Source organism: Pseudoalteromonas sp. S3785, from assembly GCF_005887365.1.
In the GTDB taxonomy this organism is placed as follows: domain Bacteria; phylum Pseudomonadota; class Gammaproteobacteria; order Enterobacterales; family Alteromonadaceae; genus Pseudoalteromonas.
Map to the genome: position 1 here is coordinate 57672 of NZ_PNCT01000003.1, position 84855 is coordinate 142526.

Consider the following 84855-nt stretch of genomic DNA (forward strand, 5'->3'; position numbering starts at 1 on the left):
TGTTATTTAAACACACTAGATTATTTAATGAATAACTTAAACCCTAAAAAATTACTAAACAGTAAGTGGACTGCTACCCCAGCTATTAATAAAGAAAAACACTTTATAATTGTAGAAGTAGAATACGATGAAGAAGGTAATGTAATCGAATGTATTACCGAGTCGGTGTTTTCTAAAAATCAGTACTCAATACGCTGGCGAGATTTAAAAGACACACAAAAATGGCGTCAAGGCTGGAAGTAGTTAAATTGTTTTTATACTTTAAAAAACGCCAATTTGTTATGCCCAACTAAATGCAATGCGCTCCCTTTTTAATCCCTGCCTTTTACTAAATTCGCCATTTGGCAACAAATGCCTGTTTTTTACAGGCTTGCCGTGCTTTTAGAAAATAAACGCCAAATATTTCGTAAATATTCTTATATTTCAATTGTTTATAATTTAGGTTTTATAGCGTTTAATTGTTTTAATTAAGCTGTTCAGCTCTAGTTTATTCTTAAACTTCCCCACATTATGTTTTTAGTTAGCTTTTAGCTCACGTGTGGCTTTTTTATAAATAATAAGTTATTGATTTTAAAAGTTTATTTTAATTGGCTCATCAGGCTGTTGCAAAAAAGCAACAAAAACACCTCTCGAAACTTCATCTATACATGCACTTTTCATGTAACTCATTGTTTATCAATTAAAAATAAAAGATGGCATTGAAGTTGTAATAGCTAAGCTGTATTAAGCAAACGTGGGTAACGCCAATTGGCTACTCCCCTAACCCTATGAAGGATTTCATTATGAAAAAGGCACAATCAACATTGGTATTAATGGCTTTAGCCTCTTCATCAGCGGCTTTTGCAGTAACAGATTTTGACACACTCGATAAAGATGGCAGTGGCACATTAAGCCCGTTAGAAGCATCTGCTGATGCTGAATTAATGAGTCAGTTTACAAAACTTGATACTGACAAAAACAACGAGCTATCTAAGAGTGAGTTCGACAAAGCATAAGTGAGTGCTTTGAGTAGTTAACGCCCAGTGACACGTTAATTCTGAGTTGCCAAAGACAACCTAAGTAAGCAAGGGAGCTTACCATAAAGAATAACAAGGACAGTGTAATACACAGGGCATTTTATTATAAACGCATAGCGAAGGAATCGATATGTAAAAGCGATACCCAACTTTGCTTGCAATAGTGCTGGTATTTTCTGGCACATTTGCAAAGTTTGATACCAACACAAACGGTAAACTTTTTTAAGCAAAGGTTTTACAAGCGCAGACGGTTAATGCGCTGTGGTGTAAGCATAGTTCTGAGTTGCCAAAGACAACCTAAATAGGCAAGGGAGCCTATTAAAAAGAATAACAAGGAAGTGAATTGTAACCACCTCAGCGCAAATTTATACAGGTAATGCATATTATTGAAGGATTACATTATGACTAAGCTGAAAACAACATTTGTACTTATCACCTTGGTGTCATCATCGGTGGTATTGGCAAATACAGAGTTTAAAACACCTATGCAAGGCGAAGGTGATTTAGCAAACCAAAGTGATCATTCAGCAGAACAAATAATGCAGCAATTAAATATGCAAAGCCGAAATGGCGTTACCGAAAATGACTTTTTTGAATATTAACAATTACCCCTTAATGGATCTTCGAAAAGGATTTCTCACCCTTAATCTGGTTATTATGCCTAAGGAACGATTATGAAAACAGTAAATAAAACGCTAGCACTTGCTGCTCTTTTATCATCTTCAGCAGCCTTTGCTGCGGTAGATTTTAACTCTTTTGATGCTGACGGCGATGGCGTTATTAGCAAATCAGAAGCACAGGCTAATGCTCAGTTAGTTCAGCTATTTGATAAGTTAGATACAGATGGAAATGGTGAGCTTTCTCAGCAAGAGTTTTCAAAGGTACAATAAAATTAGGCGCATACGTAGGTTTACGCACTAACCAAACGTTTAAAGATCATACTCACCAAGCAGCTAAGTATTTAATACTTAGCTGCTTTTTTGTGCGCCTAATAAAATATAAATGCCGTTTTATCACCAAAAGGGTGCAATTCCAATTATGTTAATTAATAACCTATTGATTTTAAACAGTATATTTATGTGGTTTTAAACTTGCTTAGTTAACGCTAGAGCAACTGGGTGAGTAAACAATTATGGCGCGAATGAGTTATATGAGTAGCGTTGAGCGCTACCATGAGTATGAGCAAGTAATACACAGCTTGCTTGACTCTATTTTAATGAGTATTGAAGATGGGCTTAACAAAAATCGAGATACGCGTTTTTTAGTAAAGCAATACCCCTTTTTAGAGCTGCAATATTGTTTAAACGAACCTGGGCTTCAGCTAGGCAATAATGTGTGCTTTAAGCGTGCTTATAAAAAATTAGCCGAGCAAGGTAATCAGCAAGATTTAAGTGAGCGCCCTTACTTTTTACAATCTAAACAAACCGATTCGGTGTGCTTTACCGATCCGTATATTTCTATCGCAACTAATCATTTATGTATTTCGGCTATTAAAGAGCTGAAAAAGCCAATTAACCAGCAACATTATTTAGTGCTAGACGTATGCTTAACCCAGTTAATTGAGTTTGTAATGGGAGACAGCGCGCGTGCTGGTATTTCGCCTTATTTTAAAGCGGGTTATGGGGTGATTGTGGCGTGTTTATTTACTTTGGTTCTCTTTTTACTGAGCATCGTATTTAACGATATATATGCATTATTAACCCACTTTGATTCAGCCTCTGATCCCCTCGAGCCCTTTAGCATTATTATATATATTACTTTAGCGTTGGCCGTGTTTGATTTAGGAAAAACCATTCTCGAAGAAGAGATTTTAATGCATAAGGATATATTTAGGCACTCATCTACACGGCGCACAATTACTCGGTTTATATCTACCGTGCTAATTGCAATATCTATTGAGGCGCTATTAACCATGTTTAAAGCGGCGCTCGGGCAAGCTGAATACTTATTACCGGCCATTGCGATGATGCTTGCGGTGGTAGGGCTTTTAATCGCATTGGCTATTTATGTGTATTTAGGTGCTAAAGCCGAAACCTTACTAATGCGGGCGCGCTCAAAATTAAAATCCTCCAAGTAGGAGGATTTTAATACGATGGGTATAATTGCTATTTAGCTTTAAACATTGCTTACTAATGCGGTTTATCTTGCTCGCGCTTTGCTTTAAAGTCTGAGTCACTCGTCCATGTAGGCCAATCGCCATTGTTGGCAAGTTTTGTGGCTATATCAACAATAAGCTCTATGTCTTGTTTCACACCACCTAATGACCATTGCGGCGAGTAATCGTCGGCTTCTTTATGGTATTTTTGCGCAATGTAATCAGGGTCGGTATCGCCAAGGCTCATAAACAATAAACTAGGCACACCTTGCTTAGCTAAAGAAAAATGATCCGATCTAAAAAACAATCCATTTTGCGGGCGAGGATCCATTTTAACAACACGACCTTGTGCTTTTGCCGCATTTGCTAGGTAGTTTTCTAGGGTGGATAAATCGTTACCGTATTGCAAAATGTAATCAGTGCCATCTAACACGTTCATCCCGTCAATATTTAATAGAGCAACCATTTGTTTAGTGGGCACAACACCACCGGTTGCAAACTCTTGTGAGCCAATGAGGCCAGTTTCCTCAGCGGTAAAATTAGCAAATAAAATAGAGCGCTTAAACGGTGTTTGCTGGTGGATTTGATTCATAATGCGGGCAATTTCAAGTGTGGCCGCTGTGCCAGAAGCATTATCTACTGCGCCGTTATAAATTTTAGGGCCACTGTCGGTTTGTTTGGTACCAAAATGATCCCAATGAGCACCTATTATCACGTACTCATTAGGGGCGTCGCTTCCCGTAATTTGCGCAACCACGTTATGTGATTTGGCATGCGATACTTCATTTTTAAATGAAAGGTTGGCTGTTAAATTAAGCGCTGTGGCTTTAAAGTCATCATTTAAAGCCTTTTGTTTTAAATTTTCGTAGTTAAGCTGTGCGGCATTAAAAATTTGCTCTGTAGTATTAAGTGTTAGCCAACCCATAACAGGGAGCTTAGAGTCGTTTAGGTTATTGTCCATTAGGGTGTATTTAGTCCCCGTGTTTGAACTTTCAACCACACCCCAAGGGTAAGCAGCAGGGGCCGTTTCGTGCACAATAAATACCGCTTTGGCACCTTGGCGTGCTGCTTCTTCGTATTTGTAAGTCCACCGGCCGTAGTAGGTCATAGCGTTACCTGTAAATAACGTATCGTTTTGCGTCGCAAAGCCTGGGTCGTTTACCAATACAATAACGGTTTTACCTTCAACATTAATGTTTTTGTAATCATTCCAGTTGTATTCGGGGGCATTAATACCGTAACCCACAAATACAATGTCAGAGTTTCGTACATCAATTAGTGGCTGTAATTGCTCTGTGCGGGCGGTAAAATCGTTACCTGCTTTAAACTTTAAGTCGCCTACCTGTAATTGCATGTTTTGATTAGCCGTGACCATGGCCATTTTTACTGGCTGTAAATACTTGCCATTATAGGCCCCAGTTAAACCCATTGCTTCGTATTGCTCGCTCAAGTAACCCACTGTTTTTACTTCACCATGGGTAAGTGGACCACGACCTTGAAACTCATCAGAGGCAAGCATTTTTATATGCTGTTTAACGTTATTTAGGCTAACGCCTGGGGTATTTTCTAAAGAAGAATGCTCGCTTGCAGGCTCAGAGCAACCAAAGAGAGCGACTAGCAGGCTTAAGCTAGCGCTTTTTAAAAGAGATGATGCCATAGTTTTCTGAATAGTTTTTAAAATTGGCTTTTAATATAAAGGATGCATTAATTTGAGTCGAATATTTATCACTTTGCCTGTTCTATTTTTGAAAAATTGAAAATATTTGGTATGGGGTGTATAAATAATCGACAACAATAAATGGAGCACACACAATGAACCAATCTAAAAAAAGCGGATACCTGTTTATAGGCAGCGGTGTAGCATTTTTTGCAGCAGCTTTGCTCGCACAACAAGCGATGTTTTTTGCTTTAGCTGCATCCTTTGTAGTGTTAGGTACAATTAGTATAAAAAAAGCGGCACCCTAGGCGATTAATGTTTTAAAGCGTCGCGCTAATATTAATCTGTCCTATAGCGTAACTTAAAACGTAAAAAACCAGCAAATAGCTGGTTTTAATCATATATAGCAAGTAGCTAATTATTCATCTGCGTATTTTACGCGAATTTTGCTTTTATCAACGCTTGTTTGATTAAGAGCTTTAATAGCGCCTCTACTTTCTATGTCGTTTGGCATTTCTACAAAGGCAAAGCCTTTTGATAAACCAGTCTCTTTATCAAGCACCAAGTTACAGGTAGTTACTTTACCGTGTGCTGCAAACAACGTGCGAAGGTCTTGCTCTGTGGTAGCGCGAGACAAATTACGAACTAATAATTTCATATATAACCTAAATAAGGGGTTCGCTGTGGATTATCTCAAGTAACTTGCCTTTAACCTAATTTTATTTAGCCTTTTATTTAATTTGGGAGAAAAGAGCAAATATTTACAATGCATAAAAACATACTAAATTAAAAATAAGTTTAAATTAAGAGGGACGATTATGAAAAAAGTACTAGTTTGTATTTCTGCTTTATTGTTAACAGCTTGTAATTCCACCACAAGTTCAAATAATGATACCATTGTTTTGCTAAACGCTGAAAAAACAAATGCTATTAGTTATCATAAAACATATAAAGAGTGTCAATCTGCAAAAATTTTGCAAGACATTAGAAGTAAAGCTGAATGGGCCCGCAACTCTGTTGCAAATAGGTCATCACATGTTAGTGGTTTTAAATTAGCTACTTGTGAAGGTTAACTTATAAAAGCCGGTAGATAATCGGCTTTTTCATTTTGTACTTTCCTTGTCCAATGAAGCCATCCTTCCAAGTATACTGCTAAAATCAAGTTATCTCCTTATTAAGTTAAAACCGATTTCGTTATTCTGGTAATAAAAATCTAGTTATTAAAACAAATAATTGGTAAGTTATATTTTACTTTATTTACTTACCATTAACTTGAGTTGGTTGTTTATGTCGAAATTTGGCTTGCGTGTTTTAACTATTTCTTCTGTTTGTTTTTTAGGTGTTTTAGCTGTAGGGTGCGGTAGCTCAGGGTTAAAAAGTGAGCCTGTAAATGCATCGGTAGTCGCACAAAGCGCTGCAGTAATTAGTGGTGAAATGGCTGTAAGTATTGTAAACACTCGTGATATTACAATAACAGGAGCGTTATCTATAACCGATGCACAAGCCAGCGAAGCAGTATTTAAAGCACAAAGTAATACCACGACAGTTTATGGTTTATTTAACTTAGCTGAGGATGGGAATTGGTCATATATGCTTAATAGCGACCATGCCGCTGTGATTGCACTAAACGAAAATGAAACCTTACTTGATGAAATAACTGTCACATCGGCAGATGGTACCGAAGCGACAGTGTCTATAACTATTATAGGCGCTGCAGGCCGTGATGATTTTATAGTAACGCAAGAAACAACCCTCAATGCCGATGGCGAAAATACAGGGTTAACTGCTTATACACTAATAGAAAATGCGTTTAGTGAAGGGGCAATAGAATCGCCTGATATGTATAGCGGTAATCATCAAAGTGTTGTGCATATTATTGAAGATACTGACTCAATAGTAGGTAATCACTTTGTGTTTTTAGCACATCGTGATGAAGACCAAGATAAAGACAAAGGCGCAACCGACCGCCAGCGCAACGAAATTAAATCGTATGACAAATCACCCGCAGCGACACTTGCGTTTAAAGACGAAACAGTACAATACCATTGGAGGTTTAAAGTCTCTAGCGAACTTGAGCTAAGTAGTAAATTTAGTCATTTTTTTCAAATAAAAGCTCGAAATGACAGCAACGATAATACTAATGGCAACGACGACCAACCTATTATTACGCTCTCTGGGGCGCAAAAAAACAGTACGGGTAATCAATTGCAAGTGCGTTATAGCGCTGGCTTTGACGAAAATGGTAACAGCACGGGGCTTGATAAAAACCTTGTAGAAACTGACTGGTCACTCATTACTGATGAATGGGTTGCGGTATTTATACAAGCTACATTTAGTGAAGCGGGGCAATTTGAAATGACCCTAAGGCGTTTAAGTGACAACGAAGAGCTATTTAGCATTAGCGAGCAAAACATAGATATGTGGCGTGGCTTTAGCGATGAGGACTTTGCTCGCCCTAAATGGGGCATCTATCGCTCAATAGTCGAAACTGATAGCCTTCGCGCTGAGGAAGAGCAAGTACGGTTTGCTGATTTTGTGATTAAAAAGGGCGTTTTAGCACAGTGATATATAATTGAGTATAAAGAAAAAAGCCCTTAGCAAATTAATTGCTAAGGGCTTTTTTAATGCGTTTTAAAAAGCAATTATTTTACTTCTTTACCTGCAGCTTGTTGGTCAGCGTGATAGCTGGAACGAACAAATGGGCCAGAGGCAGCATGTGTAAAGCCAATTTCATCAGCGTATTCTTTTAATGCGTCAAATTCCGCTGGTGGCACGTAGCGTTTAACTGGCAAGTGATGCTTAGAAGGCTGTAAGTATTGGCCAACAGTAAGCATGTCTACGTTATGCGCACGTAAATCACGTAGCACTTCTTCAATTTCGCTAATTTCTTCACCTAAACCAACCATTAAGCCAGATTTGGTTTTAACTTCTGGATGCGCTTCTTTAAAGCGACGAAGTAACTCTAATGACCATTTATAATCGGCACCTGGGCGCGCAAGTTTGTATAAACGCGGCGCTGTTTCTAGGTTGTGGTTAAACACATCAGGTGGTGTCTCAATTAAAATTTCAAGAGCTCGGTCCATACGGCCACGGAAATCAGGTACTAAAATTTCAATGGTAATGGTTGGGTTGTGCTTACGAATTTCGCGAATACAATCGGCAAAGTGCTGTGCGCCGCCATCACGTAAATCATCACGGTCAACCGAGGTAATAACCACGTAGCTAAGCTTCATGTCTTTAATTGTTAGTGCAAGCTTTTCAGGCTCTGCTGCATCAGGTTTTAATGGACGACCATGGGCAACATCACAAAATGGGCAACGACGAGTACAAATAGCCCCTAAAATCATAAAGGTAGCAGTACCGTGGTTAAAACACTCAGAAAGGTTAGGGCACGAGGCCTCTTCACATACAGAGTGCAAGCCGTGCTTACGCATTGCTTGTTTAATACCGTCAATACGCTCTGTTGATTTTGGTAAGCGGATTTTAAGCCACTCTGGCTTGCGCAACATTTCAGTTTTTTCTGTTGGTAAAACTTTAACGGGGATCAACGCCATTTTTTCTGCGTCGCGTAGTTTTACACCTGGTTCCATTTTGACTGGTTTATTCATTTGTTTTCAAACCCTTCAGTATGCTTAACCTGTGTTGCATTAAGCTTCTTTATCATGTGTTTTACCAGTCCTTCACCTGCTTGTGCTAAGTTTTGAGGACCGTTTAATTCTTTCGTTTGCACCATGTTCATGCCGGCATAACCGCATGGGTTGATGCGTAAAAACGGGCTTAAGTCCATGTTAACATTTAATGCTAATCCATGAAACGAGCAACCACGACGAACACGTAATCCTAACGATGCAATTTTACTGTCGTTAACGTAAACACCTGGCGCGTCAGCTTTTGCATATGCATCAATACCGTACTCAGCGAGAGATTCAATAATGCACTCTTCAAGCCAGGTAACAAGTTCACGTACACCAATTTTTAAACGACGTAGATTAAATAATACGTACATCATTTGTTGGCCTGGGCCGTGATAAGTTACTTGGCCGCCACGATCAACTTTAATCACTTCAATGTCGCCTGGGGCAAGTAAATGCTCATCTTTACCTGCTTGGCCTTGTGTAAATACACTCTCGTGCTCTACAAGCCAAATTTCATCTGGCGAGCTGTCATCACGGGTGTCGGTATAGGCTTGCATTTTTTGCCAAATTGGCATGTAACGCTGGCGGCCTAGTTGGCGTACGATTAACGTATTTTCGTTCACAATAAGTCTCAACTATGGCTTAAAGCATGTGGCGTACGTCATCAATGCTACTGATCACGTTGTAAATTTCTTCTATATGCTTACCGCTGGTAACCGTAGCCACTAAGGTAACAGATTCATAATTGCCTTTACTGCTTGGCTTTACTTTTGGTGCGTAGTCACCAGGGGCAATAGGTTGTAATTTTGCTAAAATTTGCTCCGTTAAGTTAACGTTTGCTAAACCCATAACTTTAAACGTGAACGGACATGGGTACTCAAGGTACTCATCAAATTTAGTATTTTTAACAGGTTGAACCACGACGGTGACTCCTCATACAAAAGTGTGGACTCTATGCAAAGCACGAAGCTTAATACAGATAGGCAATTAGCAGTGTTGCATATATGGGGCGCATTCTAGCATTTTTCAAGCAAAAAAAAACGCCTCATAACAGAGGCGCTTTGTTTAACAACCCAACGATTGTCGGGTTATTTTTACGTTTACATAATTTGTAAACGTAAGTAGTCGTAAATTTTGCTAAAGAAGCTGCCTTCTTCCACTTCTTCAAGTGTAACCAGTGGGTATTGTGCAATGTCTTCGCCCTCTAGTTGTAAGAATAAGGTACCTACTTTAGTGCCTTTCGCTAAAGGTGCTTCAAGCGTATTATCTAGCTCAAAGTTAGCTTTAAGGTTTTTATGTTGACCACGTGGAATAGTAATTGGCGTATCTTCTAAAATACCTAACGATACATTTTCTTTATTACCCATCCAAATACGTTGTTCTGCAAAGCTGTCGCCGGCTTTGTAAGGTGTAATTGTTTCAAAAAAGCGAAATCCGTAGTTAAGTAACTTTTTGCTTTCTACTTTACGTGCGCGCTCGCTTGATGTGCCCATAACTACCGCTATTAAACGCATGTCGTTTTTAGTCGCAGACGTTACTAAGCTGTATCCAGCTTCGGATGTATGACCCGTTTTAATGCCATCAACATCTAGGCTTTCATCCCATAACAACGAGTTGCGGTTATATTGCTTAATGCCGTTATACGTAAACGATTTTTGCTTATAAAGTGCGTATTCATCAGGGACATCACGTATAAGTGCAGCGCCGAGCGTTGCCATATCACGTGGGGTAGTGTAATGCTCATCTGTATCTAGGCCGTGGCTATTAATAAAGTGGCTGTTGCTCATGCCTAATTTAGCAGCATGGGCATTCATTAAATCAGCAAATGCGCTTTCGCTTCCTGCAATGTGCTCGGCCATGGCTACACACGCATCATTACCTGATTGAATAATAATACCGTGGTTAAGCTCATCAACACTTATTTGCTTGCCTACTTCAATAAACATTTTTGACGATTCAGGAAAGTTTTTAGCCCAGGCTTTTTCGCTCACTGTTACCATATCGGTTGGCGCAATGTTACCGGCGTTAATTTCAGTACCAATTACATAACTGGTCATCATTTTAGTTAAGCTCGCTGGGGCTAGCTTTGTATCAGCTTCGCCTTCAGCAATAACCTTACCGGTTGTAAAGTCTACTAAAAAATAACCTTTTGCATTAATTTGAGGTGGTGCCGGAATAATTTGGGCGCTGGCTGAAAATACGGCGGCTGTGCAAACTAAGCCGCATACACCTTTGAGGATTTTATGTTTAATTGATTTCATCATACTCATTAATGGTTAAAGTTAAAAATTCGCGTTATGTCCATCTTATACCCAAACTAGCCCAAGATGCGAGCATCGTTGGTATTAAAAACTACTTAGGCAAGGTATTGATTGTCAATAATAGTCACTCCATTGTTTAAATCAATAACCTAGTCTTAAACGTTTTTAAACCAACACTAAGCACGTTTTACTAGCACCTACTCTCTGTAATGTTTTTTTAAAAGGGCCAACCATTTAAAAAGTAACACCTAGATTTAAGCCCCTGCGCAACGCTTAATTTGCACCTTGGGATGGTTTAGTTATTAGTCTTACTGAGTGTAAAGCAAGAACGCGTTTTGAAATTGGTTTTGTTTTAATTTTTTTAATACGTCTTGTGCATGTTGGGCATCTTTAATCGGGCCCAAATGCAAACGATATATGTTGTCTGCTTTTACTATATTAGTAGGCACTTGATATTGCAGGTGTAATGTAGAAGCTAATGCTTCTATATTGCTAAGCGTACTACCCGCAGCTACCTGTATATATGTTTTACGTGCAGGAATGCTGTCGAGCGTAATCGCCTCTAGCTTAACCTTGGCTGTACCGTGAGTGTAATAGCCTAATTTATAAGCTGCAGCATACGAAAGATCTATTATTCTGTCATCATGAAACGGGCCACGGTCGTTTACACGTACAATCACCGATTTATTGTTGGCAATATTAGTAACGCGTACAAAGCTTGGCAGGGGTAAGGTTTTATGCGCCGCGCTCATGGCAAACATATCGTAAATTTCTCCGTTTGAGGTATGGTAACCATGAAACTTACGGCCATACCACGAAGCGATCCCTTCTTCTGTATACCCTTTTTCATCAAGCATTGGCGTATAACGCTTGCCTAATACCTCGTAAGGGCGACTTGCACTGGCACTTTTTTTAACATCCACCACAACGGCATCTTGCATTTCAAGTGCGGTTGGCGCGCGAAGTGGTGCGGCATCGTGCTCCATATGATAACGACTATTAGAGCCGCTACTACATGCGCTTAACATAAATATTAAGGCTGAAATAAATAACAGCTGGGTAGGCTTATTCATTATTTTAAAAGCATCCTTTTATCTGTCGCAATTGACATAATAATGCCAAATCCGGCCATTAACGTCACCATAGAGGTGCCGCCATAACTAATAAGGGGTAAAGGTACACCTACAACAGGCAACAACCCCGATACCATGCCTATATTTACAAAAATATATACAAAAAATGTGAGGGTTAGGGCGCCGGCCAATAATTTGCCAAACGCATCTTGCGCGTTTACCGCAATGTATAAACCTCGACCAATAATAAATAAGTACAGGCTCAATAAAATACACACACCAAATAAGCCAAACTCTTCACTTAATACCGAAAAAATAAAGTCTGTATGGCGCTCTGGTAGAAATTCGAGTTGTGATTGCGTGCCTTGAAGCCAACCTTTGCCTTCTATACCGCCAGAGCCGATAGCTATTTTAGATTGAATAATATGATACCCCGAGCCCAGCGGATCGCTCTCTGGATCTAAAAACGTTAATACCCGCTGCTTTTGGTAGTCGTGCATACCGTAGTGCCAAAATGGCCATGCAGCCAGTGCGACAACAGAGCTTAAAAAGCCAATTAAACGCCAGCTTAAACCGGATAAAAACAACACAAATATTCCTGAGCTGGCAATCAAAATTGAGGTGCCTAAGTCGGGCTGTTCTTTGATTAATAAGGTAGGCAGCATCACTATGACAAAGCCAATAATTAGGTGTAATGGACGAGGGGGTAGTTGATTTCTGCCAATATACCAAGCAACCATCATAGGGACAGCCAGTTTCATGAGCTCTGAGGGTTGAAAACGAGTAATGCCTAAATTTAACCAACGCTGAGCACCTTTTGAGCTCACGCCAAATAGCAATACGCCGACCAACATGAGTAACCCAACACAATAAAGGGGGATCACTAAGCGTTTAAGTGTCGCGGGAGAGAACTGAGCAAGCACTATCATGCCTATAATAGCGCCACCCATACGGGTAATATGGCGGATCATCATGGCTGAATCTTGGCCGCTTGCGCTATATACGATAGTAATACTGCCAGCCATCATGAGTAATAAAGCAATCAGTAACGGTAAGTCTAGATGCATGCGCATCCATATAGAGCGCTTGTTATGAAGTACGGTCATTGCGCGGTATTCCTAGCAAGTTCTATTGGGTTAGCTGCAAAATAATAGTCCATTAGCTCACGTGCAATTGGGGCACCCACGGAGCTGCCGCCACCGGTGTTTTCAACTACAATCGAAACCACAATTTTAGGGTCGTCATACGGAGCAAAACCAATATAAATCGCGTTATCGCGTTGGCGTTCTTTTAATGACTTGGCATCGTAACGCTCACCTTGGGCAATACTCACTACTTGCGCGGTACCTGTTTTACCCGCCGGATCATAATTAGCGCCTTTAAATGCACGGTGCGCAGTACCTGTTACTTTTTTCACGGTATTGTGCATCGCATCGAGCGCAATACGCCAGTTATCAGGGTTATTAAGTACCACTGGCGGCTTTTCTTCGTTATTAATTTGCGTCACTTGGTCTTCTTTTTTAGCCACTTGCGCTAAATGTGGCGGGTGGTTTATGCCTTTATTAACCAATATATTAGTCGCGTTAGCAATTTGAATAGGGGTAGCTGTCCAGTAGCCTTGCCCAATGCCTACTGAAATCGTGTCGCCACGCCACCACGACTCTTTAAAGCGGCCTTCTTTCCACTCTTTAGAGGGCAATATGGCGGTGGTTTCTTCGTGTATGTCTATCCCCGATAAGTCACCAAAGCCAAAGCGGGCCATAAAATTACTAATTTTTGTAATGCCTAAGCGGTAAGCTGCATCGTAAAAGTAAGTGTCGCACGACTCTTCAATCGCTTTGTAAACATCTACGTGGCCATGGCCCCAGCGTTTCCAATCGCGCCATTTATGTTCAACATTGGGTATTTGAAAAAAACCAGGGTCCCACACTGAAGTACTTTCACTGACAATGTTTTCTTCAAGCGCCAGTATGGCCATATGGGGTTTTACTGTGGAAGCCGGTGCATAGCGTCCTTGAGTGGCACGGTTAATAAGGGGGCGGTCGGGGTTTAGCAGTGCTTTATAATCTTTACTGCTAATACCGTGCACAAATAAATTAGGGTCGTAACTTGGGTTTGAATAAAGTGCTAATACGCCACCGTCTTTAGCATCCATTACTACAACCGCGCCGCGCATATCTTTAAGCGCATGTTGGGCTATTTGTTGTAAACCTATATCTAAGGTAAGTACTAAATCGCTGCCAGGTTGCGGGGGGGTCATACTTAATGTACGAATAACCCGACCGCGATTATTTACTTCAACGCGTTGAGAGCCTACTTGGCCATGCAAAAGCTGCTCATAATACTTTTCTATACCAAGCTTTCCAATATCATGTGTAGCACGGTAATTAGTGGCTTGGTCTTCTTGTTCTAGTTTATTAAGCTCTTTGCGGTTTAATTTTGCCACATAGCCTAGTGCATGGGTGAGTGTATCGCCATACGGGTAAAAGCGAGCAAGGCGGGCTTCGATACTAAAACCTGGAAATTTATGCTGGTTAACCGCAAACTTGGCCACTTCAGTTTCATCTAAGCGGGCTTTTAGTACTTGCGACTTAAAACGGCGTGTATGCTTTATATCATCGATAAAGTCTTTTTTTTGCTGCTCGGTAATCGTAATTATTTTGCTAACTTGCTCGAGTGACTCAGCTAAATCGTCGACCTCTTCAGGAATAACCTCGAGGTTATAAACGGGTTTGTTTTCAGCAAGCAGTACACCGTTGCGGTCGTATATAAGGCCACGGTTCGGCGCAATAGGAATGACTTTAATACGGTTATCGTTAGAGCGGGTTTGATAGTCGGTGTGTTCTTTTACCTGAATGGTATAGAGGTTAGAGAGCAAAATTGCCACTAAGCCTAAAACAAAAATAAAACCCACAAATGCGCGCCGTGCAAATAGGTTTGCCTCAGCGGAATGGTCGCGTATTGTGGGTCTTTGCTTAATCATAACAAGGCGTTACTCGCGATGATAAGGATGGTTGTTATTTAAGCTCCAGCCTCGGTATAGGCTTTCGGCAACGATAATACGCACTAAAGGGTGCGGCAACGTTAGGTTAGATAACGACCATTTTTGCTCAGAGGCGGCAATGCACTCAGGGGCTAACCCTTCAGGGCCACCAATAAGCAAACTAACGTCGCGGCCATCGAGCTGCCATTTTTCCATATTTTTAGCAAGCTGGTGAGTATCAAGTGGTTTACCTGTTACTTCTAGAGTAACAATACGATTACCTTTTGGAATAGCGGCTAAGGTCTTTTCACCTTCGGTATGTAAAATGCGTTTAATATCGGCATTTTTACCGCGTTTACCGGCCGGAATTTCTATTAACTCAAGCGCCATATCTTTAGGAAAACGGCGTTGGTACTCTGCAAATCCGGTTTCCACCCACGCTGGCATTTTTGTGCCAACGGCAATCATTTGTATTTTCACGTAATACTTCCAAGCTCAATTAAAAAAGAGTGGCGCTTAGCCCCACAGTTTTTCTAGATCGTAATAGCTACGTGCGTGATCTTGCATCACGTGTACAACTACATCACCTAAATCTACCAGTACCCATTCGCCTTCGTCTTGACCTTCGTAACCTAAAGGTTCTTCGCCAGCGTGGCGAGCTTCTTTTGCTACGTTATCAGCAATTGATTGCACATGACGCTTAGAAGTACCCGAACACACAACCATGTAATCGGTAATGTCTGAGCTGTCACGTACGTCAAGTTGTACCACGTCGCGTGCTTTCATATCGTCAATTTTGTCTAGTGCAAAGGCAAGTAGTTGTTTCGAATCCAAGGTATTGTCTCAATTTTAAATTTAATAGCGTGCATTTTAACATGCTAGGGGGTTTTAATCATCACTTTGATAAAGCTGGTGTTGCTTAATGTAGTGACTGACAGGTTTGGGTAATAGTTCATTATTTTCATTGGTTTTTTTTAATTGCTCTCGAATAGTACTTGAGGCGGCATCAAGGGGTTCACCCGGTAAAAAATAAAGCTTACCAAAGTTGTGTGTGGCAAGTTGGTGTGGCGCTTCAGTGTAGGCGTTGCTGATATAGCTTTTAAGCGCTTTATTTGGGTTACACGTTTGCCCCGGGCGTTGGTATACAACAATATGGCAAAGCTGTGTAATGGCCTGCCATTCGTACCATTTGTCGAGGTTATTAAACGAGTCCATGCCCATTAAAAAAAGAATGGGCGTATCTGGGTGCTCTGCTCTTAGTTCTTGTAAACTCAACAATGAATACGAGGGGCCGGTGCGGTTAAGCTCTCTTAAATCAAGTGCAAAATGAGGGGAAGGGGCTATAGCGGCATTGAGCATGTTAATACGGTGCGCTGTACTTATTCCCGGCGCAGCTTTGTGCGCGGGTAGGGCACAGGGCATAAAATATAACGTAGATAAGTTAAATGTATTTACACACTGCGAGGCCATATTGAGGTGGCCTAAATGCACAGGGTCGAAGGTGCCGCCAAAAATTGCAATCATGTTAAATATCTTTAGTTAAGTGCGTGGCAAGGCATTGGAATATCAAGCGGCTGGCAAAACTTAATACAAATATGCGCAATCGCTTGGTAAGGCGCAATTAAGTTGCCTTGTTTGTAGCTTGAATCAAACAGTGCAAGCTCACTGCTTATTTGCTCAAGGGTATTAATATTTAAGCGGTTAATCGCATTTTGCACTGGGCCTTGCTGGTTTTTCCAAATGCCATTTTTTTTAAATAACTGTGCGATAGGCTCGCCATTTAAAAGCCCTTGCTGAATAGTAAGCAAACTGGTGAGCTCTTTATTTATAGCCCACAAAATACTCACCACTTCGGTGTTGTCGCTGGCCAGTTTATTAAGTACTTTAATTGCTTGCTTGGCGTGGCCATTTAATAGGGCATCACTTAAGTCAAAAATATCAAACTTGGCTTGATTTAATAGCCCTTGCATCACAAGTTGCTGGGTTATTAAGGCATTACCATGCAGTAGCGAGAGCTTTTCGAGCTCCTGAAAGCACGCTAACAAATTACCTTCGGTGGCGTTTATTAAGCTCAGTTTTGCTTCGTTTTGCATATTTAGAGAAAGGCGCGCTACTTGGTCATCTAACCAGCGTTTTAAATGGTTTCCTACAAGCGGGTAGCACGGTACAAATACACCGTGTTTATCGAGCGCTTTAAACCAGGCGCCACGTTGTACGTCTTGGCTGGCTTTAGCCCCTTTTACAATTAAAATGGTGTCGGGATTGATTAAATCGACTATTTTTTTAAAGGTATTACTACCTGGGGTGCCAGGTTTTTGTTGGTTTAAATCAAGCTCAATAATAGTGCGCGCACTAAACAAAGACATGCTTTGATATTGAGCTATAATTTCTTGCCAATCAAACCCTTGCATTAGGGTAAATTTAATTACCTCATCAAAGCCTTGGGCTTTTGCCGTGTCGCGTATTTGCTGCACACATTGCGCTTCTTGAAACGGTTCTTCACCAAACACTAAATAAAAAGGTTTTAAACCTTTATTTAATTCACTCGGTAACTGATTAGCATAACAGCGCATTATAGTTGCGACAGCTCTCTAACAATACGACGACTGGCTTGCTGACGAATTTCGCTAATAAGCAACTCAAGCTCTTTTGCTTTTGCAAGTGCATGATCGGGGTCGTCTTGGTAGTTACGATAAAGCTCAAAGCGTTTTTCAATGGCTTTCTCGCCCGGGCGTTTAACAACATAGCTTACCCCGTAGGCAAGCTCGTATTCAGCCACCTGACCATTTTGAAACAACGACAAGGTTTGGCGCTCAATGCTTTCTTTGCGCAAGTAAAGCTGGGCAACATTTTTAGCCGAAGGCGTCAGTTCTACGTTACTGGCTTTAAGCTCTTTTTTAAGGTTTAAAAATAACGATGATTTTTCATCATCACCTTTAAGTGTAAGCGTTTTAAGGTTATCAGGCAGGCTAGAGGCTTTCTTTAAATGAAAGCCACAGCTAGATAACACAAAACACATTAGTACTAAGGCTAATGTGTTTTTAAGGGTGTTAAAGCTAACCATTTAGTTAGCTACCACATTAAGTAGTTTACCCGGTACGTAAATAATTTTACGAATGGTTGCGCCATCAGTAAATTTAGTTACGTTAGACTCAGCAAACGCAAGTGCTTCTACCTGCTCTTGTGTGGCATCGGCGGCTACAGTTAGCTTAGCGCGTAGTTTGCCATTTACTTGTACGATAATTAATTTTTCATCTTCAACAAGGGCAGACTCGTCAACTTTAGGCCATGCTGCATCTAAAATGTCGCCCTCTTTACCAAGATCTTGCCATAACTGGTGCGATAAATGCGGTGTAATTGGCGCAAGCATAATAAGTAGGGCTTCTAATGCTTCGTTAGCAATAGCAACATCTTGCGTATCGTTTAACGGCGCTTTTAATAACTTATTAGAGAGCTCCATAATGGCAGCAATTGCAGTGTTAAACGTTTGACGGCGCTCAATATCATCGCTCACTTTTGCAATGGCTTTGTGTAGCTCACGACGCAGTACTTTTTGTGGGTTACTAAGCGCTGATTTATCAAGTGCTTGGTAGCCAACTGTTTTCACATCTACTGCGTATTTCCAAATACGTTTTAAGAAGCGGTGCGCGCCTTCTACGCCTGAGTCTGACCATTCAAGCGTTTGCTCTGGTGGTGCGGTAAACATCATAAATAAACGCACAGTATCTGCACCGTATTGAGCAATTACTTCTTGTGGGTCTATACCGTTGTTTTTAGACTTAGACATTTTGCTCATGCCCGATGAGAATACCGGCTCACCGTCTTCTTTGTGCCATGCTTTCGTTACGCGGCCTTTTTCGTCAGTTTCGGTATTTACATCGCTTGGCGAAATCCATACGTCACCGCCTTTGTCATCTTTACGGTAGAACGTTTCGGCAAGTACCATGCCCTGACAAAGTAAACGATCGAATGGCTCGTCTGAATTTACTAAACCAAAGTCACGTAATAACTTATGGAAAAAACGCGAGTACAATAAATGTAAAATAGCGTGCTCAATACCACCTATGTATTGGTTTACTGGTAGCCAGTAGTTAGCTGCTGCTGGGTCTAGCATGCCTTCGTCATGACGTGGGCTACAGTAACGTGCATAGTACCAAGACGACTCCATAAAGGTGTCAAAGGTATCTGTTTCATGTGTTGCTGGTACGCCATTTACCGTTGCTTTTGCCCATTCTGGGTCTGCTTTGATTGGCGAAGTAACGCCATTCATAACTACATCTTCTGGTAAACGTACTGGCAGCATTTCTTCGGTGGCGGCTAATTCGTTACCGTTTTCGTCGCTCAACATTGGGATTGGTGAGCCCCAGTAACGCTGGCGGCTAACACCCCAGTCGCGTAAGCGGAAGTTAACTTTACGCTTACCTACACCCAGTGCTTCTAGTTTGTCGGCAATAGCGTTAAATGCGCCTTCAAAATCAAGGCCATCAAATTCGCCAGAATTAACTAACACGCCTTTTTCAGTGAATGCTTCTTCTTTAAGGTTTACTTCAAGCTCAGAGCCTTCAACCGGTGCAATTACTTGTTTTATATCTAGGCCGTATGCTGTGGCAAATTCATAGTCGCGTTGGTCGTGTGCAGGTACTGCCATAACCGCGCCTGAGCCGTAATGCATTAATACAAAGTTAGCAACCCAAATTGGTACTTGCTCGCCCGTTAATGGGTGAGTCGCGTAAAAGCCGGTTGCAATACCTTTTTTCTCCATTGTGGCCATGTCTGCTTCGGCAACTTTGGTGTTTTTGCATTCTTCAACAAACATTGCAATTGCATCGCTGTTTTTAGCGGCTTCTTGCGCAATAGGGTGGCCACCGGCAACGGCTAGGTAAGTTACACCCATAAAGGTATCTGGGCGGGTAGTGTATACGCTAAATTTTTCGTTGTTGTCGGTACGTGTAAACTCAATGTCTAACCCTTCAGAGCGACCAATCCAGTTGCGCTGCATAGTTTTAACTTGCTCAGGCCAGTCTTCTAGCTTGTCTAAATCGTCTAAAAGCTCTTGTGCGTAGTCGGTAATTTTAATAAACCACTGTGGAATTTCTTTTTGTTCAACCACTGCACCAGAGCGCCATCCGCGACCATCTATTACTTGCTCGTTTGCAAGTACAGTTTGATCAACCGGATCCCAGTTAACCGTCGACATTTTTTTATACACTAGGCCTTTTTCGTACAGCTTAGTGAAAAACCATTGTTCCCACTTGTAATACTCTGGGTGACAGGTTGCAATTTCACGATCCCAGTCGTAACCAAAGCCTAATTGCTTAAGTTGGTTACGCATGTAATCAATGTTTTCGTATGTCCACTTAGCTGGCGCTGTTTTGTTTTTGATAGCGGCGTTTTCTGCAGGTAAACCAAACGCATCCCAACCCATTGGTTGCATTACGTTTTTGCCTTGCAGGCGCTGGAAACGAGAAACAACATCACCAATGGTGTAATTACGCACATGACCCATATGCAGTCGGCCACTTGGGTATGGGAACATAGAAAGACAGTAATACTTTTCTTTGCTCTCATCTTCGGTGACTTTAAATACCTGGTTTTCTTCCCAGTAACTTTGGACTTTTGACTCTATGTCTTGCGGGTTATATTGCTCTTGCATCTATGATTCCAGACTTCTTGCAAACTAATAAAAAATTGCCGATAGGATACCCCAAATAAAAGCCTAATCACAGCGTATAAGCACGGTTTTGTTAAAATCTCACTTTCAGTGCAGGTTAACCTATACTCATCTATGTTAAAGGCCAACACGCCCTTGATTTTGATGGAGTATAAAATGGCAGATTATAAAACATGGCTTAACGAGCTCACCACGTGGTTAAAAGATGTAAAAGATCACGAAGTAAAAGATGCAATGACCCGATTTGTTGAATCTGAGCAAGCACTTAAAAACCTAGGCAAAGAAAAATACGGACTCTATAAAAGTTATTTGCAGCGTGACATAGAACACGTTCAAGAAAACGAATCGCACTATAATTCGCTTGCATGGCAAGAGCTTAAAGAATCGTTATGGTATGAACTCTCGCACATAGAAGACAAAACCCAGCTTGAATGGCAGTCTCTTAGTCAAGATTTTAAGCACAATGGGGTGTACCACGCTGGCGAATGGATAGCCATGGGCACATTAGTATGTAAGAATTGCACCCATAGTTTTGATATTTATCACGCTACACAAATTACACCGTGCATTGAATGTGATGGTATTTATTTTAGCCGTAAGGCATTACAACCCTAAATATATGTATTAAGTGGCTTGTAGGCCACTTAATACGCCCAAAGCCAGCGAGTATGTTGGTACAAAAAGAAGTTAGAATGACGAAAAAACTGCTGCCATTATCTGTTTCACAGCTCGCTCCGAGCATTTCTACTAATCACGTTAGCACGTGTATGAGCAATCCATACCCAGAGCAACTTACCTTTATAGGGCAACAACGTGCCCAAAGTGCCCTCGACTTTTCATTAGGAATGGATTTACCAGGTTACAATGTGTATGTAATGGGTGAGGCCGCCCATGGCCGATTTACACTCGTAAAAGACAAGCTTAAACAACACGCAAAAGATCGCCCCACACCTAACGAGTGGTTGTATGTTAATAATTACGACGACCACCGCGAGCCAATTGCGCTATTTATGCAAGCAGGGCAAAGCAAGCAATTAAGTGACGATATCGACTCATTTTTAGATGAAGTACTCGACACCTTTCCGGCAGCTTTTGATAACCCAGCTTACCAACGCAAAAAAAAGTCAATCGAGAGCGAATTTAACGACGCTTACGACAGCGCTATTACCGCAGTAGAAGAAATGGCGCTTGAGCAAAGCGTAGCGCTAATAGAAGAGAAAAACGCCGTGGGTTTTGCGCCTTTAGTTGAAGGCAGACAGTTAAGCGATAACGAATTTGCCGCCCTAGATGAAGAGCTTCGCGATGAGTTTTTTGAAAAAATAGAAAAACTAGAAGATGCCTTAATTGAAGCGCTAATTGAGCTGCCACGCTGGAAACGCGAATCAAAAGAAAAACAGCGTAACCTTAAAAAAGCCACAGCCGAGCAAGCAACTAAGCCGCTATTAAAAGATTTAGAGCATAAATACGCTGCACATATTGGTGTTCTGCGCTACTTAAAAGACATTCGCGTAGAAATAATTGACGCAGTACTTGAATGGCTAGACGACGAAGATGAAAGCGAAGAAAGCAAAGAAGACTTTGATCGTAAAGGCATGCTTACCGACTTTTTTGCGCCTAACATTTTAGTTGAATTTAAAGAAGACGATGCCGCACCTGTGGTGTATGAGCCAAACCCAACCTTTGGCAATATATTTGGCAAAATTGAGTATTCAACATCGCAAGGCTCGCTTATAACAAGTTATCGCTCTATACAGCCAGGTGCATTGCACCGTGCAAATGGCGGTTATTTAATTATGGATGCCGAAAAAGTAATGGCTAACCCGCAAGTGTGGGATGGTTTAAAGCTGTCGCTTAAAACGCACCAAATTAAAAACGATTTACCGTACCAAGACAGCTCAGTTGGCAGCAGTTTTACACTGCGCCCGCAATTAATTCCGCTTGATGTAAAAATTATTTTATTAGGCTCGCGAGATTTGTATTACACCATAGGTGAGTACGATGAAGAATTTGCAGAGCTTTTTAGAGTACTTGCCGACTTTGATTACTATTTACCTAGTAGCGATAAACTTCAGTACCAATTTATTACTAAAGTGAGTGAGTACTGTCAGCAAACGTTAAAGTGCACAACCACAGAGGCCGCCATGGTGCGGTTACTTAAATTTAGCTACCGCCAAGCAGAGCACCATAATAAATTATCGGCGCGTTTTGCCGATGTACTTGAATTGGTAGCTGAGGCCAGCTTTTACGCCAAGCAAGATAAGCAAATACTAATTGATGCGCATCATATTGATGAAGCCATTGAAGGTAAGCAGTACCGCACCGGCCAAATAAGCGAAAACATGCTAAGCGATATAAAAGAAGGCCACACGCTTATTGCCACACAAGGCCAAGCCATTGGTAAAGTTAACGGCTTAACAGTGCTGCACATTGGCGATACGTCGTTTGGTACACCCGCACGTATTACCGCTACCGTATACGCTGGCGCCGATGGTGTAATAGATGTAGAACGCGAAGCCGAGCTAGGTAAAGCAATTCACTCAAAAGGTGTAATGCTACTTACCGGTTATTTAGGTAACAAATACGCCCAGCACTTTAGCTTAACGCTAAGTGCTAACATAGCTATAGAGCAAAGCTACGGTTATATAGATGGCGATAGCGCCTCACTTGCTGAGTTATGTGCGCTTATTTCGGCTATTACCAGTTTACCAATTAGCCAGTCTATAGCCCTTACAGGCTCTATTAACCAACACGGTGATGTGCAAGCCATTGGTGGTGTAAACGAAAAAATAGAAGGCTTTTTTAAGCTGTGTAAAATGCGCGGCTTAACAGGCGAGCAAGGCGTTATTATTCCTAAATCAAACCAAGTTAACTTAGTACTTTATGATGAAATACTTGAAGCGGTTGAGCGTGGTAAATTTAATATTTACGCAGTAGAAACGGTAGACCAAGCACTTAACTTATTAATGGATATTGATGCAGGCGATATTATTGAAGGGCAATACCCAGAGGATTCTGTCAACGGTATTGCTTTGGCACGCTTAAAAGACATAGCCGACATAGTTAATGGCGATAGCGAAGAAGATAAAGAAGCCGATGAAGATGAGGACAAACACTAAATGATCAATATAATTTTAGCGGTGATCATCGCTATATTTTGTTTTTTAATTTTTCAAAATAGTAAAAAAGCAAAGCAACAAGCTGGCATTAACGCGCAAATTGAAGCCGACTACCTTGTCGCTAACGCAAAAGTAGAGGGCGTAATAGAAACCGCTTCAAGCCTACAGTACAAAGTGCTGCACAAAGGTGAAAGCGAAAATACACCTAACCCTACTAGTAAAGTAAACGTGCATTACCATGGCACGTTAATAGATGGCACCGTATTTGACAGCTCAGTAGAGCGTAAAACGCCAATAAGCTTTGGTTTAAATCAAGTTATTAAAGGCTGGACCGAAGGCTTACAACTTATGAGCCCAGGTGATAAATACATATTTTATGTACCGCATCAACTCGCCTACGGTGAAAAGCGAGTAGGGAGCATACCCCCTGCATCACTGCTTATTTTTGAAGTAGAATTATTAGCAATAGAATCGTAAGTTTTTAGTAATAAACTACTAAAGCCTCACTTTAATAAAGTGGGGCTTTTTGCTATTGGCTAACAATAAAATTTACTCAAGGATTTTATTAATAGGTCGATACCTATAATAGTGACACACTATTTTAGGGATAAAGTAATGAATATTTCACCGTCTCCCATTTCCTATAAAGTACTTAGTAATAACTCTCAGCCTCTAAAGCAGCCAGATAAACAACTTACCGAGCAAGAGAGTGAGGAAGAACCAAACTATGTGTTATCAAAGTTTTTAGATACTAAAGCACAAAAATACAGCGAAGATAACGCAACGTTTGGCAACCAGTATAAAAACTTAGAAAAAGTATATAAACATTTCACAGGTCAAATTGTTGCATTACAAGAGCAAATTAATAAACTTAAGCAAAGCCCAGTTCAGCGAAGTTTATCAGTAAATAGTAGCGCCTATGAGCTAAATAAAAGTGATGCAAATTCAGCTTTAGATGCTGATCACCTAGGTGCAAAAAAATATAAAAATACACAACAGCAAGATCAAATAGATAGGCTTGAACTACAACTCATGGAATTAAAATCAGAGCAAGCGGCCATAAAGCAGCAAATGATTGAGCTGGTTATTAGTGAAATTAAAAGGCGTGGCGATAGCTATACAATTTAACAACTTAGGGCTTATAAGTTAGCTTTTAAACTCGATTTTGCTTACCTCAAGTTTGAATTCACCCTCTTGTTTACCTGCAATTAAAAAGCCTAGTTGTTTAATGTCATTAAAATTAATAGTTGGTTGTTGTTCAAGCACGCGGCCACGAAAAGTTAACGTAAAATCACGTTGAGTAAAGTGAATATCCATCCATTTTTAGTTGTGTTAAATGAGTGCATATAGGCTGGCCCATCAAGGTAGTCGGATGTTCTAAGTCTTAGCTGATAGGTTTTGCCATCCCCTTTAACCCGCAGCGCTATAGCGCTAGCATTTTGACCTTGGGTGTCAAGTTCGGTACGTATTGATGCGAAACCGCCGTTGTTTTCAAGCGATACATTCCCTTTAAATATTAAACTTGTAGCAGTTTGGCTCACTTGGCTATTAGATACACCGCCCATTACGGAGTCGTTTACTACATACCAATTTAAACTGGCATTCGCATTTGCCGTTAAAAATAACGCATTAAATACAAAAAGTGATGAGAGCTGTTTCATGGTTATGGCTTATTATGAGTAACGTTAAGCTGTTTATACGGCGCAACAGATTATTTGTTCACTTAGTTGTAAACTTTATGGTGTAAGCAGCATGTTATGCCCCAAAATGGGCAGTCAATACTCAAACGAGTAGAGAGGTTATTACAGTAGTTAAAATTGGCAGCTTATAGCTGCCAGTTTTGATAAGCAGTAATAGTTAAGTTTATACTTTTTTAGCTATCCACATACCGCTCAGTACGGCTGCAAAGAATAACCAATACTCCATTTTTAGTGAGGTAAGTTGTACTAAGCCCGGACCTGGGCATATTCCGCTTAATCCCCAGCCCAAGCCAAACAAAACAGAGCCAGTTATTAGCCGAGGACTAACGTTTTTAACGTCACTTAATGTAAAAGCTTCACCAAGTAGTGGTTTATCTTTTTTAGCTACCCAAAACCACGCAAGCATCATTATTCCCATAGCAACAGCCATCACAATAATTAAACTGCCATCCCATTGATTTTGAAAATTTAAAAAATTAAGTACTTTGTCGGGGTTGGTCATACCACTAATAATGAGCCCTAAACCAAACATAAACCCTAAAACAACATGAATTAATGCAGTCATTTTTACCCCACCAAGTTTGCTGTAATTATAGCCACGGCCATAAATATACATGTTGAAACCCACGAGCGGGTAGAAAAACGCGACATACCACATACGCCATGGCCGCTTGTACAGCCATTGGCGAGCGAGGTACCCATACCAACAAGTAGCCCAGCTACAACAATAAGCACAGGAGATAAGCTCAGCTCACCTTCTAATAAAGACGGCGCAAATATTCGCACCGCAATACCGGCCAATAATAGCCCTACAATAAAATATAATTTCCAGCGCGACTCAGTCGTGTGTTTGTTAAACACAGATTTAACAAGGCCAGATATGCCAGCTATTTTCCCATATAGAATAAGTAATAGTGCACACACTATTCCTATTAAAGCACCACCTATCGCTGCGGCTATTGGTGTAAACTCGGTAACCATTTAAATTCTCCAAACAACAGACATACCTCAGCCTGATTGCTCCATTTCATTGATATTTATTGATTTGGTGCAAAGTAATTAGCACCCGATACCTTTTTAGCTGGCGGTTAATATCACCGCTTTTAATTAGGCCTATTACATAGACTCAAGTGTTTTACCACGGGTTTCTGTAATGTATTTAGCCACAAAAAATATGCTAATAAGTGCCGATAACGCATAAAAGCCGTACGCACCTGCCAGGCCAATGTTAGCCAGCATAATAGGAAAGGTCATGGTAATGGCAAAGTTAGCAACCCACTGAGCGCTTGCTGCAACAGCAAGCGCTGCACCGCGAATACGGTTATTAAACATCTCGCCTAATAACACCCATACAACAGGGCCCCAACTTAAGCCAAAAAATACTACAAATAAGTTAGCCATTATAAGCGCAAGCGTACCCATGTTATCGCTAAGAGCAAGTTTGCCTGCTTCATCAAGACCTGCGCTGCCAAATATATAAGTAAGCGCGCTTAAGCTGATAAACATACCAATACTGCCTACTAATAGCAGTGGTTTACGGCCAATTTTGTCAATAAGGGCAATAGCTATAAAGGTCGATACAATATTAGTTGTACCTGCTAATACATTTATAAATAACGATTGCGACTCGTCAAACCCAGCGGCTTGCCAAAGCTCAGAGCCGTAATAAAATACCACGTTAATACCTACAAATTGCTGAAACACACTCAGCGCAACACCTGCCCATACAATCGGGTGTACTTTTTTACTGCCATCAATAAATAAATCACGAATACTCGGCTTTTTATCGCTATGTAAAGAGCTTTTAACATCGCTTATTTGCGCATCAACGTTGTCGTTCGAAATTTTACTAAATACCGTTTTTGCATCGTCCACTTTACCTTGCGCCACTAAATAACGAGGCGACTCAGGAATAAACAACACACCCACTAAAAACAGTATTGCAGGCACCAGCTCAGCCCAAAACATCCAGCGCCAAGCGGCTATATCAAGCATTAAAATATTTTGCGCGCTACCAGCAGCATCAGCAATTAAATAGTTACTTAAAAACGCAGCAAATAAACCTAATACAATAGCGAGTTGCTGTAGTGTAGCTAAACGACCACGAAGGGCAGGTGGCGCAACCTCTGCAATATAAGCTGGCGCCAATACCGATGCAGCACCAATACCTAAACCACCAAATAAGCGGTAAAAAATAAACTCGGCCGAGCTTTCGCTTATGCCTGAGCCAAACGCGCTAATAGCAAAAATAATCGCGGTGATGATCATAATTGCACGGCGGCCAAACTTATCAGCCAGCGGCCCCGCTGCAAGTGCCCCCACGGCGCACCCTAATAATACCGAGGCTACATTAAAGCCTGTAGCCACACTGCTTGAATTAAAAGCATTACCGAGTGCCGACACCGTGCCGTTAATAACGCCCGAGTCAAAACCAAATAAAAAGCCACCAATAGCAGCCACGGCAGAGATAAAAATTACGTAAAAAAGAGAGCATGTGCCCAATGTGTGCGCCGAGCTATTACTGCTCGGCGAAAGAGGTGATGTCATAATTGTGTGTCCTGATTTTTATTATTGTGTATTTTACTATATTGAGGCGTGTGGTGCTGCGTATTTTAAACGAATTTTATCGGGGCTAACTCTTTCATAATCAATATTAAAGTTGTTATTTAAAACTTCTAACAATCCTTTAATGTCACCTGTTTTAAACATGCCCGCCACTTGCACTTTTTTTAGGCGCTCATCTTCTGAGAGTTCAAAGTCTATATCTGTATAACGGCTAATTTCAGCCATAGCTTCAGCTAGTGACTCACCTCTAAAAATTAAACTACCTTTGCGCCACGATAAACTTGCAGCTACCTCTACTGGGTCTACTTTTACAGCGGCTTTAGCAATTTTACCTTTAAAGCTTAAATCAAGTTTTTCTCCCTTTGATACTGAAGTTGAGCTATTTGATAAATAGTGACCTTGTTTATTGGTTCCACTTTGGGAGAGGTTTGGTAACTGCTTAGTACGTTGCTCTGCAACAAGTACTTTGCCGTCGGTTACAATGAGCTCTATTTGTTTTTTCCCAACTTCTACATTAAATGCAGTACCAACAGCTTGAATAACTTTATCACCGGCGATTACACTTAAAGGGCGCGTTTTATCGTGAGCTACATCTATATGAATTTCGCCACGCAGTAAATTTATTACGCGAGAGTGTTGGGTATACCTCACTTGAACAAAGCTATTTGTGTTTAAGGTGATTTTACTTTGATCAGGAAGCAGTATGTCCTTACTTTCACCTACGTCGGTTTGAAAATTAAGCTTTTTAGCAACTACTGCTGATTGATTTACTGGGTAAAAAAATGAAAAGTTAAATGCTTCTTGAAAAAAGCTAAGTGCAACAGCTAATAAAATAGAAGCAGCTGTTGCACCTAACCACACAGGGAGTCGCTTTTGTTTTACCGGTGTTTGTGGGAATAGATCTGACAAACGACTGAGGTCGTCCATTTTGTCCCACAGTTGTGCTACTTCTAGTAACACCTCTACATTTTTATAAGATTGCGCTAACCATTGCTGCAGCGCATGCTCCTCGGGCTTATTCAAACCACGGTCAAGTTTAGCTAGCCACTCGCTTGCCTTATCAAGGCGCGCATCGTCGCTCGTGTTTCGCTCGTTTATATGATGAACATTACTCATGTCTACCTCCTGCATTTAACTGCGAAGAAGTACTCTTATTTCCATAAACACTATTTGTAGATTGACGCATAAACTGCGTACAACGTTTCATGCCTGTTGCTATATGTTTTTCCACGGTACTTTCACTAAGGTTTAATTGAGCAGCAATCTCTCGCTGCGAATAACCATACACTTTTTTTAATACAAACACTTTACGGCACTGCACGGGTAAAAGCCGTATGGCTTCACAAAAATTTGAAAACTCACTATCGGTTAGTGCTTTTTCATACATTTCGTCTTGCTGGTGTTCCGCTAAGATTTGCTCTAACGCTTCCATGTTGTCGATGCCATCGACTAGGCGTATATTGGCTTGCTTTTGGTAATCGAGCGCTAAATTTCGCGCCGTCTTATAAATAAAAGATTTTGGTGAAGTTATATTTTCAGTGTTTTTAATCTGACAAATTCGCACATAGGTTTCTTGCACTATATCTTCAATTTCATGTGGCGGCACTATACGTGCAACTACATTTGAGAGACTTTTGCGCGAGGCCAAATAGACCTTATAAAAAAGTGTGTTTTTCGTCATTTAGTTTGTGTCTCGTGTGTGTGTGTTTACGGCAATTATTGTTATTGTTTTGCCAATACAAACTAAGACGAATGGTAAGAAAAAATCCGCTATTAAATTTAAAAAATAAATCAGCTTTTTATTTTTTAAATTTAATGTTCACTAACCGCACAGGGTATAAAGCTTGTAATGTAAAGGCGAAGTGTACTACAGTTTTTGCCATTATAAATACCCTGCTTGGTACTTAGTATTTACGTTTAAAACTTTAACCTTTTAATTAATAAGTAAAAAAATACAATGTGGGCTGTATGTTTTTTGTAATAAAAATACAGTTAAAAGCGCAAAAAATAAAAACAATAAAGGCATAAAAAAATTTAGCATGGCTAGTCAAAAAAATAATTTATTTAAAAAAAATAAAAAATATTTATGGAGGAAAATAAAAAGTCACTCGTCTTTGTTCTGTGTATGGCCAAAAACTATACGCAAGGAGTATTTACATTTGCCTTTTTGTTTACCGCTTTATGTGCTGGTTTTTAGCTTGTTCACCACCGAGGTAAAAGCGAGCGCTGTAAACGATAAAGCAGTGTTTAATATTCCGAGACAAAGGGCCGATTTATCGCTAATAAATTTTGCCGAGCAAGCCGATATTACTTTGCTTTTTCCGCTGGATAAAATTCAGCAGTTACAAACAAATACTATTGCTGGCGAGTATTCAATAATAAACGCGTTACAGATTTTACTCGATGGCACAGGGTTGCAACCGCATGTTAGCGAAGATGGGCAAATATCTATTTTAATAGACCCAAGTTTCGAGAGAACTGACAACATGGCTAACTATAAAAAAAATGGCGTGTCGAGTGCTGTACTAGCTGTACTAAGCACAATGGCAACGCTTCCTGCAGCAGCAGAGACAGCAGCACAAGAACCAGAAATAATTGAAGTACGCGGAATTAGAGGCTCGCTTGGCCGAGCTATGGATGCCAAAAGAGAAGCGGGTGGCGTGGTCGACTCCATTTCAGCAGAAGACATTGGTAAATTTCCTGACACAAATTTAGCTGAGTCTTTACAGCGTATTACCGGGGTTTCAATAGACCGTTCAGGCGGTGAAGGGCAGCTCATTACGGTACGTGGTTTTGGCCCGCAGTTTAATACAGTCTTGGTAAACGGACGCCAAATGGCATCTGAAAATCAAAGCCGTGCGTTTAGCTTTGATACCATTGCATCCGAGCTGGTTAAAAGCTTAGATGTATTTAAAACCTCAACGGCCACTATGCAATCTGGTGGTATTGGTTCAACAGTAAATGTAAATACAGCGCGACCATTTGCAATTAGCGGTTTTAAAGTTGCGGGCAGTGTTAAAGGTATTTACGATGAAAATAGTGAAGAAACTACCCCCGAGATTTCTGGCTTAATTAGCAATACGTTTAATGATGACACACTGGGTGTGTTGTTTGCAGTTTCTCGACAGGAGCGCGAAACACGCTTAAACCAGGCCCAGGTAGACGGTTGGTTAGAAAACGTGGGCGTCCCAAACCCGCAAACTCAAAGCGGGCAAACATATACCGGTAATATTTTTTCGCCGCGTAACTACGATCATAAAGTCACTACAGAAACACGTACACGCACTAATGCAAATTTAGTTATACAGTATGCACCTTCAGATGATTTAGTAATAACAGCTGATGGGCTTTATTCTGATTTTGATGTTGAAGCAGACACCACGTCTTATGGGCATTGGTTTACGGCGCCAAACCTAGAAGGCTTTGGCGGCGCTGCAGGGCCAACTGTAGACGAAAATGGCACAGTGGTTGATTTATATCAAGAGGTAGGCCTTGCTACCGATATGCACGCTAAAAAGTTTGACCGCTTAACAAGCTCTAGCGCACTAGGCTTAAACTTTGATTGGCATGTAAAAGATAACTTAAATATGAAGTTTGATTTGAGCCATTCAAAAGCCGAGCGTGAGGCTAATAACGGCGGTGGCGATCAGTTATCGTTGATTGGCTATGCTAACCGAGTTCGATTTGAATTGGATGGCGGTATTTTACCTTATGCGAGTGAGTTTGCCTCTGCTAACCCTAACATTTATAGCGGCCAGCAAGAGCTTGACGGTGTTGCTTATAATCCTGCGGTTACACCTGATGGCGTATCAAATCATTTAGATACTGCCAACAGCCGAGCACATGTAATGCTACGTCGTGGTTGGGCTGTAGAAGATACTGTGGATCAGTTTCGTTGGGATAGCATTTGGCATAACGATGGTACTTCAGGCCTAGTTTCGGTCAAATTTGGTGCTATGTATTCAACTGAAACTAAAAACCTTGATCGTTGGGATAACGAAGGTGTTGGTATTCACTGTACTTTTTGTGGTTACCCAGATGACCCAAGTATGGATGGCTTAGCGCAATTTGTATTTGACGCAGGAGATGACTTTTTATCTGATGTAAGCGGCAGCGGTCGTATGCCAACGTCATGGCTTGCACACGATGGCGAGGCAAATTTTGCGTACCTTGAACAAATAGCTGCGGCGAATGGTCAGCCTATTAGTTTTGATGCAGTTAAACGTAATAAGTCGTTTGAGATAACTGAAGATACTTTCTCGTTTTATACAGAATTTGATTTTGAAGCTGAACTTGCAGGCATGCCTTTATACGCAACAGCCGGCTTTAGATACGAAAGCACCGATGTAGAAGTAAAAGGCACAGACGAGCCGGTGAGCGCGTTAACCATTCTAGATAAAACGGAAATGCTTGCTAACTTTGGCGCCGTAGAAAATATTTCAGCAAGTTCAGATTACGAAGCGATTTTACCTAACTTTAGTGTAAAGCTTGAAATAAGCGATGAGCTAATAGCACGTGCTGCTGTATCGCAATCAATTACACGGCCAACACTCGATAGTATGTCGCCTGTAACAGTAATTGAAACAACTCGCCAAGGCGGCAATTTAACATCAAGCTCTGGTAACCCTGCGCTTGAGCCATTTACCTCTGATAATTTAGATTTATCATTAGAGTGGTATTACGCTGATGCTAGTTATTTATCTGCGGGTTATTTTAGAAAAAATGTTGCTAACTTCATTATTAATACGACCGAAGATTTAACCTTTGAGTTGTCTGATGGCGGATTATTAACTGACCCCTCTACAGGTAACGATGTAGATAACCCTGACGCTGCTGACTCAACGGCTGTATTTACTAATACATTACCAAATAATAGCGAATCAGCGATTGTTGATGGATGGGAAATAGCCTTACAACACAGTTTTGATAGTGGGTTTGGTTTTATGGTTAATGCAACGTTTGTAGACAGCGATGCAGAGCTAGACCCTGCAGATATAACTCAAGTATTTGCATTAACAGGCTTAAGCGACTCTTATAATGTGGTTGGTTTCTATGAAAATGGCCCATTTCAAGCGCGTTTAGCCTATAACTGGCGCGATAGTTTTGTACAGTCACTAACGCAGCTAAATGGTGATGGCGTGACAATTGTGGAAGATTACGCACAACTTGATGCTAGTGGCAGCTATGACATTACCGAAAATGTATCGGTATTTTTTGAAGGTATTAACTTAACCGAAGAATACGTACACAAGCGTGGTCGTTTTTCTAACCAATTATTATTGGTTGAAGATAGCGGGCGACGTTTTGCGTTAGGTGTTCGCGGTAGTTTTTAACTTTAATTAATAAAGTGGCTTTTACATTTAGTAATGGCCACTTTTTAACTATGCCTTTTAGGTAACAAGTATGAACCAGCAAGATAAAAAAATAAAAACAGTGGTTGTCGTTGGTGGAGGTATAGCGGGCTGGCTAACAGCCGGCCGTTTAGCGGCGCACCATAAAAGTAATACCCCGGATGGTCTTAATGTTGTACTCGTTGAATCTCCTAATGTACCAATTATAGGTGTTGGCGAAGGCACTTGGCCTACCATGCGCAGTACTTTAATAGCGCTTGGCATTAGCGAAACCGACTTTATACGTGAGTGCGAAGCAAGTTTTAAGCAAGGTGCAAAATTCGCCAAATGGGTGGATGGCAGCAATGATGATTTTTATTATCACCCATTAGTTTTGCCACAGGGCTTTTCAAAAACAGATATGGCTGGCCATTGGTTAAATAACACCGCTGAGTCAGCATCTTTTTCAAATGCAGTGTGTTACCAAGAAGCTATTTGTGAACAAGGGCTTGCTCCTAAAACAATTCGCACCCCAGAATACGCAGCTATAGCCAATTATGCCTACCATTTAGACTCTGCAAAATTTGCCGTTTTTTTACAAAAGCATTGTACTCAACAGCTTGGCGTTAAACATATTTTAGCCGATGTGACGCAAGTTAATAGCACTAAAAATGGCGATATTGCAAGCGTTACCACAAAGCAACAAGGTGAAATTAGCGGTGATTTATTTGTTGATTGCACCGGCTTTTCTTCATTGTTATTAGGCGAGCATTATAAGGTTCCTTTTATGCCTTGCGATGACGTGCTATTTATTGATACCGCCTTAGCAGTGCAAGTCCCTTATGATAATGAAGATGAGAGTATTGCATCTCACACAATTTCAACAGCGCAAGAAGCGGGTTGGATATGGGATATAGGGTTACAGCATCGCCGTGGTGTAGGTTACGTGTATTCGAGTAAATATAGTAGCGAAGCTCAAGCACGAGAAAAGCTTAAAGCGTATGTAGGCGATAAAATAGAGTCGTTAACAGTTAGAAAAATTCCTATTAAAAGTGGCCATCGCTCACACTTTTGGCAAAATAACTGTGTTGCAGTTGGGCTTTCGGCTGGCTTTTTAGAGCCATTAGAAGCTTCTGCATTGGTATTAGTAGAAATGTCAGCACAGATGATCAGCGAACAGCTCCCCCAGACCCGAGATATTATGGATATTACCGCCAAACGCTTTAACGAGACGTTTATCTATAGGTGGGAAAAAATAATCGACTTTTTAAAACTGCATTATATTTTGTCAGACCGTGACGATAACGCATTTTGGCGCGACAACAGAGACCCAAAAACGATTCCTCAAAGCTTACAAGATCTAATGAAGTTATGGCAATACCGCGCTCCTGCTGATCACGACTTTACAAGTAATAATGAGGTGTTTCCAGCGGCGAGTTATCAATATGTTTTATACGGTATGGGCTTTAAAAGTGATTACAGCACAACTGCCTATATGCTTAAAGACACTGTTTTCGCTAAAAGTCAGTTTGATAAAAATAAGAGCATGATAAACCAAGCAGTCACAAACTTACCTAGTAACCGAGAGCTGCTTAATAAAATTAAGCACCATGGTTTTAGTGCTATTTAGCTTAAAAATTTACGCATAAAAACAATAAAGAGACACGAATGGAAAATTTAGTCGCATTAGAGCAAAGTGCTCATCAGCATATAAAAATAGACACACAAAAAGCACAATCACACGCTAAAAACCTTAATATGATCCCCGTTGTTATGGCAGAGCTTAGCCAAATTGCAGTTCAGCAGCCTATAGTTTTTGCAAAAAACTCAGAAACAGGCGAGTTTACACTCAATGCTTTATTAGGCTTTGAGCAACATGAGAACTTGTTTTATCAGCAATCGCAGTGGCAGGGCGTATATTTGCCGCTTCAGTTACAGCGTCAGCCATTTTTTGTTGGTGATACTCATGCGCAGCAAACGCAATACCCTGTGTGTATTAATTTGAATAGCCCTGCAGTAGTTGATAACTCTGCGCAAAGAGAAAATAATTTAGAACCAATTTATACCCAAAGCGCTGAAGAAAGTGGCTATTTAAAACAAATAAAGCAGTGTTTAGGGCATTTATTACAAGGCGAAATAGATAATAAAAAGCTAATTGATACCTTGTTAAAATATGAACTACTACAGCGATTATCGCTTGAAGTAACGTTTGAAAATAACAAAAAAACAAAGTTAAACGGCCTATACACTATTAATCAAGAAAAACTCGCACAACTTAATAGTGAGCAAATTACGCTTTTACATCAAAGTGCTTTATTACCTGCTATTTATACAATAATAACCTCACTTGGCCAGGTATACCCATTAATAGAGCGTAAAAATGCGGTGCTTAATTTAGCCAATGATTGATTTTACACTTAACAAAAATATGGTGTTACACATACACACTGTAGGGGAAGAAAAAACCCCAATTATTGTTATTGATGATTTTGTAAATAATGTAGATGCACTTATTAATTTTGCTGTATTTTCTCAAAATGCGAGGGAAACATTTTGCACACAAGAAAGTGACTTTTACCCGGGAGTAAGAAAAGCAGCACCGCTTAGTTATATAGAGCAGTTAAAAGCACTGGCGCCAATTATTAATTCACACTTTGATATGGCAGATAAAAGCGAGTTTGATGTAATACTTTCTGCCTTTTCAATTGCATGTACTGAGCCTGATGAACTCAGGCCAATACAGATGATTCCTCATTTTGACACACCCAATATGAACCAACTCGCTATGGTGCATTTTTTATGTGATGAAACACATGGGGGTACTTCTTTTTATAAACATAAAGCCCTAGGGTATGAACGCATAACAAAAGAGCGACTCATGCCTTATAGGCAAGCTATAAAGCAACAAGCCTTGGCGCAAAAGCTTCATAAAAACCCACATTACATAAATGGCAGCACAGTTTTGTTTGAGCAAATTTCCAGTGTAGAGGCAAAGCTAAATCGAGTTGTTATATATCCAAGCAACTTATTGCATTCCGGTAATATAAATGCGGCTAACGGTTATGCCTGCGATCCAATTAATGGGCGTTTAACTATAAGTAGTTTTGCTGTTTTACGTTAGTTTTTTTAACCGCTAAAGTTATTAGCACGCGCAATTTATAGCGCAGTTGAGCTTATTCAATTAAAGTGACTACTTAGTTTTTTGAGTATTAATTTTTTTGGAGGCTAGATGGATGCTAGAGCTTGTTGCTACTGAAGACTTAAAGGCTGCCGCACACTTTACGTTTAACAATATGAAACCCTATTACGAAATGTATGCGGTAGATTGGGATGTAGAAGACGTTTATCAAGCAACCAAAAGCCTCAAAAATTTTGATATTTTGTGTAAGGGTGAACACATAGGTGTTGTGCGTTTATCGTATGAAGAAGGGCGTTGCCAACTTCGCGACATTCAAATTGCAGCTACTTATCAAAACAAAGGTTATGGTGCTCATGTTATTGCAAAAGTAGTTGATATGGCTCGTCAACAAAGTGTCAAATTCATAGACCTCAAAGTATTTCAGCGTAGCCCTGCATTTAAATTATATAGCCGCATCGGGTTTGCAGTCGATAGAAAAGACGATCGTTTTTATTACATGAGTTTGCAAGTCTAATAGCAACTGTATTACCAATCCTTAAAACAGATCACTTAATTAAGCGGATTGGTATCAAAGAGGCGCAAAGCACTTAGTTTTCGCGATTCTTTAGCTAACTTTAGTAAAGTGCGATTACCCTATGCTGGCATTAGTTTTAAGGAGAGTGAGGTGTACTTAATTGCCGTCATCGACAATTTGCTATGTGGTCTGCCAAAAATTTAAAGCACATTTAGGCCTGCAGTTTTGGCTTTTTTCTATTTTGGGGCTTTTTGATTTACATAATAACGATTAGTTACCGTCAATAAGTGGCAAAGTTTATTAAAGGTAACTAACCATTAGCGTTAACATATTCCCCAGTTTTCCCTCACACCTCAAAGTGATTAAAGTAATCTTTTTGCAATTCTATAGTGAGTGCTTTAGGGCGGATACCTTGTACTAGGTTGTATACCTCTTCTTTTGTGTAACCTGCCGAATTTAAAATAAGTGCAGCCATCAACCCTGTGCGACCAGTGCCGCCTTTACAATGTATGGCAATGGTTTGTTTGTGTTGTATGGCTTGTAATATGTCGGTTTTGTGGGTGTTCCAGCTTGATGTAAAAGGCTGTTTTGGTGCTTCGTCGTCATTTATAGGTAAATGAAACCATGTTATACCGTGCTTTTTGCACTCACTATTAATGCTTTCTACGTTGTTTTTTTCAAGCTCCTTTTGCGGCATAAGCGATAGCAGCATGTGAGTGCCAGCCGCCTTTAATGTAGCAATTGAATCCGCTAGGTTTTGTGTTTTTGTACTGGGGCCTGCTTATCTTTCGAGGTTAATTTTGCAGCAGTATGTTTGGTATTTAGGCAAGGCAGAGCTTATGTAGTGTGGTTGTTCCCCATTAATAGGCGATAACGCAGTATAAATGGCAAACATGCGCTGCCCGAAGGGTTCTGCCTAGGGGGATTGACTCTTTGTTGCCAACATGGATGTTGGTAAGGGGCGTGAGCAGGACGCGGAAGCATTGCTCGGCTTTTACTTATTCTTACATGGATGTAAGTCATTAGAATAACGCAGGAGCAGTTATCGAGCCCACTAGGTTACAAGCCTCGCGCCGCGATTAAATCCCCCCTAGATTGAACAAATTTAATCCTGAAAGGTCAGCAGGCCCTGAGCAAGGCGTAAAAATAATATTTGCGCCGTTATTGAGTGATAAAACATCGTACGGGTGCGCGCTCATGGTAAGTCCTTTATTTTTAATAAATTTACTTTTATAAGCCCACTATAGCGTGTTTTAGTTACAAGTTTAAGATTGAATAATAAGCATAAATGCTAGATACTGTTTTTATATACAGTTGTGGCGATGTTATGAAAAAAGAATTACCAGCAAAATACTATTTAGCGCATTTTAGAGAGCTTATTGAGTTTGTAACAAGTAAATGTATGCATTTACTTGAGCCCAAGCACAGCCAATTTATTAGTAAAATTAACCAACTAGATGAGCAAAGCCAATGCATGTTGGCGCGTGTGTATTCGCGCAAGCCTTATTTAGTGCAGGCGCAATCGCTTAATTACGAAGAAATAACCTCGCCGCATCAGGCTATTTATACCCTAAAAACAGCGGGCATTTTATATGAACCAAACGCGCAGCATAACACGCTTCTTATAGCGCATTTAACCAAGCCCATGCTGGTGGAGTTACTAAGTAATTACAGTGAGCAAGTAAGCTTTAAAAAAAGCGCAGCTAAAGGGGAGTTAGTTAGTATAGCGTGCCAATTTTTTAGTGAGCGCGCAGATGATCTTACCCCTTTATATAGCCAGTATGTCATTAATAACCGTAAAGATTATTACGAGTATTTTGAGTTTTTATTTGCAGGGCGCTTGAGTAGTGGCGATGTAAACCATCAAAACCGCTTTGTTATGCGCGATTTAGGGTTAACCGCTACCCGCGAAGGGCACAGCGAGAGCTTGTCGCGCTTTAATACACTCGCTGAGGCGCAATCTAATTATGTTTTAAACCGTTACCGTTTAGCGTTTAAAAACATTGGCAAAACAGCCGGTAATACAGAAGCTGAAACCTTGGATAACAAAACACCTTACACCGAGCTTGCGCATTTAGTTTTAGCGCAACCGGCAAACGGTGCACAAGCGCACGATATTAAAAACAAGCTGCTGGTTAGGCTGTATAAACAACTTAAAAATACCGATAGCGAACTTGCCTTTAGCCTACTAGAAGGCTGCACCGATTACGCCGAAGCCCAAGAAATTCAAATAAGAGAGCAATACCGCTTAGGTAATAAAGAGTGGGTAAAAGCGCAACTAGAGCAAATAATAGAAAACCCGCTCAGCGACGATTTACTGTACTTTGCTGATGACTTTTTAATGCGTAAATTTAATAAACAAATGCGTTCGCGCTTAAGCACTATGCTAGCCGATACCCAATGTGTGCTGGAAATTGACGAAATTTACCGAGGCGATGTAGAGCAAGGCGTAAATGAGCATTACACCGCAAAAGGGTTAACGGTTTTTAATACCGAAAACACCTTATGGCAAAGCTTATTTGGTTTAGTATTTTGGCACGAGTTATTTATAGAGTCGCCATACCCGCCGTGTAATGAATTTGATATTTACCCGCAAGTTTTGCAGCTTGGTAATTTTTATGAAGCACAAAGTACGCAAATTAACGCACGTTTAAAAAGTTGTAGCACTAATCAGGCGCTGCTTAATTTGGTATGTAAACATGCCGCGCAATACTTTGAGCAGCCCAATGGCTTATTTAGATGGCGCAGCAATTTATTAGAGCCACTAGAGGCACTTATTTTAAACAGCCCGCTTGAGGCGTTAATTGCGCACTTAACGGCCATGAGCAAACAGTATTTGCAGCTAAAAGATGGCTACCCCGATTTAATGGTTATTAATAATGGCCAAGTACATTTTGAAGAGGTAAAAGCCCCAGGCGATAAGCTTAGGCGCAACCAACTTATCACTATTGATAATTTAAAAAATGTAGGCTTTACGGTACATATTGCCGCAGTTAAATGGTTTGTAGACCCAAACCGTATTTACAGCGTGGTTGATATAGAAACCACCGGCAGCTTAAAAGGCGGTAACCGCATTACCGAAATTGGCATAGTTAAAGTACAGCACGGTAAAGTAATAGATACCTGGACGACACTTATTAATCCGCAGCGCCATATCCCAAGCTTTATTACTAAACTAACCGGCATAAGCGATGGCATGGTTTACAACGCACCTGTATTTGCAGAAATTGCACAGCCACTACTAGATAAACTCGCAGGCAGTATTTTTGTAGCCCATAACGTAAACTTTGATTACGGCTTTATTAAAAAAGAGTGCGAGGTTGCAGGGCACTTTTTTAAAATGCCAAAAATGTGCACCGTGGTTGAATCGCGCAAAGCATTTAAAGGGTTAAAGTCGTATTCGCTAGGTAACCTTAGCGCGCATTTTAATTTGAATTTAACCAGCCATCACCGCGCATTGGCCGATGCTACCGCCACTGCCGAGCTGTTATTGCTGATCCAAAACAGTGAAACGCACACGCAGTAAACGAGTAACTTATATTTAAGAATATGAAAACTAAGTAATTAATTAACGTTACTACAAATTTTTATTTGTTTTTGGAATAAAGGTTTTTTGTAAATCGTCTTCTTTATGTCAATCCGACAAACTAGAGGACAAAACAATGACTAAATTAAATAAAATTGTAAGCGTAATGATGTTAAGCGGTGTGTGTACTTTTACAGGTGCAGTGCACGCCGCTGATATTGAAATATCTCAGTCAACGTCGGCGCAGCAACAATCATCTTCATCTATTGTGCTTTCACAAAACGGTTTAACAGCCAGTGGTAGCAACGAGTCAAACGTATCTAACGATACACAGGTAACGGCTGATGACTCGCAAAACACAGATTCAACGGCGAATAACACGCAAACTCCAACGCAAGAAAGCAGCGAGGCCGTAGAGCCTGCAAATTCATTAGTTGCATCTGTAAGCGGATCTTTAAATAACTCATTGAACGCATCGGCTTCGTCTTTAAATGCCACAGGCAATACCACAGCCAATACAGCGCTTGATGCAACAGCGCAGTTAACCTCATCGGCGGGTAATTTAACCACTGCTGTAAGCCAGTCGTCATTACTTTCTGTTACCTCTGAACAAGCTGCACAGGAAGGCACTACCGATACACCAACCGATGCCTCGTTACTTTCAAATGTGAGCAGCGCTAGTGATTCAGTAACACAAGCTGATGCAATAAATGCGCTTAATGCGGGTGAGCTTACAAACCAGTTAGCAATTACTAATACGGCTGCAAACTCAGTGAGTTCTGCACTGCAAGTGGGTGATGCAATTAATACCAGTAATGAAGTAGTAAGCAGTGTTCAGCAATCTTTAATTGCCAGTGTGCAAGACAGTACGGTTAGTAGTTTACAAAGCACGGTACAACAAAGTGTTAGCGGGCAGGTGAGTGCAGCGGTCACTGATCAAATTAGTAACGATGTAGCACTTAGCACCGCAAGTGAAGTAGTTACCAACATTACTAACGATTTAGACCTAGGCCTTTAATACGGCCTAAGTGTGTTTGCACAAATGCCGAATAGGGAAACCTATTCGGTCTGTTGGAGAATAAATATGAAAGCAGTTATAACCGCCACTTTGTGTGTTTTTAGTGCCCAAGCGGTGCTTGCACAAACTAACCACGTTAAAACACTTGAGCAAACTAAACCGTTTAAAAGCAGCCTTGAGGTAAATGCAGATGCAGAAGTTGGGGTATTAAGTAACTCGGCGCTCTCTGTTCAGGAGCTTGACGATATTTCGTCGCAAAGCGACAGCGGCATAAAAACCGCAGCCGGTGTTAATGCAAAATGGCAATTAACCAAAGGCGCTAAATTAACTTCAAGCTATAAGTTTGAACAACAAGACTACGATGAGTTTGATCAATACGATTTAGGCCTGCATCAATATGGTTTAGATGGCAGCTATAGCTTTAATAACCATGAGCTAGGAGTTCGTTACGATGGTGCAAAAGCAAATGTAGATGGCGAACCATTTTTACACTTCAACCAAGCCAGTGCTTATTATGGTCATTTTTTAAACCCGTATACGTATTTGCGTATGAGCATAAAAACCAAAGCTAAACGTTTTGCTACTGCAAAAGCACGTAATGCCGAAGGCGTAGGCGGCGATGTGGCGCTTTATCATTTTATAAATAATGGCCAAACCATGTTAATGGCAGCGCTAAGTGCCGATAAAGAAAACGCCGACGACAACCAATACGACTTTAACGGCTACGGTTTTACTACTAAAGTTACGCACAAATTTACGGCCTTTAATGTGGCTAACAAAGTGGGGGCTGGCTGGCGGTATCAAAATAAAGATTACGATGAGCAAACAACGGATGATTTTTTTGAGCAAATACCGTCGCGAGATGAGCACCGAAATGTAGTTAATGCGTTTTATAACGTAGCGGTATTTGAGCACGTAACACTCATAGCCGAGGCTGAATATGGCGATTATCAATCAAAGCTTAGTAGCAATACCTATACGCAATCGGTTTTATCGGCGTCAGTTAAAGTGCACTTTTAGGTGGGTAAATGGCGCCATAACCAAAGGTGGTGTCTTTGCCTTGCTCGCCTAAATCTTTGGCAAGCGATGTAAGCTCGTTAAGTGCTTTGGTTTTATTATTACCATGTTTTAACAATAAACAACTTAACGCCGCGCTTACATGCGGCGCCGCCATTGACGTACCCGACTCCCTTCCAAATTTTCCATTGCCTTGGCTTGTAACAACATTTACACCAAGGGCTGCAAAGTCTATGTAATCGCCTTTATTTGACCATCTATAAATTTGGTTTTTTGAATCAATAGCACTTACCGCTATCACGCTTTTATACGCGCCTGGGTATAACGGCTGTGATGCTGGCCCTTGGTTACCTGCAGCAGCTACAATTAACACGTTTTGCTTTATTGCAGCAGTAATACTTGCTTCTAAAATTGCGTTATTGGGCCCCGTTAGGCTCATATTTATTACGGGTATTTTATTACTAACTAGCCAGTTAAGTGCTTCTACTATGGCAAATAATGTAGCCCCTTGTGCATAGTCAGATTGCCTATAAAACACCTCGGCGCTGTAAAGCTTGGCACTGCCTAAAAGCGGGCTAAGTTTTGCGCCTTTACCTGTAATTAAGCCCGCTATGGCGGTGCCGTGTAAATTTGGCGAGCTTAACCCTTGTGGTAAAAAGCTTTGCGTAGTGATATTTGCACTTTCAAAAGCACTGTGTTTGGTATTAATGGCGCTGTCGATCATGCCAATTTTCACGCTTTGTGTGCAGTAAGGCGCAATAGGCTTATTTTGCGTTACTTTTAAGGTAGGCTCGCCTGTTTGTGCTTGGTAAATGTGGTTTCGGTCAAGTATTGCAGACTCATCTAGGTTAAGTGCTTTTAATAACTCACTTTTAGAATTAACACCTTGGGGGGCGTTAAATCGCACTAAGCTCATATTAAGTGCGTTGTAATTTTTTACCGATACGATGGTTATATTTTGCTGTTTTAGGGTATTAAGTTGTTGGCTATTTGTCATTAATAACCATTGGCGCTCTATTGCTCTAAAGCCGTTTTCTAGCTCTACTTCAACAAATGCGGTGTTTTGGCTATTTATATTAATGTTAAGCACATTAGGTAAGCTGCTAATAGGCTCACTTATCTGCGCTTTTAGTTCATCAATCGAAACTTGTGGTACAGGCACTGGAAGCGGCAGGTGCTGTGCTCGCTCTATAGTTTGCTCAATACGCTGCTCTATAGGGTTTAGCTGCCCAAGCACCTGATCGACTCTCACTATATTGGCAGAGCTCGTTGCGCTAAATATGCAAAGCGAAGTGGCTATTATGTGTTTAACGCGCGTGTTTTTAATATTCATAGTGGGTTACTTCTATTAAATTTATCATGCTGCTTAGTTAACGTTTAACACATAGAAATATTTCATTATTCAAATTATTTTGATTATTTGGGAATAAATGTTTTTTTGAATCGTCTTCTTTATAAAAGGGGTAAAAATCAATGAACGAAACTCTAAAAACCTTATTGCCCATGCTTAGGCGCTTTGCCTATTCGCTAACGGGTAGTAAAGCAGATGCAGACGATGTAGTGCAAATAACAATTGAAAAACTATTAGTAAAAGGCATTCCAGATGACGTTGAGCCAGCTAAATGGGCGTTTAAAATTTGCCGTAATGTGTGGATAGACGAATACCGCTCACGCAAAGTAAGGCAAAATACGGCTCAGGCCGATATATTACCAGAGCCAATTACAAGTAATGAGCACCAAACACTCGAAAACAAACAAATGCTTAAAAGTGTAAATACAGCACTTGGGCAATTACCCGAAGAGCAACGCGCCATAGTATCGCTGGTGGCAGTGCAGGGCATGGCTTACAAAGAAGTCGCACATACACTCGATATACCTATAGGCAGTGTAATGAGTAAATTATCGCGCGCACGCAGTACACTTTATAATTTAATAAAACCCGACTTTAAAAAGGAGCAAGTATGAACATTAACGACGAAACACTTAGCGCCTTTTTAGACTCAGAACTCAGCGAGCACGAAATGGAGCAAGTGCGCAAAGCCCTAGAAACCGATGATGAACTAGTAATGCGACTTGCAGAGCTAAGCGAAGTAGACATGCTCGTAAAAGAGCACGCTACAAGTATTGATGACGCCCCCCTTAGTGACTCATTAGCTAAAACGGTTGCCAAGCTTGATACAGCAACGACAAAAAACACGTTAAATAGCAATGTAGTAACGTTAACGCCTTGGCAAAAGGTTAAGCAGTCGGCTAATAAAAGCTTAGCAATAGCTGCAAGCGTTGCCGTGGTATTTGGGATAGCAATGACGAGTTATTTACAACCCAATGAGTCGCAAAATTTAGTAGCCAGTAACATAGCTTCAGCCCTTAATACACAGCTAAGTAGTGGTAAATATGAGCAAAGTGATGGCTCAGTATTTAGCGCGCAGCTTAGTTTTAAAAATCAGCAAGGTGAGCTTTGTAGGCAGTATGCACTAAGCTCAAACAATACAACGCAAACAAGCATTGCTTGTAAAACGCAAAGCGGTTGGCAAATTAAAGCGCAAACAGCCGCGCAGCAAAGTAATAATGGCGCGCAATATCAAACAGCGTCTAACAACAGTGAGTTAGATGCTGTTATAGACAGCATGATCAGCGGCGCACCACTAGATAGAGCGCAAGAGCAGCAAGCAATTAGCGCAAAGTGGCAGTTAAACCAATAAGAATGTGTATAAAACGAGGTGAATAATGAAAACATCTATTTTAATTATCAGTATTTTACTTATGGCGGGTTGCGCATCAAAACCCGACTACCGCCCAGCTAATAATGGCTCACAAGGTTATAGCGAGCAAAAAATTAGTGACGATCAATACCGCGTCGAGTTTAAAAGTGTGTCAAACAACGTAGCCGATGCCGGTGACTATGCATTATTGCGCGCGGCTGAGCTTACCCAAACACAAGGCTACGACTGGTTTGTTGTAACAAATAAAGAAACCTTTGTTGAGTCTAAATCACAAGCGCCTGCCTCATCTATCAGTGCATCACACAGCCAGCAATATGAGCGAAACTGTGGTTTATTAACCTGCGAAACACGTGTACGCCCGAGCAATAGCGTAGGCGTACAAGTGAGCAACAATGATAAACGCAAAGAAGTACACACCCTGATTGACATTAAAATGGGCAAAGGCATTAAACCCAGCGACAACAGCTATAGCGCTCATGACTTAATTGAAAATTTAAGCAAAAAGGCTCAAAAGTAAGCGTTTGGTAAAAGTTCTTGATATAAGCACTTAGCTTGTTTTAGCTAAGTGCTTTTTTCGTGGTAAAAAACCAGTAACCAGCATAGTGCCCACAATAACAAATAATGCGCCGAGTAACGTATTTGGCCCTATTTGCTCATCTAAAATTACATGCCCCCAAAAAATGCCAAATAGCGGAATTAAAAACGTGACAGTGAGTGCTGAAGTTGGGCCAATATCGTCAATAAGTTTAAAAAATAAAATATAAGCAAGTGCGGTACACACCACGCCAAGGGCTAACACGCCAAGCATAACGTCGGTACTAGGTACTTCGCGAATAGGCATAAAAAGTATAAGGGGTAGTACTATAAAACTGGCTGCCCACATAGAGCCGTGTGCGTTATCGAACGGTGCAAGCTTAGGGGCATTTTTTGTATAATGTGATGCAATGGCATAACACAGTGAGGCGCTTAGCGCTGCTGCAATCGCAATAAGTGAATGAGTATTTAATACAAGATGATTTTGCCCAACTAAAATTGCCACGCCTATTAAACCAAGCATCAAACCTAAAACCATACTTTTAGTCGGTTTGGTTTTGCTCCAAATTATACCCACCACCGCGCCCCATATGGGCGCTGTAGAATTTAAAATCGATAAAGTAGAGGCGCTAATAGTTTGCGCTGCGTATGCAAAAAGTAAAAAGGGAAGGGCAGAATTAAGCGCACCAATTATAAAAAAGTGCTTGGTGTGCTTAGTAAACGCCAAGTGGCGTTTTAAATACAGCGCCACTATAAAAAGGGTGAGTGCGGCAAAGCCAACTCTAAACTCTATTAACACCGCAGGGCCTAAGCTGTTTGCTGCCATTCGCATAAATAAAAATGACGCGCCCCAAATTGCAGCCAGAAAAAATAACCGAAGTAAACTTGCTAAGCTCATGATAGTATTTTAATTATACAAATTAATTTATAGAGTAACAGGCTTTGCAATAACTGTAAGCCAGATTCGGTACTCGCATATAAAAATAATAAAAAAGGAATAGTCATGAGCCGATATTTACTGATCACAGCAATAATGGGAGTGGGTTTATTAAGTGGTTGTGGGTCTACGCCTATTAATTTATACGATGACACAACAATGAAAAAACATGAGTACAACGGCATAAAAGCGTATAAAAAAGGAGATTTTAAACAAGCTTTTATGTACCTAAAAGACCCTGCAGCGCTTGGTTATAAAAGTGCGCAATACACATTGTCGTTTATGTTTTTAAAAGGGCAGTACTTAACACAATCCACTAACATGGGCATGGGCTGGCTAGGGGTTGCAAAAGAGGCTGGAGTTGAAAGTTGGCAGGCGCAATATAATACGTTTTATAACGCGGCTACTTCGGCGCAACAGCAACAAATAGACGAAACCGTTGCGTTGTACATAAGCCAGTATGGTAGTAAAGCACAAAAAATGACGTGCCGTCGCTCAACAACCCCAAGACGCACGTTTGGCGAAATTAAAATAGACTGTAACAAACACGAGGGCACTGTGACTAAATACGAGGTGCAAACAAAAGAGTAATGCTAAGCGGTAGCTTGTTTTTGCTCAAAGTCACTTTTTACAATTTCGAGTGCTTTTAACACATCCTCTGGAGCAACCTCGTGCTGCTCCAACAGCATAATTAAATCTACCGCAAGTTTTACATGTGTAGGGGCGTTATCAAGTGGGCTGGTCATTTAAGTCTTTCTTTTTTGAAATTTGAGTAATGGCTACATCAATAGCGGTTTGTACGCGCTCTTCCATGTGAATACGTTCACTTTGCGGTAAATAAAATGCCATATCTACATCGTAGCGAATATAGCGAGGGGGAAGTTGATTGAGCACCGTACAACAAAAATCGGCCATTACATCTTCACTGTAAACTTTATCTAGTTTACGTTTAATGATTTCTTCAACCACAATTTTTTCGTAAAAGTTATGTATGTCGTCGTGCAGTCGCATCGTGCTAGCGCCTTTTATGGGGTCCGTTTATTTGAGTGTATACTAAGCACTAAAATAAATCGATAGCCGCTTTAAATAGTTGTTTATGCACATTAATTAACGCATTTAAATTACGCTGATAACCGCCACCTAAAGCGCACATAAGTGGGATCTTATGGGCTTTGCAGTAGTTAACAATAAAATGATCGCGCGCATAAACCCCTTCAAGCGATACGTTAAATAACCCTAGCTCGTCTTTTTCGTAAATATCAGCCCCTGCGTTATATAAAATAATATCGGGGTTATGAATACGCACGCAAAGTTCGAGGGCTTGTTTTAGCGTTGTTAAGTACTCGGTATCTGATGTGTTGGCAGGTAGGGCGAAGTCGTAATCGGAGTGTTGCTTTAAGCGCGGAAAATTTTGCTCGCAATGAATAGAGCAGGTAACTATAGCGTTATTATGTTGCGTAATTTGTGCTGTGCCATCGCCTTGGTGTACATCACAATCAAATATTAATACGGTATCGGCTTGGTTTGTATTGATTAAATGCGCGCCAGCCACAGCCAAATCGTTAAAAATACAAAAGCCACTGCCGTAATCGCTATATGCATGATGATAGCCTCCACTTAAATTAGCGCAAAAACCATGTTTTAGTGCGTATTCGCTGCCTTGAATACTTGCCCCAACCGAAAGTAGCGTACGCTCTACTAATTCGCGTGAATACGGGAAACCCATTTTTTTAATTGCTTTATTAGTGAGCGAGGCGTTTAAAAAATCATTTATGTAGTCTTGGCTATGGCACAGTGCAAGCTGCTTGGGCGTTGCTTTAGTTGGTGTATTAAACTGTGTAGCCCCAAAGCCTAAGCGTTCTATTTCAGCTTTTAGCATTTGGTATTTTTGAATAGGAAAACGGTGGCGCTCAGGAAGCGTTAAAGCACTGTAAAGCGGGTGGTAAAAAAGCTGCATTAGCGTAATTGTTGTTTTTCGACTTGTTGAATTTTATCTTCGGTGGCCGAAATTGCTTTACGGCAACGGCCTAAGCGCGCATGCGTGGTTAAAATTTCCATATTAAGTTTTTGTGCTTGCGCTGGGGTAGCTTTTTCCATTTGTAGTTTGCGCTCTTCAATCATTAACACTAAGCGTCGTTCAAACTCATGGTTTTGCTTAAGCTCGTCGTATAGCTCGTGCGACGATTGCATTATTTTTTTTACGGCGTGCTTATAAACCGTATTTTTTGGCCTAGGTTTGTACTGATTTTTGTTTTCTTTTGCCCAAATAGGGGTTGATTTAATAACATTAAATACTGCGTGTACTTGATTACCTATGCGCTCGAGTGCATAAGCATAAGCATGGCGGTGCTCACTGGGTGGTAAGCCGGTAATTTCGTCTTCAATTTCTATTACGTAGTCAGTTAGGTTCATGCTTTTAGTACTAAATACGCCGCGGTCAAATAAACTAGGCTGCGCCTGCATATAGCGGTTTTTAGAAAACAACTTTGCACTATCAAATTGCTCAGCTTGTTGTTTGAGCGTAGCAACTTGTTGGCGTAATTTATCCAGCGCGTGTGTTTGCATTTATAAATAAGCCTCGTAAATTAGTTTTAATGCTAGCAGTATAACCATAGTGTTAAAAACGGGACGAATAAACTTACCACCAAAGCGAATTGCTGAGTGAGCGCCAATCCAAGCACCTAACATAATAAAAAAGCCCATGATTAGGCCTAATAAAAAGTTAACATGACCAAGTGCCACAAAGGTAATAAGTGATATAAAATTAGATACAAAGTTCATCGAACGGGCTAATCCACAGTTAAGCAGTAAGCTCATTTTATAAAATAAACTATTAGATGCGGTCCAAAAAGTACCTGCGCCTGGGCCTGCTACGCCATCAAAAAACCCTAATGCCAAACCCTGCAACCACTGCTTTAGTTTAAGTAGTGGTGTTACTTTTGGTAAATCGTCGCCTTGTGTGGTACTTAAACTACCAAATAAGCTATAGCACGCCACCATAATTATAATGATAGGTAAAAGCTTATTTAAAAACTCAATACTTAAGTGATCGACTATTAATGTACCAATTACAGCGCCTATGGCGGTAGCAATAATGGAATTTGCCCAAAATTTAGGGCTAAAGAGATTTTTTTTATAATACGTGTAGCTGGCCGTTAATGAGCCAAAGCTTGCCGCAAGTTTGTTTGTGCCAAGCGTTAGATGCGGTGGCAAGCCTGCGGTGAGTAGTGCGGGTACGGTAAGTAACCCACCGCCGCCAGCAATTGCATCAATAAAGCCAGCAGCAAGGGCCGCGGCACATAAAACTGCCAGTGTTGTGGGATCTAGTGCAAGTTCAAACATTAATAATCTATTTGTCTTTTAAAAGGTGGTAAGGTGTCGAGCATGGCTTTGCCGTAGCGCTTGGTAACTAAGCGTCTATCGAGAATGGTTATACGGCCTTCATCGCTCTCTTTTCGCAGCAGTCTACCACAGCTTTGTACCAATTTCTTTGCTGCATCGGGCACGGTGATAGACAAAAACGGGTTACCGCCTTTACTTTGTACAAATTCGGCTTGGGCTTCTTCTATTGGTGATGTAGGTACGGCAAACGGTATTTTTGTAATTATTAAGTTTTCTAAATATTTACCAGGTAAATCAAGCCCTTCTGAGAGGCTTTGCGTACCAAATAAAATACTACCTTTACCACTATCAATATTTTGAGTGTGCTTTTTTAATAATGCCTCTCGCGACATTTCGCCCTGCACTAATAAGTTAAAACCTTTTGTTCTAAGAAACTTAGCCACATGGTCCATTTGCCAATACGATGCAAACAACACTAAGTTGGCTTTTTTTGTGTTTAAATACTCAGGTAATGTTTGCGCTATATGATCGCTAAAGGCTTTGTCGGTTGGCTCAATTTTACTTACCGGAATACGCAAGGTTGCTTGTTTAGGGTAATCAAAAGGAGAGGGGACCTTAATAAACTTAACACCTTCTTCTTTTACTAAGCCACTTTCATAAGCAAAATGATCAAACGAACCGAGAGCACTTAAAGTAGCAGAACACAAAACTGCACCGGCACATTCATTCCATAGCTTGTCTTTTAAGTAGTAGCCCACTTCGATAGGGCAATCACTTAAGAGGTGGTCGTGATGATTTTTATATTCTAAACGTTTGATCCACCTTGCATGTGGTGTGCCTTCGCCTTTATTTGCATAGCTGTACCACAGCTTATTTAATTGCTCTAAGCGGTTTATGTAGTGCCCGCTTTCAGCCAAGACGGGGTCGGCAACGTAGGGTTTTATATCGCCATCGCTTACATCTTGTGTGAGGGTGTCGTGCATTTTATTTAAACAACGCAGTGCATCTAGTGTGGCATCACTTATATCTTTAGCTTTATTGTGCAATGACTTTGGTATTTCGCCATGCTCAAAACGATATGTATCGTCTTTTGAGTATTCAAAGTCGGCATTATCAAGAATATCACGCACTACTTTTAAGTCTTTATTAGCATCGTTAATGCTATCGCATAGCTTAAAGTTTTGCCCAATGGCTTTTTGTCCCACTAATACCTTAGACATTTTGCCACTAAATTTGGTGAGCTTATCGAGCCAATCAATAGTGCCTTTTATAGTGGCCGCTGCTGATGAAAAGTCGCGGGTAATATGCGCCAGGTGATGCGCTTCATCTATTACATAAATAGTGTTGTCGGGTTCGGGTAAAATTTTACCACCGCCTAAATCCAAATCAGCTAATAGGAGTGAATGGTTAATAACAAGCACATCCATTTGCATAAGCTGATTACGAGCAAGCTGAAACGGGCAGGTTTGATGGGCTTTCATTTGGCGTTGGCAAGCGTGTTTATCGCAAGCGATTAAGTTCCATACCCTATCGGGGATGGTGTCGGCCCAGCTGTCTCTGTCGCCTTGCCACTTTTTATTTACATAGGCATCGTAAAGACCTTTTAAGCATTTAGTTTCCATAACACTTAGCGGCGAGGTAAGTGTGGGCATAAACTCCATTTGCGTTTGGCTATCACCATTAACTGCGTTATGTAGTTTATGGGCACATATATAGCGCTGCCTGCCTTTTACTAGGTCAAACTTAAAGTCGAGCCCAGAATGCTTTTTAAAAAAAGGCAGCTCTTTTGCTATTAATTGCTCTTGCAGTGCCACGGTAGCCGTAGAAATAACTAGCTTCTTTTTTTGTGCAAGGGCAAGCGGTAGTGCGCCTAAACAATAGGCAAGTGATTTACCTGTACCTGTGCCTGCTTCAATTACACAAATGCGCTGCTTTTTATGGTATTCGCCAGCCAGTGTTTTTGCTATTTCGGCAACTAGGTAGTTTTGGCTACTACGCGGGCGGTAATCAATGAGGTTATTAGCCACATGCTGGTGTACTTGCCTAATGGTTTTTTTTAGTTGGTCAGAAAGCATGGGGAGATAAACCTAAAATATGTATATAATTACAGTGTAGGAATTTTAGAGTTATAACTGTGTAACTACAAGCAACGATGAAATTAATTTAGAAAATTAATGCGGCGATTTTTTAAGTTTATAAATTACTCCCTATTGTGGTCTGTTTATATTTTGAGGTTGAACAATTATCAACCCTTAATGTTTATAGGCCCTAAAGTAGAAAAACAAAATATAAGTAAGGTTTATTGATAGTGTATTTAACTTCTGGCTTTGTACTTTCTGCACAAGCGCACGATAGCGCTCAGGGTTTACAATATGAAATTTGGTTTGCTACCGATAATGGACCTATAAAAACAATTTCTGAGAATGAAACCGCGCTATTTTTTATAAAAAAGTCAGATGAAAAAGCAGCTCAAGCTATTTTATCTGCCGAATCACTGAACTTTTTAATCAAACCTCTTTCACTTAAAAACTTTCAGCAGCAAGTAATATGTGGCTGTTACTTTTACTCGCTCAAACACTTTTATAGTGCGAGCAAAGCGTTAAAAAGTCGCGGTATTACACTTTATGAAGATGATATAAGGCCCATTGAGCGCTATTTAATGGAGCGCTTTATTAAAGGCGGAGCGTGGGTTACGGGTAAACGATTAGATCATGCGCATTACATTGAAATTTTAGATGCTAAATTAAAAGCTAACGCAGACTATACACCTACACTTTCTAAGTTATCACTTGATATAGAGTGCAATGAAAGTGGGGTGTTGTTTTCTATTGGCTTAGTAGGCTGTGGTTTAGATTGCGTAATCATGATTGGAGAGCCTGAGTATCATGATCCAAGCATTGGTTATACTATTATATGGTGCGAAGACGAGGTTGCTCTATTGCATCAGCTTGTAACACTTATTAAGCAATGCGACCCAGATATTATTATTGGGTGGAATGTTATTGAGTTTGATTTTGCAGTTATTTATGAGCGCTCTGTAGCACTTGGAGTAAAACTATTACTAGGAAGAGGAAACCTTCCTTTGTATGTTAGAAAGGGGCATTTTACGCGGGTTTCTATTCCTGGGCGCTGTGTAATAGATGGTATTGACACTCTAAAAAATGCCACCTATAGCTTTGAGACTTTCTCACTTGCCAATGTTTCAAAAGAGATTTTAGGTGAATCTAAATTAATCGAGTCCAGTAACAGCTTACAAGAGATTATTCGTCAATTTAATGAAGATAAGCTCGCGCTTGCTAACTACAATCGCCAAGACTGCATACTTGTTAATAAAATTTTCGATAAGCTAAAGCTTCTCGATTTTGCAGTTATTCGCACACAGCTAACCGGCCTTGAGCTCGAAAAGCGTGGCGGCTCAGTGGCGGCTTTTGTAAACATGTATTTGCCTTTACTACATAGAAGCGGTTATGTAGCCCCCAATATGGGCGATCATGGGCTGACTTTTGAAAGCCCAGGTGGTTATGTTATGGAGTCGGTACCAGGGCTGTATAAAAATGTCATCGTGCTTGATTTTAAAAGCCTGTACCCCAGTATTATGCAAACCTTTTATATAGACCCGCTTGGCCTGATAGAAGGGATTGAAAACCCTGAAAATAGTATTGAAGGTTTTAATAGCGCACAGTTTTCTCGAGATCAGCACCACTTACCCAAGCTTATAAAAAGCCTAGCACTCCAGCGTCAACGAGCTAAAGATAATCACGATTTAATGCTATCTCAAGCCATTAAAATAATAATGAACAGCTTATATGGTGTATTAGGCTCACAAGGCTGTCGTTTTTATGACCCTAGACTCTCAAGCTCTATTACTTTACGTGGCCATGAAATAATGCAGCAAACTAAAAAGTGGATTGAAGAGCAAGGTTATAGTGTTATTTACGGCGATACCGATTCGACCTTTGTAAAGTTAACGGATGATTTAAGTGTTGAAGTGTGTAATAAAATAGGTAAACAGTTAGCTAAACACATAAACACGTTGTGGCAGCAACACATACACGCTAAATATAATTTAACTAGCCATTTAGAAATAGAGTTTGAATCGCTTTACAGCCCGTTCTTTTTACCCACCATAAGAGGTAAAAGTGTGGGGTCTAAAAAGCGCTATGTAGGTCAGTTGATAAAGCCGGAAGAATCAAAATTGGTTTTTAAAGGCTTAGAAACCGTAAGAAGTGACTGGACTAAACTGGCTCAACAGTTCCAATTTGACTTATTTACCCTCCTTTTTAATCAACCTGAGCAAATTAGTGACCTTGTAAACGATTACATTAGTAAACTTTTACGTGGCGAATTTAATCATTTGCTGGTTTTTAAAAAACGTTTAGGTCAAAACTTAACCGACTATCAAAAAAATATCCCACCCCATGTACAAGCCGTAAAAAAGTTTCAGAAGCAAAATAGTGAATTTACGCTAAAAAGAGGTGAATTTGTTACATTCGTTTACACAACACATGGTGTTGAGCTGTATCAAGGCCTGCATAGCTACGACTACTCACTGTATATAGATAAACAGATTGTACCCTTATTAGAAATGGTTGCGCAGTTTGTTAACGTTAACGTAAACAATTTTGAGCTAAAACAGTTCGAATTGTTCTAGCTTGTACCCATTAATGCATTTTTTGATTACATAATCCACGTTTTAGCTCTATTTTTGTACAGTAATTCTTCATTTAAGCTAAAAACCAATAAAAACCCCTTTTTTAATTAATATTTGGTTAACAGTAGTTGGCTTTTAGATATTTTTTGTTTAGTATTTGGTTTAGTCGCTGTTAACAAACTGTGACAACAAAAAATAATTAAATAATAGTCGCTTCTAACAAGTGGTGACCCAGGGAGAATCAAATGTTAAATAATAAAGTTTCAAAGGCAGTTCGCTTAGCGATTGCATTTGGTGCAGTATCAACAGCTGCATTTTCGTCAAGTTCATTTGCTGCAGAAGAAGAGTCTGCAGAGAAAGTAGAACGCATCCAAGTAACTGGTTCACGTATCAAACGTACAGATTTAGAGGGTGCTTCTCCAGTAGTATCTATTACTTCTGCTGATATTAAACTAGAAGGTGACTACACAGTTGCAGATGCGCTACGTTCTAGTTCATTAAACTCGTTCGGCTCGTTTTCAGAGCGTTCTGGTAGCTCAGCTCAATCACAGGCAACTATCAACTTACGTGGTGCTGGCTCACGTCGTACTTTAGTACTTTTAAATGGTCGTCGTTTCCCAGGTTCACCAACATTAGGTGGCGCTTCTGCTAACCTTAATGCAATTCCAATGGCTGCAGTTGAGCGTATCGATATCATGACTGAAGGTGCATCTTCTATTTATGGTTCTGATGCAATGGCGGGTGTTGTTAACGTAATTATGAAAGAGAACTTTGAAGGTTTAACTTTCAACATTGGCGCGGGTCACCGTGACCAAGACGAAGGCACTACTTCAACTGAATTTTCTGTAGTTGGTGGTGTTTCAAACGATAAAGGTAACATTACATTCTCTTTTGACCACCAATCTCGTAAAGGTATTTCAGATGCTGACCGTGACTACACTAAAGCTCAGCTTGGTGACTTAGACGGTGATGGCGACATTGAAGCTTACACTGCAGATACTGTAGGTTGGTCATACTTTGGTGCTACTGTACTTTCTCCAGATTTTGCTACAGCGTCAGCTTCACTTTTATGTGACGATTTAATCTCTGAATACGGTGAAGATACTTTCCGCCGCGTTGATGCAAACGAAGATTGGGGTCCTGGCTCTGAGTACTGTATGTATGCATTTGCTAATGTATCTTACAACACAGCTTCAATTGACCGTAACACATTATATGTTAGTGCTAACTACGAGCTAACAGACGACATTGAGTTCTTTGCTCAAACAATGTTTGTACAAAACTCTTCATTTGGTCGTTACGCTCCACCGGCTGCAGCATGGGAAAACATGGCAGCTGATAACCCGCATAACCCATACGGTGAAGACGGTGCATATGGTTTATTCCGTTGGGTAGGTATAGGTACACGTGATGGTAACGTAGACGATTACAACCAAGATTTAACAGCTGGTTTACGTGGTGACTTAGATTGGAACAATGCTTCTTGGGAAGTTTACTACCACCACAATAAAGCAGATAACAAATCTGTAGGTGAATACTACCTTTCTTACAGTGGTTTAGCATACAACGAAGCTAACGATATCGATTTAGGCTCTGATGAAGGCATTGCCAACATGAAGTCGACTACGTTACAAAGCTCAGGCTCTACTTTTGACCAATATTTTGCTGGTTTAGGTTTTGACTTATTTGAACTACCAGGGGGAGCTGTTGCTCACTATGTAGGTGTTGAATACTTTGAACAAACTTACGAAGATATTTACGACGGTCAATCTGAAGCTGGCTTAATCGGTGGCTCTGCAGGTAACTCTTCAATGGGTGACCGTGATGTTACTGCTATTTTCTTCGAATCAGTACTACCAGTTTCTGATACAGTAGAAGTGAACTTAAAAGCGCGTTACGATGATTACTCTGACTTTGGTGACAATGTTGCTCCAGCTGTATCTGCTCGCTGGCAGGTTGCTGATAACGTAGTGATTCGTGGTTCATACTCTGAGTCGTTCCGTGCACCAGGCCTTGATTTACTTAATGCAGCACGTACATTCTCTGCTGAATCTGCAATCGATTATAATAACGGTTCTACTACATCACGTCAGTACAACACATACTATACTCAGAACTCAGAGCTTGAAGCTGAGACTTCAGATTACATCAACTTAGGTGTGGCATGGGATGTAAACGATAACTTAAGCTTTAAGTTAGATTACTTCCAACTTTCTATTGATAACGTTATTCAGTCTAAATCTCTACAGGGCTTATTATCTGATGAGGCAGCTGGCCTAATCACTGCAGTAGGTGTTGATACAGATACGTCTGATGAAACTTTCTACCTTAAGCGCTCTGCTTCAGGTACGCTAATCGAAGCAGGTACTTCTTACTTTAACGGTGCTGGTTTTGAAATTGAAGGTTTTGATTTCACTATTAATGCAAACGTAGAGACTGATTTTGGTGACTTCCGCTTTAACAATGTTAACAGTGTAACACTTTCATACGATTCTGAAGTAGGTGGTGTTGTACAAGACACTGCTGGTTGGTCTGGCCAACCTGATCTTAAGTCAGTAGCAACAATTTCTTGGTCACTTGATGATCACACAGTATCTTGGAACTCTACTTACACAGCAAGCACGTCTGAAACTGAAGTTGATGAAGATGGTGATGGTTTCTACGAGCAATCAGGTGATTTAGACAGCTGGTTAATCCATAACTTGACTTACAGCTACAATGCAGGTCCTTACGGCGCTGTAACATTTACTGTAAGTAACTTAACTGACGAAGACCCAGTTCTTTCTTCAGCTGGTACATGGGATAACCAAGACCTTTACAACAACTTTGGTCGTGATTACCGTGTAAACTACTCAATTAGCTTCTAATATTAATTAGAAACAGGTTGATATATAGGGCTGAATTTATTCAGCCCTTTTTTTATGGGGATTTTTTATGGAAAATTATTGGAGTGAGTATTGGTCTCAAGGGTATTTAACTTCATTTGGGCAGGATATTAAAAAAAACTATACAGGCAAGCTCAAGCAGAGCTGGACAGGTTTTGCTACTGAGCTTAGTCCACAGTGTAAGATACTAGACATAGGCACAGGCAATGGCGCACTGGTACAGCTTATACACGATAGTAATAAAGATCAGCTGAGCTTTATTGGTATTGATAAAGCAACAGTGGCAAAGAGCGTTACAGGCGTGCCTGAGTCGCGTATTTTATCAAATGTAAGTGCAGAGACCTTACCTTTTGAAAATAATGAATTTGATGCGATAGTGGCTCAATTTGCAATTGAATACAGTGAACTTTCAAAAAGTATTCCTGAATTATTTAGGGTATTAAAACCAGGTGGGTTATATCAAATTGTTTGCCATGAAATAGACTCAGATATAGTTAAACCAAATGTGCTTATACTGGAGTCTGCTGTTCGCGTACGTAGCGACTTGTTAACCCCCTTAAAGCAGCTAATTGATGAGTTAACAAAAGGTGATAATGCTCAGGTCAATAACTTGATAAAAACAATAAATAACCTTATCCAGCTTGAAAGGGGAGTACATCCACACGCAGTTGATGGAACACGGTATCCTGACTTTTTTCAGTTTATTTTGAATAATAGAAAAATTGATTTAGAACGCGCTTATCAATTATTTACTCAAGAGCTAGAAGGGCTGATCTTTAGGTTAAGTGACTTAAAGCAGGCGGCGTTAAACTCTAAGGATATTAGCCAGTTGTTATTGTTAGGCGATAAAACATTTAAAGAGGCTTTAGTTGACTCTAATAATGAATATATCGGAACGCTTTACAAAGGACGCAAATAGCTAGCCTCATCACTCAAATGTGTTCTGTGCATTAATAACCTAGCAGCTTTGATGGTATTTCATAGGCCGTATGAGCTGCATAACCCACCCCTTCTAGCTTTGCAGCGATTTGTTAAACAACATTTTCAGTCACATTGTCATTTATAAATTTTAAATTATCTTGTTAATACTTTTAAAAATGTTAATAAATAAATGTATTTTGGACTTTATACCTAAAAATACACCGTTCCGGTTTTTGGTATATTTAAATTTAATTGTCTGTCCCTTTTATTGAAATAAACTCTAGTTAATTATATTTAAAGTGGTGTGAATTATTGGTTTTTAATGTGTTGACTATGTTTATATATTGATAATAACATTTACAAAAGAAGCGATGCTTTCACTTCTTATGCTATTCATTTAATAGCTAAAATAATAAATATATAAATAAAATTCTTTCAGGGAGAATCACATGTTAAATAATAAAGTTTCAAAGGCAGTGCGCTTAGCGATTGCTTTTGGTGCAGCATCTGCAGCTGCGTTTTCAGCAAATTCATTTGCTGCTGAAGAAGGGGTTGGAAAGGTAGAGCGTATTCAGGTAACTGGTTCACGTATTAAGCGTACTGACGTAGAAACACCAGTACCTGTGACTATTATTGGCAGAACAGATATAGAGCAAATGGGGGCATTAAACGTAGCTGACGTTTTAAACCAATCACCTGTTGCTATTGCCGGCGCAGACCAATCTAACTCTTCATTCAGTACTTCTGGCGTAGGTTTAAACACAACCTCATTAAGAAACTTAGGTGAAGCGCGCACTTTAGTATTGGTTAACGGCCGTCGTTTTGTATCTGGTCGTTCACCTTCAAGTGGTTATGCCGTTGATTTAAATGCCATCCCAGCCTCAATGATTGAGCGAATCGAAATATTAAAAAGCGCTTCATCTGCCATCTATGGTACTGATGCTGTAGCCGGTGTAGTAAATATTATCACTCGTGACAACGTAGAGGGTGTTGAAGTTAATGCTCAAACTGGTATATCAGGCGAAGGCGATCGCGAAAAGTACTCGCTAAACTTGACCGCTGGTAACAGCTGGGATTCTGGTAATGTAACCGTTGCTATTGGTTATGATGATGACAAAGGTCTAAAACCTTCTGACCGTGCATTTTCTGAGTTTGATGAAGCTATACTACTTGATGAAAATGGTAACGAGTATGTAGGGAAGGTATTCTCTTCGTATACTCCTCAAGGTCGAGTAGGCTCGTATAATGCTGACGGTACTCCTTACACAGGGCTTGAAGGTGGCGATGCATTTAACAGAGCTGATTATCGTCAATTAGTTACCCCACTTGAAAGAAAGTATGCTGCGTTAAACATCAAGCAAGAAATTAATGATGATGTGGAATTCTTTGCTGAGATGAACTGGAACTCATCTAAAACTTATAACTCTACAATTGAGCCAACGCCATTTTCTACTAATGATGTATTCTTACCAGAACGTGGTGGAGAGGGTGGCATTAAGCTTAGTAATCCTATGGTTCCGGAGTTACTTCGTGAAAATCTTCTTAATGACGGTTATGGCTTAGATGATAACATTCCCGAGCTAGTTCGCCGTATGGTTGAGTTTGGTGCTCGTTCTACTGATTTAGAGCGTGATACTGTTCGAATTGCGACAGGCATAGATTGGATGATCAATGATGACTGGTCATTAAATACTTATGTATCTTGGGGTAAAACTGATCAACGTCAAGACAGTGGTGGCCAAGTTAACATTGAAAGAGCAGCACAAGCTTTTGATGTAGTACAAAACGATGATGGTTCACTTCAATGTGCTAATGATTTAGCTGTTTTACAAGGTTGTGTACCTTTAAATTTATTTGGTGAAGGCTCTGTATCAGCAGAAGCTGTTGATTACGTTAAAGTACCTGCCAAAATTGCTGGCCAAACTGAGCAATTTATAGTTTCAGCTTCTTTAGTTGGTGAATTACCAGTTGAACTAGCAGGCGGAAGAATTGGTGTAGCTATGGGTGCAGAGCACCGTTTAGAAAGTGGTTTCTTCAACCCAGGTGATCTAGCCCAAACTGGTGCGTCAAGTACTAACCGCTCATTACCAACTGATGGTAGTTACTACTCTAACGATTACTATGTAGAAACAATATTACCTATTTTAGATAATCTTGAGCTTGACTTGGCTGCTCGCTATTCAGATCATGAAATTGTTGGTGGTCAAACAACATGGAATGCGGGTATTCAATACTCACCAATTGATACATTGAAATTTAGAGCTTCAGCAGCAACAGCTATACGTACACCAAACATTGCAGATTTATTTGGTGGAAGAGGCGAAACTTTTGCTAATGTTACTGACCCATGTAGCGGTGTAACGGCTTCTTCGACAGGTAATGTAGCACAAAACTGTTTATCAATTCCTGAGATTGCAGCTCGTGTTGCTGCAAATGGCTCGTTTGAATTAACACAAACAGAGGCACAAAGCACTGGTGGTTTTATTGGTGGTAATGAAGATGTTCAAGAAGAAACTGCAGACACATATAGCTTAGGTGTTGTGTGGCAAGCAACTGAAGAGTTTGCTTTAACAGTAGATTACTATGATATCTCTGTGGAAGATGCTATTTCAACGACAAGCCGTACTACAGTACTAAACCGTTGTTTTGATGTAAGTGCTGCTGACTTTGATTCTACTTGCGGTGGAAATTCTTTACGTGACCAAAATGGTGCTTTAGTTGAAGTTAATTCGGGAACAAGTAACGAAAATAATATTGAAACCTCTGGTGTAGACATTGAATTAGCGTACAAAATTGATACTGAGCATGGTGAATTTGGTGCAAATCTGATTTGGAATCACCTAATAAAATATGATGAAACAGGAATCATAAGTGGTGAAACAGTTGAAAAAGCCGGTCAAGTATTCACACCAGATAACAGAGCTAATCTTAACTTAAGCTACGGCTTAGAAGATTTAAATCTTTCGTGGCGTATGCGTTACTGGGATCGTTCAAAAGATAGTGTTGATGGAGGTAACTTCAACTACACAGACTTTACTCCTTTAGAGAAGTATAACGAATTCCCATCAGTTGTTTATCACGATATTTCAGCAGGCTATAGCTTCTCTGATAGTACAAATGTGACATTAACAGTGCGTAACTTATTTGATAAGCAACCACCAGTTGCTAACCAAAGTTCTTCTAGTGGTGGTACAGGTATTAATACAGTTTCTGAAGCATATGATGTAACTGGTAGATACTTACAATTAAGTTTAACTACTAAGTTTTAATTAGTTATTAAATGCCAAAGCCGTGATTTTAATCGCGGCTTTTTTTTAAACTTTAAAAAAATAGCTAATACTTTCTTCTCGTAGCCTATTTTCTATTTTAGGCTTATACTAAAAAGGAATTAAAATCTAACCCTATAATTTAGCGAGATATAAATGAAAGAAGTTCGATCTTTTATTAAAACAGCATCATTAACTGAGCTAGAAAAAGCACAACAATTAATCACTGATGCGATTGCAAAATATACTGAGCAGCTACAAGCTAAACAGGAAGTGTTGGATCTTTTAAAAGAAAAAGGACTTACGTTAGAAGATTTACAAGATGGTACTGCAGATAAGCGAACTAAAGTAAAAGCTAAGTATCGCATTGAAGTAGATGGCGAGGTGGTTGAATGGACCGGTCGTGGACGTCGTCCTAAAGCGTTTGAAGGTGTTGATTTACAAAAGCACCTAGCTTAATAAAATAACAGAGAAGCTACGGCTTCTCTTTTTTAATGGTGTACAACTTAATAACTAAACCTTAGGCTTACGCTTTGCAAGTCAGGTTTAATTGTCGAAAACTTACCTTAAACTCCCCGCAGTCGCTTAGTATTTGTTAAACTGCATTTCTGGTTATTCTATTTACTATTTTCATGAGCTATAAATTAAGGCCGTATCAGCAAGAGGCCGTAGAGCGCACCGTTTTACATTTTAGAAAAACAAATGACCCTGCCGTAATTGTACTGCCTACCGGTGCCGGTAAAAGCCTTGTTATTGCAGAGCTTGCGCGAATAGCTAAACAAAAAATACTGGTGCTTGCACATGTTAAAGAGTTGGTAGAGCAAAACGCACAAAAATATAAAAGCTTTGGTTTAAAAGCGAGTATATTTTCAGCAGGGTTAAAAGAAAAATCCTTTAGCCACCAAGTTACCTTTGCCAGTGTTCAATCTTTATCGCGTAATTTAAATAAATTAAATGAGCATTATTCTTTGCTTATTATTGATGAGTGCCACAGAGTAAATGGTGATAAAAAAAGCCAATATGGAAAGGTTATAAATACGCTCAAACAATATAATCCTCAGTTAAAAGTATTGGGTTTAACGGCCACACCTTATAGATTAGGAATGGGGTGGATATACCATCATCATTACCATGGTTTTGTAAAAGGTAATAAAGAAAGCCCATTTAAAAACTGTATATTTGAATTACCGCTCAGGTATATGATCAAACATAATTACTTAACGCCGCCAAATGAAGTGGACGCGGCAATTAGTCATTATGACTTTTCGTCCTTGGCTACTAATGCGTTTGGTCAATATACGACTGATGACATGAATGCGCTTTTAAAAAATAGTGAGCGCGCAACGCAAGCTATACTAAAGCAGGTAATACAATACAGCAAAACCCGCCAAGGCGTAATGATATTTGCGGCAACGGTGATGCACGCTCAAGAAATTTTAACTTATTTACCCGCAGAGCAAAGTGCCCTTATAACTGGTGATACCCCAAATGCTGAACGCGATAAATTAATAAATCAATTTAAACAAAAAAACATCAAATACCTCGTTAATATTTCTGTTTTAACTACCGGATTTGATGCCCCGCATGTTGATTTTATCGCTATTTTACGCCCTACCGAATCGGTTAGCTTATACCAGCAAATTGTTGGCCGTGGGCTTAGGCTAAATGAAGGAAAAACAGATTGCTTAGTTATAGATTACGCAGGCAACGGCTTTGATTTATTTCACCCTGAAGTGGGTGATAAAAAAGGTGACAGCGATAATGAACCCGTTCAAGTGCTTTGCCCTGGGTGTGGGTTTGCAAATATTTTTTGGGGAAAAACCGATTCAGCAGGCAAAGTCATTGAGCATTTTGGTAGGCGCTGCCAAGGTTTATTAGAAGATGACGAAGGCCATAAAGAGCAATGCGATTATCGGTTTAGGTTTAAAGAGTGTGACCAATGTGGCGCTCAAAACGATATCGCTGCGCGTCAGTGCCATGATTGTGGCGCTGTAATGGCCGACCCCGATGACAAGCTACGCAACGCACTTAACTTAAAGGATGCGTTAGTACTACGCTGCAGCGGGTTATCAGTGGTAAAACTGAAAGATGATTTAATTAAAATAACCTACTTTGATGAAGATGGCGCAAGTTGCGATGAGGTATATAACCTTGCCAGTAAAGGCGGGCAGTATATTTTTAATAAACAGTTTGGAAAACGCCTAGGGCAGGGGCAAGCGCCAGTCGAATTTAAAAATGCTGAGCAGGTTATTAAGGCACAGTTTGATTTAGTGCACCCTGACTTTGTTATAGCGCGTAAAAGTAAAAAGTATGGCTGGAAGGTATCTGATAAATTATTTGATTACACAGGCAGCTTTAGAAAAGCGAATCAGTTAAGCGGCTAGGCTTAACTGATCCTTATCAAGCGGCGTCTTCGTCCATTAAACCCCAGCCATCGCCATAGCCATTGTAGCTATTAGCAATGCTTTCAAGGTATTGCTCTGCTTGGCCAAGTAATGTGTGCTCTGGCACCATTTGTACATGAGTAATTACTTCCCATACGCCTGTGTCTTTGCATTTTTCAACGTTAGTGCTTTGTACTAATGCATCAGAGACTATTTCTTTAGCAAACTTTTCAGCGTCAGCTTGTTGTTCAAATAAAATGAAAAAATCGATTTGGTGCATTTTGCTTAAATCAACGCCAGCAGCGGCTATTTCGGCTAAAAGTTGGCCGTTATCATCATCAGGGAATTGCATTAAAAACTCATTTAAAATTAATTTTGTATTCGTAGTGGCTATTGTAACCAAAATATTGCTTTAAAGCGTATTAATTTTAACGTTAAAAACGAGCAAAATTTGGTGCAAGATTACGATTAAGTTAATGTGTTGCTCATTATGGCTATGTTAGTATGCAACTCATCCAAGGTTAAATTTAAAGAATAAAAAGTAAGGATATTTACTTGTTCAAACAGTTATTACGTTTTGTGTTTTTTTTCGTTTTTTTCATAAGCACTCAAGTCAGCGCTGAGCAAAGGGTAATTGAAGATTACGAGATTAAAGGGATCAGTGGCGAGTTAGAAAGTAACGTTGAGCTATATTTAAAGCAATTAGTTGGTGAAAAGCCTACAAGAACCTTGCGTCGCTACGCCAAAAAGCAAGTACAAAGCAGTATTAAAGCGCTGGGGTATTACAATCCAACGATAGACATTGAGTTTGATAAAGACGATAAAGAGCTTATCGTCCAAATAGAACGCGGACCTGCCACTCGCATTGAAGCAATTAATATAACGCTCAATGGTGAGGGGAAAAGCGACTCGCAGTTACAAAATGTTATTAAAAACTTAAATTTAACCCAAGGCGATGTGCTTAATCATGGCAAGTACGACTCAGCCCATAAAAAAATAGAGTCGATGCTATTAGAGCTAGGCTATTTTGATGCTAAATGGCCAGTTCGAAAGCTTGCTGTATCAGTGCAAAAAAACAGTGCCGTTATCACATTTAGTATAGACACCGGCGTGCGCTACACCTATGGCGATATTATCATCGCAAAAGACACGCCCGCAGAAAAATACATTCGCTCACTTGCGCCTTTTACCCAAGGTCAAGCTTATAAAGCCACACAGATTGCTGATTATAACCTTGAACTTTCAAGCACGCCGTATTTTTCAAGCGTGCGTATTTATGCCGATATACCAGCAAGAGCCAACGGGCAAGTACCGATTAATATTGACGTGCTGCACAAACCCGCTAATAGCTACGAAGTGGGTGGCGGCTTTAATACCGAACTGGGTCCAAAAGTGCGTTTTAAATGGAGTAAACCGTGGATAACCGATGACGGGCATTATCTCGAAAGCAATTTAAATGTAGCTGAGAAACAGCAAGATATTTCTATGGCGTACACCATTCCAGTCGATGACCCGAACGACGATTTATGGCGGTTTTCAGTAGGTTACAAATTAGAAGATGAACTTGCCGATGATATTTACAGTGAAATACTGACCGGACAATTACAGCGCCAATGGTTAACTGAAGATAAATGGGTACGCACGGCATTTTTACGCCGCGACCAAGAAACATACCGCATTGGTGATGAACCTGAAGAAAGCACCGAAATGCTAATGCCAGGTATTAGCTATGCCCGTAAAAAAACAAAAGGGGGCACAACGCCTTATTGGGGGGAGCAGTGGTTAATTTCGGCAGAGTTTGGTTTAGACGATGTACTTTCAACCACAAACTTGGTCCGTGTGCAGCTGCAGCATGCGTGGCTACGAACTTATTTAGATAAACACTTAGTTTTTTTAAAAGCAAACGTTGGCGCAATGCTGGTCGATAATATTGAAAATGTACCTTACTCATTGCGTTTTTATGCCGGTGGTGACCAAAGTGTACGTGGTTTTGCTTATCAGTCTATTTCTCCTGAAGATGAAGACGGTGACTTAATTGGTGGTAAATACTTACTTACTAGTACGATTGAGTACAACTACCAATTTGCGCAAAACTGGCGCGCAGCCATATTTGTAGATGGTGGTACCGCCACAAATGACTTTTCGGATGACTTTGAAGTGGGCGCAGGCTTTGGCTTTCGTTATTTAACGCCCATAGGCCCCGTAAAAGTAGATCATGCATGGGGGCTGACTAAAGAAAGTAAAAGTACACGTTTAAGCATTACCATAGGGCCAGAAATTTAATGTCAGTATTTAAAAAAATATCCGCCGCTGTCATCGGCATTTTAATCACGCTTGCCGTTATTATATTTTGTTTGTTATTTACGGCGCCCGGTAATCAATTTATTGCTTATAGTGCAAATAAAATGGTGGACGGCTTACATATTGAGATTGAAAAAGGGCGCTTTTTATATAACAACCCGTTTAATGTGAGCTTTAAAAACCAAAGTACAGATTTTAAAGCCCAGCAGCTTAAAATAGATTTATTTTGGTGGCAGTGCGATGGCTTATGTATTGAGAATGTAAGTGCGCGGTCAGTCAAGCTTGCTCTTGCCAATGCGCCCGAAGCTACACAAGAGAGCGCCTCAGAGCCATTAGCTAAAATTACGTTTCCCTTTAATATTGCAGTAAAGAATATAGCAATAAACGAATTTGTATTAAACCATTCCAGTGCTGATGTAACCGTAAATAACTTTACCCTTGCAGCGAAAGCCGAAGATGAAACCTTAGCGGTAAAAAGCCTGACTATTAGCGATGTACTGGTAAAGCTTAAAGAGCAACCCACCTCATCCAAACAGTCAACGGTTCAGCAAAGCCAGGCGCTAACAGCGCTACCCGCGTTACCAGATATAGAATTTACATCGCCCCTTAATTTACGGGTAGAGCAGTTTGACGTAAAAAAAGTGGGTATTGAACAAGGTGAGCAAACACATACAATTGAAAACATAGCGCTTGCACTAAATGTAGAAGATGAAAAAGTTAACTTACAAACCCTTAGCGCGCAGTATCAACAATGGCAATTAAATACGCAGTTGAGCAGTGAACTTACTGGGAACTTGCCGATAAAGGGTGAAATAGCCTTAAATAGCGACTTACATCAAGCTAATCTAGCATTAAGTGGTGATCTATCTGATTTAAATATAAAGTTAAATACAACCGGCCAATACCCATTGAATTTAACGGCAACGGCTAATTTAAAACAAAAAAATTATCCATTTGAACTTACCGGTAAAGTAGAACAATGGCTGATTGATGCGCAAAGTAATGAGCTAAAAGTAAGTCATGTTGATTTATCAGCCTCGGGTAATGCAGATGATTATACGCTAAGTTTAAAAGCGGATAGCCAGCTAGGTGCCTATCCAGCTGTTGTATTAAATACGCAATTAATCGGCTCGCTTAGCCAAGCACAGCTAAGCACTTTAAGCCTAAAAGCAAACGACAGTAGTGCAATATTCAATGGCAACGTTAATTGGCAAAATGGCATACAGGCCGAATTTTCTGGTTCGTTAAATAGTTTAAAAGCACAGTATTTAACAGATACCGTTACAAGTGATATTTCTGGTCAGCTAGAGGGGCGCTTTAATAGCGAAGGGCAAAACTGGCAATTGCAAATGGATAATACGCAGCTTACAGGAACACTTAACCAAACACCGCTTGAATTTGCCTCAAACTTTACACTTAATAATACGCTTAAAGCCAACATAGACAGCCTGTATTTGAGTAGCGGGCCTAATAAATTAACCTTGAGCGGGCAAGTAGACGACACCTGGCAGGTCGACGGAAAAGTAACACTCACAGGAAGTGAGCAAACGAACCTGCCATTTGTAGCAAATGGTAAGGCCGATTTAAAAATCAGAGGCCAGCGTTTAACCCCTGCCGTTGATTTATCGTTATTACTCGACAACTTTATCTATAACGATATAAACGTTAACAAACTCGCCCTCAAAGGCCAGCTCGATACCGCCGCAGACTGGCAAACCGATGTGAGCTTAAACGTAGGCTCAGCAAAGGTTGCTGATGAGATCATTAATCGCGTTGAGCTAACAGCCTCTGGCGATAAAACCGATCACCAAATTGTTGTCGCTGTAGATGCAGAGCAAGGGGCTGCTGAGCTTGAAGTAGCCGGTAAGCTAAATAATGACGTGTGGAATGGCGCGCTCAGTAACATAACGCTAAGTGATAAAAAGCTTAGCTTTAGTAATAGTAAAAAAATTGCAGTGATGTTTAATACTCAAACCAGCGACTTTGATGTGAGTGCGCATTGTTGGCGCTCAAACAAAAGTGAGCTATGCATTAACACTCTTGCGCAAACCAAAAACTTGGGCCAATTTAATGCCACCTTGAGCAATTTAGCGCTTGAAGAGCTAAAACATTTTTTACCAGATAACATGCGTACGCGAGGCGATATAAGCGGCGACTTTGCTGCAAATTGGAGCGAGGGCGCTTTAAAAACACTACGGGCTAATTTAAATTCGCACGAACTTGTTGCGGTTCTTACCTCAGAGGAAGACCGGTTTAGGTTGCCTATAGAAACGCTAAAAATCAGTGCCTATACTGACTCTCAAACAGGTAAACTAGAAGCAGATTTAGACTCAAGTGTGCTGGGTAAAATAACCACCCAAATTAATATTGATGATATTCAAAATCAGCAAACATTAAACGGTAACATCGATATAGACAAAATTTTGTTATCAGACTTACATCCATTTCTCGAAACCCTTGAGCAATTAAAAGGGGATATAACCGGTAACGTGGCACTTGCTGGCACATTGCAAGACCCACTATTAAAAGGTGAGCTAAATGTTAGTGATATCAATTTAGAAGGTGAGCAGTTACCTATAGTATTGCAAAAATCTAATATAAACATTTTATTTGATAAAACTACCGCCAAAATTAAAGGTAATTTAAACGACAGCCAAGGCGGTAAAATAAACTTAACTGGCGATGTAGATTGGCAAAGCGCACAGCCTGAGGTAAACGTAAGCGTTAATGGCGAGCAGTTTTTTGTACGTGCACAGCAAGGTGTTACGTTTAAAGTATCTCCTGATTTAACCATTGGACTGGCAAATAATGCATTAAAGCTGTCGGGCGAAGTGATTGTACCTTATGGCAGAGTAATGATTGAAGAGCTGCCAGAGGGCGCCGTTCAAGTGAGCGACGATGAGATTATTGTTGATCAGCAAACGGAAAAATCAGAAAACGTGCCATTTGACTACGATGTAAATTTAAAAGTCATTGTTAAAAACGATGTGAAAATAGAATCGTTTGGCCTTGAGTCTAAAATAGCGGGAGATCTAGCCATCAAAATGAGTCAGGGCGCCCCTATAATTGCCACCGGCGAGCTCAATTTAATAGATGGTACGTATTTAGCTTTTGGCCAAGATTTAATTATTAGTACTGGGCAAATAGGGTTCAGTGGCTCAATTGAGCAACCGTTTTTAAATATTAAAGCCATACGTAATCCAGATACTACAGCAAACGGTGTTGTGGCAGGTGTTACGCTTACTGGTAACGTTGAGCAACCTACCTTAAAAGTGTTTTCTGAGCCGGCAATGGATCAAGCACAAGCGCTTGCTTATTTACTCAATGGGCAGCCGTTAGGCGAGGGTGACAGTTCAAGCGACGCCATGCTTACTCAGTTATTGCTTTCACAAGGGGTGAGCCGCAGTGAAGGCGTTGTATCTAAAGTTGGCGAAACCATTGGTTTATCTGATGTAAGCTTAAGCTCAACGGGTTCTGGCGATAACACTAAACTTGAAATATCGGGCTATGTAGCGCCTAGCTTACAAGTTAAATACAGCGTAGGGGTGTTTGACTCGCTCAGCGAGGTCGCTATTCGTTATCAGCTGCTTTCGCAATTTTATGTAGAGATCACTAGTGGTTTAAATCAAAATGTTGATTTACTCTATAAGTTTGATTGGGATTAAATAGAATTATATGAAAGGATTATATTTAGCAGCACTAATAACAGGATTAACTGGCTGTGCCCAACACACAGAGCAATACGCGAGTACTCAACAAACCCCAACACGTAGCGCAAGCGAGGTCATAAAGCAGGCTAAAGCGCACGAATGGCGAAATGTAGACAAGCAAAATATTTTAAAAATTACGCTACCTACAGGGGCGGCTTATGTTGAGCTTAACCCGCAGCTTGCAGCTAAACATACTGCGCACATAAAACAACTTGCACGAGAAGGCTTTTACAAAAATACCCGTGTTTATCGTTTTGTTGAAGGGTTTGTAGCACAAGGTGGCGACAGCTCAGGCAACAAACCAATTAAAACGGCTAATAAAACGGTGCCAGCGGAGTTTTACCATACCACCACACAGCCGCTTAAAATTACAGAGCTGCAAGGTGATGGGTACGCGCCTGTAACGGGGTTTTTAAACGGTTTTGCCGTTGCACAAAATGCTACTAATACAAAAACTTGGCAGGTACATTGCCACGGCGTGTTTGCCATGGCGCGTGGCAATGAGATAAACAGTGCAAGCACGGAATTCTTTGTCACCATTGGGCAAGGTCCGCGCTACCTTGATAAAAATATTACTGTATTTGGTAGAGTGCTTGAAGGTATGGATCACTTTAATCGTTTACAGCGTAAGCCTGTTCCTAATACGCCATTTAACCCAATTACAAACATTGAGGTGTTAGCTGATATTAAAAGTGATAAAAGCACCTTTAGTGTTATGAACACAGACTCACAATCATTTAAGGAGCTGATTGAGGCGCGAAAAAATCGTACCGAACCTTGGTTTGTGCACGCCCATAACTATGTTGATGTGTGCGCAATGCCTATTCCGACTAAGCGCATTAATTAGCATATAACGTGTATAAAAAAAGGAGCTTAGGCTCCTTTTTTTATAGTGATATTTAAGTCGGTTGGTATTACTGGCGATTAATTTTTACCGCAAACGGCGTATCGTTATAGTGCGTTGAACGATACGGATTTATATCCAGCCCACCGCGGCGTGTATAACGCGCATAGACCTCAAGCTCTTTAATATTTAGCTGCGTGGTTAAATCACTATAAATACGCTCTACACATTGCTCATGGAACTCATTGTGCGTTCTAAATGAAATTAAATAGCGCAAGAGTGCCTCATGGCATATTTGCTCACCAGTGTAGCGAATAATTATACTGGCCCAATCAGGCTGCGAGGTAATTAAGCAGTTAGATTTAAGTAAATGGCTGTGCAGGGTCTCAGTTACTTGGGTGTCACTTTTTGATTTAAGTGAGTAGGCGTCAATATCGTAGTTATCTATTTCAATATCTAAATCGTCAATACATTGCCCAGGTAATGGCGTGCAAGGTAAGCAGTTATACTCATCAGGTGCGTATAAAGTTACCGCTACATCGCTATTTACCGCATTTGATAAGTCTTCAATTAAATGCTGTCTTACTACCTCAATACTTTCAAAGCGGGTTTGATTAAAGCTATTTAAGTAAAGTTTAAACGACTTAGATTCAATAATATGGCTGCTTTGGCACGCAAAAGTAAATAAAGCCACGGCAACCTGTGGTTTACCTTTAGCGTTTAACCACGAAAGCTCATAACCTGTCCAAATATCTTGGCCTTTAAAGGGCAACTCGGCTTCGTCAATATTTAAAGCATCACGATTTAACTTGCGGGCAATAGGAAAAAGTAAGCTAGGCGAATATACATTTACGTATTCAGTAGACTGCCCTAATACACTACCTTTAAGGTCTGGAGAATTGCTGTAATCTGTCATGTTTGCTCTTAAATAGTTACAATAGATGGATTATATCTAATTTAAATGAGTTTCGCAGTATGTCTGTTGCAATGCAAATGGCCCAACTTCACACACAATTTTGTGGAAAAACCGTTAAAAACACCGCTAAATACCCGCTTATGGCACACGATGAGCAATGGCCTAGCCCGTGTGAATTTGGCGAAGTAGACGCCCAAGGCAATATTCAATGGAAAAGTGCTTTGCAATCTCCCGCAGGTTCGTTATCAGATTTAGCTAACGCACTTGAGCTGAGCTTCCCTGCAGGGTTTGATGAGTTTTATGGGCACATGTATGGCGGCAGTATTTTAGCCAGCATAGAAGGCCACCGTGTTGAGTTATTACAAGCGTGGAATAAAGATGATTTTGACCTGCTGCAACAAAATATTACTGGCCATGTCTTAATGAAACGAAAGTTAAAGCAGCCAGAAACCCTATTTATTGGTTTAACTGAGCAAGATGACCTACTGGTTACCGTGCAGGTAAATACCGGTGAGGTATGTTTAGAGTACGTGGGTAAAAAGCCGCATCATGTACTTGCACCCAATATAGAATCATTTTTAAAAGCGTTAACAGTGTAAAAAGTTGGTGCCAGTTTAACTCACTACTGGCACCTATTAGTTTGTTACTGAAAATCCCACGAAACATTAGATACCAACCCGCATGGCTCACATCTAAAGTCAAATAACCCAAACCACGGCTCTGGCAGTTTCCACTCACTATTGCAGCTAGGGCATTTACGCTCAAGCTCTGAGGCTTTATCGACACCACCTACACGGTATAAATAATAATAAACCGGTTTTTGAGTTAAAAAACGGATACGTTTAGCAATGTCTTTACCGCGGCGATATAAGTCACTTTTTGTGCTTGATATTTCTTCAAGCGCGGGAAATTCACACCGCGTAGCGCCATTAATTTGTATTTGATCGCAGGCTTGCCAATCTTCTTGCCATTTTATGAGTGTTTTATAGTCCCCATTTGCAATGGCGGGAATAGTAAACAATGGCACAGGTAAAAAGTCATCACCACAATACAGTGGGCTACAGGTATGCACATAGGTTGTGTATAAAATATAGCTTGAGGGCGATTTACAGGTATCGGCACCGTTTGAGTGAATGTCTTGGCCAATCACTTTTATTTTAGGGGCAAGCAAACCAGCACTGTGCAGCTTCTCAATACTGTGTTTTACAAAAGGGCTATTATTTAATGGGTGCATGGCGTCTTCGGTTGGGCACATTACACGGGTAATAAAGTAGCCATCTTTTAGTACAGTTGGGAATTCTTCCCCCATAATTTGGCCGTTAAAACGCAGTGCATTAACTAACCGGTTAATGGCTTGCTCGGCGTGTTCTAGGGTAGTGTCTTGGTAGCAGTCAAACGTTAAATCAACAACGAACATTTATAGTCTCAAATTATTTTTGCTCTAACAGGGCTAGCAACCTATCGAGTTTTTTCTCAATGCGATCGAGTTGAGATGTTTTAGGCTCAACGATGCTCTGCTCAGGGTTTTTCATTAAATTATGAATTGAATCAGGATTATTTTTATATTGGCTTACTGCGGCAATAATAACCGGCATAGGCACAGGTTGTGCTAAACGGCTTTTAGTTAGGGCAACAGTAGGGGTTTTGCCTTCATCAAGAAGGACTTTAATTGCATCAAATACAACTGCATTCATTAGATTTGTAACTCTTTAATATATATGCGCAGCAAGTGTTTGTTGCGCGGGTGCTATAGTAGCAACAATACCAAGGCGCATAAAGCCTTGGTATAAGTAGAGGGGGGGATTACTTACCCTCTTGGCGAAGCCTCACATCAAGTTCATCAATTACTTCGCTCCACGCGCCATCTTCTGCTAGCGATTCTGCTAAAAAATGCTGCTGTGCTTCATCCCAAAAAGGAGCATGTTGTAAAAGCGTTGTGTCTTCTAGTGAGTGAGAAGCAATAAAATCGTCAATCTGTTGCTCTGAGCTAGGTAAACCCAATTGTGCAAACAACGTTTTCATATCGTGTTTTGTCGTATCCATATTATTACTCCATCTGATTAAATTAAACCAAGCTTAGAGCCAGACTATAGGCTTTGCTAGTTAAACTCTCGCTGAATTGACGGTATTTTTGCTTTAGGTATATAGTTAACGTGTAGTATAGATAAACATTTTCGCCATACAATTACCAACCATCTTACATGCGGTAAACAACTGGCAACGTTGAGGGTAGAAAAGCAAAAAGGATACACAATGACAGTCACCTCTAATGAGCACACATTAAGCGTACAATACCTCGCCCCTGAAGATATAAGCACGGCAGGGAGTTTAATCTATCAGGCCTATCATGATGATCCGCTACTGCAAAATTTATTAGGTTATGATCAACATAATATGGCTGCCTACGAGAAAAAATTACGCTCAGTGATACGCGAAGAGCTCAGTGCTTTTTGGCAAGAAAAGCTGCCATTAATAGGCTTGTACCGCGATGATAAATTAAAAGCGGTCGCGTGTGTATTTGAGTCAAGCAGCCAATTACAACCAGAGCGTTATTGGCATTGGCGCTTAAAGTTAATGCTCAGTGCAGGGTATTTGCAAACCAATCAACTAATAGAAAAAGAGCAAACAATACGCGCTGCGCTTAATGAGATTGGCGATTACTACTATTTAGCGTTTATTGCGGTAGACCCGCACGTGCAAAGCCACGGGCTTGGGCGTTACCTGTTGCGAGGCTTGGATGATTTAGCAACTAAAAACACAGGAGCCAAAGGGCTTGCCGTTTTTGTTACACGCCAAGAGCATAATACGTTTTTTAAATCAGAAGGATTTAGCACCTATAAAGCACTTGCCTTTAATAAAGTATCTGGAGAGCTTCTTTTTAAACCTTATGCAAAATAGGCAGGTAAGCGATAAGCGCCATTACGGACATATGCCCGTGAGATATATCTTACATTGACGTGCGCATTATCAGTTACGGTCGTTCATAAATGCAGCTTTAATAAGGTAAGTTTTTGTTTGGTATAGGGTTTTATATTTTTTCATATATATTACGCAAAATTAATTTAGTTTACCTAGTAGGATGAAACCCAAACTCGCGTAGAATTTAACATGTCAAGACGACATAGCTTAATGACTAAGCTACTGCCAAGGATACGGAATAGGCAACATAGCAGATGCTAGCAGGAAGCATAAAGGACAAGTTAAAAAGGACGCAAGGACGAACTAGGAAGTGCATGAAGCGCTTAGTAGTTGGAACTACTTAAGGATATTTACGGATGAGGCTACAGGAAGTAGCAGGAGCGTTAGTTTACGCAGGATGGCCAAGGCGGCAAGTGGAAAATGCAGGATGCATTTAAAGTGGCAGGAGCTACTTAAAAGGATGACCAAGGATGATGCTACAGTAAGTAGCCAAGCGTTAGTTTACGTGGGTTAGCCAGGATGGTTATGGATTTTGCAGGATGCAATGTTGAGGGTAAATAGGGTTGTTTACTCGTTCAGGGGATGATAATACGGATTTTGGGTCAAGGATAACAAGCAGGATGCTGTAAGAGTGGGGCGTAACTTTTGTTACGCCTTAGTTTTATGTATTAACTTATTTTAGTGGTTTCACTTTAACCCCACCGGTTTTAACGATTAGCGTTAAATTTTGTGTGGCGGCACAACAACACTTTTTAGCATTTCATTTTCCATAATTAAAATACCTTGATAGGCATTTTCGCCATCACTTGAAAACTCAAACATAAATTCGCTTTTGATCCCCGGTTTGCCATTTTTTAAAATGCCAAAGCGGCGCTTTGTGCACGCTACGCTCATTAACTGAACCTGTAATTGTTCAGCTTGGCGCGCAGCATGACTGTTAGCAGCTTCTGCTACTTTTCGGTTTAGCCAAAATAAGTATATTACAGCGCCAATAGCGATAAACGTCCACAAAGTAGCCATTAAGAAAACAACCTTCCAATTGCGCGAGCGAGCGTTTCGCTGCGATTTTCTTTACGTAATAAGCCTAATAAGTGTGGGCGTATAGTGGGTATTGCAACTAAATCAGCAAATATACTGGGAAATAGCTCGGCAATTTGCTGGTGGTGCGCACAATTATCCATAAAAATATGTAAGCGCTCAGGCTCTTCTAGTTGAGCAAAAGAACGCCCTGCAATTGTTAAAAGTACATCTGAATCAGTACTAAGAGATGAGCTTAATGCAGCATCTACTAGTTGTGTACACAGCCCTTGCGCTTGGCCTTTTGAAAGTGAGCGCAGTGCGGCAGTCAGTGCAATTGTATCGTTATTTTCAATGGCTGTGTGGCCATAGGCCACTAAAAGCTCACTGAGTGATGGCGGTATTTCTACATGTTCAAGCATAGCGCTCAAAGGCTGTAATACTTCAAGTGGTAAATGCGGCCAAGCGTTTTGCAAGTTTGCTAAGTTGTTGTCGAGATTTAGGCGCAGTGCAAAATCGGCAATACCTTGTAGCGCAACGCTTTGCCAATCATCAAAACCTAAATCACCACTAAAGTACAGCTGCGTATGCTCGTAATATTTAGAGGCTGGCTGCTTTAACAATACTTTAAGTTGGGCGTTAAAAGCCGCTAATTTATTTGCATTAGGGGTAAACACATAAGGGTTATTATCTAGCTTACCATCGGCTTGCTCGCCGGTAATTTCGCTGCCAAGGGCTTCAATAACCATATTAGCGAAATGATCGCGGCTCGCACTCACTAATTTACTTTGCTCATCAAGTGGAAATTTTAAAAACCACACATAAGGTTCTTTACTTGCTTTGCTATCCCAAAATTGAATAGCCAGCCATGCATGCCCTGCAAGCGGATAAGGATAAGGAACTTGCGCTTGCTCGATAGCTAAAAACTGTTTTTTATCAAGCTTAGTAATATGCCTGCCAATATCAAAAGCACGCCATTGTGTACCGGCGCCATCTAAAAGTTGGCCAAGTGTCGCTATGTGTTCGCTCATCGTTATCTCAATTGTTTTTACTGCAAAATTACCTCAATTATACGCCATAGCAGGCATTGAGGGAACAGGGTATAATTGCCCCATAACGTAAAAAGAAGAGTGGTTATGTATCAACAAACGCAGGCTTATTTAAACCAATTAAGCACACTTTTAAAAAAACATAAGCTGTGGCAAATCACGCCAATAGAGGCAAATAAATTACAATCTCAAGTGCCGTTTTGTCACGATACTATGGCATTTGAGCAATGGTTACAGTTTGTATTTATTGAAAAAATGCAGCAATTAATAACGCTTAACCAACCATTACCACAAAACTTTGCTATTGCGCCCATGGCTGAAATGGCGTTAGTGGGTAAAACCGGCAGCGGCGAAATTATCGCGTTACTTAGTGAGTTTGATGCTTTTTTAGGTAAACCCCATGACTGAAAAGGGAGAACCTATAGCGTACGGCGAGCTTAATATTCTTTATCAAGACGACTACTTTGTTGCCATAGATAAGCCCGCAGGCTTATTGGTTCATCGCTCTTTTTTAGATAAACACGAAACGCAGTTTGCAATGCAGATGCTGCGCGACCAACTAGGGCAACATGTATTTCCGGTGCACAGGCTAGATAGACCAACATCAGGTGTGCTGTTATTTGCGCTAAGCTCAGAAGCCGCCCGAGACATGAACACGCTTTTTATTGAAGGCACGATTACAAAACGTTATTTAGCGCTTGTACGTGGTTTTGCACCTGAATCGGTATTTTTAGATAAACCATTAAAAGAAGAGCTTGATAAAATAGCTGACAAATTTGCTACGCAAAATAAAGCGCCACAAGCGGCGCAAACGCAATTTAATTGTCTGCATCAAGCCACGCTACCCATCCCTATTGGTAAATACCCCACGGTGCGTTACTCGCTCGTAGAGTGTTTTCCAAAAACTGGGCGAAAGCATCAGATTAGGCGCCACCTTAATCATTTATCAATACCTATTATTGGTGATGTAAATCATGGTGATAATCAGCATAATCAATTTTTTAGGGAGCATTTTGCACTTAGGCGGTTAATGTTATTTGCAACGCAGCTTAGCTTTGTGCACCCTTATACGCATAAACCCATCGTAATTAAAGCGCCACTAGGTGAAGACATGCTTAGTATATGTAAGCAACTAGGTTGGCCACAGCAAGAAAAGGATTATTAATGGCACATATTAGTATTTTTGTAGGCAGCGTTAACGGCGGCGCAGAACGTTTAAGCTACGACGTTGCAAATACAATAGAAAAAGCGGGGCACACTGCGAGCGTTATTAGTGAGGCCTCACTTGATGATATAAAAAACGCCTCACATATATTAATTGTTACCTCTACCACAGGGCAGGGCGATGTACCTAGCAATTTAGCAGGGCTCTACTTTGCTATGAATAGTACATTTCCGATGCTAACTGATAAGCCATTTGGTGTTATAGCCATGGGCGATAGATGCTACGGCGATACGTTTTGCGGTGCAGGGCGCAGCTTTGATGAGCTACTACGTGACTTGCAAGCTAAGCCGGTAGGAAACCGTTTAGAAATAGATGCCTGTGAAGACTTTGAGCCATGGCCTGTCGCAGAGCCTTGGTTAAAAGCATGGCTTGAAAAATTACCAGCTTAGTAAACTGCTTTATACCAATCCACATAATTAAGTGGTCTATTTTGAGGATGGATAAACGTGTTGATAGCAAAGCAAAAAATTCGCGATTTAGTTGTTCTCGGCAATTGTTCCTGCATTGCTCTACCTTCTGCATCCATGCAGTTGTAAATGAGATTTTTTTAACGCAGATAGTGACACGTTTAGTCCCTGAAAATGATTAAGTACTATTGCGGATTGGTATTATATGCACAAAACAAAAAAGGAGCGCATGCGCTCCTTTTTTTAATTATTAAACCGTGGGTTAACTACTTCTTACATCAACCTTAAGCTTTAACTTTTGGCCTGGTTGTAAATACTTTTGGCCGGCTAAGTTATTCCACTTAATAATTTCGTTTACGGTTAAATTAAATTTAGACGCAATACGTGCAAGCGAGTCACCACGGCGTACTTTGTAGGTAATGGTACGATTAGTACTTGCAGTTGCTTGTGGTTTACTCGCTGATTTATACACAGTGAGCTTTTGATTTAAGCGCAACACTGCGTTTTTCTTCAGTTTATTCCACGAGGCCAGCTCATCCATGGTGACATCGTATTCACGACTAATGTCCCACAGGGTGTCGCCACTTTTAACCGTGTGCGACAGCTTTGTACGGGTGGCTTTATTAGCGGCTAAACGCATTTGCTTAGGTAAATGTTCGCTATTAATTGCCCCATCGGTTAAGGGGACTAATAACTGTTGGCCAATACGTATGGTGTTTGACTTTAATTTATTAAGCGAGCGAATAGCACTGGTGCTGGTGGTAAACTTTTTAGCAATAACCGATAGGCTATCACCGCGCGCCACAGTGTATTGTTGCCAGCGTAAACGGTCTTTAACATCGGTTTGTGCCAGCTTTTGGCTAAACTGCTCAGCTTTATCGCTGGGTAACAATAAAAAGTGCGGGCCGTTAGGATCGGTCGCCCAGCGATTAAAGCCAGGGTTTAACCTGTATAGCTCAGTCAGGGTCATATCAGCCATATCAGCGGCCAGCGCTAAGTCTATCTGTGAGCCTACATCAACCACTTCTACAACTTGCGCGTTGATAACCGGCTTCCACTTTACATTAAACTCATCAGCGCGTTTTAATAAATCGGCAAGGGCTAAAAGTTTTGGTACGTACGCGGTGGTCTCGCTAGGTAAATCCAAAGACCAAAAGTCGGTGGGTAAATGCTTTTTACGATTTTTCTTAATCGCACGCATTAAACGCCCTTCGCCTGAATTATAAGCCGCAATGGCGTTTAACCAATCGCCCTCAAGGGTTTTGTGTAAATACGATAAGTAATCAAGAGCGGCACGCGTAGATTGCACTATGTCGCGTCGGCCGTCGTACCACCAGTTTTGTTTTAAATCAAAACGCTCGCCTGTGGCTGGCATAAATTGCCAAATACCCGAAGCACTGCGATTAGAGTAGCCAAATGGGTCAAACGCGCTCTCTACAATAGGTAAAAGCGCGATTTCGATAGGCATTTCGCGCTTTTCTACTTCTTCAACAATAAAGTGTAAGTAAGGTTCTGCGCGTTTTGAAATGCGATCTAAATAAGCTTGATGACGTGCATAGTAATTACGCTCAGTAACAACAGGGCGGTTTTGCGGTACTTCAATAGACAGTTGGTAGCGAATACGCTCCCACACATCGTCAAAAATGGGGGCGTCTTCGCTCTGTTCAACGTGTTGATATTGTGCGTTTACCATCAATGCATTGTTAATATCGTTAGGGCTTGCGCCTTCTAAGCGCTTATTTGCTTGGGTAGCAGCTTGTGCGTCTGAATCTACGGTTGTTAAAGTTTGACAACCACTTAGCGCAAGCGCCAAGGCAATTAATAGAGGAGATTTATTCATATATACCAATACATCAGGTAAAAAAACTCGGCGAATACTACCCGTTATGAGTCAACATTGCCACTTAACGACCAACTTTAACATGTTGATAAAACCATTCGCTATTTTTAAACCAATGGTTTTATCTAGGTCATACCTAACCACGATGCTGCAAAATTAATGACAGCAGGTCAACATATCTTAACTAAAAGTTGTCTTTGAATCGTCTCAGACTGGCAAAGTTTTCCCAGGGTTCATTGTTTTTTGTAACCAACACAAACTCTTTTGGAATTAACTCTGTAATTGTCGGTAGGTCGCTGCGCATAAATGGATTAACTTTTAGCTCTTGGTCTATTGTACTTGGCAGTGTAATTTCGTTGTTAGCACGCTGTGCATCTACTTTATCGCTGTATTGGAGTAGTTCAGGGTTACGCGGCTCTACGGCTTTTGCAAATGCTAAATTGGCTTGTGTGTATTCATGGGTGCAATACACTTTGCAGGTTTTAGGTAGCTCACGCAGTTTATTAAACGAGTGCCACATTTGCTCTGGCGTGCCTTCAAATAATCGCCCACAGCCACCACTAAAAAGCGTATCGCCTGTAAAGGCCAACTCTTCATGAGTATAACAAATGTGATCAAGCGTATGGCCTGGGGTAGTAATAATATTAAAACGCACACCCAATACCTCAATGCTATCGCCATCAACCAGAGTGTTGGTGACTCCCGCAAAAGGACTGTTTATAGGGCCGTACACGGCAATACTTGGAAACTGTTTTAGAAGCTCGGCTACGCCACCGGTATGATCGCTATGATGATGGGTAATTAAAATACCACCAAGTTGTAAATTATGCTCTGCTAAATGTGCCATAACGGGCTGAACGTCGCCAGGGTCAACCACCCATGCTAGGTCGCTATTATGGGTAGTTAAACACCAAATGTAATTATCAGAAAAGGCTTTAATTGCTTTAACTTGCACCATATTAATTTGCTCTATAAAGTGACAGATAACACCTAGTATAACGAGCTATAAAAATGAAACCAGCCCTTAGTTTTCAAGAAGGACCCAAACCGCTGTCATGGCAGCAGTTCCCTCATGGGGACTATTTACGTGCTGACATTGAACAAAAAATGGATCAATGGCTGCCACGTATGTTTGGCTACCATATGCTTAAATTGGGGAATTTAAGTGGCGAGCTTAATACCAGTGTAAGCACTATAAAGCACCAAGTATGTGTTGCCGAAGAGGGGCCTTACACAGGTGTGATAGCCGATATAGACGAGTTGCCTTTTTATGAGCACAGTGTGGATGCGTGTATTTTAAGCCACTGCTTAGAGTACCACTCAGACCCTCATCACATATTACGCGAGGCGCACCGCACGCTAATACCCGGTGGTTACATTGTTATTACCGGATTTAATCCGTTTAGCTTATGTGGATTGGCGCAAATGTTGCCTTTTAGCGGCCAAAAACTGCCGTGGACGGGGCGTTTTTTTACGCCTGCGCGGGTAAAAGATTGGCTTAATTTATTGGGGTTTGAAATTATTAGCGATGAGCGCTTTATTTACTCATCTCTTGCGCGTGGTAACAGACTTTCGCGGTTTGCATTTTGGCGCAGTTTTGCCAAACAGTATTTAAAACCTATGGGGAGTGTGTACATGCTGGTGGCGCGAAAACGCGTAGCTCCGCTTACGCCTATAAAACCTAAGTGGCATGCAAGGCCGCAGTTTTCACCCGTAAAAGGGGCAGGGCTTAGGCAAACCTCAAAACAGCACTTTAAGCAGTGTGAGCAAAAAAATAATAATAGTTAAAGAAAGTAAGACGCACTTTTTTATTGGCTCGATAAACCTAACATTCATGACATTAAAAAGTGCGTAAGCTTTAACGGGTTAAGGCTGATAGCCTTCATCATCAAGTAGATTACTACTGCTTGCTGCGTCACGTGCTAAATCGTCAACTATTTCGTTATATTTATGTCCGCTATGCCCTTTGACCCATTTCCATGTAACCGCGTGCTCACTGCAAGCGCTATCTAGGCGTTTCCATAAATCGACATTTTTAACCGGTTTTTTTGCTGATGTTTGCCAGCCTCGCTTTTTCCAATTTGCAATCCACGATTCAATGCCTTGCTTAACATATTGGCTATCTGTGGTGAGGTTAACTGTGCAAGGGCGGGTAAGTGATTCAAGGGCAACAATGGCTGCGAGCATTTCCATGCGGTTGTTCGTGGTGAGCTTATACCCTTGGCTTAATTTTTTTTCGTGGCCGTTATAAATCATAAAAATACCATAACCACCCGGGCCCGGATTACCTAAACATGAGCCATCGGTGTAAATCTCTACGGTTTTTTGCACTGTTTTACCTTGATATTATGTACAATAAAGTGATTATAGAAAGATACCAGAGTCAGGCTAAATTCGATATGGCACGTAGACAAATAGTTTTAGATACAGAAACCACCGGCATCGACCCCAAACAGGGGCACCGCATAATAGAAATTGGGTGTGTAGAATTAGTAAACCGACGTCTAACCGGAAATAATTTTCATGTTTACATTAACCCACAGCGCAGCATTGAAGAAGAAGCAATAGATGTTCACGGTATTACCAATGAGTTTTTACGTGACAAACCACTTTATCGCGATATAGCGCAAGAGTTTTTTGACTACATTAAAGGCGCAGAGCTTGTAATACATAACGCCCCGTTCGATGTTGGCCACATGGATAACGAGTTTGCGCTGCTTAACCAAGGCTATCCAAATACGCACGAGTACTGCCAAGTTCTCGACACCCTTAAAATGGCGCGTGACTTGCATCCTGGTCAAAAGAATAACCTAGATGCCTTGTGCCGTCGTTATGACATAGACAACGCCAAACGGACCTTACACGGCGCGTTACTGGATTCTGAAATTTTAGCCGATGTTTACCTTGCCATGACTGGTGGGCAAACCAAGCTAAACTTAAACCAAAATAAAGATGACGGCAGCGAGCAACAAGCTGGCGGCATAAGGCGCCTAAGTAGTAACCGAGCACCTTTGGTTGTATTGCGCGCAAACGACGCAGAGCAAAGCGCACACGAAGCACGACTCGATCTTGTAAACAAAGAAGGCGGCCACTGTTTATGGCGCGCTGAATAAGGCCAACTATGAAAACGATGTATTTTATAACTGCACTATGCGCCGCCTCGCTGTTTAGCGCCAGTGCGTTTGCCGTTAAGCAAGTAGAGCTGCTCAAACGCGACGGCCAACAAAATGAAATACCGCTACTAGATAACCGTTTTCGTATAGACAGCCAATTAGACGAAATAACCTTACTATTTTTTAGAAAGCCAGGGTCGCCTGCGGTTATTTTAGTTAGGCCCGATGGCAGCAAATACTTTGCCACCAACGCCGTTAAAGATCCCAATCTTGATTGGTTTGATGAGCTTAGTTACGATTTAATCACCATAAAAAAACCGATGGCGGGCCCATGGCAAGTTATTGGCCGTATTTTGCCCGACAGCCGCATTGTGGTTTTGGGGGAGGTGTCTTTAAAAGCACAGCCGTTACCCCCTATGCTGTTTAGAGGTGAGACAATAAAAATAACGGGCGAAATTTTAAATGATGATGAGCCTATCGATGCAAACTTATTTAAAGATGTGGTAAGCCTTAACGTTGACTTTGTAAGCACCAACGATGAAAGCTACGCAAACTTTGGTGCCGGCATTCAAGAAGTTGCCGAATTTAAAGACGATGGGCGCGGCTTTGACGAGCGTCCTAAAGATGGGGTGTTTACTGGCGAATTTAAATTAGACTTTCCAGCAGGGCAGTGGACGCCAGAGCTCTACATAGCCACTCCTTTACTACAACGACGTATTGTGCAAGAGCCTATTATTGTGCATGAACCGCCATTTAAACCTGAAATAGCGTTGGCAGAGCTTGATACCGATGAGCACTTGCTAACTATTAATATAGATAGCCGCATAGTTAAACCCGAAACCGTTATTGTACAGGGGAAAATTTATTACCCTAACAATGAAGAGCAAATGTTTACGATTGACGCGCAAGCAGGTGATACACGACAACTGGCAATTAAAAACTATGATTGGGGAAGATACAGCGTTGAACTGTCTGTTTTTGGTACTAATATAAACGGGCGTGAGTTTATGGCCACAATACCAACGTACAAGTTTGAGATAGAAAGACCCATAGAAGCAGTGCCCGAAATAGACCCAGCTACGCTGATTGATCAAAACCTCCCTTTGGAAACAGAGCCCGTTGAAGAAAAAATGGCCACTTCTACATTAGTGATTTTAATCGCGGGCTGTAATTTGCTCATTTTATTGTTAGGCTGGTTAGCAATTCGTATTTTCGTACAGAAAAAACCAATCAAATTTAACTTTAAACTCCCTTTTTTAAACAAAAAGAAAGTAGGCAGTGAGCACGATGCCGAGGCAGAAAAAAATCAAGTCGGCAAAAATGGCTCAAAAAGTGACAAATCAGGTGAAATTTTAAACCTTTCGATGTCAGATGACTAAAAAACCTGTAAAAAAACAAAAAAGCCCTTGACGAAGTAGGGGCTGATTCGTATTATTCACGCCGCTGCAAAGGGAGACCTAAGCAGAAACGAAAATGCGGAGTGGTAGTTCAGTTGGTTAGAATACCGGCCTGTCACGCCGGGGGTCGCGGGTTCGAGTCCCGTCCACTCCGCCAT

79 protein-coding genes, 1 tRNA gene and 2 pseudogenes are annotated in these 84855 nt (G+C 40.7%); 42 read left to right on the forward strand and 40 right to left on the reverse strand.

The features are described from left to right. Positions 1–27 precede the first annotated feature (27 nt). The 5 genes from CWC17_RS00745 to CWC17_RS00765 all read left to right on the forward strand — a co-directional run bounded on the left by CWC17_RS00745 (position 28) and on the right by CWC17_RS00765 (position 3093). Positions 28–243, forward strand: coding sequence for a TIGR02450 family Trp-rich protein (locus tag CWC17_RS00745; RefSeq protein WP_024033778.1), 216 nt, complete (start codon positions 28–30; stop codon positions 241–243). Positions 244–782: 539 nt separating this feature from the next. Beyond that, positions 783–995, forward strand: a complete 213-nt coding sequence (locus CWC17_RS00750) for an EF-hand domain-containing protein (RefSeq protein ID WP_004585903.1) — start codon at positions 783–785, stop codon at positions 993–995. A 422-nt stretch (positions 996–1417) separates the two neighbouring features. After that, the gene (locus CWC17_RS00755) at positions 1418–1618 is read left to right on the forward strand and encodes a hypothetical protein (protein ID WP_055013973.1); all 201 of its coding nucleotides are present in this window, start codon (positions 1418–1420) and stop codon (positions 1616–1618) included. Positions 1619–1690: 72 nt separating this feature from the next. Continuing rightward, the gene (locus CWC17_RS00760; protein WP_138611822.1) at positions 1691–1906 is read left to right on the forward strand and encodes an EF-hand domain-containing protein; all 216 of its coding nucleotides are present in this window, start codon (positions 1691–1693) and stop codon (positions 1904–1906) included. A 242-nt stretch (positions 1907–2148) separates the two neighbouring features. Continuing rightward, on the forward strand, positions 2149–3093 hold the full coding sequence (locus tag CWC17_RS00765) for an EAL-associated domain-containing protein (protein ID WP_138611823.1): 945 nt from the start codon (positions 2149–2151) through the stop codon (positions 3091–3093). Between the two features lie 52 nt (positions 3094–3145). Here CWC17_RS00765 and CWC17_RS00770 read toward each other — a convergent pair whose 3' ends face one another. Beyond that, on the reverse strand, positions 3146–4768 hold the full coding sequence (locus CWC17_RS00770) for a M28 family metallopeptidase (protein WP_138611824.1): 1623 nt from the start codon (positions 4766–4768) through the stop codon (positions 3146–3148). Positions 4769–4923: 155 nt separating this feature from the next. On the opposite strand from CWC17_RS00770, the gene CWC17_RS19315 reads away from it, so the two are divergent. Then, positions 4924–5076 carry a hypothetical protein gene (locus tag CWC17_RS19315; protein WP_162838338.1) on the forward strand — a complete coding sequence of 51 codons (153 nt, stop codon included), beginning with the start codon at positions 4924–4926 and terminating at the stop codon, positions 5074–5076. Positions 5077–5186: 110 nt separating this feature from the next. On the opposite strand, the gene CWC17_RS00775 is transcribed toward CWC17_RS19315, so the two are convergent. Continuing rightward, the gene (locus CWC17_RS00775) at positions 5187–5426 is read right to left on the reverse strand and encodes an RNA recognition motif domain-containing protein (protein ID WP_055013969.1); all 240 of its coding nucleotides are present in this window, start codon (positions 5424–5426) and stop codon (positions 5187–5189) included. 160 nt (positions 5427–5586) lie between these two features. Here CWC17_RS00775 and CWC17_RS00780 point away from each other — a divergent pair, with 160 nt between their 5' ends. Continuing rightward, positions 5587–5841: a hypothetical protein gene (locus tag CWC17_RS00780; protein WP_138541695.1), complete on the forward strand. Its 255-nt coding sequence runs from the start codon at positions 5587–5589 to the stop codon at positions 5839–5841. A gap of 214 nt (positions 5842–6055) precedes the next feature. After that, positions 6056–7333 (forward strand): VCBS domain-containing protein, encoded by a 1278-nt coding sequence (locus CWC17_RS00785; RefSeq protein WP_138611825.1) that lies wholly within the window; start codon positions 6056–6058, stop codon positions 7331–7333. Between the two features lie 77 nt (positions 7334–7410). Here the strand turns inward: CWC17_RS00785 and lipA are convergent, their stop codons facing one another. The 13 genes from lipA to leuS all read right to left on the reverse strand — a co-directional run bounded on the left by lipA (position 7411) and on the right by leuS (position 20373). Continuing rightward, complete coding sequence (gene lipA / locus CWC17_RS00790; RefSeq protein ID WP_004585911.1) at positions 7411–8376, reverse strand: lipoyl synthase; 966 nt, start codon at positions 8374–8376, stop codon at positions 7411–7413. Further along, a complete protein-coding gene (gene lipB, locus CWC17_RS00795) occupies positions 8373–9026 on the reverse strand; it encodes a lipoyl(octanoyl) transferase LipB (protein WP_138611826.1) in 654 nt (217 codons plus the stop codon). Before lipB ends, lipA begins: the two co-directional genes overlap by 4 nt. Before the next feature lie 19 nt (positions 9027–9045). Then, on the reverse strand, positions 9046–9324 hold the full coding sequence (gene ybeD / locus CWC17_RS00800) for a DUF493 family protein YbeD (protein ID WP_055013966.1): 279 nt from the start codon (positions 9322–9324) through the stop codon (positions 9046–9048). Between the two features lie 179 nt (positions 9325–9503). Next, positions 9504–10664, reverse strand: coding sequence for a serine hydrolase (locus CWC17_RS00805; RefSeq protein WP_004585914.1), 1161 nt, complete (start codon positions 10662–10664; stop codon positions 9504–9506). 308 nt (positions 10665–10972) lie between these two features. Next, entirely contained in the window at positions 10973–11737 is a 765-nt protein-coding gene (locus tag CWC17_RS00810) for a septal ring lytic transglycosylase RlpA family protein (protein WP_138611827.1), read from the reverse strand. After that, positions 11737–12843, reverse strand: a complete 1107-nt coding sequence (rodA, locus tag CWC17_RS00815) for a rod shape-determining protein RodA (protein ID WP_138611828.1) — start codon at positions 12841–12843, stop codon at positions 11737–11739. Before rodA ends, CWC17_RS00810 begins: the two co-directional genes overlap by 1 nt. Then, positions 12840–14720 (reverse strand): penicillin-binding protein 2, encoded by a 1881-nt coding sequence (gene mrdA, locus CWC17_RS00820; protein ID WP_055013963.1) that lies wholly within the window; start codon positions 14718–14720, stop codon positions 12840–12842. Before mrdA ends, rodA begins: the two co-directional genes overlap by 4 nt. Positions 14721–14729: 9 nt before the next feature. Further along, the gene (gene rlmH, locus CWC17_RS00825; RefSeq protein WP_004585918.1) at positions 14730–15200 is read right to left on the reverse strand and encodes a 23S rRNA (pseudouridine(1915)-N(3))-methyltransferase RlmH; all 471 of its coding nucleotides are present in this window, start codon (positions 15198–15200) and stop codon (positions 14730–14732) included. Positions 15201–15236: 36 nt separating this feature from the next. Then, positions 15237–15554 carry a ribosome silencing factor gene (gene rsfS, locus CWC17_RS00830; protein WP_024033760.1) on the reverse strand — a complete coding sequence of 106 codons (318 nt, stop codon included), beginning with the start codon at positions 15552–15554 and terminating at the stop codon, positions 15237–15239. Between the two features lie 54 nt (positions 15555–15608). Beyond that, complete coding sequence (gene nadD / locus CWC17_RS00835) at positions 15609–16244, reverse strand: nicotinate-nucleotide adenylyltransferase (RefSeq protein ID WP_138611829.1); 636 nt, start codon at positions 16242–16244, stop codon at positions 15609–15611. 11 nt (positions 16245–16255) lie between these two features. Continuing rightward, positions 16256–17293 (reverse strand): DNA polymerase III subunit delta, encoded by a 1038-nt coding sequence (holA, locus tag CWC17_RS00840; protein ID WP_138611830.1) that lies wholly within the window; start codon positions 17291–17293, stop codon positions 16256–16258. Beyond that, on the reverse strand, positions 17293–17784 hold the full coding sequence (locus CWC17_RS00845; RefSeq protein WP_138541687.1) for an LPS-assembly lipoprotein LptE: 492 nt from the start codon (positions 17782–17784) through the stop codon (positions 17293–17295). Before CWC17_RS00845 ends, holA begins: the two co-directional genes overlap by 1 nt. Next, entirely contained in the window at positions 17785–20373 is a 2589-nt protein-coding gene (gene leuS / locus CWC17_RS00850; protein ID WP_138611831.1) for a leucine--tRNA ligase, read from the reverse strand. A gap of 174 nt (positions 20374–20547) precedes the next feature. Here leuS and CWC17_RS00855 point away from each other — a divergent pair, with 174 nt between their 5' ends. From CWC17_RS00855 to CWC17_RS00870, 4 genes are all read left to right on the forward strand, one after another. Next, a complete protein-coding gene (locus CWC17_RS00855) occupies positions 20548–21006 on the forward strand; it encodes a zinc ribbon-containing protein (protein ID WP_055013958.1) in 459 nt (152 codons plus the stop codon). 77 nt (positions 21007–21083) lie between these two features. Beyond that, on the forward strand, positions 21084–23507 hold the full coding sequence (locus CWC17_RS00860) for a Lon protease family protein (protein WP_249935871.1): 2424 nt from the start codon (positions 21084–21086) through the stop codon (positions 23505–23507). After that, complete coding sequence (gene bamJ / locus CWC17_RS00865) at positions 23508–23984, forward strand: BamJ family beta-barrel-assembly machinery protein (protein WP_138541683.1); 477 nt, start codon at positions 23508–23510, stop codon at positions 23982–23984. A gap of 138 nt (positions 23985–24122) precedes the next feature. After that, positions 24123–24635, forward strand: a complete 513-nt coding sequence (locus CWC17_RS00870) for a hypothetical protein (RefSeq protein ID WP_138611833.1) — start codon at positions 24123–24125, stop codon at positions 24633–24635. Positions 24636–24653: 18 nt separating this feature from the next. On the opposite strand, the pseudogene CWC17_RS00875 reads toward CWC17_RS00870, so the two are convergent. The 6 genes and pseudogenes from CWC17_RS00875 to CWC17_RS00900 all read right to left on the reverse strand — a co-directional run bounded on the left by CWC17_RS00875 (position 24654) and on the right by CWC17_RS00900 (position 29453). Next, a pseudogene (locus tag CWC17_RS00875) lies at positions 24654–25174 on the reverse strand (CIA30 family protein). A 196-nt stretch (positions 25175–25370) separates the two neighbouring features. Next, a complete protein-coding gene (locus tag CWC17_RS00880) occupies positions 25371–25772 on the reverse strand; it encodes a DUF6691 family protein (protein WP_138541680.1) in 402 nt (133 codons plus the stop codon). Positions 25773–25774: 2 nt separating this feature from the next. Further along, entirely contained in the window at positions 25775–26188 is a 414-nt protein-coding gene (locus CWC17_RS00885; protein ID WP_138541679.1) for a YeeE/YedE family protein, read from the reverse strand. A gap of 135 nt (positions 26189–26323) precedes the next feature. Beyond that, the gene (locus CWC17_RS00890) at positions 26324–27754 is read right to left on the reverse strand and encodes a sugar porter family MFS transporter (RefSeq protein WP_138611834.1); all 1431 of its coding nucleotides are present in this window, start codon (positions 27752–27754) and stop codon (positions 26324–26326) included. A gap of 36 nt (positions 27755–27790) precedes the next feature. After that, positions 27791–28888 carry a FecR family protein gene (locus tag CWC17_RS00895; protein ID WP_138541677.1) on the reverse strand — a complete coding sequence of 366 codons (1098 nt, stop codon included), beginning with the start codon at positions 28886–28888 and terminating at the stop codon, positions 27791–27793. Beyond that, positions 28881–29453: an RNA polymerase sigma factor gene (locus tag CWC17_RS00900; protein WP_171037653.1), complete on the reverse strand. Its 573-nt coding sequence runs from the start codon at positions 29451–29453 to the stop codon at positions 28881–28883. The genes CWC17_RS00895 and CWC17_RS00900 overlap by 8 nt, the downstream gene beginning before the upstream one ends. A 358-nt stretch (positions 29454–29811) precedes the next feature. On the opposite strand from CWC17_RS00900, the gene CWC17_RS00905 reads away from it, so the two are divergent. From CWC17_RS00905 to CWC17_RS00925, 5 genes are all read left to right on the forward strand, one after another. Next, entirely contained in the window at positions 29812–33105 is a 3294-nt protein-coding gene (locus tag CWC17_RS00905; RefSeq protein WP_171042059.1) for a TonB-dependent receptor, read from the forward strand. A 70-nt stretch (positions 33106–33175) separates the two neighbouring features. Next, entirely contained in the window at positions 33176–34732 is a 1557-nt protein-coding gene (locus CWC17_RS00910) for a tryptophan halogenase family protein (protein ID WP_138611835.1), read from the forward strand. Positions 34733–34770: 38 nt separating this feature from the next. Further along, the gene (locus CWC17_RS00915; protein ID WP_138611836.1) at positions 34771–35511 is read left to right on the forward strand and encodes a SapC family protein; all 741 of its coding nucleotides are present in this window, start codon (positions 34771–34773) and stop codon (positions 35509–35511) included. Then, the gene (locus tag CWC17_RS00920; RefSeq protein WP_138611837.1) at positions 35504–36223 is read left to right on the forward strand and encodes a DUF6445 family protein; all 720 of its coding nucleotides are present in this window, start codon (positions 35504–35506) and stop codon (positions 36221–36223) included. Before CWC17_RS00915 ends, CWC17_RS00920 begins: the two co-directional genes overlap by 8 nt. Before the next feature lie 112 nt (positions 36224–36335). Beyond that, positions 36336–36755 (forward strand): GNAT family N-acetyltransferase, encoded by a 420-nt coding sequence (locus CWC17_RS00925; protein WP_138541673.1) that lies wholly within the window; start codon positions 36336–36338, stop codon positions 36753–36755. 346 nt (positions 36756–37101) lie between these two features. On the opposite strand, the pseudogene CWC17_RS00930 reads toward CWC17_RS00925, so the two are convergent. Beyond that, positions 37102–37530: pseudogene (locus tag CWC17_RS00930) on the reverse strand (phosphatase domain-containing putative toxin); the annotation flags it as partial. 513 nt (positions 37531–38043) lie between these two features. On the opposite strand from CWC17_RS00930, the gene CWC17_RS00940 reads away from it, so the two are divergent. From CWC17_RS00940 to CWC17_RS00950, 3 genes are all read left to right on the forward strand, one after another. Then, positions 38044–40281 carry an exonuclease domain-containing protein gene (locus CWC17_RS00940; RefSeq protein ID WP_138611838.1) on the forward strand — a complete coding sequence of 746 codons (2238 nt, stop codon included), beginning with the start codon at positions 38044–38046 and terminating at the stop codon, positions 40279–40281. Between the two features lie 136 nt (positions 40282–40417). Beyond that, entirely contained in the window at positions 40418–41299 is an 882-nt protein-coding gene (locus CWC17_RS00945; RefSeq protein ID WP_138611839.1) for a RodZ family helix-turn-helix domain-containing protein, read from the forward strand. Between the two features lie 66 nt (positions 41300–41365). Continuing rightward, positions 41366–42319 carry a hypothetical protein gene (locus CWC17_RS00950; protein WP_138611840.1) on the forward strand — a complete coding sequence of 318 codons (954 nt, stop codon included), beginning with the start codon at positions 41366–41368 and terminating at the stop codon, positions 42317–42319. On the opposite strand, the gene CWC17_RS00955 is transcribed toward CWC17_RS00950, so the two are convergent. After that, on the reverse strand, positions 42303–43649 hold the full coding sequence (locus CWC17_RS00955) for a S8 family serine peptidase (RefSeq protein WP_138611841.1): 1347 nt from the start codon (positions 43647–43649) through the stop codon (positions 42303–42305). The genes CWC17_RS00950 and CWC17_RS00955 overlap by 17 nt on opposite strands. A 140-nt stretch (positions 43650–43789) precedes the next feature. Here CWC17_RS00955 and CWC17_RS00960 point away from each other — a divergent pair, with 140 nt between their 5' ends. Genes CWC17_RS00960 through CWC17_RS00970 form a run of 3 tightly spaced genes read left to right on the forward strand, consistent with a single transcriptional unit; the run spans position 43790 to position 45556 of the window. Next, positions 43790–44281 (forward strand): RNA polymerase sigma factor, encoded by a 492-nt coding sequence (locus tag CWC17_RS00960; protein WP_138611842.1) that lies wholly within the window; start codon positions 43790–43792, stop codon positions 44279–44281. Beyond that, the gene (locus CWC17_RS00965; RefSeq protein WP_138611843.1) at positions 44278–45018 is read left to right on the forward strand and encodes an anti-sigma factor family protein; all 741 of its coding nucleotides are present in this window, start codon (positions 44278–44280) and stop codon (positions 45016–45018) included. Before CWC17_RS00960 ends, CWC17_RS00965 begins: the two co-directional genes overlap by 4 nt. Before the next feature lie 25 nt (positions 45019–45043). Further along, a complete protein-coding gene (locus CWC17_RS00970) occupies positions 45044–45556 on the forward strand; it encodes a CC0125/CC1285 family lipoprotein (protein ID WP_138611844.1) in 513 nt (170 codons plus the stop codon). Between the two features lie 30 nt (positions 45557–45586). Here the strand turns inward: CWC17_RS00970 and CWC17_RS00975 are convergent, their stop codons facing one another. After that, positions 45587–46471 carry a DMT family transporter gene (locus CWC17_RS00975; RefSeq protein WP_138611845.1) on the reverse strand — a complete coding sequence of 295 codons (885 nt, stop codon included), beginning with the start codon at positions 46469–46471 and terminating at the stop codon, positions 45587–45589. A 105-nt stretch (positions 46472–46576) separates the two neighbouring features. Between CWC17_RS00975 and CWC17_RS00980 the strand changes: the two genes are divergently transcribed. Then, positions 46577–47101 carry an SEL1-like repeat protein gene (locus tag CWC17_RS00980; RefSeq protein ID WP_138611846.1) on the forward strand — a complete coding sequence of 175 codons (525 nt, stop codon included), beginning with the start codon at positions 46577–46579 and terminating at the stop codon, positions 47099–47101. Positions 47102–47103: 2 nt separating this feature from the next. Here CWC17_RS00980 and rsmS read toward each other — a convergent pair whose 3' ends face one another. Genes rsmS through dinG form a run of 6 tightly spaced genes read right to left on the reverse strand, consistent with a single transcriptional unit; the run spans position 47104 to position 51927 of the window. After that, positions 47104–47256, reverse strand: a complete 153-nt coding sequence (gene rsmS / locus CWC17_RS00985) for a pleiotropic regulatory protein RsmS (protein ID WP_024033713.1) — start codon at positions 47254–47256, stop codon at positions 47104–47106. After that, the gene (locus tag CWC17_RS00990) at positions 47240–47521 is read right to left on the reverse strand and encodes a late competence development ComFB family protein (RefSeq protein ID WP_055013926.1); all 282 of its coding nucleotides are present in this window, start codon (positions 47519–47521) and stop codon (positions 47240–47242) included. The genes rsmS and CWC17_RS00990 overlap by 17 nt, the downstream gene beginning before the upstream one ends. Positions 47522–47570: 49 nt before the next feature. Beyond that, positions 47571–48467, reverse strand: a complete 897-nt coding sequence (locus CWC17_RS00995; RefSeq protein WP_138611847.1) for a histone deacetylase family protein — start codon at positions 48465–48467, stop codon at positions 47571–47573. Next, the gene (locus CWC17_RS01000) at positions 48467–49075 is read right to left on the reverse strand and encodes a primosomal replication protein (RefSeq protein ID WP_138541665.1); all 609 of its coding nucleotides are present in this window, start codon (positions 49073–49075) and stop codon (positions 48467–48469) included. The genes CWC17_RS00995 and CWC17_RS01000 overlap by 1 nt, the downstream gene beginning before the upstream one ends. Continuing rightward, positions 49076–49852, reverse strand: a complete 777-nt coding sequence (locus tag CWC17_RS01005; RefSeq protein WP_138611848.1) for a TSUP family transporter — start codon at positions 49850–49852, stop codon at positions 49076–49078. Continuing rightward, on the reverse strand, positions 49852–51927 hold the full coding sequence (gene dinG, locus CWC17_RS01010) for an ATP-dependent DNA helicase DinG (protein WP_138611849.1): 2076 nt from the start codon (positions 51925–51927) through the stop codon (positions 49852–49854). Before dinG ends, CWC17_RS01005 begins: the two co-directional genes overlap by 1 nt. Positions 51928–52160: 233 nt before the next feature. On the opposite strand from dinG, the gene CWC17_RS01015 reads away from it, so the two are divergent. The 6 genes from CWC17_RS01015 (at position 52161) to radD (ending at position 63959) form a co-directional block, all read left to right on the forward strand. Next, the gene (locus CWC17_RS01015; protein ID WP_138611850.1) at positions 52161–54503 is read left to right on the forward strand and encodes a DNA polymerase II; all 2343 of its coding nucleotides are present in this window, start codon (positions 52161–52163) and stop codon (positions 54501–54503) included. A 245-nt stretch (positions 54504–54748) separates the two neighbouring features. Further along, the gene (locus tag CWC17_RS01020) at positions 54749–57370 is read left to right on the forward strand and encodes a TonB-dependent receptor domain-containing protein (RefSeq protein ID WP_138611851.1); all 2622 of its coding nucleotides are present in this window, start codon (positions 54749–54751) and stop codon (positions 57368–57370) included. Positions 57371–57437: 67 nt separating this feature from the next. Further along, positions 57438–58307 (forward strand): class I SAM-dependent methyltransferase, encoded by an 870-nt coding sequence (locus tag CWC17_RS01025; protein ID WP_138611852.1) that lies wholly within the window; start codon positions 57438–57440, stop codon positions 58305–58307. A gap of 451 nt (positions 58308–58758) precedes the next feature. Beyond that, the gene (locus CWC17_RS01030) at positions 58759–61578 is read left to right on the forward strand and encodes a TonB-dependent receptor domain-containing protein (protein WP_138611853.1); all 2820 of its coding nucleotides are present in this window, start codon (positions 58759–58761) and stop codon (positions 61576–61578) included. A 153-nt stretch (positions 61579–61731) separates the two neighbouring features. After that, positions 61732–62034 carry an H-NS family nucleoid-associated regulatory protein gene (locus CWC17_RS01035; protein ID WP_055013917.1) on the forward strand — a complete coding sequence of 101 codons (303 nt, stop codon included), beginning with the start codon at positions 61732–61734 and terminating at the stop codon, positions 62032–62034. Positions 62035–62207: 173 nt separating this feature from the next. Continuing rightward, complete coding sequence (gene radD, locus CWC17_RS01040) at positions 62208–63959, forward strand: DNA repair helicase RadD (RefSeq protein ID WP_138611854.1); 1752 nt, start codon at positions 62208–62210, stop codon at positions 63957–63959. Positions 63960–63975: 16 nt separating this feature from the next. Here the strand turns inward: radD and CWC17_RS01045 are convergent, their stop codons facing one another. Then, the gene (locus CWC17_RS01045) at positions 63976–64311 is read right to left on the reverse strand and encodes a ribonuclease E inhibitor RraB (RefSeq protein ID WP_055014124.1); all 336 of its coding nucleotides are present in this window, start codon (positions 64309–64311) and stop codon (positions 63976–63978) included. A gap of 227 nt (positions 64312–64538) precedes the next feature. Between CWC17_RS01045 and CWC17_RS01050 the strand changes: the two genes are divergently transcribed. From CWC17_RS01050 to CWC17_RS01060, 3 genes are read left to right on the forward strand one after another with little or no spacing between them, the layout of a single operon-like run. Continuing rightward, positions 64539–66242: an autotransporter assembly complex protein TamA gene (locus CWC17_RS01050; protein ID WP_249935872.1), complete on the forward strand. Its 1704-nt coding sequence runs from the start codon at positions 64539–64541 to the stop codon at positions 66240–66242. Continuing rightward, on the forward strand, positions 66242–69925 hold the full coding sequence (tamB, locus tag CWC17_RS01055; protein WP_138611856.1) for an autotransporter assembly complex protein TamB: 3684 nt from the start codon (positions 66242–66244) through the stop codon (positions 69923–69925). The genes CWC17_RS01050 and tamB overlap by 1 nt, the downstream gene beginning before the upstream one ends. A 10-nt stretch (positions 69926–69935) precedes the next feature. Then, complete coding sequence (locus CWC17_RS01060; protein WP_138611857.1) at positions 69936–70817, forward strand: peptidylprolyl isomerase; 882 nt, start codon at positions 69936–69938, stop codon at positions 70815–70817. Between the two features lie 67 nt (positions 70818–70884). Here the strand turns inward: CWC17_RS01060 and queF are convergent, their stop codons facing one another. Continuing rightward, entirely contained in the window at positions 70885–71730 is an 846-nt protein-coding gene (queF, locus tag CWC17_RS01065) for an NADPH-dependent 7-cyano-7-deazaguanine reductase QueF (protein ID WP_138611858.1), read from the reverse strand. Positions 71731–71789: 59 nt separating this feature from the next. On the opposite strand from queF, the gene syd reads away from it, so the two are divergent. Continuing rightward, a complete protein-coding gene (gene syd / locus CWC17_RS01070; RefSeq protein WP_138611859.1) occupies positions 71790–72329 on the forward strand; it encodes a SecY-interacting protein in 540 nt (179 codons plus the stop codon). A gap of 44 nt (positions 72330–72373) precedes the next feature. Here syd and CWC17_RS01075 read toward each other — a convergent pair whose 3' ends face one another. The 3 genes from CWC17_RS01075 to CWC17_RS01085 form a co-directional block, all read right to left on the reverse strand. Continuing rightward, complete coding sequence (locus CWC17_RS01075) at positions 72374–73147, reverse strand: Zn-ribbon-containing protein (RefSeq protein ID WP_055019239.1); 774 nt, start codon at positions 73145–73147, stop codon at positions 72374–72376. Between the two features lie 13 nt (positions 73148–73160). After that, positions 73161–73424: a hypothetical protein gene (locus tag CWC17_RS01080; RefSeq protein WP_004585969.1), complete on the reverse strand. Its 264-nt coding sequence runs from the start codon at positions 73422–73424 to the stop codon at positions 73161–73163. A gap of 109 nt (positions 73425–73533) precedes the next feature. Continuing rightward, a complete protein-coding gene (locus CWC17_RS01085) occupies positions 73534–73773 on the reverse strand; it encodes a DUF2789 domain-containing protein (protein WP_055013909.1) in 240 nt (79 codons plus the stop codon). 210 nt (positions 73774–73983) lie between these two features. On the opposite strand from CWC17_RS01085, the gene CWC17_RS01090 reads away from it, so the two are divergent. Beyond that, positions 73984–74628: a GNAT family N-acetyltransferase gene (locus CWC17_RS01090; RefSeq protein WP_138611860.1), complete on the forward strand. Its 645-nt coding sequence runs from the start codon at positions 73984–73986 to the stop codon at positions 74626–74628. A 741-nt stretch (positions 74629–75369) separates the two neighbouring features. Here CWC17_RS01090 and CWC17_RS01095 read toward each other — a convergent pair. Together CWC17_RS01095 and CWC17_RS01100 are read right to left on the reverse strand one after the other, a co-directional pair. Next, positions 75370–75669, reverse strand: coding sequence for a DUF3301 domain-containing protein (locus tag CWC17_RS01095; protein WP_004585972.1), 300 nt, complete (start codon positions 75667–75669; stop codon positions 75370–75372). After that, positions 75669–76697 (reverse strand): DUF3549 family protein, encoded by a 1029-nt coding sequence (locus tag CWC17_RS01100; protein WP_138611861.1) that lies wholly within the window; start codon positions 76695–76697, stop codon positions 75669–75671. Before CWC17_RS01100 ends, CWC17_RS01095 begins: the two co-directional genes overlap by 1 nt. Positions 76698–76802: 105 nt before the next feature. On the opposite strand from CWC17_RS01100, the gene CWC17_RS01105 reads away from it, so the two are divergent. From CWC17_RS01105 to CWC17_RS01115, 3 genes are read left to right on the forward strand one after another with little or no spacing between them, the layout of a single operon-like run. Then, positions 76803–77123 carry a YqcC family protein gene (locus CWC17_RS01105; RefSeq protein WP_138611862.1) on the forward strand — a complete coding sequence of 107 codons (321 nt, stop codon included), beginning with the start codon at positions 76803–76805 and terminating at the stop codon, positions 77121–77123. Then, complete coding sequence (truC, locus tag CWC17_RS01110; protein ID WP_138541649.1) at positions 77116–77880, forward strand: tRNA pseudouridine(65) synthase TruC; 765 nt, start codon at positions 77116–77118, stop codon at positions 77878–77880. The genes CWC17_RS01105 and truC overlap by 8 nt, the downstream gene beginning before the upstream one ends. Continuing rightward, positions 77880–78329, forward strand: a complete 450-nt coding sequence (locus CWC17_RS01115) for a flavodoxin (RefSeq protein ID WP_138541648.1) — start codon at positions 77880–77882, stop codon at positions 78327–78329. The genes truC and CWC17_RS01115 overlap by 1 nt, the downstream gene beginning before the upstream one ends. A 280-nt stretch (positions 78330–78609) precedes the next feature. Here the strand turns inward: CWC17_RS01115 and CWC17_RS01120 are convergent, their stop codons facing one another. Next, on the reverse strand, positions 78610–80187 hold the full coding sequence (locus CWC17_RS01120) for a lytic transglycosylase (RefSeq protein ID WP_138541647.1): 1578 nt from the start codon (positions 80185–80187) through the stop codon (positions 78610–78612). Between the two features lie 184 nt (positions 80188–80371). Beyond that, positions 80372–81145: a hydroxyacylglutathione hydrolase gene (gloB, locus tag CWC17_RS01125; RefSeq protein ID WP_138611863.1), complete on the reverse strand. Its 774-nt coding sequence runs from the start codon at positions 81143–81145 to the stop codon at positions 80372–80374. Positions 81146–81198: 53 nt separating this feature from the next. On the opposite strand from gloB, the gene CWC17_RS01130 reads away from it, so the two are divergent. Next, entirely contained in the window at positions 81199–81975 is a 777-nt protein-coding gene (locus CWC17_RS01130; protein WP_004585979.1) for a class I SAM-dependent methyltransferase, read from the forward strand. A gap of 78 nt (positions 81976–82053) precedes the next feature. Here the strand turns inward: CWC17_RS01130 and rnhA are convergent, their stop codons facing one another. After that, positions 82054–82518, reverse strand: a complete 465-nt coding sequence (rnhA, locus tag CWC17_RS01135; protein ID WP_138611864.1) for a ribonuclease HI — start codon at positions 82516–82518, stop codon at positions 82054–82056. A gap of 68 nt (positions 82519–82586) precedes the next feature. Here rnhA and dnaQ point away from each other — a divergent pair, with 68 nt between their 5' ends. The 3 genes from dnaQ (at position 82587) to CWC17_RS01150 (ending at position 84854) form a co-directional block, all read left to right on the forward strand. Continuing rightward, positions 82587–83300 carry a DNA polymerase III subunit epsilon gene (gene dnaQ, locus CWC17_RS01140; RefSeq protein ID WP_138611865.1) on the forward strand — a complete coding sequence of 238 codons (714 nt, stop codon included), beginning with the start codon at positions 82587–82589 and terminating at the stop codon, positions 83298–83300. Between the two features lie 8 nt (positions 83301–83308). Then, positions 83309–84679, forward strand: a complete 1371-nt coding sequence (locus tag CWC17_RS01145) for a TIGR03503 family protein (RefSeq protein ID WP_138611866.1) — start codon at positions 83309–83311, stop codon at positions 84677–84679. Positions 84680–84777: 98 nt separating this feature from the next. Beyond that, positions 84778–84854, forward strand: a tRNA-Asp gene (locus CWC17_RS01150). Position 84855 lies beyond the last annotated feature (1 nt).

Excerpts from the sequence above, each read along its gene's own strand:
- CWC17_RS00950 (WP_138611840.1), top strand. The coding sequence starts at position 41,366 with ATGAAAGCAGTTATAACCGCCACTTTGTGTGTTTTTAGTGCCCAAGCG.
- radD (WP_138611854.1), top strand. The coding sequence starts at position 62,208 with ATGAGCTATAAATTAAGGCCGTATCAGCAAGAGGCCGTAGAGCGCACC.
- CWC17_RS01025 (WP_138611852.1), top strand. The coding sequence starts at position 57,438 with ATGGAAAATTATTGGAGTGAGTATTGGTCTCAAGGGTATTTAACTTCA.
- CWC17_RS00920 (WP_138611837.1), top strand. The coding sequence starts at position 35,504 with ATGATTGATTTTACACTTAACAAAAATATGGTGTTACACATACACACT.
- CWC17_RS00940 (WP_138611838.1), top strand. The coding sequence starts at position 38,044 with ATGCTAGATACTGTTTTTATATACAGTTGTGGCGATGTTATGAAAAAA.
- CWC17_RS01080 (WP_004585969.1), bottom strand. The coding sequence starts at position 73,424 with ATGAATGCAGTTGTATTTGATGCAATTAAAGTCCTTCTTGATGAAGGC.
- CWC17_RS00805 (WP_004585914.1), bottom strand. The coding sequence starts at position 10,664 with ATGAAATCAATTAAACATAAAATCCTCAAAGGTGTATGCGGCTTAGTT.
- CWC17_RS00910 (WP_138611835.1), top strand. The coding sequence starts at position 33,176 with ATGAACCAGCAAGATAAAAAAATAAAAACAGTGGTTGTCGTTGGTGGA.
- CWC17_RS00980 (WP_138611846.1), top strand. The coding sequence starts at position 46,577 with ATGAGCCGATATTTACTGATCACAGCAATAATGGGAGTGGGTTTATTA.
- CWC17_RS00960 (WP_138611842.1), top strand. The coding sequence starts at position 43,790 with ATGAACGAAACTCTAAAAACCTTATTGCCCATGCTTAGGCGCTTTGCC.
- CWC17_RS01145 (WP_138611866.1), top strand. The coding sequence starts at position 83,309 with ATGAAAACGATGTATTTTATAACTGCACTATGCGCCGCCTCGCTGTTT.
- CWC17_RS00775 (WP_055013969.1), bottom strand. The coding sequence starts at position 5,426 with ATGAAATTATTAGTTCGTAATTTGTCTCGCGCTACCACAGAGCAAGAC.
- holA (WP_138611830.1), bottom strand. The coding sequence starts at position 17,293 with ATGCGCTGTTATGCTAATCAGTTACCGAGTGAATTAAATAAAGGTTTA.
- CWC17_RS00780 (WP_138541695.1), top strand. The coding sequence starts at position 5,587 with ATGAAAAAAGTACTAGTTTGTATTTCTGCTTTATTGTTAACAGCTTGT.
- CWC17_RS01090 (WP_138611860.1), top strand. The coding sequence starts at position 73,984 with ATGACAGTCACCTCTAATGAGCACACATTAAGCGTACAATACCTCGCC.
- nadD (WP_138611829.1), bottom strand. The coding sequence starts at position 16,244 with ATGATTGCAATTTTTGGCGGCACCTTCGACCCTGTGCATTTAGGCCAC.
- tamB (WP_138611856.1), top strand. The coding sequence starts at position 66,242 with ATGTCAGTATTTAAAAAAATATCCGCCGCTGTCATCGGCATTTTAATC.
- CWC17_RS01115 (WP_138541648.1), top strand. The coding sequence starts at position 77,880 with ATGGCACATATTAGTATTTTTGTAGGCAGCGTTAACGGCGGCGCAGAA.
- CWC17_RS01030 (WP_138611853.1), top strand. The coding sequence starts at position 58,759 with ATGTTAAATAATAAAGTTTCAAAGGCAGTGCGCTTAGCGATTGCTTTT.
- lipA (WP_004585911.1), bottom strand. The coding sequence starts at position 8,376 with ATGAATAAACCAGTCAAAATGGAACCAGGTGTAAAACTACGCGACGCA.
- CWC17_RS01105 (WP_138611862.1), top strand. The coding sequence starts at position 76,803 with ATGTATCAACAAACGCAGGCTTATTTAAACCAATTAAGCACACTTTTA.
- CWC17_RS01000 (WP_138541665.1), bottom strand. The coding sequence starts at position 49,075 with ATGCAAACACACGCGCTGGATAAATTACGCCAACAAGTTGCTACGCTC.
- CWC17_RS00770 (WP_138611824.1), bottom strand. The coding sequence starts at position 4,768 with ATGGCATCATCTCTTTTAAAAAGCGCTAGCTTAAGCCTGCTAGTCGCT.
- CWC17_RS01035 (WP_055013917.1), top strand. The coding sequence starts at position 61,732 with ATGAAAGAAGTTCGATCTTTTATTAAAACAGCATCATTAACTGAGCTA.
- CWC17_RS00945 (WP_138611839.1), top strand. The coding sequence starts at position 40,418 with ATGACTAAATTAAATAAAATTGTAAGCGTAATGATGTTAAGCGGTGTG.
- CWC17_RS19315 (WP_162838338.1), top strand. The coding sequence starts at position 4,924 with ATGAACCAATCTAAAAAAAGCGGATACCTGTTTATAGGCAGCGGTGTA.
- CWC17_RS00870 (WP_138611833.1), top strand. The coding sequence starts at position 24,123 with ATGAATATTTCACCGTCTCCCATTTCCTATAAAGTACTTAGTAATAAC.
- gloB (WP_138611863.1), bottom strand. The coding sequence starts at position 81,145 with ATGGTGCAAGTTAAAGCAATTAAAGCCTTTTCTGATAATTACATTTGG.
- CWC17_RS00890 (WP_138611834.1), bottom strand. The coding sequence starts at position 27,754 with ATGACATCACCTCTTTCGCCGAGCAGTAATAGCTCGGCGCACACATTG.
- CWC17_RS00760 (WP_138611822.1), top strand. The coding sequence starts at position 1,691 with ATGAAAACAGTAAATAAAACGCTAGCACTTGCTGCTCTTTTATCATCT.
- CWC17_RS01100 (WP_138611861.1), bottom strand. The coding sequence starts at position 76,697 with ATGAGCGAACACATAGCGACACTTGGCCAACTTTTAGATGGCGCCGGT.
- dnaQ (WP_138611865.1), top strand. The coding sequence starts at position 82,587 with ATGGCACGTAGACAAATAGTTTTAGATACAGAAACCACCGGCATCGAC.
- CWC17_RS00915 (WP_138611836.1), top strand. The coding sequence starts at position 34,771 with ATGGAAAATTTAGTCGCATTAGAGCAAAGTGCTCATCAGCATATAAAA.
- mrdA (WP_055013963.1), bottom strand. The coding sequence starts at position 14,720 with ATGATTAAGCAAAGACCCACAATACGCGACCATTCCGCTGAGGCAAAC.
- CWC17_RS01005 (WP_138611848.1), bottom strand. The coding sequence starts at position 49,852 with ATGTTTGAACTTGCACTAGATCCCACAACACTGGCAGTTTTATGTGCC.
- CWC17_RS00755 (WP_055013973.1), top strand. The coding sequence starts at position 1,418 with ATGACTAAGCTGAAAACAACATTTGTACTTATCACCTTGGTGTCATCA.
- CWC17_RS00885 (WP_138541679.1), bottom strand. The coding sequence starts at position 26,188 with ATGGTTACCGAGTTTACACCAATAGCCGCAGCGATAGGTGGTGCTTTA.
- CWC17_RS00785 (WP_138611825.1), top strand. The coding sequence starts at position 6,056 with ATGTCGAAATTTGGCTTGCGTGTTTTAACTATTTCTTCTGTTTGTTTT.
- rsmS (WP_024033713.1), bottom strand. The coding sequence starts at position 47,256 with ATGACCAGCCCACTTGATAACGCCCCTACACATGTAAAACTTGCGGTA.
- leuS (WP_138611831.1), bottom strand. The coding sequence starts at position 20,373 with ATGCAAGAGCAATATAACCCGCAAGACATAGAGTCAAAAGTCCAAAGT.
- CWC17_RS00990 (WP_055013926.1), bottom strand. The coding sequence starts at position 47,521 with ATGCGACTGCACGACGACATACATAACTTTTACGAAAAAATTGTGGTT.
- CWC17_RS01075 (WP_055019239.1), bottom strand. The coding sequence starts at position 73,147 with ATGTTCGTTGTTGATTTAACGTTTGACTGCTACCAAGACACTACCCTA.
- rodA (WP_138611828.1), bottom strand. The coding sequence starts at position 12,843 with ATGACCGTACTTCATAACAAGCGCTCTATATGGATGCGCATGCATCTA.
- CWC17_RS00925 (WP_138541673.1), top strand. The coding sequence starts at position 36,336 with ATGCTAGAGCTTGTTGCTACTGAAGACTTAAAGGCTGCCGCACACTTT.
- CWC17_RS00845 (WP_138541687.1), bottom strand. The coding sequence starts at position 17,784 with ATGGTTAGCTTTAACACCCTTAAAAACACATTAGCCTTAGTACTAATG.
- CWC17_RS00765 (WP_138611823.1), top strand. The coding sequence starts at position 2,149 with ATGGCGCGAATGAGTTATATGAGTAGCGTTGAGCGCTACCATGAGTAT.
- CWC17_RS01130 (WP_004585979.1), top strand. The coding sequence starts at position 81,199 with ATGAAACCAGCCCTTAGTTTTCAAGAAGGACCCAAACCGCTGTCATGG.
- queF (WP_138611858.1), bottom strand. The coding sequence starts at position 71,730 with ATGACAGATTACAGCAATTCTCCAGACCTTAAAGGTAGTGTATTAGGG.
- syd (WP_138611859.1), top strand. The coding sequence starts at position 71,790 with ATGTCTGTTGCAATGCAAATGGCCCAACTTCACACACAATTTTGTGGA.
- CWC17_RS01120 (WP_138541647.1), bottom strand. The coding sequence starts at position 80,187 with ATGAATAAATCTCCTCTATTAATTGCCTTGGCGCTTGCGCTAAGTGGT.
- CWC17_RS00745 (WP_024033778.1), top strand. The coding sequence starts at position 28 with ATGAATAACTTAAACCCTAAAAAATTACTAAACAGTAAGTGGACTGCT.
- CWC17_RS00810 (WP_138611827.1), bottom strand. The coding sequence starts at position 11,737 with ATGAATAAGCCTACCCAGCTGTTATTTATTTCAGCCTTAATATTTATG.
- CWC17_RS00895 (WP_138541677.1), bottom strand. The coding sequence starts at position 28,888 with ATGAGTAATGTTCATCATATAAACGAGCGAAACACGAGCGACGATGCG.
- CWC17_RS00860 (WP_249935871.1), top strand. The coding sequence starts at position 21,084 with ATGACGAAAAAACTGCTGCCATTATCTGTTTCACAGCTCGCTCCGAGC.
- CWC17_RS01045 (WP_055014124.1), bottom strand. The coding sequence starts at position 64,311 with ATGCAATTCCCTGATGATGATAACGGCCAACTTTTAGCCGAAATAGCC.
- CWC17_RS01085 (WP_055013909.1), bottom strand. The coding sequence starts at position 73,773 with ATGGATACGACAAAACACGATATGAAAACGTTGTTTGCACAATTGGGT.
- CWC17_RS00955 (WP_138611841.1), bottom strand. The coding sequence starts at position 43,649 with ATGAATATTAAAAACACGCGCGTTAAACACATAATAGCCACTTCGCTT.
- CWC17_RS00900 (WP_171037653.1), bottom strand. The coding sequence starts at position 29,453 with ATGACGAAAAACACACTTTTTTATAAGGTCTATTTGGCCTCGCGCAAA.
- dinG (WP_138611849.1), bottom strand. The coding sequence starts at position 51,927 with ATGCTTTCTGACCAACTAAAAAAAACCATTAGGCAAGTACACCAGCAT.
- CWC17_RS00970 (WP_138611844.1), top strand. The coding sequence starts at position 45,044 with ATGAAAACATCTATTTTAATTATCAGTATTTTACTTATGGCGGGTTGC.
- CWC17_RS00905 (WP_171042059.1), top strand. The coding sequence starts at position 29,812 with ATGGCTAGTCAAAAAAATAATTTATTTAAAAAAAATAAAAAATATTTA.
- CWC17_RS00965 (WP_138611843.1), top strand. The coding sequence starts at position 44,278 with ATGAACATTAACGACGAAACACTTAGCGCCTTTTTAGACTCAGAACTC.
- CWC17_RS01020 (WP_138611851.1), top strand. The coding sequence starts at position 54,749 with ATGTTAAATAATAAAGTTTCAAAGGCAGTTCGCTTAGCGATTGCATTT.
- bamJ (WP_138541683.1), top strand. The coding sequence starts at position 23,508 with ATGATCAATATAATTTTAGCGGTGATCATCGCTATATTTTGTTTTTTA.
- CWC17_RS00880 (WP_138541680.1), bottom strand. The coding sequence starts at position 25,772 with ATGACTGCATTAATTCATGTTGTTTTAGGGTTTATGTTTGGTTTAGGG.
- CWC17_RS00750 (WP_004585903.1), top strand. The coding sequence starts at position 783 with ATGAAAAAGGCACAATCAACATTGGTATTAATGGCTTTAGCCTCTTCA.
- CWC17_RS00975 (WP_138611845.1), bottom strand. The coding sequence starts at position 46,471 with ATGAGCTTAGCAAGTTTACTTCGGTTATTTTTTCTGGCTGCAATTTGG.
- CWC17_RS00995 (WP_138611847.1), bottom strand. The coding sequence starts at position 48,467 with ATGCAGCTTTTTTACCACCCGCTTTACAGTGCTTTAACGCTTCCTGAG.
- truC (WP_138541649.1), top strand. The coding sequence starts at position 77,116 with ATGACTGAAAAGGGAGAACCTATAGCGTACGGCGAGCTTAATATTCTT.
- CWC17_RS01060 (WP_138611857.1), top strand. The coding sequence starts at position 69,936 with ATGAAAGGATTATATTTAGCAGCACTAATAACAGGATTAACTGGCTGT.
- CWC17_RS01095 (WP_004585972.1), bottom strand. The coding sequence starts at position 75,669 with ATGGCTACTTTGTGGACGTTTATCGCTATTGGCGCTGTAATATACTTA.
- CWC17_RS00855 (WP_055013958.1), top strand. The coding sequence starts at position 20,548 with ATGGCAGATTATAAAACATGGCTTAACGAGCTCACCACGTGGTTAAAA.